Raw genomic sequence first — 111,601 nt, forward strand, 5'->3', positions numbered from 1 at the left:
GCCTGCTGATGCCCAGAACCCAGTGATTCCCGGACCCGCGCCGAAGACTGCCGAGCCTTGCGCTCAAGCACAGTCAGCGCTGGCCCGCGATCAGGAGCCAGCCGGAATGCGCACAAGCCTTGCCAATGACATCGCACTGGATTTGCCCTCCTCCCACGTCCACGCCAACCTCGATCCCAGCATCGCCCACGGCACCGCTCCCACGGTCGACCTCAGCCCGCGCCTGCACAACCGCGACCTGGCGCCAACCAAGGCCGAAGGCCGGCGCTGGGGTGGCTACAGCATCTTTGCCCTGTGGACCAATGACGTGCACAACATCGCCAATTACTCCTTCGCCATCGGCCTGTACGCCCTGGGCCTGGGCGGCTGGCAGATCCTCCTGTCCCTGGGGATCGGCGCAGCGCTGGTGTACTTCTTCATGAACCTGTCCGGCTACATGGGCCAGAAGACCGGCGTGCCCTTTCCGGTGATCAGCCGTATCAGCTTCGGCATCCATGGCGCGCAGATTCCGGCGCTGATCCGCGCGGTGATCGCCATCGCCTGGTTCGGCATCCAGACCTACCTCGCTTCGGTGGTGTTTCGCGTGTTGCTCACGGCCATCCACCCCGGCTTCGCCGACTACGACCACAACTCGATCCTCGGCCTGTCGAGCCTGGGCTGGGCGTGTTTCGTGGCGATCTGGCTGGTCCAGCTGGCGATCCTCGCCTACGGCATGGAAATGGTCCGGCGCTACGAAGCCTTCGCCGGCCCGGTGATCCTGGTGACCGTTGCCGCCCTCGCCGCCTGGATGTTCACCCAGGCCAACGCCCGCATCGCCTGGTCGATCCACGAGCCACTGAGCGGTGGCGAGATGTGGCGCCAGATCTTCGCCGGCGGTGCGCTGTGGCTGGCGATCTACGGCACGCTGGTGCTCAACTTCTGCGACTTCGCCCGCTCCTCGCCCTGCCGCCGGACCATCAAGATTGGCAATTTCTGGGGGCTGCCGGTGAACATCCTGGTGTTCGCGGCCATCACCGTATTGCTCTGCGGCGCGCAGTTCCAGATCAACGGCAAGATCATCGAAAGCCCGACCGAAATCATCGCCTCGATCCCCAATACATTCTTTCTGGTGCTCGGCTGCCTGGCGTTCCTGATCGTCACCGTGGCGGTGAACATCATGGCCAACTTCGTCGCCCCGGCCTTCGTGCTCAGCAACCTGGCGCCGAAATACCTGACCTTCCGCCGCGCCGGGCTGATCAGCGCGACCCTCGCGGTGCTGATCCTGCCGTGGAACCTCTACAACAGCCCGCTGGTGATCGTCTACTTCCTGTCCGGGCTCGGCGCCCTGCTGGGGCCGCTGTACGGGGTGATCATGGTCGACTACTGGCTGCTGCGCAAAGGCCGAATCAACGTGCCCGAGCTGTACAGCGAGAACCCGCAAGGCGCGTATTTCTACAGCCATGGGGTCAACCTGCGGGCGGTGGCGGCATTCATTCCGTCGGCGCTGATCGCCATCGTCCTGGCCCTGGTGCCGGGGTTTGCCAGCGTCTCGCCCTTCTCCTGGCTGATCGGCGCCGGCATTGCCGGCCTGCTATACCTGATCATCGCCAAACGCCAGCCGCACTATGCGGATGTCAGCGGCGAATCCATCGCAGTCGACAACGTCTGCCACTAACCTTGAACAGCCCGCGTGCGGCGGGCCCCGAATGCCTCACCGATAAGGACAGCCCATGCGAATTCTCGTGGTCAACGTCAACACCACCGACTCCATCACCCAGGCGATCGCCCGCCAGGCCCAGGCCGTGGCCGCCCCCGGCACTGAAATCATCGGCCTGACCCCACACTTCGGCGCCGACTCCATCGAAGGCAACTTCGAAAGCTACCTGGCCGCCATCGCCGTCATGGACCGCGTGCTGTCCTACGACCAACCCTACGACGCGGTGATCCAGGCCGGTTATGGCGAGCACGGCCGCGAAGGCCTGCAGGAGCTGCTCAATGTGCCGGTGGTGGACATCACCGACGCCGGCGCCAGCACCGCGATGTTCCTCGGCCACGCCTACTCGGTGGTGACCACCCTGGATCGCACCGTACCGCTGATCGAGGATCGCCTGAAACTCTCCGGCCTGTACGACCGTTGCGCCTCGGTACGCGCCAGCGGGCTGGCGGTGCTGGAACTTGAAGAAGACCCGGCGCGCGCCGTCGAAGCCATAGTGCGCCAGGCCGAACTGGCGGTCAGCGAAGACAAGGCCGAGGTGATCTGCCTGGGCTGCGGCGGCATGGCCGGCCTGGACGAGCAGATCCGCCAGCGCACCGGCGTGCCGGTGGTGGACGGCGTGACCGCGGCGGTGACCATCGCCGAATCCCTGGTGCGCCTGGGGCTGTCCACCTCCAAAGTACGCACCTACGCCACGCCGCGGCCGAAAACCATCATCGGCTGGCCAGGGCGTTTCGGGCGCTGAGCCATTGCCAGTCGCGAGCAAGCCCGCTCCTGCAGGGACGCGGGTTTGCGCGCACCTTCAGACCGCGCTGAAGCGTTGCTCCAGGCCCAGCACGGCGAACTGCTCGATCACGAAGTCGACGAAGGCTCGGGTCTTGCCCGGCAAGAGTTTGTGCTCGGCGTAGTAGATCGAGATGTTGCCGTCGTCGACGTACCAGTCCGGCAATACCCGCTGCAGGGTACCGGCATTCAGATAACCGACGGCGAACGGCATGCTCACCAGCGCCACCCCCAGGCCCTGGGCGGCGCTGGCGCAGGCCGCTTCCGAATCGCTCATGGTCATCCGCGCCTTCAGGTTCAGCGGGCTTTGCTGCCGGGTGCGGCTGGTCAGGGCCCAGGAACGTATCCGCCCGGTCTGCGGCGAACGAATCAGGATGCCTTCGCAATGCTGCAAGTCCTCGGGCTGCTCGATCGCTGCGCAGCGCGCCAGATACTCAGGCGAGGCCACCAGGATGCGGTGAGCCGGGGTCAGCCGTCGCGCCACCACCCCTTGGGGCAGTTCGAAGCCGCCGCCGATCGCCGCGTCAAAACCCTGGCCGATCAGGTCCACCTGGCGATTATCAAAATGCCAGTCCGGACTGATCTCCGGAAAACGCCGCAGGAACTCGCCGAGCATGGGCACTATGTACAGCCGCCCGAACACCGTGCCCATGCTGACTTTCAGGGTGCCGGCCGGGCGCCCTTCGGCGCTGGCCAGGTTGGCCATGGCGTTCTGGATGGTGTGCAGGCTGGCACTGACCTCGCCGAGAAACAGCTTGCCGGCTTCGGTCAGGGTCAGGCTGCGGGTGCTGCGCTGAAACAGCCTGACCCCGAGCCGGGCCTCGAGCTTGGCCACGCTTTTACCCACCGCGGCGGGGGTCAGGCTCAAGCGCCGCGCGGCCTCGGCAAAGCTGCCGACTTCGGCGCTGCGCACGAAGCATTCGATGCTGCTGAAGGTTTCCATGGCGTCTCACTATAAACTTCTGGTTTACACAGACTATAGCGATTCCTATCTACACAGTACCTAATCCGAGGTCGATACTCGACTCCAACCACAAGGCAGCCCGCCTTGGACTTTTTTGGAGAACGACATGACCACTCAATCCCTCAGCGGCAAAGTAGCCCTGGTTCAAGGCGGTTCCCGCGGCATCGGTGCAGCCATAGTGCAGCGCCTGGCAGCCGAAGGCGCCGCCGTGGCCTTCACCTACGTCAGCTCCTCCGCCAAGGCCCTGGCCTTGCAAGACCGCATCACCCAGGCCGGCGGCAAGGCCCTGGCGATCCTGGCCGACAGCGCCGATGCCGCGGCCATCCGCCAGGCGGTCGACAGCACGGTGGAAACCTTTGGCCGCCTGGACATCCTGGTCAACAATGCCGCCATCCTGGCCGTCGGCCCCTTGGAAGACTTCAAGCTGGAAGACTTCGACCGGACCCTGGCCGTCAACATCCGCAGCGTGTTCGTCGCCACCCAGGAAGCCGCCCGGCACATGGGCGAAGGCTCGCGCATCATCAACATCGGCAGCACCAACGCCGAGCGCATGCCCTTTGCCGGCGGCGGCCCCTATGCCATGAGCAAGTCGGCCCTGGTCGGCCTGACCAAAGGCCTGTCCCGCGACCTCGGTCCACGGGGCATCACCATCAACAATGTGCAGCCCGGCCCGGTCGACACCGACATGAACCCGGCCCACGGCGATTTCGCCGAAAGCCTGATCCCGCTGATGGCCATCGGGCGCTACGGCCACGCGGAAGAAATCGCCAGCTTCGTGGCGTACCTGGCCGGCCCGGAAGCGGGTTACATCACCGGCGCCAGCCTGAGCATCGATGGTGGCTTCAGCGCCTGATTCCTGCACCCATGAAAAACGCCGGGCACCTTCATCAGGTGGCCCGGCGTTTTTTGTAGCCGCTGCCGCAGGCTGCGAACGACGCCACAGGAAGCGGTGCACTTGAGACCGCTGAAGCCCTGGCGGGCTTATCGCAGCCTGCGGCAGCGGCTACAGGTTCAACTCCATTGCAGCAGCGGCAAGCCACAGGCCGCCGGCTGGAACCCCTTCAACGAACGCAGAATGGCATCGGCATGGGCGTACCTGGCGTCCGCCATCGCCGGGTCGGGAATGGCGATCGCGGTCATCCCCGCCGCCTTCGCCGCCGTGACACCAAAGGGCGAATCCTCGAACACCAGGCAATCCTCGGGGGCGACGCCCAGGCGCCGCGCGGCGGTAAGGAAGATGTCCGGCGCCGGCTTGGCCGCTCCCACTTCCGGGTCGTCGGCGGTGACTATGGTGTCGAACAGCGCGAACCAGTCGCCGTGCAAGGTGGTTTTCTGGGCGAAAGACTGACGTGAAGAACTGGTGCCCACGGCGATCGGCACATTATTGGCCTTGAGGTGTTGCACCAGCTCCTGCGCCCCCGGCATCGCCAGCGCGCGCGGAAAACGCTCGCGCATCAGCGGCTCGCGAATCACCAGGAACTCTTCCGGGGTGATCGGCAGGTCCAGGGCCTCGACCACGTAGCGGGCCAGGTCCGCGGCGCCACGGCCGATGATGTTCTGCTTGATCGTCCAATCGAAGGTGCGGCCGTAACGATCGGCGATGAGCTGGGTCACCTCGGTGTAGATGCCTTCGGTGTCCAGCAGCAAACCGTCCATATCGAAAATCACGGCCTTGATCGGGCCCACATCATTCAACTGTGCATTCATCGCATCTGATCCGTTAACAAAAAACATCCCGGGGAGCGGCTCAGGTACGGCCAGTTTTTTGCCCGATTAAAGGGTTCAGCAGCATAGCCGCGGCGGATGACGGGGAGCAACCTCGGGCCAGCATGCGGACAGACAAAAGCCCGGACAGGCCGGGCTCGAGCGTCGACATCGTGAATGAACAAAGCAGGCTAGCGCCCCGCGCGTCCGCTGCCGCCTCCGGGACCGCCGGTGCCACCACCCGCGCTGCCGGTTCCGCCACCGGCACCGCCGCCGCCCATGATGGAACCATTGACACCGGTAGACCCCATGCCTCCGCCCTGACTGGAAGAGCCGCGCGGATTGTCGGCCCGTGAACGGCTGTCCGTGACGCCTACACCATTCCCGCCCAGGGCCCCTGGTCGCAGCATGAGATTGTTGCTGGAACCGCTCTCGAAAGAGCGACCGGAAGTATTGGTTGAAGCCCGTCCGTCAGCGGCTTCTGCCAGGCTGGAGAAGAAGAAAATCGAGACCAGGGCCACCAGCACCAGGCTCAGCAGTTTTGCCCGGCTCATGAGGGGCCTCCCGGGGCGGAGCGACGCTTGCCCCTGGCCACCTTGCGCTGCGGCGCGGATCGAGACAGCTCCTGCTCGGCGTTGGCGTCCGGGAGGATCTGCTCGGGACTCAGCGCATCCGTGGGGGAAGGCAGCGGATATTCAGGAGTGTCATCCCGGTCGAGATGTTTCGGATCATGCTTCATATGCACCTCACACCGGTCATGCCGGCGTGCTGGAAGCAGACTTCACGGGCCCTTTTCCTCCGACTCGCCTGCCTCATCGTCATCGCTCAGTGGGACCAAGGCGTCATCCATCAGCGAACCCGGGTCTTCATTGCCCGGATCGTTGACCAGGGGCACGCCCGAGGAGTCTTCTTCTTTCTTGCCAGCAGTTTCCGAAGCCATGGCAAACCTCGTCGATACAGTGTGTCCATCATTGAATTCGAGGGGCTGGAGCGATATTCGTTCCCATAAAAAAGCCCGGCACAAGGCCGGGCTTTTTTGTGCACTGCAGCTGAATCAGTCGTGCTTGTGCTTGTGTTTATTCTTGTGCTTTCCGCCGCCGGAGTGATGGTCATCGTCACCCATGCTGCTGCCCAAAGCACCACCGGCCGCGCCACCCAGGCCTGCGCCGATGGTCGAGCCCGTTTTGCCGCCCAGCTTGTTGCCAATCACCGAACCGCCGGCCGAACCCAGGCCGCCACCGATGGCCGCTTCGGTCCGGCTGCCTTTACGGGCACCGACCGCACTGCCGGCAGCGCCGCCAATACCCGCGCCCACCGCAGCACCGGTGCTGCCGCCAATCTGTTGTCCAACCACGTTGCCCAGCGCGCCACCCAAACCGCCGCCGACCGCAGCAGTGCCATCACCGGCAGCCATCGCACCTTGAGCAGCCAGAAGCCCCAAAACCAGAGCAGGCAGTGTTAAACGCATGATGTAAACCTCGAAAAAGATGCTGGAGAGTCATTCTATAGCGGTGTCTGACTAAAGCTGAGCGGCGACAGCACAACGCTGTAATCCTTTTAGTCAAAGTGTTGGACCGTTTTTGCGCAAAGAGTTTTCACCCAGGCAAAAAAAAGCCCGCTGGGGAGACGGGCTAATAGGATTTGCTTTAACGGATGAGTCGAGCCTACGCACTCACTTGTGAAGAAATTGTGAAAACAACGCCTCTCACAAATAAACGGGATGAGGGCATGTTTCCATCCCCTCTTCCAGCTGAAGCAGACTCATGCACGAAGAACCGGCGCCACTGAAGAACGCCCCGGGGAATGCAGGCTGCCAATGGCATGGGGTTCCGCGCGAGGTGTCAAGCAAATTGCCTTGTTCAGGAGTTCCAGCGACAGGCTTACTGAATGCTACGGATGCTGCCTTTGTTGCCTTTGACAGTGACCGATACCTTCTTGAAGACGAAGTAGTTTTCTTCGCTGACTTCATAACGTGGCGCAACGATCAGGTCGGCACCGGAAGCCTTGACGGCCTTGTAGGCTGCGGCCGACTTCACCGCACTGACCGGGTCCAACATGCCCAGGCCACCACCGGTGTCGCCACCGTAGGTCACGCCATCGGCGAACTGGTTGTCACCACCGAACTTGAGCACGCCGAACAGAATGTTCACCGAGGATTGCCCCGAGATGGCTTCGCCTACCGCAACGTCTGCCTTGAGGTCAGCCTTGACCTGGCTGTCGATCGGGGCGGCGGGCTGGCTGATGTTGTAGCTAGTGCAACCGCTGGCAGCAATTAGGGTCGACAGGGCAATGAATTTGAAAGCCTTCTTCACTGGTTCTATTTCCTTATACCTGATCAAAAACAGTATCCGACGGGATGTCGGCCCCCACACGAAATGTGAGGGAGCGGACCTTAGCGTCGTGGGAAAACCAGGAATATGGGACCTATCTCAAAGCCTTCTGGATAGTTCTGAAACAATCAATTTCGAGACTTTCAGATCGAAAAAACCCCGCTGCGAGGCGGGGTTTCATGCTGCAAGTCAGCGCCTCGTCGTGGGCGCCACTTTTGGGAAAAACTTTGTCTGAGTCACCTTGGGTAATGCACTGGATCTGGTCTTGCCTGCCACCGACGCCTTCACCGGAGGCTCACTGTCAAACGCTGCCTGACCGCAGCGCACCAGGTTGTTGATTGGGAACTCATCCCCGTTGTCCTCGATAAAAGGATCGCTCATCTCCCTGCTCCCTCCAACAACCGGACGATATCGGCAAACACCTGATTGCCTAGAAAATATCGGCCGTCACGGCGTTTCAGACTAGACGGTCATTTAAGGACCTGCAGTTCACAAGAGAAAAGACCGACGAATGGACCAAGCGGAAATTCTTCGTCCAAGGGTGTAGATCGTCGCTGAAAAAGGAGCTGATGGCCTGCATCAGCTCCTTTTCCGGCTGCGTTTCGCCTAGACCTTACGAGCGTAGTTGCTGGCCCCGAACCAGTCGACCACCACCACGGTTTCATCCCCCACCACCCAGGCGTCATGACCTTTAGGCAGGGAGGTGATATCGCCCGGTCCGGCGATGATTTCGGTGCCGTCATCCATCAGGATCGCCAGTCTGCCGGCCACGTGATACTGAAAGTGCGGCGCCTGGCAACTCGGCGTCTGCGCCAGCGGCCGGATATCGTTCGACCAGCGCCAGCCCGGCTTGAAAGTGAAGCGCCCCACTTCGCAATGACCGATCTTCAGGATCTCTGCCTTGCCATTGGAAAACTCGCGGGTCTCATCCGGCTCGGAGAAGGATTTATGCTCGGTGACCTGTTCGTGCGTGGACATGATCGTGCCCTCGATTGAGTAGCTGCAAAGCCTGCCGGCGCCGGCAACATCGCCCGCGCCTGCAGACCGCCAGCATCGCCCCACTCGATGCGCATGACCATTCTAGACCTGAAAACGTGGGGCGCCCGCAACAAACGCTAAACGTAAGGTTGCCCGCCAAAGCCCCGAGGCAGACGCTGCAAGCCGGCCATGGCCGTCAGCCGTTGGGTCCAGGCTGCACGCCAATCCCTTGCCGTGTGCGCAGCCTTCGCTTTACGCGCCGCTCGACGTGCTGTATTGCGCTGATTCTTACGGGCTTCCTTGAACACCTCGGTATTGCGGCAACTGCGGCATTTGACCCGCGCCGGCTCGGTGCTGGACATAAGATTGGAACCCTTGTGGCCGCAGGCCAGATGCCCGGCGACCTTGAAGTGAATGACCATTGCGCGTCTCCTCGTAGCCAGTACGGGGCACAGAAAACCGCACGCTGATGCCCGCCTGATATCGGCGGAAAACCTCACCCTCAAGGTGACCGGACCGCCAGGCTTCGCAGGGGTAACAAAGCCAAAGACAACTCAGGTATCCAGCGTGATCGATACCTCGCTGGAGCAGCCTTGGCTGTTGCGAACTCGTAATGATTTTGACCGTTGCGGGGAAACGGCGTTCAGCAAAGAAGCCGCTCGCCAACGGCTGCGACAAGCAGCCCCCAGAAAGCACAAAACCCCTGACTTCTCGAGGAAATCAGGGGTTTTGCGTAGATCGAATATGGCGGTTGAGGAGGGATTCGAACCCTCGATACAGTTTCCTGTATACACACTTTCCAGGCGTGCTCCTTAAGCCACTCGGACACCCAACCGTGTCTCGTCAAACCGATTCAGTCTGTCGAGGCGCGCTAATGTAGTCGAAAGCTTTTCTTATGGCAAAGGTTTTTTTCAGAATTTTCATGCGCTTAAGACATTTCTTCGGATTCCTGCGCTGCGCTGACATCTGCGCCATGGCAAACCGGCCAATCTCTGGCCTGGCTGGCAGCTATATAGAAGGGCCGATACGCGCCCCAAGTGGCCGGCTACGCTTGTCAGGCCAGAAAGGGCTGACTCACCAGTCAGTCACAGCGCTTTACCTGACCTGTGACCGTGGGTAACGTCTGCCCCCACTTCAATACAAGGAATTGCGTCATGAGTGAGTTGATTTCTTACCACCTCGAAGACGGTATCGCGACCCTGACCTTGAGCAATGGCAAGGTCAATGCCATTTCCCCGGACGTGATTGCCGCCTTCAATGCCGCGCTGGATCAGGCAGTCACCGATCGCGCCGTAGTGATCATCACCGGGCAGCCCGGCATTCTGTCGGGCGGCTACGATCTGAAGGTGATGACTGCCGGCCCTAAAGAAGCCGTGAGCCTGGTGACCTCGGGTTCGACCCTGGCCCGCCGCCTGCTGTCGCACCCCTTCCCCGTCATCGTCGCCTGCCCTGGCCACGCCGTGGCCAAGGGCGCGTTCCTGCTGCTGTCCGCGGACTACCGCATCGGCGTCGAAGGCCCGTTCAGCATCGGCCTGAACGAAGTGCAGATCGGCATGACCATGCACCACGCCGGCATCGAGCTGGCCCGTGACCGTCTGCGCAAATCCGCGCTGCACCGCTCGGTGATCAATGGCGAGATGTTCGACCCGCAAGGCGCGGTGGATGCCGGCTTCCTCGACAAGGTGGTGAGCGCCGAGGAACTGCAAGGCGCTGCCCTGGCCGCCGCGCACCAGCTGAAGAAGATCAACATGACCGCCCACAAGAACACCAAGCTGAAAGTGCGCAAGGCGCTGCTGGAAGCCCTGGACAACGCGATCATCCTCGATCAGGAACACCTGGGCTAAGCCTGATCCCGCTGCCCACCAGCCCGGCCCCTGCGCCGGGCTTTTTTATGCCCGCAGCGCGAGAAAGACCGGCGCGATGCTCTAGCCCGCCACTGAGCAAAGAGTCGGAAACATGCGCTTAAACATCGGCCATCTTCCCCTTCTATACAGGTAATTGCCGAAAACAGTGCACATCCGTACACTGCGCCACCTTTTGTCCCCGGTGGGCCTGTAGATGCTGTATCTGTTTCGTATGTTATTGATGGGCCTGCATTTTGTTGCAGCGGGGATTCTCGGCGTGGTGCTGGGGCTGTGCCGCCCGTTCAACCCGGATAACAGCCGCCTGTGCGCACGCCTGTATGCCTTGCCCGCCATGTGCATCCTGCGCCTGCGGGTCAAGGCCGAAGTCGGGCCGCTGATGGACAAGCCCGCGAGCTGCGTGATCATCGCCAACCACCAGTCCAACTACGACCTGTTCGTGTTCGGCAACGTGGTGCCCCACCGCACCGTATGCATCGGCAAAAAAAGCCTGAAATGGGTGCCACTGTTCGGCCAGCTGTTCTGGCTGGCGGGCAATGTGCTGATCGACCGCGGCAACGCGCACAAGGCGCGTCGCTCGATGCTGACCACCACCCACACCCTGCAACACAAGGACACCTCGATCTGGGTGTTCCCGGAAGGCACCCGCAACCTCGGCGAAGACCTGCTGCCGTTCAAGAAAGGCGCCTTCCAGATGGCCATCGCCGCCGGCGTGCCGATCGTCCCGGTGTGCGCCAGCAGCTACATCCGCCACATGCGTCTCAACCGCTGGCACAGCGGCAAGATCCTGATCCGCTCGCTGCCGGCGATTCCCACCGCCGGGCTGAGCCTGGACGACATGCCGAGGCTGATCGAGCAGTGTCGCGAACAGATGCGCGAGTGCATCGAGTCAATGGACCGCCAGCTACAGGCCGTCTGAAAACAGCCCGCCGCGTGCGGGCTTTTTTATTGCCGGCGAACTCCGCCCAGCAGGCTGACTCTGATCAGTCATGAGGCTAAGCTGCACGGAGTCTCACTCCTCATTTCGATAAGAAGAAGCGAACAGGAACCATGGGTAGAGTTGTTGCCGCCGCAGTCTACAGCGCGGGTAAAAGAGTCACGGACATCACCCTTGACGAAGGTGCGGCCTGGGCCGCCAAACCCGGGCACTTCGTCTGGATCGGCCTCGAAGAACCCAACGCCCAGGAACTGGCCAATCTGCAACGCCAGTTCAACCTGCACGAACTGGCCATCGAGGACGCCCTGGAAAAACACAGCCGGCCGAAACTCGAAACCTTCGGCGACGCGCTGTTTATCGTCACCTACTCGCCGGTGCGCGAAAACGGCAAGCTGGAGTTCATCGAGACCCACATCTTTGCCGGCAAGGGCTACATCATCACTGCCCGCAACGGTCACTCCAAATCCTATGCGTTCGTCCGCCAGCGCTGCGAGGCACGACCCTTGCTGCTGGAGCACGGCGAAGACTTCGTGCTCTACGCGCTGCTGGATTTCGTCACCGAAAACTACCAGCCGGTCAGCGAGGCGATCCATGCCGAGATCGATGCGCTGGAGCACAGTGTGCTGTGCAGCTCCCTCAACGAGCGGGATATCCAGCACCTCCACAGCCTGCGCCGCGATGTGTTGCGCCTGCGGCGCCACGTAGCGCCGATGGTGGAGATCAGCGAAGAGCTGCAGAAACTCAGCTTCCCCTTTATCGACAAGAACATGCGCCCGTACTTTCGCGACGTGCAGATCCACGTCACCCGGCAGATGGAAGACCTGGCGACCTTGCGCGACATCGCCAGCCAGACCATCGAGATCGGCGTGCTGCTGGAGGCCTCGCGACAAAGCGTGGTGCAACGCAAGTTTGCCGCCTGGGCGGCGATCCTGGCGTTCCCGACGGCGGTAGCGGGGATCTACGGAATGAACTTCGACAACATGCCCGAACTGAAGATGCACTACGGCTACTTCGGCGTGCTGGCGTTTCTGGTGCTGGGTTGTACGGGGCTGTGGGCGAGCTTCAAGCGCTCGGGGTGGCTGTGAATCAAGTAAGCAATCACTGTAGAACGATAAGCTGGTGCTGGGCGCAATGAGCCCAGCCCAGCTCATGTCCAGCATCAGGAAAACATGAACTGGGCATATCGCTTTATCTTTTTTGCGGGACGACCAAATGCCATGCCTTCATTTTGCAAATGTACGGCAGCTACACTTTTCAAGTGTATTCAATAATTCCAAGTTGCCTGGCCATGAACAATTCATTGCGCTCTACAATCTCTTCAACGATCTTGCCTGAATCATTGAAGCGAAAGTAAGTCAATGCCGTCCAGGTTACATCCTTACCTTGCACATCGAAACCGTGCCATGTGTTCGACCCTCGCGCATGATGTGTCAGATGAACAACGACCACATCATCAGCGATAACCTCTTTGCTAAATGTGGTGGTGATTGACTCATATCGCTCCAGCACATTTTCACGCAAGGCACGCTTGAAGTTGCTAACGCCACGAATGGGGGCATCGCAGTCGGGCCTACGTACAATGACATCGGCATCGAAGTACTCAAGTACTCGTTCTGCATCTTTGCCATCTACGCAATATTGAAAATAATTTTTTACGACTTCCAGGTTTCTAGCGCTCACTTGGAAATTCCTCTCATGGTTAAAAGCCATAAATATTCCCTAATTGAGCAAAGTGCCGAGAAGTACTTGTGATCAAGGCATAAATCACGCGTACAACATCGCATCAAAGTGTCAACCAAGGCAGAACAATCATGTCCGAACTGATTCTATGGAGGGTTTTGCTATCCGTAAATTCACATTATATTTAGTGTGATATCAGAAATCGGAATACCAAATGAAACTCGACAGGCTTGAACGATGGGCGACGGTAAGGCATTTCCGCTTAGCGATTGCACTGGTTGAGTACGGCAGCATCTTGCATGCGGCGCGCGCACTTCACCTTTCGCAACCCACGGCCACCAAGCTGCTGCAGGATCTGGAGGAAGCGATTGGTGCCCCGCTCTTCATCCGGGGCCGCCGAGGCGTGACGCCTACAGAACTTGGACAAGCCTTTGTCGATCGTAGCCGGATGGTCCTCGCCCAGATCGACCATGTTTCGCATGCAATTGACGCTCTGGGCAGAGGGTATGCCGGGCGGGTCGCTATAGGTTGTGTGCTCACAGGATCGAGTTACCTCGTACCCGCGGCGATCGCGCGGCTCAGGTCATCCCGCCCTGACATCCGGATCAAAATTGTTGATGGGGTGAGTGCTGAGCTCATCCCTCGGCTCATATCAGGCGAACTTGATTTCCTGATTGGAAGGCTGTCCGACGTTAGTACAAGCGCGGTTGTGGCTCAGGAGGCTCTATTCAGCGAGAACGCCATTATTGTTGCGAGGCGGGATCACCCACTCGCTCAGCAGCCCAACGTCAAGCTTGAACAACTCGCTCGCGAGGCGTGGCTGCTCCCACATACGGAAACAACCTTGCGCAAGCAATTCGATAATATTTTTTACCGGGAAAATATCGATCCACCACATGCCACCATCGAAACGGTGTCCATGTTTAATATTCTTTGGTTACTCAGGCAGACGGATCTTCTTGGCATTTTGCCGCAGTCGGTGGCGTTTGATCCGGCATACCGCACCGAGATTGTTCGTCTGCCCGCTTTCGAACCACTGGTATTGGAGCAAATCGGCGTCTCTCGACTTTCCGGCGTCGGATTATCCCCGACCGCCTCCGCCCTGGTGGAGGCCCTAAGAGAGATCATGCGCAGTACTTCGGAAGTTTTAGCTGGTTTGCAGGGCCTCAACCCTCAAGATTGAAAGCGCGCCCCAGACCCGCAACGAAGCAGCTCGCTCACAAGGGCTTTGAAGCCCTTGTAGAAGCGAGTCAGCTCGCGATGTTGCTATGGATTCAGACCGACCCGGCCTGCGGCTTGTGCGCCACAAAACGCATCATCCACTCGGCAACGGTGCTGCCGTGATGGTCCCGCTCCAGGCTGGCGATGCCCTTTTGATAGACCTGTTCGCCCAGGTGCTGCTGGCGCAGGTCCAGCAAGGCCCGCGAATAATCGTGGATGAACTCCGGGTGGCCCTGGAAGCACAGTACCTGGTCATTGATGTGATAGGCGGCGAATGGGCAGAAATCGCTCGAAGCAATGACCGTGGCGTTTTCCGGCAAGGCGGTCACCTGGTCCTGGTGGCTGATCAGCAGCGTCAACTCTTCCACCACCGGGCTCATCCACGGCGCCTTGGCTGCCAGTTTGTAGTTGTGGGTACCCACGCCCCAGCCCTGGGTCGCGCGTTCGCTCTTGCCGCCCAGCAGCAACGCCAGCAACTGATGGCCAAAGCAGATACCCAGCAGTTTATCGCCGCGCTTATAACGCTCCAGCAGGTAGGTCTTGAGGGTCTGAATCCAGGGGTCGGTACCGAAGGAGTCGGCCTTGCTTCCCGTGACCAGATAAGCGTCGAAGCTCAGGTCGTCGCTCGGGTAGTGGCCCTGCATCACGTTGTAGACGGTAAATTCGGCAGCGATCGGCTGCTGTGAAAACAGGCGCTGAAACATCTGCCCGTAACCCTGATATTGATCGACCAGTTCTGGACGCAGGATGTCGGTTTCCAGAATGCAGATGCGTAGCGACATAAAAAATACCTGACACGATGATGGGAATAATGAACACCCCAGAGCCTGCCTTGAAACGCCCGACCAAGGCAAGCCCCGCGATGCATCACTGTGTTCCCTTCAGTCTCAGAACAACTGGCCCTTGGCGGCTTTCTCCAGCAGCAGCGCCGGCGGCGTGAAACGCTCGCCATATTGCTCGGCCAGGTACTGGGCACGGGCAATAAAGTCCTTCAGGCCGTACTGGTTGATGAACTGCAAGGCCCCGCCGGTCCAGGCCGCGAAGCCAATACCGAAGATCGAACCGATGTTGGCATCGGCCGTCGAGCGCAACACACCCTCCTCCACACAACGCACGGTTTCGATGGCCTGCACGAACAACAGGCGATCGCGCACGTCCTGCGGCGAAATCTGCCCGTCGGCTTTCTCGAAGCGGGTCTTCAACTGCGGCCACAGGTGTTTCTGCCCCCCGGCCGGATAGTCGTAGAAACCGCCGCCCGCCGCCTTGCCTGGGCGCTTGTATTCATCGAGCAGCAAGTCGATCACGGCAAAGGCCGGATGCTCCACCAGCGGCTTGCCTTCGGCCTGCAGATCCTTGGCGGTCTGTTGGCGGATATGGCTCAGCAGGCTCAGGGAAACCTCGTCGCAGATCGCCAGCGGGCCGATCGGCATCCCCGCCTTGCGCGCCTCGGTTTCGATCATCGGCGCGGCCACACCCTCGCCGAGCATGGCGATGCCTTCGTTGGTGAAGGTGCCGAACACCCGCGAAGTGAAAAAGCCGCGGCTGTCGTTGACCACGATCGGGGTCTTCTTGATCTGCTGGACGAAGTCGAAACCCCGCGCCAGGGTTTCATCGCTGGTCTGCTCGCCCTTGATGATTTCCACCAGGGGCATTTTTTCCACTGGGCTGAAGAAATGCAGACCGATGAACTTGCCTTGATCCGGCACCGCCTTGGCCAGGCCGCTGATGGGCAAGGTCGAGGTGTTGGACGCGATCACCGCCTGCGCCCCTACCACTTGCTGCGCCGCCGCCGAGACCCTGGCCTTGAGCTCGCGATCCTCGAACACCGCCTCGATGATCAGGTCGCAACCGGCCAGGTCTGCGTCCTGCTCGGCGGTGCGGATCCGCGCCAGCGTGGCGTCACGCTGCTCGGCGCTCAACTGGCCACGGGCGACCTTTTTCTCCAGCAGCGCCGCCGAATGGGCCTTGCCCTTCTCGGCCGCCGCCAGGCTGATGTCCTTGAGCACCACCTCGATACCGGCCACAGCGCTGACATAAGCGATCCCGGCGCCCATCATCCCGGCACCGAGTACCCCGACCTTCCTGGTCACATAGGGCGCAAAGCCTTGGGGACGGGAGCCACCGGCATTGATCTCGTTGAGCTGGAACCAGAAGGTGCCGATCATGTTTTTCGCCACCTGGCCGGTGGTCAGCTCGGTGAAATAGCGGGTTTCGATCAACTGCGCGGTATCGAAATCGACCTGAGCGCCCTCCACTGCTGCACAGAGAATCTTCTCCGGTGCCGGCAGGCAGCCCTGGGTCTTACTGCGCAGGATCGATGGCGCGATAGCCAGCATCTGTGCGACTTTCGGGTGCGACGGCGTGCCCCCGGGGATCTGGTAGCCGGTCGCGTCCCAGCGCTGCTTGACCGCCGGATTGGCGACAATCCACGCCCTGGCCTTGGCCAGCAGGTCATCGCGGTCGCTGGCCACTTGGTCGATCAGGCCGGCTTGCAGCGCCTGCTGCGGCCGCACCTTCTTGCCTTCCAGCAGATACGGCAGGGCTTTTTCCAGCCCCAGCAAACGCACCATGCGCACCACCCCGCCACCGCCCGGCAGCAGGCCGAGGGTCACTTCCGGCAGGCCGACCTGCAGCGACGGGTCGTCCAGCGCCACCCGGTGATGGCAGGCCAGGCAGATCTCCCAGCCGCCGCCCAGGGCCGCGCCGTTGATCGCCGCTACCACGGGCTTGCCCAGGGTCTCCAGGGCCCGCAGCTGGCCCTTGAGGGTCAGCACCATGTCATAGAAGGCCTGGGCTTCGGCCTTGCCGACCTTGATCAACTCATTGAGGTCGCCGCCGGCGAAGAAGGTCTTTTTCGCCGAAGTGACGATCACCCCGGCAATCGATTCCTGCTCGGCTTGCAGGCGGGCCACGCAGGCGGCCATGGCCTCGCGGTACACCGCGTTCATGGTGTTGGCGCTCTGGCCCGGCATGTCGATGGTCAGAACGACGATCTGGTCCTGGCCCTTGTCGTAACGGATGGCTTCGGTCATGAAAGTGTTTCCTTGAAGTCAGGGCTCAGAGGCGTTCGATGATGGTGGCGATACCCATGCCGCCGCCGACGCAGAGGGTCGCCAGGCCGTAACGCTGGCGCCGCGCTTCCAGCTCGTCGAGCAGGGTGCCGAGGATCGCACAGCCGGTGGCGCCCAGCGGGTGGCCCATGGCGATGGAGCCGCCATTGACGTTGACCTTGCCAGGGTCGATGGCCATGTCCTTGATGAACTTCAGCACCACCGAGGCGAAGGCCTCGTTGACTTCGAACAGGTCGATGTCCTCGACCCGCAGCCCGGCCTTGGCCAGCGCCTTGCGCGTGGCCGGCGCCGGCCCGGTGAGCATGATGGTCGGATCGGTGCTGGTGACCGCCGTGGCGACGATCCGCGCCCGCGGCTTGAGACCTAGCGCCTGGCCCTTGGCTTCGGAGCCGATCAGCATCAGCGCCGCACCATCGACTATCCCTGAGCTGTTGCCCGGGGTATGCACGTGGTGGATGCGCTCGACATGGCTGTAGACCCGCAAGGCGGTAGCGTCGAAACCCATCTGGCCGATCATCTCGAAGCTGGGCTTGAGCTTGCCCAGGCCCTCGAGGGTGGAATCGGCGCGAATGAATTCATCGTGGTCCAGCAGGACGATGCCGTTCTGGTCCTGCACCGGTACCAGGGACTTGCTGAAAGCCCCCGCCGCCCTGGCCCGCGCGGCCTTTTGCTGGGATTGCAGGGCAAAGCTGTCGACATCCTCGCGGCTGAAGCCTTCCAGGGTGGCAATCAGGTCCGCGCCGATGCCTTGCGGGGTGAAATGGCTGTGCATGTTGGTTTGCGGGTCGAGTACCCAGGCGCCGCCGTCGCTGCCCATGGGCACTCGCGACATCGACTCGACACCGCCGACCACCACCAGGTCCTCGAAGCCGGAGCGCACTTTCATCGCCCCCAGGTTCACTGCCTCGAGGCCCGAGGCGCAAAAACGGTTGATCTGCACCCCGGCCACACTGACGTCCCAGTCGGCGACCAGCGCCGCGGTCTTGGCGATGTCGGCCCCCTGGTCGCCAATCGGCGTCACGCAGCCAAGCACAATGTCGTCGACCTGGCTGGTGTCGAGTTCGCTACGCCGCTGCAGGGCATCGAGCAGCCCGGCCAGCAGGTTCACCGGCTTGACGCTGTGCAGGGCGCCGTCGGCCTTGCCTTTTCCACGGGGGGTGCGTAATGCATCGAATATCAAAGCCTGGGTCATGACGTCCTCGAACCGCTGTGCAGATGAATGATGACAGGGCTCCCACTCTTGGCCCCGAGGGCCCCGGATTCAATGACCGATGCGCTCACTGACCTTGACGGTCACGCTCAGACGAACGGTAGTGAGCTAATGGATTCCGCCTGCTGCATAACGGAACTGTCTAGACAAAGGGCGGGCAAGAAGATGGCAATAGGCCTCATGCGTTTTTAAAAGCATTCGCCTATTAGCTGATATGAAATGGATCTAAGCCAAGGGTTACAAGGACCCTAAGGTAGGAACTGTAGGCAGTGAATCGTTGCAGCCGGGTCTTGCCGGTGCACGCGTAAGAAAAGGGACACATCGCCTGGCCATAGTGAAGCGGCAGGCATGCATTTGATGTTGAGGAATAACAACAAAAGGCATTCAGCCATGTTCAAGCATTCGAAAGTCCGTCAAGCGGGGCTCATTCTGTTCGCAACCACCTTGCTTCTGATCTTGCCGAACCTCACCAAAGTGATCGGCTAGAGGCGTGGCCATCCCGTCACGCAATTGCATCTTTGTGCTCCGGTTCGCTACCGGGGCCGGCGCTTGTGTGCCACTCTTTCTGACGCCGCGGCCACGCTGAATCAGGGCGTCGTCGCGCTTATCAGAAAACTGGAGACAGGCCCTACGCGGTGCTCTCCACCCCAGCGACGGAACAGCGATCAATTGAAATCTCTTATCCTCCTGTGCAGCGCCCTGCTGCTCGCCACGCCTGTGCATGCCGCGCAGCTGACCCTGGAACTGGGGGCCGGCAGCCGCACCTGGCAGACCGATGAACTGCTCAAGCACCCTCTGGCCCGGACCGTCACCGTCAAGGATGACGTGTCATACAAACGCGACATGAGTTACCGCGCGGTGCCGATCTCGGCCCTGCTCACCGGCATCAAGGCCGATGACCATCTGCAGGCCGTCGCCCTGGACGGTTTTGCCGCTGAATTGCCCGCCGCGCCCCTGCTCAACCAGGACGGCGCCCAGGCCTGGCTGGCCATCGAAGACCCGGCCAAGCCCTGGCCGCCCCTGGCTGAAGGCAAGCACAGCGCCGGGCCTTTCTACCTGGTATGGACCAACCCCCAGGCCGGTCATATCAGCCCCGAGCAATGGCCGTTCGAAGTGGCGAGCATCAAGCGCCTGGCGCCAGTGGCCGAACGTTTCCCAGCCCTGCGCCCGGACCCCAAGCTGGCGGCCGGCGATCCGGTAAACCAGGGCTTCGCCCTGTTCCAGAAGAACTGTCTGGCCTGCCATCGCCTCAACGGCGCCGGCGACTCGCAGTTCGGCCCGGACCTGAATATCCCCTACAGCCCCACCGAGTATTTCGGCGCGGACTTCCTCAAGCGCTATATCCGTGACCCTCAGAGCTTGCGCCGCTGGCCGCAGGCGAAGATGCCGGCCTTCGCAAGCAGCGTATTGCCGGATGCCGAGCTGGAGTTGCTGGTGGGGTATCTGAAGCATATGGCGGGGCGTAAGCAGGCGGCGCAATAAGGCTGGTCTTGCGGTGTTCTCCTGGGCGCTATCGCGGGCAAGCCTCGCTCCTACAGTCGAGTGAACTCCTCGGCGGCCGCTCTATTGCAACCTAATGCAATGGCTATCGATGGCATAGCCAGACTTGATTTCACCGCTTGGGCAAAACTGCGCAGAATTCGCTGCAACAGCGCAGATGACTTCAGCACCACCACGGTGCGCGGTCGACGCCCTACCCTTCATGGCGCCAATGGCAGCCGGACCCGGAATGTCCCCGACCGGTTTCCTCTCCTACCGGTCTTCCCTTTTGGCCACCCTCAGCGGGTGGCCTTTTTTTGCCCGCCTCTGTAGGAGAGAGGCTTGCCCGCGATGGAGGCCGACGCGGTTTTGCCAAAATTTCGCGTATCGCGCATAAGCTGCGCTCCTGCAGATCCCGATGGCAGAAACGAAATCGGCCGACCCGAAGGTCAGCCGATGCTGAGTCTTGACGCTATTCATATGCACTAAACGAGTAGCCCTCGAACCTCCTGCTTCACGCCCCAACCTTCAATGATCCCGCCCAGAGGCGCGACCACCGCTTCAAAGTCCTGTTCGAAATCGCCGATGCCGCCGTAGGTGGCGTACATCACCTTGCTCAGCTCCAGGTACCAGGCGCCGTCATCGCGCACGCTGACCTGGGCATTCAAGGATTCACCGCGGAACTGCCCTGCCGCCCTGCGTGCCCGCTCCTCGTCCGGGAAAATGGCGTAGAACTCGATGGGATGGAATCGTGAAAAGTCGAAACCGCCTTCTTTCATGCGGCGCAGCACGCTGCTGCTGATGTCTTCTTGATAGGCTGTGCTCATGAAACGTCCTCCTCAAACCGATGGATAGACTTTCCGTACTCCCTTGCCTGTCACCGCACGGTGCAGGCTTGCGGCGAGAAGATCGCCGCCAGGAAACAAGCATGTAGCTGACAAGACCAGACCTTAGCGATTCATTCGCTGATCTCGAATGCAGAGTAGCGCCAAGACGCAGGCGCTGCCAAGGTCTGGGTTCAAGCTCGGTAGGGCTTTGCGCATTAAAGATTAAATCGGCGTAATGCTGAGGATTTGAATGCTGTTCTGATCTTTCAGGCTCTTGACCGTAGGGTCGTCGGTACGCCCCTCCAGATCGTTGAGGTCAAGCTCGGCCGGAACCGGCAGAAGCTTTGCGCGAATCAATTGTGCCGCCTCCTCCATGCTGGGCTGCTGCTCACAGTCGAATTGCTCCACTGACTGGACACCATGATCGTCAACGAAAGTGACTTGCCACTTTTGCATCAGTGCCTCCTTGATGAAGCCCATGGATGGACTCACAAGATGTCGACCCTGAAGAGCCAGTAATCGTTCAAACCAGGGGCCCGGCGGCGCCATTAAAAAAGGCTGCCCTGGGGCAGCCTTTTGACGACGATTGGCGCTTACGGCTTCTCGGCACGCGCCTTCAATGCCTTGAGGGTGTTGAACGGCGCATCTACGACAAACTTGTTGGCCAGCCAGGACGGCACGCTGCCACCCGGCTCGGTGTGCACCTGGTAGGTCACTTCGACCTGGTCCGCGCCCTTGGGCACGAATTTCCAGAAGCCCTCGACCTGGGCGACACGCACGAAACCTTTCTCGTCGGGAACATAGGTCGGTACACCTTCGAGCTTGCGGGTCAGGCTGCCGTCGGCCGCTTCGCTGGTGGTGACGTGCAGCACCGAATCACGCGGGGTGACCGGCCACGGGGTATTGAACTGGGTGTAGGTCCAGCTCTGCTCACCTTCGTGCTTGAGCAGCTTCTGCGACTTGCATTCGTGGATCCAGGTGCAGGCGCCCGTCACGTCGTCCTGCAGCGCGCGCAGCTTGGCCACGCTGGTTTTCATGGTGGTCACGCCCCGGTAGGCCTTGTATTTGGAACCGGCCACTTCACTCAAGGAGATCTTGATGCCGTCCTCATCCTTGGCCGTTTGCCAATCTTCGGCGTGGGCGGTTGCCGAGAGCAGAACGGTCAACCCACAGAGCACAGCAATTCGATGCAGCGAACCCATTGTCTTATTCCTTATTGTTGAAGTTCCGTTCATTGAAAACACTTCACGCCGCCGTCATTTGCTCCCACCAGCCCAACAAGCGGATAGCCTCTTCCCGACTGCCGCCGCAGACTTCGACATCGGCCTGGAACGCACCACAGACGGCAGGCCGTTCGGGTTGGCCGAACAAACCGCACAGCAGTTCGACAGAAAGATGGATGCAACGTTCTCCGGCCGGTTTGCCATTGGGCATTCCGGGAATCGGGGTACTGATGGAAGGGGCAATGCAACAGGCGCCACAGCCTTCACGGCAGTTCATGACGACAAGCTCCTCGCGACGGGCAAAGTAATGAAATGACGCGGACTAGAGTAACCGCTAAAACAGCCGTTTGAAATTGGCCACCCGCTGGTTTTTGCTCTCAGGCTCGCGTGACTGACCAGTCTCCGACAAAGCGTCAGGGCCGCGGGTCACAGTCAGGATGAGGGTTTACTGCTTGAACTCGAAATCCAGCGCCGCACCTTCCACATCACGCCGCTCGTCATTGCGCAGCTGCAACTGCATTTCGTTGCTCAGCAGGCGGCCGTTGAGCTGGAACGGACTGTCGTCCTTGGGTTTCTCGCCGAACATCGGCGGCAGCAACGGGGTGTGCTTGGGCTGGTTGACCGAACCGATCGGCTGCAATTGCTTGACCATTTCCGGCGGCAGGCTCAGATCCACCTTGGCCGAAGGCAAAGGCATCTTCACGATTTCGCTGGCAGGCTTGGACTTGGAGGCAATCGGCGCGCGCCTTGGCTGTGCCTTGGCCTTGGGTTTGGCCTTGCTGGCCGCTGTCGCCTTCTTTACCGGTGCGGTTTTCTTGGCTGCTGCGGTTTTCTGCGACTTATTCGCGGTGGCGCTTGCCGCGACCTTTTCCTGGGCCGGAGCCGCCAGAACGCTGGCCGTGCCGAAAGCACTCAAGACACTGACCAATACCCAGGCAACAGGAAAAATCGCTTTCATAGAGAGGCAACAGGATCGGCGGCAAAGAGCCATATGCTCGCCTGTTGACCGCGCGAAAACAAGCGCGGTAACCGATCCTTCAAAAACCGCCCGCGGCCTCCTGGCACAGCTGGCTGGCCAACATGCCCAGGGTCATCAATGCCCGCTCGGCCTCGCGATTCCACGGCGTGCCGCAGTTGAGGCGAATGCAGTGGTTGAACTGCTCGGTATTACTGAAGATCAGCCCCGGCGCGATACTGATGCCCTGCTGCAATGCCCGGACATGCAATTCCTGGGTATTGACCCGCCCCGGCAGGCTGACCCAGAGAATGAAACCGCCGTTCGGACGGGTAATCTGCGTGCCCTCCGGGAAGTACTGCTGCACCGCCAGCTGAAAGGCGCTGAGATTCTTGCGGTACTCCTGACGGATGAAGCGCAGATGCCGGTCGTAACCGCCGTTCTCCAGATAGGCCGCGACGCCCATCTGGGTGACGCTGCAGGCCGAGTGGGTGCTGAAAGTCTGCAAGCGCTGGATTTCCTGCTGGAACTTGCCGGCAATCATCCAGCCGATGCGCACGCCCGGTGACAGGGTCTTGGAAAAGCTCGAGCAATAGATCACCCGATCCAACCGGTCATAGGCTTTCAGCGCCTTGGTACGACCGACCTCGAACATCAGTTCGCCGTAGATATCGTCTTCGACCACCTGGATATCGAAATCCGAGGCCAGGCGCAGCAACTGTTTTTGCCGCTCTTCCGGCATGGTGCCGCCCAGTGGATTGCTCAGGCGCGTGGTCAACACCAGGGCCTTGATCGACCACTGGTTGGCCGCCAGTTGCAGCGCTTCCAGACTCATGCCGGTGGAAGGGTCGCTGGGAATCTCGATGACCTTGAGCCCGAGCAGGTCGGCCAGTTGCAGCAGGCCGTAGTAAGTCGGCGATTCCGCGGCGATCAGGTCGCCCGGGCGGGTCAGCACGCGCAATGACATCTGCAGGGCATCCACGCAGCCGTGGGTGATCACCACCTCGGAGGGGTCGACCACCACGCCAGCGTCGCGCATACGGATCGCCACCTGCCGACGCAACGGCTCGAAACCGGGGCTGAACATGTAGCTGAAGGCCCGCGGACTGTGGAAACGGGTGACTTTGGCCAGTTGCTGGTGCAACGCCCGCACCGGCAGGTAATCGACGCTAGGCACCGCAGCGCCCAGCGGGAACACGCCTTCACGGCGCGACTCCACCAGTACCTGATGAATGATGCTGCTGCGTGTCACCAGGCCCGGCCGTTCGACCCGAGCGATATCCGGGGTCGGTGCGGTCAGCGCCGGGGTCTGGTGCACGTAATAGCCCGACTGCGGACGGGCGCGGATCAGCCCCTGATCCTCGAGATTGGCGTAGGCCTGGAGCACCGTGGCGTGGCTGACATTGAGCTGGGAACTCATCTTGCGCACCGAAGGTACGCGTTCCCCGGGCTGGTACACACCACGACGGATATCTTCAGCCAGCTGCTGAGCGATACGTTGATAAAGCAAGAGATTGGTCATGACGCTGCACTCGATTTCACCGGCATTTTATTCTTGTGGATGACGATACCGGAACAGTTCATAAGTGTACTGGGACAGTTGCCACAATAGTCGACCATACAGGGCAGTGTCAGCAAAAACTGTACTGTTTTGTGTGCCAATCGTCAGGCACAAAAAAACCCGGCTCCACAGGGAAACCGGGTTGTTTTGACCATCCGCGTCTTAGCGCGCGGCGCCCAGCTGGCCTTTCTCGTCGGAGAAGACGATTTCCACCCGACGGTTCTGCGCCCGCCCACGTTCCGAGGCGTTGGCCTCGACCGGGTACTCATCGCCATAACCTTCGACCTGGACCCGTTTCTCCTCGACCCCCAGGTCCACTAGGATATCGGCCACGGACTGCGCCCGGTCTCGGGACAGTTTCAGATTGCTCTGCTTGTCGCCGGTGTTGTCCGTGTAGCCCTCGATCCGCACCACGCGCTTGGGGTTCAGTTGGAGAAATTGCACGACCTTCAACACGGTGCGGTTGGCCGAGCTTTTCAGCTCCGCTTCGCCGGTGTCGAACAATACATCGCCCAGGGTCATCACCAGCCCGCGATCGGTCTGGGTCGTCGCCAGGTTGATGATCTGCTCTTCCAGCCACTTGCCCTGTTGCTGCACGCTCAGCAGTTTGGCCTCGCGCAGGGCCAGTTGCAGGCGCTGGCGTTCGAGTTCGAGCTTGGCCGCCTGCTCCTGGTTCAGCGCCTGGTTGGTGTGCTCGCGGGCGATTTCGCTGTAGCGCTGGCTGAGGTAGGCGTAGTGCACGACATCCGAACCGCTGCCCCAGTAGCTGGACAGGCGATCGGCCCGGGCCAGGGACTCACCGGCACGGATCACGTCCTTGGGTGCGATGCGCAGCACATTGGAGTCTTCCTTGACCTTCTGGAAGTCTTCGCTGGCCTGTTCCAGCGCTGCTTCGCTGCGCTGCCCGGCGCAGCCGTAAAGGCCGGTACAGGCGATCAACAGGGCGCCACCCAATACTCGAGTCAGACGAATCATCGGGCATCTCCCAACTGCTTGCGCAGACGAGTGATACGGGTCTGGACGAGGTTCAGTTGCTCCTGGCTTTTCAGGGTCAGGACTCGCGCCTCGGCCAGGCGTGCATCCAGTTCCGCCTGTTCGGCACGCATGCGCGCATGCTTGAACGACTCTTCCTGCATGTTGCGTTGGGCGCGGGCGAACTTGTCCTCGGCCAGTTTCATTTCCGGCACATCCTCTGCCGTGGCCCCCACGGCCTTGGCCTGGGCCAGGGTTTGTTCGGTCAGGCGCATTTGTTCATTCGGCGCCGGATCGGCTGCGCAACCCGCCAGAGCCAGGACGGCCAGGGCAGCGAAAAGAGGTCGAATACTCACTAGAAATCCCTACTGTTTGGGGGTGCTGACAGGTTGCTGCAACTGTGCCTTCCAACGCTCGAGATTGCGCTGCAGCACGGCTTCCGTCAGGCCGGACGCAGGCAATTCTGTCATCTTTTTCGCCAACTGTCCGCGCAACCATGGGTCGTTGCAGGCGGAGTTGTGCGAGACGGCCAGGAACAGGCCAGGTTTGTCGGCAGGTTGCGGGAATGCCAGCAGATCATTGGCCATGCCCAGCGACTGGGCCAGGGCTGTGCCGGCGTAGCGCCCAGCCAGTACATACTCCACCTCCCCCAGCAGCAGTTTCTGGAACGCCTGGGTCAGGTTCGGCATGCGGGTCAGGCTCAATTGCTCCTTGGCGAAGGCTTCGAAGGACGGCGTCAAGCGCGCCCTTTCCGACAACGCACCGGTATGCCCATGCAGGTCTGACGGCTGGCTGTAGTTCAGCGTCGAGCCCTTGCGGGTCCAGACCAGGAAATCGTTCTCCAGCAGCGGCGGATGAATGTAGTCCAGCGTTTCCAGCTCGTTCACCGTCAGTGGCGCGTCGGCCAGCATGTCCATGCGCCCGCTGCGCACTTCGTCCAGGGCGGCGGAGCGTTTGCCGGCATACAACAGCTCGACCTTGATCCCCAGTTCCTGCGCCACGTGCTGCAGCAGTTCGGCGCTGGCGCCAATCAGGTGGCTGGGGTCCTGCGGGTCGCGCCACAGATACGGCGGGGCGTCCGGACTGCCGGTCACCACCAGGCGCTCGCATTTGCCGGCGGCCATCGATAGCAACGGCATCAATGTCAGTCCCAGCAGCACTGACAGGCCACCCAGGCGTCGCAGATCCATGGCGAAATTCTCCCGTTCAAATCCCAGACAATAAAAAAGCCCGGCCAAAAGACCGGGCTCTCTTATAAGTGAAGCCGCTGGATTAGACCAGCTTCTCCAGCTCAGGTACGGCTTCGAACAAGTCCGCCACCAGGCCGTAATCGGCCACCTGGAAGATCGGTGCTTCTTCATCCTTGTTGATCGCAACGATCACCTTGGAGTCTTTCATGCCGGCCAGGTGCTGGATCGCGCCGGAGATACCGACGGCGATGTACAGCTGTGGCGCAACGATCTTGCCGGTCTGGCCGACCTGCATGTCGTTGGGTACGAAACCTGCGTCGACCGCGGCGCGCGAAGCACCCACGGCAGCGCCCAGCTTGTCGGCCAGGGCGTACAGGTGTTTGAAGTTGTCGCCGTTCTGCATGCCGCGGCCGCCGGAAATGACGATCTTGGCAGCGGTCAGTTCAGGACGGTCGGACTTGGCCAGCTCTTCGCCGACGAAGCTCGATTTGCCTGCATCGTGAGCGGCAGCAACCGCTTCGACAGCGGCCGAACCGCCTTCGGCGGCAACCGGGTCGAAACCGGTGGCGCGCACGGTGATGACCTTCACGGCAGCGTTCGATTGCACGGTAGCGATGGCGTTACCGGCATAGATCGGACGCTTGAAGGTGTCGGCGCTTTCTACCGAGATGATCTCGGAGATCTGGTCGACGTCCAGCTGCGCGGCAACGCGCGGCAGGATGTTTTTGCCGTTGGAAGTGGCGGCGGCCAGGATGTGGCTGTAGCCCTTGCCCAACTCGGCGACCAGCGGGGCAACGTTTTCCGGCAGCTGGTGCGCGTAGGCAGCATTGTCAGCAGACAGGACTTTGCTCACGCCAGCGATTTTCGCAGCGGCTTCAGCCACGGCGCCAGCGCCCTGGCCGGCGACCAGAACGTGGATGTCGCCGCCAATTTTGGCAGCGGCAGCAACGGTGTTCAGGGTGGCCGGAGCCAGCACCTTGTTGTCGTGTTCAGCGATTACCAAGATAGTCATGGTCAGATTACCTTCGCTTCGTTTTTCAGTTTCTCGACCAGTTCAGCGACCGACTTGACCTTGATACCCGCGCTGCGTGCAGCCGGCGCTTCGACTTTCAGGGTCTTGTTGGTAGAGGCGGTGGAAACGCCCAAAGCATCAGGAGTCAGCACTTCAAGCGGCTTCTTCTTGGCTTTCATGATGTTTGGCAGAGACGCGTAGCGCGGCTCGTTCAAACGCAGGTCGGTGGTGACGATCGCTGGCAGGTTCAGCGAAACGGTTTGCAGACCGCCGTCGATTTCACGGGTCACGGCAACCTTGTCGCCCGACACTTCGACCTTGGAGGCGAAGGTACCTTGAGCGTAACCGCTCAGGGCAGCCAGCATCTGGCCGGTCTGGTTGTTGTCGCTGTCGATGGCTTGCTTGCCAAGGATCACCAGCTGAGGCTGTTCCTTGTCGACCACGGCCTTGAGCAGCTTGGCCACGGCCAGGGAGTTCAGTTCATCAGCGGATTCGACGAGGATGGCACGATCGGCACCCAGCGCCAGGGCGGTACGCAGTTGCTCTTGAGCAGTAGCGGGACCGATGGAGACGACGACGATTTCAGTCGCTACGCCTTTTTCTTTCAGGCGTACGGCTTCTTCCACTGCGATTTCGCAGAAAGGGTTCATCGACATCTTGACGTTGGCGAGGTCGACGCCGGAATTGTCCGCCTTGACGCGAACCTTGACGTTGTAATCGACAACGCGTTTGACAGCTACAAGAACCTTCATGGATTCCTCGTTACTCTCCGGTGAAAAGAAAGTCGCCTAGGCGAACCTGGCGGTTGATGCTCATCGGGCACAAGGGCACCTCTAAAAACGCTGGCATGGACTCTTGCAACAGCAGACAGATGACCCTGCTCACGGGATGATGACCGTTCGTCAGTAGCGACTGGCCGGTCATTCTTTATCGCGGCGTGTAAACTGCACGTTGCGTCACCTTTGTACTGCCTTCGCCCTGTCTTTAGAGGTGCTCTTGAAACCAACAGTCAGCCTACGGCGAGCGCAAAACCGACCGTATCTTGACCGGAACGCCTATTCTGGTCAATACGGCAAAATGGTCAGTCATAAGCCGCGTTTCTTCGATTCTACACGGCCTCCAGCAAATTCAAACAAACGTTTGTATTGGCCCCTGGGAGTGGTGTAGATATAATGCGCCGCCTAGAGAAAAAGGCGGGTCGTTCATTGTCCACTCCCCTGTCCGGCGGAGAAAATCATCGATGCGACACCCAACCTCCAATTAGAAAAAACCGTTGAGCCTTGAGTAGGAGATAGCCTGTGGAACGCGAATACATGGAATTCGACGTGGTCATCGTCGGTGCCGGCCCCGCTGGCTTGTCCGCCGCCTGCCGACTGAAGCAGAAGGCCGCCGAAGCCGGTAAGGAAATCAGCGTCTGCGTGGTCGAGAAAGGCTCCGAAGTCGGTGCTCACATTCTTTCCGGCGCCGTGTTCGAACCGCGCGCCCTGAACGAGCTGTTCCCGGACTGGAAGGAGCTCGGCGCGCCGCTGAACACCCCGGTCAAGCGCGATGACATCTATGTCCTGAAAAACGCCGACAGCTCGATCAAAGTTCCCGACTTCTTTGTGCCCAAGACCATGCACAACGAAGGCAACTACATCATCTCCCTGGGCAACCTGTGCCGCTGGCTGGCCCAGCAGGCCGAGAACCTGGGCGTGGAAATCTACCCGGGCTTCGCCGCCCAGGAAGCGCTGTTCGACGACAACGGCGTGGTTCGCGGGATCATCACCGGTGACCTGGGTGTCGACCGCGAAGGCAATCCGAAGGAAGGCCTGTACACCCCCGGCATGGAACTGCGTGGCAAGTACACCCTGTTCGCCGAAGGCTGCCGTGGCCACATCGGCAAGCAGCTGATCCAGCGCTTCAACCTGGACAGCGACGCCGACGCTCAGCACTACGGCATTGGCCTGAAAGAAATCTGGGAAATCGACCCGGCCAAGCATCAGCCAGGCCTGGTGGTCCACACCGCCGGCTGGCCGCTGGACATCATGGGCACCGAGAACACCGGCGGTTCCTTCCTTTATCACCTGGAAAACAACCAGGTGGTGGTCGGCCTGATCGTCGACCTGTCCTACAGCAACACCTACCTGTCGCCGTTCGACGAGTTCCAGCGCCTCAAGCATCACCCGGTGCTCAAGCAGTACCTCGAAGGCGGCAAGCGTGTCAGCTATGGCGCGCGGGCCATCTGCAAAGGCGGCCTGAACTCGCTGCCGAAGATGGTATTCAAAGGCGGCGCGCTGATCGGCTGCGACCTGGGCACCCTGAACTTCGCCAAGATCAAGGGCAGCCACACCGCCATGAAGTCCGGCATGCTCGCCGCTGACGCCGTGGCCGATGCGCTGTTCGCCGGTTCCGAAGGCGCCGACGAGCTGAACACCTATGTAGAAGCGTTCAAGTCCAGCTGGCTGTACGAAGAACTGTTCGCCAGCCGCAACTTCGGCTCGGCGATCCACAAGTACGGCGCCATCGTCGGCGGCGGTTTCAACTGGGTCGACCAGAACATCTTCGGCGGCAAGCTGCCGTTCACCCTGCACGACACCAAGCCGGACTACGCCTGCCTGAAGCTGGCCGCGGACTGCAAGAAGATCGACTACCCGAAACCGGACGGCAAGCTCAGCTTCGACAAACTCAGCTCGGTGTTCATCTCGGGTACCAACCATGAAGAAGAACAGCCTTGCCACCTGAAGCTGACCGATCCGAGCATCCCGATCGGCAAGAACCTGCCGCTGTACGATGAGCCTGCTCAACGCTACTGCCCGGCCGGAGTATATGAAGTGATCACCAAGGAAGATGGCGAGAAGCGCTTCCAGATCAACGCCCAGAACTGCGTGCACTGCAAGACCTGCGACATCAAGGACCCGGCGCAGAACATCACCTGGGTCGCGCCAGAAGGCGCGGGCGGTCCGACTTACCCGAACATGTAAGGCGTACGCTTGAAGAAAAAAGGCTCCCGAACGGGGGCCTTTTTTATTGCCAGCACCACTGCCCCGCTTCTGTAGGAGCACAGCTTGCGTGCGATAAGGTCTTGGCGATGTCTCTGTCAGACCGCGTCAGCCTTCATCGCGGGCAAGCCTCGCTCCTACAGAAGAGTGTCGCTCCAACCCGTCACGCCGCTCGCTCATCCCCCGGATTGCGCTCGAAGTAGCGCTTGTACTCGCGGCTGAATTGCGAGGTGCTCTGGTAACCCACCCGATGCGCCACCTGGGCCACGCCCAACCCTTCCCCCAGCAGCAACTGCTGCGCCTTGAGCAAGCGCAGGCGCTTGAGGTACTGCACCGGCGACAGCAGCGTGCTGCGCTTGAAATGCTCATGAAAGGTCGAGGCGCTCATGTTCGCGCAACGGGCCAGGGTCTCGACGTTCAGCGGCTCGGTGTAATGCTCGTGCAAGTGATTCAGCGAGGCGGAAATCCGGGCGAACTGCCCCTGCTGCTCCACCAGCGCGCGCAGCACATCGGCCTGGGGCCCGCGCAAGACGGTGAACATCAATTCGCGCAAGCGCGCCTGGCCCATCACCTTGCACTCCAGAGGATCGTGCAGGCAGCGCAGCAGGCGCTCCACGCAACCGCGCATGGTGTCGTCGAGCACCACCGAGGTCATGGACTCCGGGGTCTGCGCCTGGGCACTGCGCCCCGCGGCACCTCCCATCGCCAACACCAGCTCGCCCAACAGCGCCCGGTCGATGGCGATGGACACCCCGAGCAAGGGCGCATCGGGCATGGCGAAGGTCTCGCATTCAAAGGGCACCGACAGCGCCTGGATCAGGTAATGCCCGGCGCCGTACTCCAGGGTCCGCGGGCCCAGGTACGCCAATTTGCTGCCCTGGACGATGATCATCAGGCTCGGCTCGTAGATCTGCGGGCCACGGGCCACATCGCAACTGGCCCGCAGCACCTTGACCTCGGGCAGCGCCGTGGGGACGAAACCGTCGCGGGTCGCAAGGGGCTGGATCAGGGACACCAGGGTGGCGTTGGCATCGAGATGACGGGTCAACAACATGGGGAAAACTTCACGGAAAAAGGGATGAAAACATCATCGCAGGTCTGAGCGCCAATGCCGCGGGCAAATGGCCGATGGCGGAGGAATAGGCATGACATGACGAGGAATCGCCATGTTCGCACCAGGCAGCGGCGCCGAGAATGGCCCGCCTCACCTGTCAGTGCTTTTGCGAGGTTCATCATGTACACAGCCATAGGTTACGCCGCCCAGTCAGCCACCACGCCCCTCGCCCCCATGAGCTTTCAGCGACGCAGCCCGCGCCCGGATGACGTGGCCATCGAGATTCTCTACTGCGGCGTCTGCCACTCCGATATCCACCAGGCCCGCAATGAATGGGGCATCGCCGTGTACCCGCTGATGCCGGGCCACGAGATCGTCGGCAAGGTCACCGCGGTCGGTGCCCAAGTGACCAAGCACAAGGTCGGCGATCTGGTCGGCGTCGGCTGCATGGTCGACTCCTGCCGGCATTGCGAAGCCTGCGCCGCCAACCTGGAGCAATACTGCCTGGAAGGCCCGACCATGACTTACGCCACCCCGGACCGGGTCGACGGCAGCAACACCATGGGCGGTTACTCCGACAGCATCGTGGTCAGCGAGCACTTTGTCGTACGCATCCCCGAGAAGCTCGACCTGGCCAGCGCCGCACCGATCCTCTGCGCGGGCATCACCACCTACTCGCCGCTCAAGCATTACGGGGTGAAGGCCGGCGACAAGGTGGGCATTCTCGGCATGGGCGGCCTGGGCCACATGGGCATCAAGTTCGCCAAGGCCCTGGGCGCGGAAGTGACCCTGTTCACCCGTTCGGCGAGCAAGGCCGAGGAAGGTCGTCGCCAGGGCGCCGATCATGTGATCGTCTCCACCGATGCCGAACAGATGAAAGCCGCGGCCGGCCGCTTCGACTTCCTGTTGGACACCATCCCAGTGCAACACGACCTCAACCCCTACCTGGATACCCTGCGCTTCGACGGCGTACATATCCTGGTCGGCTTGATCGAACCGGTGGACCCGCCCGTGCACGCGGCCAAGCTGGTGCTGGGGCGTCGCGTGCTGGCCGGCTCGCTGATCGGCGGCGTGGCCGAAACCCAGGAAGTGCTGGATTTCTGCGCCGAGCACAACATCACCTGCGACATCGAAATGCTCGACATCCGCCAGATCAACGAGGCTTACGCGCGGATGATCGCCGGCGATGTGAAGTACCGCTTCGTCATCGACATGGCCACCCTCAAGCAATAAACGCGACCCCGTAGGAGCGAGGCTTGCCCGCGATGGCGGTAAGTCTGAAAAAACGCTACGCGGGCAAGCCTCGCTCCTACAGAGGAAGAACCCTCGGCCGCCAAGTTCGGCGCAAACGCCAGAAATAGGTCATGCGCTTTACAGCTTCGCCAGCACTACAGTGTGCTGCCATGGAGCGGTGGGCTCAGCCTTGGGCGAACGCGCGCAGCACATCGCCATCCATGCGGTACCTTACCCACTCTTCCTGCGGCTGGGCGCCCAGGGATTTGTAGAACTGGATCGCCGGTTCGTTCCACTCCAGCACGCTCCACTCGAAGCGCCCGCAACCGTTGTCGCAGGCGATCCGCGCCAGGTGCCGCAGCAGCTGCTTGCCAGCGCCGCCGCCGCGTTGTGCAGGGGTGATGTAGAGGTCTTCCAGGTACAGGCAATTGCTGCCCAGCCAGGTGGAATAGCTGAAGAAAAACACCGCGAAACCGATCGGCACGCCATCGCGCAGGCAGATCAGGCCGTGGGCCGTGGCGCCCTCGCTGAACAGGCTGCGCTCAATGTCGGCGACACTGGCGATGACCTCATGGCGAGCGCGTTCGTAATCGGCCAACTCCCTGATGAAGGCAAGGATTTGCGGTGCATCGCTGGGCACGGCTGGGCGGATTTCGACGGACATCGGCGGGTCTCGGTTGGAAGGCAGGCGGCCATATTAGATCGACAGGGGAAGGACATGCACGGGTATTTCACCGGGATGTGCCTGGAGGTCGTGGCGGGTGATTGTCCATGTCGGAATTGCCCGGTTCCCGTAACCCGTGCCGCAGACTTACCGGTCAGCCCCCCAACAAAGGACGCTGGTGTGAGCGCCATGGGCTTTATCACCGCCTTCGACAGCGGCTACAGTGGCGCGTTATTCACCCGCTGATGGCTCCCTCCAGATGACCGCCCACGCTTTTGCTCCCCTGCCCGATCTCGCCAACACCCTGCTGCCCCATGCGCTGGAGCCCGTCGACGACGGCGCCCACGACCTGTCGCACCTGCAGCGGGTATGGGCCAATGTACGGCGTATCGCCAGGGAAGACGGCGGCGACTTGCAAGTGTTGCTCGCCGCCACCCTGCTGCACGATTGCGTCAACGTGGAAAAGAGCTCACCGCTGCGCGCCCAGGCCTCGCGCCTGTCGGCGGAAAAGGCCTCGGCCCTGCTGCACCAGTTGGGCTGGCCCGAAGCGAAGATCGCCGCGGTGGCCCACGCCATCGAAGCCCACAGTTTTTCCGCCGCCATCCAGGCCGACACCCTGGAGGCGAAGATCCTGCAGGACGCCGACCGTCTCGACGCCCTGGGCGCTCTCGGCGTGGCCCGTACCTTCTATGTCGGCGGCCGGTTGAACCGAGCCTTCTACGATCCCCACGACCCGCACGCCGAGCACCGCGGCTACGACGACCTGAACTTCACCCTCGACCACTTCCACACCAAGCTGCTGCACCTGGCGGAGGGGTTTCAGACCCTGACCGGCGCACGCCTGGCACAAGTGCGGCATGCCCGCCTGAAGCGCTTCATGGACGAGTTCATCGACGAGATCGGCGCCTGACTTACTCCGCCTCGTGCTAACTCCGAAGCCTGCAGGATCACAACTGCCACGATCCTGGCCATGACCCTGTTGAATGCCGCAGGCCCCCTCAAGCACCGGCTCAGCAGGTCGGATGGTTGAAGCGATTGATCATGTTGCCGTAGGTGCGGTTGTAGCGGTTGGCCGAGCGGACGATGCTCGAACTCTGCATCTGCGCCGACAGGTTCTTCATAGCGCCCTCGGGAGCGCGCTTGTACACCCCGTCCTTGACGTCGCGGATGATCGAACGCGACTGGCCGATGAACTCATTGATTTCCAGCATGCCGCCACCGCACGACTTGCCGCTCTGCGCCGCCTGGGCGCTGACCTTGCCATTCCAGCCCGCGGCCGCGTCGGCCACCAGTGCCAGGGACTTCTCGAAAGCCGCCAGGGCCTGCGGATCGTTCGGTTCGACGAACAGCGTCTCGGCATCGGCGGTGTTGAGTTTGCCGTAGTAGATCAACCCGGCCCGGTAGTAGGCCGCGGTGTCTTTCGGCGCCTCATCGAAGGCCTGCTTGGTCAGCGCCAGGTCACGGGCCCCAAGGCCGGCGTAGAAGTCCTGCTCCTTGTCGCTGACCGCGGTCAGGGCGGCCAGATAGGCCTGGCTCTGCCGACGGGCCTGGTCGCCGTTGTCGCTCAGGTAGCCCTTGGAGGTCGCGTAGTTCTGCAGCTCATGACTCAGCGGCGAGAGGGTTTTCAGGGCCGCGGAAAAGGCCTGGGCCGCCTGATCCACTTCCGGGATCGGCGTATCGATGGCCAGGGCGCCATCCAGGGCCCGGCTCAGGCGATCGATGAGGATATCGTTGCCGACGCTGAAAGCGGTGATCGGCGCCTTGCCTGCCAGGGCCGGCACCTCGTACTGCCGGTAACGCTGCAAGAACGTCTGGAAGGATTCGCTGATGCTGTTCGCCGCACCGACGTACTGGTTGTATTTATCGATTTCCTGTTGCCGGGCATCGACCTGTGCCACAGGCTGGCTGACTTTCTCACTCTTGTCGCCACAACCGGCCAGCAGCACGGTGCCGCCCATCAGGGCCGCAGCCAAAAACATCCGAGTCTTCATTTTTTCATTCCTTGGAAAAGTGCACCGCGACCGCACGGCAACCGCAGCGGACCGGTAACAGCCTTGGGTTTGCGCGCAGGCATTGTGCGAGACTCCCCCCGCCCTGGCAAACCTCAGGCCGTCCTGGCCTGCCCTTTTTGCGCTGAATGCCGCGCTTCTGTGATCGCGATCACAACCCTCTGGCGTCGATACCGAGAGCCCCATTCGTCGATTCCCGGGCACTTCTCGACCGTTCTCCCGCCCCAATCTCAGGTACCCACTGCCAAAGGAGAGCGCTCATGCCTCGTGGAAGCAAAGCCAAATACACCGCCGAACAGAAGCGCAAGGCCGCGCATATCGAAGCCGGCTACGAAGCCAAGGGCGTGCCCAAGGAAGAAGCCGAAGCGCGTGCCTGGGCCACGGTGAACAAGCAGTCCGGTGGTGGGGAACGGGCTGGCGGGTCCGGGCAACACACACCGGCCTCGGAAAAGGCCGCCGCGCGCCAGTCCTCGGCCAGGCGTGCCGTCGCCAGCCGAGAGGGGCACGCCCGCAACAGCAAGGTTTCATTGAGTACCCAGACGAAAGACAGCCTGCTGAAGGAAGCCCGGGTGAAAAACATTCGCGGCCGCTCGACCATGAGCAAGCAGGAGTTGATCGAGGCGTTACGCAAGGCGGGATAAGCCATCGATCGCAAGCATTGCTCCCTGTAGGAGCGAGCTTGCTCGCGATCCCCTCACTCCGTCAGCAAGTGTCTAGCCGTGGACGCCATTCCCGTTGACCAGCGCATCCACCTCCACCGTACCCGGTGCGGTGGCCGGCCCCCAGCGAGTCACCGCCAGGGCCGCCGCGGCGTTGGCACGCCGCGCCGCCTGCAGTGGCTCCAGCCCCTGCGCCAGGGCTGCGACGAAGACCCCGGCATGGGCATCGCCGGCACCGTTGCTGTCCACCGCCTGGACCTTGAAGCCCGGCACATGGGCGCTGTGGCCATGCTGGCTGACCCAGCAACCCTGCGGTCCGTCCCTGACCACCAGCAACACCTCTTGCGACAGCCCCTCATGCAGGCGTTGCAGGGCTTCGGCGATGGTCGAGGCCCCGGTGAAACGCAGCGCCTCGACGCTGTTGCTGGTCCAGATATCGATACGCGGCAGCAGCCGGCGCATGGCCGCCGAGTCCGGCGAATCCACCAGCGGGCCCGGATCGAACGCCAGCCGGATCGCCCGTGGCAAGGCCAGCAGCCAGTCCAGCAAAGCCTCGGCCTTGCCGGCATGCAGCAGGCTGTAGCCGCTGACATAGACAGAATCGTCGGCCTGCACCGCGACACCGGCCAGGTCCTCGGCCGACAGCTGGCCTTCCGCCCCGATGTAGGAAATGAAGCTGCGCTCGGCCGTGGCTTCGGTCAGCGCCACACACAGACCGGTGTCCTCGGTGCGGCTGGCCTCGAGAGTGACCTGGATGCCCTCGGCACGCATCGCCTCACGCGCCAGCTCACCGAAGCGGCCATTGCCGTGTCGTCCCAGGTACAGCACCGGCAAGCCGTTACGCTGGGCGGCCGCCATCACGTTGAAACCGCCGCCGGCTTCGAAGCTGGCGGACTGTGCCAACACGTCGCCGCCGGAGTTCGGCAGGCGCTCCACGGACATCACCAGATCGACGATGACCTGGCCGGTGTGCAGCATTCTAGGCATTGGCATTCTCGACAAAAGCAGCGCGGCGGTCCCTGGCCCCGCCCAACACGGCATATACCCCACCGGCCACCAGGAAGGTGACGATCCAGCCCAGGCCGTTATGCCCCAGCCAGGAGTCGGCCAGCGGCCCGACGAACCAGAGGTTTTCGGCGGTGGTGCCGATGGTGGTGAAGCTGAAGCCCAGCACTATGGCCAGCACCCAGGCACCGAAGGCCCGCCATTCGACACCGCCGCGATACCAATAGGCGCTGCTCGGGCTGACGTCCAGCAGGTCCTTGGGGCTGTAGTAGTGACGATGGATCAGGTCGACCACGAAGATCCCGACCCAGGCGGTGAGAGGCACCGCCAGCAAGGAAATGAAGGTAATGAACGGCCCGTAGAAACTCTCGGCGATCAGCATGAAGTAGATGGAGCCGGCGAAGATCGCCACGATGTCCACCACCACCGCATACACCCGCTTGACCTTGAGCCCCAGGGTCAGGGTGGTCAGGCCGGCCGAGTACACCGACAGGTTGTTCGACAGCAGCAGGCCGCCGAAAGCGGTGATCAGGTAGGGCACCGCCATCCAGGTCGGCAGCATGTCGCGGATCGCCACGATCGGGTCGGTGGCCGAGGCCAGGTCGTCATTGCCCACCGACAGCAGGCCGCCCAGGGTAATCAGCAGCACCAGCGGAATGCCGGCGCCGAAGGCCGCCGATGCCACCAGGCGCGAGGCCTTGACGCTGCTGTGCTGGTAACGCGACATGTCGGCACCGGTATTGGCCCAGCCGATACCGGTGCCCGCGGCCATGGTGCCGATACCGATGATCATCGCACTCAACGGCGCCGGGGTGGCGTTGAACACCGCGCTCCAGTCGATGGTGGCGCAGAGGAAGCCGCCCACCAGCAGGTTCAGCGCGCCGAACACATAGGTGGCCCACTTCTGGATCACCAGCAGGGTCGCGTGGCCGAGGCCGGAGACGGCCAGGGTCAGCAGCACGAAAATGCCGATGAACACCAGGGTCAGCAGCGGCGCGCTCTTGGCCTCCACCGGCGAGCCGAACAGGATCGAACACAGCGACAACAGGACGAAGGCGGCGGTGGTGGTGTTGACGGTTTCCCAGCCCACCCGCGACATCAGCGACACCAGGGTCGGGCCGATGTTGCCGCGCACGCCGAAGATCGCCCGCGACAGCGTCAGGCTCGGCGCCCGCCCGCGACGGCCGGCGATGGAGATGATCCCCACCACCGCGAACGAACCGGCGGCACCGAGGATGGCGACGATGATCGCCTGCCAGATCGACAAGCCGCGAAAGGCCACCAGGGTCGCCCCCAGCGGCAAGCCGAGGATGCTGATATTGGCGGCGAACCAGACCCAGAACAGTTGCAGCGGATGGCCGTTGCACTCGCCTTCCGGCACCGGCTCGATGCCACGGGTTTCCAGCTGCCCGGCGCTTTGCCCGGGGTTCGATGCACTCATGAAAAAACTCCTGTTGCCTTTGTTGTGATTGTCGGCAATTTCGGAAGTCGATCAGACGTCCCGGCATTCCTCGCCGTATTCCTGCTATCCATGGCAAATAGGCCTCAGCGGCGGCTCGCGCACAGGTGGTGGGAGCCTCGGTCATGCAGCCTCAAGGCCCTTAACGCAGGGCCAGCAGCCCCTGCACCAGAGGTTCGAGATCCAGGTCATTGACCTGCTTGATCTGCTCGATCAAGGCAGCCGGCCAGCAGTCCATCCCCTGGCAGGCTCCGAGCATCGCGCCGAGGATGGCGGCAATGGTATCGGTGTCGCCCCCAAGGCTGGCGGCCATGCACAGCGCCTCGAACGCTTGCAGTTCGCCGATGGCCACCTGATGCGCCAGGGCAAAGGACACCACCACCGATTCCTGGGAAGCGACGGAAGTACCGATCAGGTCGTACAGCAGATCGGCCAGCAGCGCCTTGTCGCTTTCGACGCTGAGGCTGCGCGCCCAACTGATGCGCGTGGCGATACGCCCGCCGGCCACCCAGTGACCATGCCGCTCTGCTTCCTGGGCGATCTGCACGCCGACCTGCAAGGCATCGCCCAGCGGCACGCCATTGATCCCGGCGGACACCACCGCCGCGACCGCCGCCGCACTGGAGATGCCCAGGGTGGTGTTATGGGTCACCTGGCAAGCCTCCACCACCGCACGGATAAAAGCCTGGGCATTGTCGACATTCGCCGCGATGCCCACCGGAGTGATGCGCATTGCCGCGCCGTTGGTGGTGCCGTAGCGCCCGGCTTCTTCCGCGGTATGCCCGGCGAGGATCATCTCGATGGCGCGCTTGGTCGAAGGACCCAGCAGGTCCTGGGAGCCCTTGGCCTGCATCGCCGCCTCCCACTCGATCAGGCTGTGGGCCAACGCCGCCGGCTCGATCCGGCCCTTGCCCGCCACCAGCAGGTCGCCGACCAGGATCGCCTGCTCGGTGTCGTCGGTGATCGAGCCCTTGGGCATGTTGGCGGCAATCGGTTGATCGGGGCCGGCGTCTTCCAGATTGTGGATGGCGCCGAAGCGCTGCTTGATCTGCTGCCGGCTCAGGGATTGGGTCGGCATGCCCAGGGCATCGCCAAGGGCCAACCCGTAAAAGGCGCCCAGAGCGCGATCCAGCGGGATCATTTCTGCGCTCCGAATTCCAGGTGCAGGCGAAAGTGCAGCGGGTCGAGAAAACTTTCCACCTGTTCCATGAAACGCCCGCGGCGGTCATAGGTGGTGCGCAGAGCCTTGAGAAACACACTGCCGGCCGGACGCCCCAGCAGTCGTGCCTCTTCTTCGCCCAGTGGCTCGGCGCCGATCCATTGATCGCCGCGCTCGCCGATGTAGCCGTAGGCGGCCAGGGTAATGGTCAGGGAATCATCGATCAGCCCTACTCGCGGCAGGCTCTCCAGGCCTCCGGTGGCGGGCATCAGGGAACGCTCAAGGGAAACCACGGTGCCGTCGGTAGAACGCCGGCGCCGGTCCAGGGCAATGAATTGGTCGGTACCGAAACGGCTGAACAGGTCAGGACGTTGCACCGCCTCCAGGCGCAGCAGCTCGGTGTTGATCAGCGCCCCGCTGTCCGCCAGGGCCTGGGCCCAGCCGTTTTGCTGGTCCAGCACCACACCGTCAAAGGTGACGATGGAGCCGACCCCGCTCTGGGTGGCGATGTAGTTGCGGCGTTTGAGTTCGGCCAGGGCCTCACGCAAGGTGCCACGACTCACCGAGAATTCCTGGGCCAACTGATGCTCGCCCGGCAGCAGGAAACCGTCCTCCATGAGGCCGCTTTCGATGCGTCGGATCAGCTCATCGACCACGCGTTTTTTCTTGTCAAATCGAACATGTCTAATCATGTACAAATTGATACATGAAACAGGATCTTGGTCGCAAGATATTTATTCGTTCAACAAGATGTTTCGGAGCTCAGGGCTCCAGGCCGATCGGGAAGAACACCCCACCGCTCCAGACGCCCAGCCAGTTCTCACCGTCGATCGGGCAGCTCACCGCCAGTTCCACCAGTTGATAGAACACATTGCGGTGCACCAGCGCTTCCAGGTTGCTGCGTACATGAACGTAAGGCGCCGGCTCCTGGGTCTGCGGATCGATCACCACCCGCAGCGGGTGCTCGCTGCCGGCGCTGACCTGCTCGTCGACATTGGTGGTAAAGCGCAGGACCTGGGCCTCACCCTCCCCTTCGACTTCCAGGGTGACGGCGACAAAAGGAGCGTCATCGACCTTGATGCCGACCTTTTCCACCGGGGTGATCAGGAAGTAGTCATCGCCGTCGCGACGAATGATGGTGGAGAACAGCTTGACCATGGGTTTGCGGCCAATGGGGGTGCCCAGGTAGTACCAGGTGCCGTCGCGGGCGATACGCATGTCGATATCGCCACAGAAGTCGGGATTCCACAGGTGGACCGGCGGCAAGCCCTTCTCCGCCTTGGGAATCTGCGCCAACAGATCGTTGGCTTTGCCCGGACCACTCATGCTGCTCTCCTCGTGCTTGGCTCAGTCGCTCAAGCCTAACAGGCTGCGGGCGTATTGTTCGAGCGGCGGGCCAAGCAGGTCTTCCGGCTTGTTGTCGTGGAACGTCAGTAAACCGCCACGACTGCGAATCCGCGCGGTATCGATCAGGTACTGGGTACTGGTCTCGATCAGCATGATCTGAATCACGCCGTTGTCGATCCCCAGGCGATCCACGGCTTCCTGGTCGAACCATTCATCAGAGTTGCCGATGCGGTCGTCGGCCTTGGCGAAACGGGTGTACAGCAGGTAATGCGCACCCACCTCACGGGCCTCGGCCATGGCCTGGTCCAGGCCTTCCGGCGCCCGGGCGCGGCGGACCATGGGGAAGTATTCGATAAAGCCCTTGAAGGCTTCCTCGGCCACCACGTTGGGACGCGGGTAGGCGCTGCCCGGCGGCGCAAAGGCGCCCTGGGCGATGAAAATGAACGAGTCCGGCTGAACGCGGAACGAGTTGGAGCGCTGGGTATTACTGTGATCGAGGAGCCCCGCATCGCCCATGTGATAGCGAACACCCTCGCCCATATCGCTGACATTCATGCAGCCGCCGAGCCCCAAAAAAGCCAGCAGCAAAACCAGGCTACGCATCCTTCCCTCCAGAAGCCGGTGACGGAAAACCGGCGAATGGCCACGAGATGCAGCTTCCGCGCCAGCTCGGGCGTCTGTAGCCGCTGCCGCAGGCTGCGCAGTAGCCACAAATCCGGTGAAGGCTATTGGTTGGAGAGAGATGGGTCGCCCGAATTGGCGAGGGCTTGCCCCTCGATCGCAACCTGCGGCAGCGGCTACAGGGGACGGGGATCAAGGAGATGGAGGTTTAGCCGCCGATGATTTTCATCACCGTCGCACCACCGGAGAACGCCACATCCTGCTTGTCGCCCAAGGCTTTGACCAGCAGGCGCTGCAAGGCCGGCAAGGCTTGATGGCGCGGCTTGTCCAGCAGGTCGCCGACGTAATGCCGGTTGCTCGACGACAGGCAACCGTGCAGCCAGCCGGTGGACGACAGCCGCAGGCGCGAGCAGGTCCGGCAGAACGGCACACTTTCGTTAGCGATCACACCAAAATGGCCCTGCCCCGGAATTTCATAACGTACGGCGGTGGCGTCCACCGGCGCATCGGCCTGCAAGTATTCGTAACGCTCGCCGATCAGGCTCAGCAGCTGCTGCAGGCTGACGAACTGCTGCAGGAAGGCGTTGGAATCGCTGGCCAGATGGCCCATGCGCATCAGCTCGATAAAGCGCAGTTCATAGCCACGCTCCAGGCAGTAGTCGAGCAGCGGCATCACCTGGTCGAGGTTCTGCCCACGCAGCGGCACCATGTTGACCTTGATTTTCATACCCGCCGCGCGAGCCTGGTCCATGCCGTCGAGCACCGTCGCCAGATCGCCGCCACGGGCGATGCTGCGGAAGGCCGAGGCATCCAGGGTGTCGAGGGAAACGTTGATGCGCCGGATACCGGCATCCACCAGCAGCGGCAGCTTGCGTGCGAGCAATTGGCCGTTGGTGGTCAGGCTGATGTCTTCCAGGCCCATCTGCCCCACCGCCGCCATGAAGGCTTCGAGTTTCGGGCTGACCAGGGGCTCGCCGCCGGTGATGCGCAGGCGTTCGATGCCCGCCGCCTCGATCAGGTAGGCAACGCCGCGCGCCATGGCTTCGGCCGACAACTCGTCCTGGGCAGCCACCAGCCGCTTGCCGTTGGGCACGCAGTAGGTACAGGCGTAGTTGCAGGCAGAAGTCAGGCTGATACGCAGATTGCGAAAACGCCTGCCTTGACGGTCAACGATCATGAATGACTCCGGCGAAGGAAGAGTGAACCGGCCAAAACCTGACTCAAAAATCAGGTTTTGGCAAGCCCCATGCCTGAGTATATTCCTGGGACACTGCGCCATATAGAGAAATCATGGCGCCATAAGGCGACTGAATGAATCAGCTGCCGGAGCTATCGGGGTCGCGCTTGCGCTTGTTGCCCATGCGCACGCCGATGTCCATCAGGAACTGGAAGAAACCTTCCTGGTCTTCCAGCACATTGCTCCAGAACGGCGAGTGGTACAGCGCCACCGCGCCGTGCACCAGCGCCCAGGCTGCGCAGTAGTGGAAGTAAGGCGGCACGTCTTCGAGCTTGCCTTCGCTGATGCGGCCCTTGATCAACAAGGTCAGGCGTTCGAAGTTGGAGGCACGGATCTTGTGCAGCTCCTCGACCATTTCCGGAACCTGGTTGCCCTTGACCACCTTCTCTTCCAGGCGATCGAACAGCCGGTAACGCTGTGGATCACGCATGCGGAATTCGAAGTAGGCCCGGGACAGGGCTTCCTTATCCTTGTCGACATCGGCAGAGTGCAGCAGCTCGTTCAGGTCGCGCTCATAATCGAGCATCAGGCGCAGATAGATCTCCGCCTTGGACTTGAAGTGCTTGTAGATGGTCCCTTTGCCGATACCAACGGCATCAGCGATCATCTCGACGGTGACGCTGTCTTCACCTTGATCGAGGAACAGCTTGAGCGCGGTATCGAGAATTTCTTGCTCACGGCGACGAAACTCACGGACCTTACGAGGTTCTTTCTGCATAAGAAAAGGTCTGTCGGGGTCAAAATCGAAGCCGCGTATTATGCCTAAATTGCGCCAAAATGCACGGATCATCCGACCATGACTATGTTTCTTGATGAATTTGTACAGGCCCCGGGCCTGCGTTATTTGAACCATGCAGCTGTCGCACCCTGGCCGAATCGGGCCGCCGAAGCCGTGGCACGCTTCGCCAAAGAGAACGTTTTGCTGGGCGCGCGGGACTATCCGGACTGGATGGCCCTTGAACAACGCCTGCGCGAACGCCTGATGCGCCTGCTAAATGCACCGTCAACGGATGACATCGCGCTGGTCAAAAATACTTCTGAAGCGCTGTCATTCGTTGCCTTTGGTCTGTCCTGGGAAAAAGGTGACCAGATCGTCATCAGCGACGAAGAATTCCCCTCCAACCGCGTCGTCTGGGAAGCCCTGGCCAGCCAGGGCGTGGAAGTGCTTCAGGTCAGCCTCAAGGGCGACGACCCGGAGGGCGCGTTGCTGGCCGCCTGCGGGCCGCGCACCCGGCTGATGGCGATCAGCGCGGTGCAATTCGCCAGCGGCCTGCGCCTGGACCTGCAGCGCCTGGGCGCCGGCTGCAAACAGCAGAACGTGCTGTTCTGCATCGACGCCATCCAGCAGCTGGGCGCCCAACCCTTCGATGTCCAGGCCTATCAATGCGACTTCGCCATGGCCGATGGCCACAAATGGATGCTCGGGCCTGAAGGCCTCGGCGTGTTCTATTGTCGCAGCGAGCTGCGCACCCAGCTCAAGCTCCATGAGTTCGGCTGGCACATGCTGGAACACATGGGCGATTACAGCCGCAACGAATGGGAGCCGGCCAAGAGCGCCCGACGCTTCGAATGCGGCAGCCCGAACATGCTCGGCGCCATGGCGCTGGAAGCCAGTCTGTCGTTATTGGAAGAAGTGGGCATGGAACACGTGGCGACATTGATCGCCGAACGGGTCCAGTGGCTTCAGGACGGCTTGAACGCTATCCCCGGCGTGCGCCTGCACACCCCGCTCAACCCCGCCCGACGCGGCGGAATTTTTTCGTTCAGTATCGATGGCATCGATAATCAGGTGGTTTATGAGGCGCTGCTGCAGCAACAGGTGGTGTGCATCCCTCGCGGCCCCGGGGTCAGATTTTCACCGCATTTCTATACTGAAAAACGCGTGATCGACGAAACTCTTGCCATCGTGGCGGAAATCGCCCGGCAATGAGAACTCAAGCGAAGCGCTCGTATTCCAAATTTGTTTAAAAAACGAGCAAGGCCAACTGGACTGAATTCAATAGTGATCAATACTTGAAGTGTCGGCGTGACATCTCCCCCAAGTGAAGCGCCGATGAAGGTACCAAGGGATGGCGTGCCTTTGTTTTACTCCTAATGGTCTTAACCCGGATTCACCCCCCAGAACCCGGGTTTTTTTTGCCCGCGATTCAGCCTTTGACGTGCGCCAGTGGGAACAGACGCTTGAAGTTCTGTGTGGTCTGCTCGGCAAAACGCTCGTAGGGCTCCCCACGCAGCATGGCCAGGAACTCGGCGACTTCCCGCACGTACTGCGGCAGGTTGGGCTTGCCGCGATAAGGAATCGGCGCCAGGTACGGCGAATCGGTTTCCACCAGCAAACGGTCGGCCGGCACCTGGCGCGCCACGTCCCGCAACGCGTCGGCATTGCGAAAAGTGACAATCCCGGACAGGGAAATATAGAACCCCAGGTCCAGCGCGGCCTTGGCCATGTCCCAGTCTTCGGTGAAACAGTGCAGGACCCCGGCTTGCGGCAACGCCGCTTCGCGCAGCAGGGTCAGGGTATCGGCGCGCGCGCCGCGGGTATGGACGATCACCGGCTTGCCGGTCTGCTGGGCGGCTTGCAGGTGCAGGCGGAAGGACTCCTGCTGCAACTGCGCCGCCTCCGGCTCGTAGTGGTAATCCAGGCCGGTCTCGCCAATGGCCACCACCCGCGGGTGGTTCAGCTCCTGCAGCAACCAGTCGAGGGCTAGCGCGGCGCCGGGATGGACATCCAGGGGATGGACACCGACCGAGCAATCGACATCCTCATAACGTTCGGCCAGGGCTTTGACGTCGGCCGCGTTGTCGGCACTGACGCCAATACACAGGAAATGCCCGACACCGCGCTGACGAGCCGCATCCAGGGCGGCATCAAGGGAGCCGTCGTGCGCGGCAAGGTCGAGGCGATCAAGGTGACAATGGGAATCTACAAGCATAAGAAGCGACAACCACATTCGGTCAATGAACAAGCCGGCCCGAACGGCAGCCGGCGATTCGGTTTATTTCCAGGCGCCGCCGTCAGTTGCGGGCAGGCAGTGCAGCCCACTGCACCAGCAAAGCTTCGAGCAACAGCACCCGGTTGAGGTTGGCCTTGTTCAACACCTTCTGGCGTTGCGCAAGGATCCAGTCCTGGATCTCCAGAACCTTGGCCTGGGAGGATTTTTGCGCGAGGTACTGCACCACTTTGCGCATATCGGCCAACCCCAGCCCCTCCTCGTCCTGCGTCAGCTGATAACGCAGGATCAGGCTCGACCAGTCGCAGAACCAGTCGAACAACAGCAACAAGGGTATCGCATTCCAGCCTTCGGCCAGTTGGGTCGGCGATTGCTGCTGCTTGAGCAACTTCTTCACCCCATCGACCACCTGCGCCCGCTGCTCGCGCGCGCCCTGGGCTTGCAGGCTGACAGCCGCCAGAGGCGAACCAGCCGCCAGGGTCAACAACTCGACCCGCTCCTCTTCCGAGCAATCCGGCAGGGCCTTGCTCAGCCATTGCAGGCTCATGGCCTCACTGGGCAGAGGACAGGCCTGCTGCACGCAACGACTCTTGATGGTCGGCAGCAAACGGCTCGGCTGGTGACTGACCAGCAGCAACACGGTATCGCCGGAGGGCTCTTCGAGGCTTTTCAGCAGCGCGTTGGAAGCGTTGATGTTCATCGACTCCACCGGCTCGATCAACACCACCTTGCGCCCGCCCAACTGCGCGGTCTGCACCACGAAGCTGACCAGCTCGCGCACCTGGTCGACCTTGATCGCCTTGTCCGCTTCCTCCGGCTCCAGCACGTAGTTGTCCGGGTGGCTGCCGGCCTGCAGCAGCAGGCACGACTTGCACTGCCCGCAGGCATCCAGCCCGGCCGGGCGCTGGCACAGCAAGCGCGCCATCAGGCGCTCGGCCAGCGCACGCTTGCCAATGCCCGCCGGGCCATGGAGCAGATAGGCATGGGCATGCTGGGCGCGGCCCGCCAGTTGCTGCCAGAGCTCGTCCTGCCAGGGAAAGGCCTCAGCCACGGTGCAACTCCAGCAATTTCGGCAACAGGGCGTCCAGCGCTTGCTGGACCTGGGACAGCGGCTGCGCCGCATCCACCAACAGGTAACGCGCCGGATCGGCCGCCGCACGCTTCAGGTAGGCCTGGCGTACCGCGTCGAAGAACACCCGGCCTTCCAGCTCGAAACGATCCAGGCGGCCACGGGCACTGGCGCGCGCCAGCCCCACTTCGACCGGCAGGTCGAACACCAGGGTCAGGTCAGGCCGCAGCTCACCCTGAACGAACTGCTCCAGGGTCGCGATGCGCTCGACGGACAAACCACGACCACCGCCCTGATAGGCGTAGGTGGAATCGGTAAAACGGTCGCACAACACCACCGCGCCACGCGCCAGCGCGGGGCGAATCACCTCGGCCAGATGCTGGGCACGCGCGGCGAACACCAGCAACAGCTCGGTATCGGGGTTCATGACCTCGTCGCCGGGGGTCAGCAGCACCTCACGGATCCGCTCGGCCAAAGGCGTGCCGCCCGGCTCGCGGGTCAGCAGTACCTCGATGCCGGCGGCGCGCAGGCGCTCGGCCAGGTATTCGCGGTTGGTGCTTTTACCCGCGCCTTCCGGGCCTTCCAGAGTAATAAACAAGCCAGTCACAGGCAGTCCTTAATCAAAGTCATTGCGGGCTTTTCGGCTCGGGCTCGACGGGAGTTTCGACCGGTACTTGCGGCGGTACTTCCGGGCTCACCTGGGGAGCCTCCTGAGAGGGTTCCTCTGGGGACTCTTGCGGAACCGCCGCGGGCGCCGTACCGGGTGACACCGCCGGAGCAGACTCCGGAGTCTCGGAAGCCGCCGGGCTGCCCGCCGGTGCCGGGCTGGAACGATAATCGGCGCGCCGCTTGAGCTGGAACTCGCGCACGGCATTGTTGTGCGCCTCCAGATCGTCGGAGAACACGTGGCTGCCATCGCCACGGGCCACGAAATACAGGCTGCTGCCCGGCACCGGGTTGAGCGCGGCATGGATCGCCTCGCGGCCGACCATGGAGATCGGGGTCGGCGGCAAGCCACTGATCACGTAGGTGTTATAGGGGGTCGCTTCCTTCAGTAGGGCGCGGGTCAACTTGCCGTTGTAACGCTCGCCCAGACCATAGATCACCGTCGGATCGGTTTGCAGCAACATACCGACCTGCATGCGGCGCACGAATACCCCGGCAATCTGTCCGCGCTCCTGGGGCACGCCGGTTTCCTTCTCTACCAGCGAGGCCATGATCAACGCCTGATAAGGCTCGGTATAAGGCACATCGGCCGAGCGCTTGTTCCATTCCTTGGCCAGCACCTCGTCCAGGCGGCTGTAGGCTTTTTCCAGCAACTCGGCATCGGTCATCCCGCGCACGAAACGGTAGGTATCGGGAAAGAACCGGCCTTCGGGGAAAACGCCGCCGTGACCGAGCTTGTCCATGACTTCGCTGTCACTCAACCCACTCAGGGTCTGCTCGAGCTTGTCATGCTTGGCCAGCGCGGCGCGCACCTGGCGGAACGTCCAGCCTTCCACCAGGGTCAGGCTGTACTGCACCACTTCACCGCGCTGCCAGACCCCGATCAGGCCTTGTGCGGTCATCCCCGGGGTTATGCGGTATTCACCGCTGTGCAGCGGCTGCCCTTCCATATTGAAGCGCCAGTACAGGCGCAGCCAGAACGCGTCCTTGAGAACGCCATTGGCTTGCAGGCGATTGAAGGTGCCGCCTGGCGTCGAACCGGCTGGCACATCGAGCAATTGCTCTTGGGTCAGGTTGAGAGGCTGCTCCAGCGCCGAGTTCAGCTTCCAGGCAGAGGCGCCCAGCGCCAGACCTGCCAGAACCAGTCCGGTCTCCAGCAGAAGCAATAGTTTACGTCTCACAAATCAGGCATCCAGTAGCGTGCGGGCAATGCGTTGCAGTTTACGGGTGAGCGGTCCGGCCGACCAGCGCAGCGCGCCACAGGCAAGCACCGGCCAAATGCCATAAACGCTGTTGCAGGCAAAGACTTCGTCGGCCTGTTGCAACTGTTCGAGACTGATGTCGGCGATTTCCGCGGGGATCCCCAACGACGCGGCCTGAAACAATATTTCAGCGCGCATCACTCCAGCGACGCCACAACGGCTCAAGTCGGCCGTGAACAAGGCACCGTCGCGCACCAGGAACAGATTGCTGAATACCCCCTCGATCACCCGTCCGGAAAGATCGAGCATCAAGCCTTCGGCATGCTCGCTGTCCTGCCACTCGGAACGGGCGAGAACCTGTTCCAGTCGGTTGAGGTGCTTGAGGCCGGCGAGCAGGGGCTGCTCAGACAAGCGGGTGGTGCAAGGGAACAGTCGAATCCCCTGCTCGGCATTCACTGCCGGGTAAACCGCTGGCGCATTGCCTTGGAGGATTCGCCTCGGCTGCGCCCGCGGGTCGGCGGCATAACCGCGCTGGCTGTCGCCACGGGTGAGGATCAGCTTGAGCACGCCCTCCCCCAGCAGCGAGGCATAGGCCGTGAGTTCGCTGCGGATCAAGGCTTGATCGGCAGCGATGGCCAGGCGTGAACAGCCCTCGGCCAGGCGCAGCAAATGCCGCTCCAGCAACAAGGGCTGGCCCGCCTTCACGGCGATGGTCTCGAACAGCCCATCGCCATAAGCCAGGCCGCGGTCCTTGAGCGACAGAACGTCAGCCGGCTGACCGTCGACCCAGCTGTCCATCAGCCGGCGAACCGACGGAACACCAGGGAGCCGTTGGTACCGCCGAACCCGAAGGAGTTGGACAGCACCACGTCGATGTCCATGTTGCGCGCGGTGTGCGGCACGAAATCCAGGTCGCAACCGTCGTCCGGCTCATCGAGGTTGATGGTCGGAGGCGCTGCCTGGCTGTTGATCGCCAGCACACTGAAGATGGCCTCGATTGCGCCCGCCGCGCCCAGCAGGTGGCCGGTCATGGACTTGGTGGAGCTGACCGCCAGCTTGTAGGCGTGATCGCCGAACACGCTCTTGATCGCCTCGGCTTCCGCCAGGTCACCGGCCGGTGTGGAGGTGCCGTGGGCGTTGATGTACTGCACCTGCTCGACATTCAGCTTGGCGTCACGCAGCGCATTGGCGATGCAGCGTGCCGCGCCGGCGCCATCGGCGGGTGGCGAAGTCATGTGGTAGGCGTCGCCGCTCATGCCAAAACCGATCAGTTCGGCATAGATGGTCGCGCCACGGGCCTTGGCGTGCTCCAGTTCTTCGAGCACCAGCGCGCCGGCACCGTCGGACAGCACGAAGCCATCACGGCCTTTGTCCCAAGGACGGCTGGCACGGGTCGGCTCGTCATTGCGGGTCGACAGCGCGCGGGATGCGCCAAAGCCGCCCATGCCCAGGCCGCAGGCGGCCATTTCAGCACCACCGGCGATCATCACGTCGGCTTCGCCAAAGGCAATATTGCGGGCCGCCATGCCAATGCAGTGGGTACCCGTGGTACAGGCCGTGGAAATGGCGTAGTTCGGCCCCTGGGCACCCAGATGGATGGACAGGAATCCGGAAATCATATTGATGATCGAGCCAGGCACGAAGAACGGAGAAATTCGACGCGGGCCGGATTCATGCAGCGTGCGGCTGGTTTCTTCGATATTGGTCAAACCACCAATACCCGAACCCATGGCAACGCCGATTCGCTCACGGTTGGCATCGGTCACTTCCAGGCCGGCATTACGCACTGCCTGAAAACCGGCCGCCAAGCCGTATTGAATGAACAGGTCGAGTTTGCGGGCCTCTTTGACCGACAGGTACTCCTCGACATTGAAGCCCTTTACCGAGCCGCCAAAACGGGTGGAATAGGCAGAAAGGTCGGTGTGTTCGATCAGACCAATGCCACTGCGGCCAGCCAGAATGCCCTGCCAGCTGCTCGGAACATCCGTACCCAGTGGCGACAACATACCCATACCGGTGACTACGACGCGTCTACGCGACACAGCACTCTCCTTTTTTCTAATGACGACACTTTGCATCAGGCCTAAAGAAAAAACCGCACGCCGTTACGGCAGTGCGGTTTTTCCATGACAGCAAAAGACGACTAAATACGATTAAGCCTGGTGGCTGGTAACGTAGTCGATAGCTGCTTGAACGGTAGTGATCTTTTCAGCTTCTTCGTCAGGGATTTCGGTCTCGAATTCCTCTTCCAGAGCCATCACCAGCTCAACGGTGTCAAGGGAGTCGGCACCCAGGTCTTCAACGAAGGAAGCGGTGTTAACAACTTCTTCTTCTTTAACGCCCAGTTGCTCAGCAACGATTTTCTTGACGCGCTCTTCGATGGTGCTCATACCTTGTTTTCACTCCTAATGGACAAATTCAGGCAGCTGGCCAGTGGGTAAGTGTATAGAAAGGCTTTTCAGCTTTTCAACTGAAAGCTTCACTCCTCAAACCCTTCGGCCACCTGCCCTATAAATTGATTGCAGCTTTATAACGGATTTTAGACAGCTCGTATGACATTTTTTTGAAGCAATCCGTCACATTTAACTCACATGTACATCCCGCCGTTCACCGGGATTGTAGCCCCGGTCACGTATGCCGCACCGTCGGATGCAAGAAAAGCGACCACTTGCGCGATCTCTTGAGCCTGCCCCAGACGACCCAGCGGAATTTGGGTTTGCAGCGCTTCACGCTGCGCTTCAGGCAAGTCGCGGGTCATGTCGGTATCGATGAAACCCGGGGTCACCGAGTTCACGGTAATCGACCGCGAGCCAACCTCACGCGCCAGAGCACGACTGAAACCTTCCAGACCGGCCTTGGCGGTGGCGTAGTTTACTTGGCCAGCGTTGCCCATGGCACCCACCACCGAACCGATACTGATGATTCGCCCCCAGCGAGCCTTGGTCATGCCGCGCAGAACGCCCTTGGACAGGCGATACAGACTGTTCAGGTTGGTATCGATCACGTCGTACCACTCGTCGTCTTTCATGCGCATCATCAGGTTGTCACGGGTAATACCGGCGTTGTTCACCAGGATCGCCGGCGCGCCGAACTGCTCCTGAATGCTGGCCAGTACGGCAGCAACGGACTCGTCGCTGGTGACGTTGAGCTCAAGGCCGGTGCCTTGAATGCCGTTTTCCTTCAAGGTGGCAGCAATGCCCTCGGCACCCGAAGCGGAAGTTGCGGTACCCACAACGATCGCGCCCAGGCGACCCAGTTCAAGTGCGATGGCCTGGCCAATACCGCGGCTGGCGCCGGTAACCAATGCAACTTTACCTTGCAGACTCATGCAGGCTTCTCCTAATTCAGGCCAACGCTGCGCGAGCGGCAGCGAAGGCATCTGGGGTATTCAGGTTAGAGGTCGATACGCCTTCGGCGCAGCGCTTGTTGAGACCCGCCAGGACCTTGCCCGGACCGCACTCGACCAATTGGGTAGCACCCTTGGCCGCCAGAGTCTGCACCGACTCCACCCAACGCACCGGCTTGTACAGCTGTTCCAGCAGGTCGCGCTTGAGGGTTTCGAGATCCGGCGCCACATCGGCGCTGACGTTCTGTACCAATGGAATCTGCGGCGCCTGCCAGTTGATGGCGGCAATCGACTCGGCGAAGCGCTCGGCGGCCGGACGCATCAGCTCGCAGTGCGATGGCACGCTGACAGGCAATGGCATGGCGCGCTTGGCGCCACGCGCCTTGCAACCCTCGATGGCGCGCTCGACAGCGGCCTTGGCACCGGCGATCACCACCTGGCCCGGGGAGTTGAAGTTGACCGCACTGACCACTTCACCTTGCGCGGCTTCGGCACAAGCGGCCAGCACATCGGCATCTTCCAGGCCGAGAATCGCCGCCATGCCGCCCTGCCCCGCGGGAACGGCTTCTTGCATCAACTGACCGCGACGCTCTACCAGCTTCACGGCCTCGCCCAGAGTCAGGCTGCCAGCGGCAACCAGCGCGCTGTATTCACCCAGGCTGTGGCCGGCAACGAATGCCGGGCGCGCACCGCCTTCCGCCAGCCACAGACGCCACAGGGCGATGGAGGCGGTCAGAATGGCCGGTTGGGTTTTATCGGTTTGATTGAGCAACTCCTCGGGACCCTCTTGGGTCAAGGCCCAGAGATCGTAGCCCAGAGCATCGGAAGCTTCTTTGAAGGTTTCGAGGATCAACGGGTACTGCGCGCCCAACTCGGCCAACATGCCGAGGGACTGCGAGCCCTGTCCTGGAAAGACGAATGCGAGGGATGCAGACATGTAACAAGCCCCTAATGATCTTGTCGTCGGAGAATTGACGCCACACCGTGGTGGACGCAAGAAACTGACAGTTGGATGGCCAATTGAACTGAGCGGTCACATTTAAGCATTTCCGAGCGCAAACGCCTAAAGCAACAGATCTTCGAGCCGGCCGTGCAGGCGCTCCGGGAGGTTTTCCTGGATCTCGATCAACGCCCGCTGAATCGCGCTCTGAAAGCCCTGAACCCCCGCCGAACCGTGGCTTTTCACGACTATTCCCTGCAAACCGAGAAAACTCGCGCCATTATGCCGCGCCGGCGCCAGATCGGCCTGCAGACGCCGCATCAGCGGCAACGCCAGGGCGCCGACCACACGGGAAACCGCATTTTTCTTGAACAACGCCTCGATACGCGCGGCGATCATGGTCGCCAACCCCTCGCTGGACTTGAGCAGGATATTGCCGACAAAACCGTCGCACACCACCACATCCGCCTCGCCGCGATACAAGCCGTCGCCCTCGACGAAACCGATGTAGTTCAGACCCCGGGCATTCTGCAACAGGCTCGCCGCCAGCTTGACCTGCTGGTTGCCCTTGATGTCTTCAGTACCGATATTGAGCAATGCCACTCGCGGACGAACGATCCCCAGCGTCTCAGCCGCCACCGACCCCATGACAGCGAACTGGAACAGGTGTTCGGCACTGCAATCGACGTTGGCCCCCAGATCCAGCAGCTGGCAATAGCCACGCTGGGTCGGAATGGCTGCCACCATCGCCGGACGATCGATACCCGGAAGGGTTTTCAGCACATAACGCGACAACGCCATCAGCGCGCCGGTATTGCCGGCACTGACACAGGCCTGGACCTTGCCATCGCGCAGCAACTCGAGCGCCACCCGCATGGAAGAATCCGGCTTGCCACGCAAAGCCTGGGAAGGTTTTTCATCCATGCCAATGACTTCAGCAGCGGGCACAACCGTCAGGCGCGCGCGATCCACAGCCGAATGACCGGAAATCAGTTCTTCTAAGAGGAAAGGTTGACCGACGAGGGTCAGGTGCAGCGAGGGGGTGGCAGACAGGCAAGCAAGGCTGGCCTGAACAATGCTGCGGGGACCGAAGTCCCCGCCCATTGCGTCAATCGCGATGACTTGAGCGGACAAGGATTACTCGTCAGCGCCCTTGTCGATCACTTTACGACCACGGTATACGCCTTCTGGCGATACGTGGTGACGCAGGTGAACTTCACCAGTGGTCTTTTCTACGGACAGGGTGCTAGCCTCGAGAGCGTCGTGCGAACGACGCATGTCACGGGCAGAGCGGGATTTTTTGTTCTGCTGAACAGCCATAATTGATTAACTCCTAAACGTTTGGGTCACGCTTTAACTGCGCCAATACACTGAACGGGTTGGACCGCGTTACCTCGTCCTCGCTCGGTTCGGGCTCATCGAGACCCGCCGGCTGCTGGCATTCTTCCGGATGATGAGCAGGCACGATGGGCAAGGCGAGCAAAAGCTCCTCCTCGATCAAAGCCTGCAGATCCAAAGGATCTTCGCCCAGTTCCAGCACGTCATAACCTTTCGGCAACGACTGGGTATTCGCACCCTCCTTCACCACAGCATAACTGCATTCGCTATGGATCGGCAGGGTGACCAGCTCAAGACAACGCTGGCAAACCATTTTGACTTCGACGTCGATGGAGCTGTGGATAACTACAGCTTTACGCTCGTCACGCTCGAAAACGAATTTAGCCTGCACCGTACCGACATTGTCGGAAAGCGGGTCGCAGAGTCTCTCCAAATCGGCCAGCAGCAGTTCACCCTGAAGGGTGGTGCCACGGTCAGCCAATTTGCGCGGGTCAACGTGAGGTGGAATCGGGTCATTCAACATAGGCGCAGCATTATAGGGATGCCCCCGGCCATGTCAAAGGAAATTCAGCCCTGTCCGTCACTTGCAAGCCCCGCTAGAATTCGCGGCCAGCCTCAGGAGATGTGCATGCTGCCTTTATTACTTGCCTCAAGCTCGGCCTACCGTCGCGAATTGCTCACCCGCCTGCGCCTGCCATTCACCTGCAGCTCACCGGATATCGACGAAAGCCACCGCCCCGGGGAATCCGCCACCGAGCTGGTCAAGCGCCTCGCCGAAGAGAAAGCCCGAGCGCTGGCCGCCACCCACCCAGGGCACCTGATCATTGGCTCGGACCAGGTCGCGGTGCTCGGCGAGCGCATCATCGGCAAGCCTCACACTTTCGAAAAGGCACACGAACAGTTGCTCGCCGCCAGCGGCGCCAGCGTGACCTTTCTCACCGGCCTGGCCCTGTTCAACAGCAAGAGCGGCCACTGCCAGATCGACTGCGTACCCTTCACCGTGCATATGCGCGAGCTGAGCCCCGCCCGCATCGAGCGCTACCTGCACGCCGAACAGCCTTATGACTGCGCCGGCAGCTTCAAGGCCGAGGGCCTGGGCATTAGCCTGTTCCGCAGCACCGAGGGCAGCGACGCCAGCAGCCTGATCGGCCTGCCACTGATCCGCCTGGTAGACATGCTGCTCGCCGAAGGCGTGGAAATCCCCTGACCACCCACATAAAAAAGCCGGCCACAAGGCCGGCTTTTCTTGAAAGCAGCGCACTCAGCGCAGCGTCGGCCCCTGAAAGCCCATCCACATGGCCAGATGCTCGGCAACACTGGCACCCAGCTTTTTCGAGAAGCGGTCGAAAGGCGACTCCTGGACGGTGAAGTCCACCAGCTCCTTCTCGCCGACCACATCCCGGGCAACCGAGCTGGCACTGCCCAGACCATCGATCAAGCCCAACTGCAGCGCCTGCTCGCCGGACCAGACCAGGCCGGAGAACAGCTCCGGATGATCCTTATCCTTGAGACGCTCGCCACGCCCCTGCTTGACGCTGGCGATGAACTGGCGATGAGTGGTATCCAGCACGCTCTGCCAGAACTGGGTTTCCTCGGGCTTCTGCGGCTGGAACGGGTCCAGGAACGACTTGTGCTCACCCGAGGTGTAGGTACGACGCTCCACCCCCAGCTTCTCCATGGTGCCGACAAAACCATAACCGGCTGCCGTGACACCGATGGAACCCACCAGGCTCGCCTTGTCGGCATAGATCTGATCGGCAGCGCTGGCAATGTAGTAGGCGCCAGAAGCCCCCAGATCGGAAATCACCGCATAGACCTTGATATTCGGATGCAGACCACGCAGGCGACGGATTTCGTCATAGACATAACCCGACTGCACCGGACTACCACCAGGACTGTTGATACGCAGTACAACACCCTTGACCTTCGAATCCTCGAAAGCAGCACGCAAGCCGGTCACGATGTTGTCGGCGCTCGCCGATTCCTTGTCCGCGATCATCCCCGTCACCTCGATCAGCGCCGTGTAACCGGCACCACGGGTGGCGGTTTTTTCCATATCCATCAACGGCGTAAACAACAGCAGGGCCACAAGCAGATAAACAAAGGTCAGGAATTTGAAGAAAATCCCCCAGCGCCGTGAACGCCGCTGCTCTTGCACACCGGCCAGCAGAGTCTTTTCCAACAGCTTCCAGCTCTTGTCGTCAGCACTGTCGGCAGCCGATTTGCTCGGTGCTTTCCATTCGTCGCTCATGCTTTTACCCCAAAAGACTCAATTGCCCCGCTGGCTGAGCCAGGCATGCAACTGAGGAAAACTATCGATAGACAGACGCGGTTCGTAAGCCTGCAAGGCTTCCAGCGATTGCGCGCCATAACTGACCGCAACCGATGCCATGCCTGCGTTGCGCGCCATCAGCAGGTCGAAGGAGGAATCCCCGACCATCAACGCCTGCTCGGGGCGTACCTCGCAATGGGCCAGGATCTGCTCAAGCATCAACGGATGAGGCTTGCTCGCGGTTTCGTCGGCAGCGCGGGTGATGTCGAAATAATCTTCCCAGCCATGAGCCTTCAGCACCCGATCCAGGCCACGACGCGCTTTACCGGTCGCTACCGCCAGATGATATCCCTCGCGCCGGAAAGCTTCGAGAGACTGCACCACCCCGGCGAACAACGGAGAAGGCTCGGCCTCGAGAGCGATGTAGTGATCGGCATAGTGCTGGCGGAAATCCACCAGCTCGGCATCGCTGATGTGCGGATACAGCGTACGGATCGCCTCCGGCAACCCCAGGCCGATGATGCCCTTGACCGCGAAATCATCGCACCGGGCCAACCCCGAGCGGTCGGAGGCCACATGCATGGCCTCGACTATCCGACCAATGGAGTCAGCCAGGGTGCCGTCCCAGTCGAAGATCAGCAGCTTGTAATCAGGGTGCACTCAGGCGCTCCACAGTCTTGGCCCACATTTCATCCACTGGCGCCTGCAACTTCAGCTCGCCGCCATCAGGCAGCGGCACGGTCAGCATGTAGGCATGCAGAAACAGGCGCTTACCGCCCAGGTCACGAATTTCCTTGGTGAAATCGTCATCGCCGTACTTGCTGTCGCCGGCAATGCAATGCCCGGCATGCAGGGTATGCACACGAATCTGGTGGGTACGACCGGTCACCGGCTTGGCCTCGACCATGGTGGCGAAGTCACCGAAGCGGCGCAGCACCTTGAATACGGTCAAGGCCTCCTTGCCCTCTTCGTTCACTTCGACCATGCGCTCGCCGGAGCGCAGATTGCTCTTGAGCAACGGCGCGCGGACCTGCTTGATCGAGGTCGCCCAGTTGCCGCGCACCAGCGCCATGTAGCGCTTGTCGACACCATCGCCGCGCAAGGCTTCATGCAAATGACGCAGCATGCTGCGTTTCTTGGCGATCATCAGCAGGCCGGAAGTATCGCGGTCGAGGCGATGAACCAGCTCCAACTCCTTGGCGTCCGGGCGCAACTGACGAAAGGCTTCGATCACCCCGAAATTCAGGCCGCTGCCGCCATGCACGGCAATGCCAGCGGGCTTGTTGATCACGATCAGGGCTTTGTCTTCATAGACAATCGAAGCCTCCAGGCGCTGCAACAGCCCCTGCGCCACCGGCACAGGTTCGTCACGCTCAGGCACGCGCACCGGCGGCACGCGCACGATATCGCCCGCCTGCAGCTTGTATTCGGGCTTGATCCGGCCCTTGTTCACTCGCACTTCGCCTTTGCGCAAAATGCGGTAAATCAAGGTCTTGGGCACGCCTTTGAGCCGAGCGAGGAGGAAATTGTCGATTCGTTGGCCGGCATATTCCGGCGAGACCTCAAGCAGTTGAACGCCTGGGGTCGAGGGGGCAGTAGTCGTCATGGCGCAAATGATAACAATTTTTTATGGAATTGAAGCACTTAATGATTACTGCTATAGTCGCGAACGCCGCCAAAAGCGGCCTGGACAGCGGACCAACGGCCAACAGCCGGCCCTGACCAACGCAATTCACCAGGATGCGAGGCCGTCCTACGGGGCTTTCGCTACGAACGGTGGAGTTTTGCAGTTGTAACAAGCGCAGGTGACATGAGGCCTGAAGCACGCCGAAAAGCAGAGTTTGCACTCGCCTTTCGAGCAAATATTCACGGCCAGTTCACAAAGTGCAGTCAGCTACGAACGAACCCGAGCGAGCGCTTCGGAAACACCGCCTAAATTAGCCATGATGCGTGAGCTCCCCTTTCGGAGCTCACGGTAAATGCCAACCCGCTGCGGATTCTGCGCGCGGCAGCACCCGAATTATCAGGGATACGTGTAGGGTGGAGATGCACAACCGTCGGACTGTGTAGCATTAGGCTTTATCAAGACGCTTCATCTCGTCCACAGTCGCCGGTTGATTCCTCCTCCTGATTGAGCTTTTGCTTAAGAGGTGCCTTTTGTCACCCCAGCAAGCAGGACGCGTGAGTCGCGAGTTCGCCCCAACTGGCCGGATTTCGCTAGACACTGGAGCGGCCAACCGCTCCTGACGCACCTGACACCGACCGTGAGAAGTCGTGTGTGCCGAACGCCGTTTCCGGCAGCCCGGAAACCGACGGTACTACATGAAAAGAATGCTGATTAACGCAACTCAACCCGAAGAGTTGCGTGTTGCACTGGTAGATGGCCAACGCCTCTACGACCTGGACATCGAATCCGGTGCACGCGAGCAGAAGAAGGCCAACATCTATAAAGGCCGTATCACTCGCATCGAACCAAGCCTCGAGGCTGCCTTTGTCGATTTCGGCTCTGAGCGCCATGGCTTCCTGCCCCTCAAAGAAATCTCCCGCGAATACTTCAAGAAAGCCCCCGAAGGCCGCGTCAATATCAAGGACGTCCTGAGCGAAGGCCAGGAAGTCATCGTTCAGGTCGAAAAAGAAGAACGTGGCAACAAGGGCGCAGCCCTGACCACCTTCATCAGCCTGGCCGGTCGTTACCTGGTGCTGATGCCGAACAACCCGCGTGCCGGCGGCATCTCCCGCCGCATCGAAGGCGAAGAGCGCAACGAACTGCGCGAAGCCCTGAACGGCCTGGTAGCCCCTGCCGACATGGGTCTGATCGTGCGCACTGCCGGCCTGGGCCGCAGCAGCGAAGAAATGCAGTGGGACCTCGACTACCTGCTGCAACTCTGGACCGCCATCAAAGAAGCCTCGCTGGACCGCGCAGCGCCTTTCCTGATCTACCAGGAAAGCAACGTGATCATCCGCGCCATCCGCGACTACCTGCGCCAGGACATCGGCGAAGTGCTGATCGACAGCGTTGAAGCCCAGGACGAAGCCCTGACCTTCATCCGCCAGGTGATGCCGCAGTACGCCAGCAAGATCAAGCTGTACGAAGACAGCGTTCCGCTGTTCAACCGTTTCCAGATCGAAAGCCAGATCGAAACCGCCTTCCAGCGCGTCGTCGAACTGCCTTCCGGCGGCTCCATCGTCATCGATCCGACCGAAGCCCTGGTGTCCATCGACATCAACTCGGCCCGCGCCACCAAAGGCAGCGACATCGAAGAAACCGCCCTGCAGACCAACCTGGAAGCAGCGGAAGAAATCGCTCGCCAGCTGCGCCTGCGTGACATCGGCGGCCTGATCGTCATCGACTTCATCGACATGACCCCGGCCAAGAACCAGCGCGCCGTGGAAGAGAAAGTCCGCGAATGCCTGGAAGCCGACCGTGCTCGCGTCCAGGTCGGTCGCATCTCGCGCTTCGGCCTGCTGGAAATGTCCCGTCAGCGCCTGCGTCCGTCCCTCGGCGAAAGCAGCGGCATTGTCTGCCCACGCTGCAACGGTACCGGCATCATCCGTGACGTCGAATCACTGTCGCTGGCGATCCTGCGCCTGATCGAAGAAGAAGCCCTGAAAGACCGCACCGCCGAAGTTCGCGCCCAAGTGCCGATTCCGGTCGCCGCCTTCCTGCTCAACGAAAAACGCAACTCGATCACCAAGATCGAACTGCGCACCCGTGCTCGTATCGTCATCCTGCCGAACGACCATCTCGAAACGCCGCACTTCGAAGTCCAGCGTCTGCGCGATGACAGCCCGGAAGCCAGCATCAACCAGTCCAGCTACGAAATCGCCGCTGCCGCTGCCGAAGCCGAAGAAGTCCAGCCAGCCGCCGCGACCCGCACCCTGGTTCGCCAGGAAGCCGCCGTCAAGACCGCTCCAGCTCGCGCCAACGCACCGGTTCCAACCGAAGTTGCCGCCGCTCCTGTTGCCGCTCCGGCCGCCGTTGCCGAGCCAAGCCTGTTCAAAGGCCTGGTGAAGTCCCTGGTCAGCCTGTTCGCCACCAAGGATGAGCCAGCCGCTCCGGTCGTGGTTGAAAAACCGGCCACCGAGCGTCCTGCGCGCAACGAAGAACGCCGCAACGGTCGCCAGCAGAGCCGCAACCGTAACGGTCGCCGCGACGAAGAACGCAAGCCACGCGAAGAACGCGCCCCTCGTGAAGAGCGCGCACCGCGCGAAGCCCGCGAAGAGCGTCAGCCACGTGAAGTCCGCGAGGCTCGCGAGGAAGTCCAGGCCACCGCTCGCGAAGAGCGCGCGCCACGTCCGCCACGGGAAGAGCGTCAACCACGCCCACCACGCGAAGACCGCAAGCCACGTGGCGAGCGTGAAGAGCGTGTGCGTGAACTGCGCGAACCGCTGGACGCCGCTCCTGCCGCTACCGCTGAAGAGCGCCCGGCTCGCCAGCCACGCGAAGAGCGTCAACCTCGCCCACCGCGTGAAGAGCGTCAACCTCGTGCCGAACAGGCCGCTGCCGTAGCTGAAGAAGAACTGCTGCCGAACGAAGAGCAACTGCAGGAAGAGGGTCAGGAGAACGCCGAGGGCGATCGTCCACGCCGCCGCTCCCGTGGCCAGCGTCGTCGCAGCAACCGTCGTGAGCGTCAGCGTGACGCCAACGGCAATGTGATCGAAGGTTCGGAAGAAAACAGCGAAGAGCCAAGCAGCGCCGATTTGGCCGCAGGCCTGGCGGTCACCGCCGCCGTTGCCAGCACTGTGATCAGCGCCCCGGCCGAAGCCCAGGCTCACGAGCAGGCCGAACGTGCGACCGCCGCTACCCAGGAAGCCGCACCGACCGTCGAAGCACCGGTAGTCGAGGCCACCACTGCGGTAGAGATTCCAGCAGCACCTGCTGTTGAAGTCGCCCAGGTTCATGAGGAGCAGCGCGAAGAACAAGCCGCGGAACCCGCAGTTGTTGCAGAACAACCTGCAGTAGTTACCGAGCCTGTGGTCGAAGCGCCAGTCGCTGAAGCACCAGCGGCAGAGCCAGCTCAGGAAGCACCTCGTGCCTTCGAGCGCGCCGACGAGGCGATCGTTGCCGAAGCGCCTGCGCCAGTCGCAGAAGTTGTGGCTGAAGCAGTCGTGGCCGCTGAACCTGTAGTTGCTGAACCTGTAGCCGCCGAGCCTGTGGTTGCCGCACCGGCAGCACCGGTTGAAGCACCTGCCGCCGAAGTGGCTGCGCCAGCTGTCGAGGCCGCACCGGTCAGCGCCCTGACCAGCACCGGTCGCGCGCCAAACGACCCACGTGAAGTGCGTCGTCGCAAGCGCGAAGCCGAGCGTCTGCAGAAGGAAGCCGAACTGGCTGCCGCTGCCGCCGCTGAAGCTCCGGTAGAAGCCGTAGTGGCTGCCGAGCCTGCGCCGGTGGTTGCCGAGGTGGTCGAGGCAGCTCCTGCTGCCGAACCGGCCATCGAGCAACCTGCCCCTGCCGCCGACGAAGCCCCGCGCTCCGTCGAAGAAGTGGTAGAGCACAAGCCCAAGGCCCAGGAAGAAGAGCACGAGCCTAAACCCCTCGTCTGATTCCTAGCCCGATAAAAAGCCCCGCCCGGTCACCCAGGCGGGGCTTTTTTATGCCTGCAATTCTTCGATCATCATGTTCGCTGCAAGAACGAGCACAGCGATCTCAGCCGGTAAAAACCAACGCCTGCGGCACATCCACATCCCATAACACGCCTGCATCCGCCAGCTCTACCTCGACAACCTGCCCCGCGGCAAATAGTGGCCTGGCTCCTCGATCCCCCGACAGACTCTGCAACGCCGGCCCAAAGGCCGAGCCAAAAGCCACCGGATGACCATAGGCACCGTCATGCACAGGCACCCGGATCATCTGCTCGCCCAGCCCCTGCGCCATACTCTCGATACTCGACGGCAGGATAAAGGGCATATCCCCCAGCACCACCAGCCAGCCACTGGCATCGGCGCAGGCTCCGACGGCGGCCGCGAGGCTGTCGCCCATGCCCGGCGAATCCAGAAGTACCACCTGGCAGCCATAGGCTTCAGCCAGGGCAATCACTTCAGAGCGATCCGGCGTTGTTACCAGCACCCTGCGAGCCAACAGCGCGGGCAAGTTCTTCAAGACCTGTTCGATTACCGGCCTGATGACCGAGTCCCGCCCCCGGCATGGGGCCAGCAGCTTGTCCTGCTCGGCCCCCGCCACCTGCCGATAACGGCTGCCCTGCCCCGCGGCCAGGACCACCGCGCACAGCGACTGACTCAAGCACTCACCTGCGCAGTGACTTGAGACGGCTTTTTCTGCCACAGGTCGATGCCGTTCTTGATAGCGACGATCTCCGACATCACCGACAAGGCAATCTCCGCCGGGGTATGGCTGCCGATGTGCAGTCCGATAGGCCCGTGCAGGCGTTCTATGGCCTGCGGCTCCAGCCCCAACTGGGCCAGATTCTCCCGACGTTTCTGACTGTTGACCCGAGAGCCCAGCGCCCCGACGTAAAACGCCCGAGAATTGAGCGCGGTCAACAGCGCCATGTCATCCAGCCTGGGGTCATGGGTCAGCGCGACAATGGCGGTACGCTCGTCGGTCTCGATGCTCAGCACCGCATCGTCCGGCATCCCCGGCACAAAACGCCCGTGCTGCTCTTCCCAGCCGTAGACGAACTCCTTGCGCGGATCGCAGATCAGCACTTCGAAGTCCAGCAGCCGCGCCATTTCCGCCACATACCGCGACAATTGCCCGGCGCCGATCAGCAATAGCCGCCAGCGCGGGCCATAGATTGCCCGCAGGGTCGTGTCATCGAAGCTCAGCAGGTCAGTCTTGCTGGCCGGTTTCAGCAGCACTTCGCCGCTGCTCAGGTTCAACTCCCGGGCAACGATCTCATGGGCCTCGCAACGCGCCAGCAGTTCGGCGACCCAGGCCGGATCTCCAACCCGCTCCTCGGTCAGGCGCAGGGTGCCGCCGCAAGGCAGGCCAAAACGCGCGGCCTCCTCGCGGGTCACGCCATAGGTCACCCACTGCACCGGCGGTCCGTCCAGAGGCAGGCGGCCATCGTGCAAACGGGCAATCAGGTCGTCCTCGATACAACCGCCCGAGACCGAGCCGATCACCATGCCGTCTTCGCGCAAGGCCAGCATCGCACCCGGTGGCCGCGGCGCGCTGCCCCAGGTCTGGACCACGCTGTACAAGGTCACGCCCTGCCCCGCGCGGCGCCACTCCAGCACGCTGCGCAGGACATTCAGGTCGACGCTGTCCATCAGGCCTTGCCCGCTTGTTGCCAGCCTTGCAGTTGGTAACGCACTGGCAGGTTGCGGATGCGCTTGCCGGTGGCGGCAAAGATCGCATTGCACAGGGCCGGCGCGATCGGCGGCACGCCCGGCTCACCGACACCGCCCAACGGCACATCGCCCGGCGGCGTCACCAAGTGCACGGCGACTTCCTTCGGCGCCAGGGACATGCGCGCCACTTCATACATATGGAAGTTGTCCTGCTGGACCTTGCCGTCCTTGAAGCTGATCTCGCCCACCACCGCATTGCCCAGGCCCATCACACAGGCGCCCTCGAACTGCGAGCGGATACGCTCGGGGTTGATCTGCGGACCGCAGTCCACGGCGATATCGGCCTTGTGCACGATCAAGGTGCCATCGTCCTTGACCTCGACCTCGATCACCGCCGCCACGTAGGTGACGAAGCTGTAGTGCACCGCCAGCCCCAGGCCGCGGCCCTTGGGCAGGCTGCGCCCCCAGCCCGCCGCCTTGGCCGCCGTCTCCAGCACGCCGCGCATGCGAGCGGTGTCGATCGGGTAACGCTCCGGCGACTCGCCGTAGTTCCATTCTTCGCTCAAGGTCCGGGGGTCGATCCGACGATCCGGCCCCAGCAGTTTGAGCTGGTACTTCAACGGGTCCTGCCCCGCCTTGTGGGCCAGTTCGTCGACAAAGCTCTGAATGGCGAAACCGTGGGGGATGTTCGACACCGAGCGATACCAGCCAACCCGGGTATGCGCGGCAGCCTCGGGGTTTTCCAGGCGCACATTGGGAATCGCATAGGCCAGGTTGGTAAAGCCCATGCCCAGTTCGAAGGCGGCCTCATGGTTCATGCCCGGGGCGAACAGCGCAGTGATGCTCGGCGCCACGGTGCGGTGCAGCCAGCCGGAGGGCATGCCGTCCTTGTTCAGGCTGGCCTTGAGGTATTCCGCCGACACGGTGTGGAAGTAGGAGTTGTGAATGTCGTCTTCGCGGGTCCATTGCACCCGCACCGCCTTGCCCGGCACTTCCTTGGCGAGGATCGCCGCCTCGAGGACGAAGTCGGGCTTGGATTTACGGCCGAAGCCACCGCCGAGCAGGGTGATATTGACCGTCACCTTGTCGAAGGGAATGCCCAGGCGCTCGGCGATACGTTCGCGGGTCACCTGTGGCGCCTGGCTCGGCGCCCAGGCTTCGCACTGGCCGTCCTTGAAGCGCGCCACGGCGACCATTGGCTCCATCGGCGCCTGCGCCAGGTGCGGCAGGTAGTAGGAGGCCTCCAGGCTGCTGTCGGCGCTGCTCATGGCTTCATCGATATTGCCGGTGCTGCGTACCACTTTGCCCGGCTTGAGCGCCGCGGCTTCCAACTCCTTGCGGTAGGCAATCGAGTCGTAGCCGGCATTGACGCCATCGTCCCATTCGATCTTCAGCGACTCGCGGCCCTTGATCGCTGCCCAGGTATTGCTGGCGATCACCGCCACGCCACCCAGCGGCTGGAACTCGGAAGGCAGCGGACGGCTGTCGATCTGCACCACCTTGATCACGCCCGGGACCTTCAGCGCCGCGCCGCCATCGAAGGATTTGACCTTGCCGCCATAGACCCGTGGGCGCGCGACAGTGGCGAAGAGCATGCCGTCGAAATGCACATCGGCGCCGTAGACCGCCTGGCCGTTGACGATATCCGCACCGTCGATGGCGCGGGTGCCCTCCTTGCCGATGTAACGGAATTCGCTTGGTTGCTTCAGGCGCAGACTGTCGCGGGCCGGCACCGCCAGGGCGCTCGCCGCGGCGGCCAGAGCGCCGTAGCCCAGTTCGCGACCGCTCGGTTGGTGGATCACTTTATGCAGTTGGGCCCGGCACTCGGCCAGCGGGACTTTCCACTGCTCCGCCGCTGCCTGCTCGAGCATGGTCCGGGTGGCCGCGCCGCAGCGGCGCATCGGCTCGTACCAATGGCGCATGCTGCGCGAGCCGTCGGTGTCCTGGTTACCGAAAAGCGCCTCGTCGCCCGGCGCCTGCCTGACCTTCACCAGCGCCCAGTCGGCCTCCAGTTCGTCAGCGACCACCATGCTCAGGCTGGTACGCACGCCCTGGCCCATTTCCGAACGGTTGCAGAGCACGGTCACGCTGCCATCGGTGGCGATGCTCACGTACACCTTGGGGTCGTCGACCCAACCGTTGGGCATGCCGTCGGCACCGAACTTCTTCTCTTCGGCAAAGGCATCCTGCCAACCCCAACTGGCCGCCAGCACCAGTGCACCGGTGGCGCCGACGCCCTTGAGAAAACCGCGGCGGCTGAGGTTGCTCAAGGCAAAATCATTCGGCAACTGGCTCATGCCTTGGCCTCCTTCAGGTGGGTGGATGCCTGGCGGATGGCGGTCTTGATCCGGTTGTAGGTGCCGCAACGGCAGATGTTGCCGACCATGGCGGCTTCGATCTGTTCGTCACTGGGGTTGGGGTTGACCTTGAGCAAGGCGGTGGCCGACATGATCTGCCCGCCCTGGCAGTAGCCGCACTGGGCTACTGCACTGTCCAGCCAGGCCTGCTGCACGACTTTTCCGACCGGGTCGCTGTGCAGGTTGTCGATGGTGCTGACGTTCTGCCCAACCACCGAGCCGATCGGCGTGATGCAACTGCGCGCCGGGGAGCCGTCGATATGGATGGTGCATGCGCCGCACAGGCCCATGCCGCAACCGAACTTGGTGCCGTTGTAGCCCGCCACGTCGCGGATAGCCCAGAGCAGCGGCATGTCCTCGGTGACATCCAGTTGGTGATCTTGACCGTTGAGTTTCAGGGTAATCATGGGCACGCCCGCATATTTTCCGTTTATGGGGTCGAGCAATCTGCCGTTGAGTACAACGACTTGCGGGAGCAGATCGACTCAGGCTAATGGGCTCTCTTATGAAGACGGGGAGTCTTCACCGGGCCTTTGGAGGTACAAATACTTGCATTGTTAGCAGGCTAAGTTAAGCCGCAATTAACAAAAAAACCTTGCAGGGAGTGAACCCGTGCAAGGCTTTGGTGGTGCGTTCTGAGCTTAGTTCAACTGAACGGACTCAATAGAGATTGGGCTCCATCTCCAGATGAACCTGGAAGCGCTCGACAATATCCTGCTGGATCCTTCGCGCCAGGCTTAACAGCTGCAAGCCCGTGGCATGGCCATGGTTGACCAGCACCAGCGACTGCAAGCGATGGACGCCGGCATCGCCGTCACGAAAACCTTTCCAGCCCGCCTGCTCGATCAACCAGCCGGCCGCCAGTTTCACCTGCCCGTCCGGCTGTGGATAACCCACCAGCCCCGCGTGCCGCTGCCTGATCTCGGCTGCCAGCGCAGCGGACACCACCGGGTTCTTGAAGAAGCTGCCGGCATTGCCCAGCACGGCCGGGTCCGGGAGCTTCTCGCTGCGGATGCTGCAAATGGCGCGACTGACATCGCTGGCCGTCGGATGCTCGATGCCCTGCTCGCTCAGACGCTGGCGCACCGGGCCGTATTCCAGGTGCAGATGCTCGCTGCGGGCCAGGGCAAAACGCACCCGCAGAATCAGCCAGCGGCCAGCCTCTTGCTTGAACAGGCTATCGCGGTAGGCGAACTGGCATTGTTCCAGGCTGAAATCGCGCAGCTCGCCGCTCTGCCGATCCAGCGCGGTCAGGCCGGCGAACACATCCTTGATCTCGACCCCATAGGCGCCGATGTTCTGCATCGGTGCCGCGCCCACAGTCCCCGGAATCAGGCTGAGGTTTTCCAGGCCGGACAAGCCCTGCTCAAGGGTCCATTGCACGAACGGATGCCAGGTCTCGCCGGCTTCGGCCTCGACCACCACTTGCTGGCCATCATCGCTCAGCAGGCGAATGCCCCGAGTACTCATGCGCAAGACCAACGCCGGAATATCAGCGGTCAGCAGCAGATTGCTGCCGCCGCCAATCACCAGCAGCGGCAGTTGATGCTGCGCCGAATAGGCCAGCGCCTCACGCACGTCGGCGTCGCTGTGGGCCTCGGCGAACAGTTGCGCGCGCACATCGACGCCGAAAGTGTTGAAGGGTTTGAGGGAAACCTGGGACTGCAGATGCAAGCTCATAGCCGCCCCTTCAGTTCGATCACCAGCCGGTCGCTGGCGTATTCGATCAGGTCCAGGACCTGCTCGAAACCTTGTTCACCGTCGTAGTAAGGATCCGGCACCTCGTCCACCGCCGCCTCGTAGCGACGCAGGAACAGGTCCAGTTCGGCCTTGCCCTGGGCCGGCTGCAGCGCCTTGAGGTTGCGCAGGTTGCTTTCGTCCATGGCCAGGATCAGGTCGTAGCGGGCAAAGTCCGCGCTGCTGACCTGCTGGGCGCGCTGGGCCGACAGGTCATAGCCGCGCAACAGCGCCGCGCGCTGGCTGCGCTTGTCCGGCGCCTTGCCGATGTGCCATTCGCCGGTCCCCGCGGACGCGACTTCGACCCGATCGGCCAGCCCCGCTTCGCGCAACTTGTGGCGCAATACGCCCTCCGCCGTCGGCGAACGGCAGATATTGCCCAGGCAGACAAACAGAACCCGCATCAGGCCTCCAGCAGGCGACGAACGCGCTCAAGGTCTTCGGCGGTATCGACACCGCCAGGCGGCGCTTCCAGGGCATCGGCGACATGAATACGCACGCCGTGCCACAAGGCCCGCAACTGCTCCAGCGACTCAGTGTTTTCCAGCCAGCACGGGCCCCAGCTGACGAAGTCATGCAGGAAGCCGGCGCGGTAGGCATAGATGCCGATATGGCGGCGATAAGGCACGCCTTCCGGCAGCAGGTCGCGGTTTTTCGCAAAGGCGTCGCGCGCCCAGGGCAAGGTGGCGCGGCTGAAGGTCAGGGCCAGGCCGTTGATGTCACTGACCACCTTGACCACGTTCGGGTTGAACAGGGTCTCGACGTCCTTGATCGGCTCGGCCAGGGTGGCCATGCTCGCTTCGGCGTGGGCGGCCAGGTTGGCGGCCACCTGGTCGATCACCGCTGGCGGGATCAACGGTTCGTCGCCCTGGACGTTGACCACGATGGCGTCCGCGGCCAGGCCCAGCTGGCTGGCGACTTCCGCCAGGCGATCGGTCCCGGAGTTGTGGTCCTCGCGGGTCAGCACCGCTTCGGCGCCGAAACCCTGGCAGGCCTCGACGATACGCACATCATCGGTCGCCACCACCACGCGCTGGGCGCCGCTCTTGCAGGCCTGTTCCCAGACGTGCTGGATCATCGGCTTGCCGGCGATCAACTGCAGCGGTTTACCCGGCAGGCGGGTGGAGGCGAATCGGGCTGGAATGACAACGGTAAAGGCTGTGGTCATTTATCCAGGCGCTCGTCGGTGCTGAGGGTGCGGGCTTCGCTTTCCAGCATGACCGGGATGCCATCGCGGATCGGATAGGCCAGGCCGGCGCCCTTGCTGATCAGCTCGGTCTTGTCGGCGCTGAGCTTCAGCGGTCCCTTGCAGATCGGGCAAGCGAGGATATCGAGCAATTTGGTGTCCATGAGAATTCCCTGGATAGAAGCGTTTAAGGCAAAAGACGAGCGGGCAACAGACGCATCAGCTGTGTATCGAACCAGGCCACGAAGGCCGGGGATGGCACAGCATCCACCGCCAGGTACCACCAGTCGGGAGCCGCGAAGGCACGGCACTTCACCGCATCCTTTTCGGTCATGACCAGCGGCAGCGACGGGGTGAAACTCAGCACCTGCGCGCTGTATTCGGCGTGGTCGGCGAAAGCATGCGGGACAGGCTGCCAGTGTAGCGTTTCAAGGGTAGTGAAGAAACGTTGCGGATTGCCGATGCCGGCCACCGCGTGCAGTGCCTGCCCCGGCGCGAAGTGCTCAAGCCCGCGGCGTTCACCGCTTTGCAGATTGACCAGGGCGGTGGGCGCCAGGCGAAAGGCGAACCCATCCTCGCTATCGTCGCTGGCGCCGTTGTAGAGCACCGCGTCGACGCTTTGCAGGCGCTCGACCGGCTCGCGCAGCGGCCCGGCCGGCAGGCAGCGTCGGTTACCCAGCCCACGCGCGGCATCGATCAACACCAGTTCGAGGTCGCGGGCCATGCGGTAATGCTGCATGCCGTCGTCGGAGAGAATCAGGTCCAGCGGCTCGGCGGCCAGCAAGGCCCGCACGGCGCGGCTGCGGTCGGGGTCGATCATCAGTGGCACGCCGGTGCGCTGGACGATCAGCAAGGGTTCGTCGCCGGCGACATCGGCGCTCTGCTCGGCGGCGACCCGCCATGGCAACTGCGGTGGCTTGGCGCCATAACCCCGGCTGACCACGCCGACCCGCAGCCCGCTGCGCTGGCAATGCTCGATCATCCACAGGATCAACGGCGTCTTGCCAGTACCGCCCACGGTGATATTACCCACCACCACCAGCGGCACCGGTGGCTGGTAAACATTGCCCTCGCCGGCCAGGAAGCGTTCGCGCTTGCGCACCACCACCCGTCGGTAGAGCCATTCCAGGGGCCGCAGCAGGCTCAGCGCGGGGTGGCCGTTGTACCAGGCAGCGAGCAGACGATCAGACATGGCCATCAGGGTGCTGGCGCCGCCTCGACGGTGGTCATGCGCAGATGGCTGAAACCGAGCTTGCCGGCGGCGTCCATCGCAGTAATGACAGCCTGGTGCTGGGTCTTGCCGTCGGCGCTGATGGACAGCGGCAGGTTGGTGTCACCCGCCGACTCCTTCTGCAAGGCTTCGATCAGGCTGGCCAGGTCACTCTTGGGCAGCACTTGGTTGTTCACCGAAAACACCCCGTCGGCGCTGATGGCGATATCCAGCTGCTTGGTCTGCTGGTCTTCGGCCGGCGAACCGCTGACGGCCTCCGGCAACTCGACGCGCAACTGGGTTTCCCTGGTGAAGGTGGTGGTCACGACGAAAAACAGCAGCAGGATAAACACCACGTCGATCAGCGACGCGAGGTTGATATCGATGGTTTCCCGTGGCTTGCGGCGGAATTTCACGCTTTGCCCTCGGCCAGATCGACGTCGCGGTCGCCCTGCACCACTTCGACCAGCTTGATGGCTTCCTGCTCCATGCCAACCACCAGTTCATCGACCCGGCGTTGCAGGAAACGGTGGAAGAACACCGCCGGGATACCGACCATCAGGCCGGACGCGGTGGTAATCAGCGCCTTGGAGATACCACCGGCCAGCACCGCGGCGTTGGTGGTCATGCCCGAGCCCATGAACGAGCTGAAGATATCGATCATGCCCAGCACCGTACCCAGCAAGCCCAGCAGCGGCGCCATGGCGGCAATAGTGCCGAGGGCATTGAGGTAGCGCTCCAGTTCGTGGATGACCCGGGCAGCCGCCTCTTCGATGCACTCCTTCATGACCTCGCGGCCATGCTTGGAGTTGGCCAGGCCGGCCGCGAGGATTTCCCCCAGGGGAGAATGGGCGCGCAGTTCCTTGAGTTTGTCCTTATTGAGTTGCTTGTCCTTGATCCAGCGCCAGACCTGCCCCAGCAGATGCGGCGGAGTAACACGGCTGGCCCGCAGGGTCCACAGGCGCTCGGCAATGATGCCGACCGCGGCAATGGAACTCAGAATGATCGGCAACATCATCCAGCCGCCGGATATGACCAATTCCCACACAGTGACAGTCCCCTCGAAAAAGTGCGCCACTCTAACATAGGGGCCGAATGCACCGAAGAACCTGATGTCGCATGCCTCCTGGCTTTAATAACTCCCGGTTATTTAAGGAGATAGTGGCCATTTGCGCCAAAAGCGTCGCTGCGCCCGCAGGCTCGTCGGTTCGGCGTATGTGCCCAGCATCAACTGCAGCGCTCCTTGCTCCGCACTGTCGTAAATGGCGGTCCCTTGCTGGCGATAACGCTCGACGACCTGCGGGTGCGGATGCCCGAAGCCATTGCCGTGTCCCCGGGAGATCAGCACCGCCGAAGGCGCAAGGGCCTTGAGCAAGGCCGGGGACGACGAGCTGCGGCTGCCGTGGTGCGGCGCCTGTAACCAGTGGGTTTCGACGGCCAGCGGAGTATTCAACAGCGCGCGTTCCGCCTGGGCATCGATATCCCCCGTCAGCAGCAAACGCTCGCCCTTGGCCTCGACCTGCATCACGCAGGACTTCTGGTTGCCGTTCTGCGCATCTGCCCATTGCCACAGGGAAAAACGTACTCCGTCCCATTGCCACTGCTCGCCGCTGGCGCAAGGCTCTGCCGGCAAATAGGCCGGCAATCCCTCGGGATCGCCGCTGACCAGCCTGGCCACCGGCAAGCCGCGCTGGATGGCGTCGGCGCCACCGGCGTGATCGGCATCGGCGTGGCTGAGCAGCATCAGGTCGAGGCGGGCAATGCCCAGCTTGCGCAACGATGGCAGCACCACCCGGGCGCCCAGGTCGGAGTCGCCAAAACGCGGGCCGGCGTCATACAGCATCGCGTGCTCGCGAGTCCGCACCAGCACCGCCAAGCCCTGCCCGACATCCAGTTGCCAGACCTCCGCCTCGCCATACGGCAACGTGTTTTTCGGCGGGAACACCATCAACAGCAACATCGGCCATCCCAAGGGACGCAGCGGCACGCCGGCGGGCAGCAACAACAGAAAGGCCCCCAGCGCGCTGATGCTCCAGGCCCAGAGCGGTATGGCCGGCGCTATCCAGGCCGGCCATTGGGCAGCCAGCAGCGCCAGACCGCGGAACAGTACGTCCAGCAAACCACCGGCCAGCCAGAGCAAGCCTTCGCCCAGGTAAGGCACCGCCAGGAACAAGGTGCCGAGCAACGCCGGCGGCAACACCAGCAGGCTGATCCAGGGTTCCGCCAACAGATTGGCCAGCGGCCCGCTGAGGCTGATGGGCAAACCCAGCGCCAGCAGCACCGGGCACAGGCCGATGGCGATCAACCATTGGATACGGGTCCAGGACTGCCACCAGCGCCAGCCTCCCAGGCGCCCGCCGAAGATCAGGATCAGCACCGCCACCGCGGTAAAGGACAGCCAGAACCCTGGCTGTAGACTGGCCAGCGGCTCGAACAACAGCACCGCATTCAACGCCAACAGGAACGGCCACCAGGCGCCCAGGTGACGAAAGCGCAGACGCCAGATCAGCACCAGGGCAACCATCACGCAGGCACGACGCACCGGCACATCGAACCCCGCCAGCAACCCGTACCCCAGGGCCGAAGCGAACGCCAACCCACAAGCCCAGGGTAGCCAGGGCCGACGTCCGGGCCACAGGCCGTAGCGGGCCAGCCCCGCCACCAGGGCGTACATCACGGCGGCCAGCAAACTGATGTGCTGCCCGGAAATCACCATCAGATGCACGGTCCCAGTGTCTTGCAGGACACGCCAGTCTTCCCGGCTCAGCCCCGAGCCGTCACCCAGTACCAGGGCCGCCAGGCCACCAGCGCGCCCCTGGGCATCGACTTGCAGCAAGCGCTGGCGAATGCGCGCACGCCAACTCTCCTGCGTCGCGGCCAGCAGCTGCCCATCCTTGACCGTGCCCGTGGCGCCGATGCGCTGGGCCAGCAGCCAGGCCTCGTGATCGAAGGCTTGCAGATTGACCAGGCCGACGGGCCGCTTGAGTTTCACCGCCAGGCGCCAGCGCTCGCCGCTGTGGACCGGTGGCCCGCCATACCAGGCCAGGCGCAAGCGTTGGGGGATCCGCCCGCGCCGCGCCCGCCCGCCTTCCAGTTCGAAACGCACCAGGCCCTCGGCCTGCTGCGGCAGCCCCACCACCCGGCCTTCAAGCCATCGGGTCTGTCCGTCGAGCGGTTCCGCCAAACGATCGTCCAGCGCCCATTGCGCGCTGATGCAGGCCCACGCCAGGCCCAGCAGAAAAAAGGCCAATGGATAGGTGCGAAACGGCAGCAGCATCAAGGCCACCACCGGCAGTACGGCCAGCCATCCGATCGCTGGCAGCGCCGGCAAAAAGCGCAGGCTCAGCAGCCCCGCCGCCAACGCCAGCATCCCTGTGCGCATAAGCCCGTCCTTGAGCAGTTTTGAGTGTTCCCACTCTCTGGCTTAGCTCAGCGGACCGGGCGCCAGCTTTATCATTTGTCACAAAGTCTGAATGGGCGCCTTTTAGAATCCGGGCATACTTGCCGCCTGAACTGACCGAGAAGCCTTATGCCCCGGCGCCTATTCAAACGTTACATGCCAGATCCGACCAGCATCAGGGAACATAAGTCCTTACGCTTTCTTGGCACGTTGCTGCATGACCCCAACCTCTGGCACCTCAACCGGCACTCCGTGGCGCGCGCCATGGCGGTCGGCCTGTTCGCGGCCTTTATGCCGATCCCGGCGCAAATGCTGCTGGCCGCCGTGCTGGCCATTTCCGTGCGCGGCAACATGCCAATTGCCGTGAGCCTGGTCTGGCTGACCAATCCGATCACCATGCCGCCGGTGTTCTTCTGCACCTATCAGGTCGGTGCCTGGTTGATGAACGTGCCCGCCAGGACCCTGCCCGACGAGCTGACCTGGGAGTGGATCAGCGGCGAACTCTCGACCCTCTGGCAACCCTTCCTGCTGGGCTCGGTGGTGGCCGGCCTGGTGCTGGGCGCCCTCGCCTATTGCCTGACCATGCTGTACTGGCGCTGGTGGGTCAGCCGGCAATGGCGCCGCCGCAAACAGAGCCGGCTGTAGAAACGCAAACGGCCTCCCGAGGGAGGCCGTTGTTGTTTCTGCGCGGGCTTACTGGCGCATGCCGCGACCGCTGACCAGCAGGCGGGCACAACCGAAGTACAGGACCACGGTGGCTACCAGCATGAAGGTAATGGCCACGCTGATCTGGATGTCGGAAACCCCCAGGATGCCGAAACGGAAAGCGTTGACCATATGCAGCACCGGGTTGGCCAGCGACACCGTCTGCCAGAACGGCGGCAGCAGGGTGATGGAGTAGAACACCCCGCCCAGGTAGGTCAGCGGAGTCAGCACGAAGGTCGGGATGATCGAGATATCGTCGAAGTTGCGTGCAAATACCGCGTTGATAAAGCCCAACAGCGAAAAGATGGTCGCGGTCAGGACCACTACCAGCAAGGTGATGCCCAGGTGGTGGACCTGCAGGTGGGTGAAAAACAGCGACAGCAGCGTCACGATCACGCCTACCGCCAGCCCCCGCAGCACACCGCCCAGGGTGTAGCCGATGAGGATGGTGTGCGGCGACACTGGCGACACCATCAGTTCCTCGATGGAGCGCTGGAACTTGCTGCCGAAGAAACTCGAGACCACGTTGCCGTAGGAGTTGGTGATCACCGACATCATGATCAGGCCCGGCACTATGTACTCCATGTAAGTGAAACCGCCCATGTCGCCAATCTGCCGGCCGATCAGGTTGCCGAAGATCACGAAGTACAGAACCATGGTGATCGCCGGCGGCAGCAGGGTTTGCGGCCAGATCCGGGTAAAACGCCGGACTTCGCGATAGACGATGGTGTTCAGTGCGACAAGGTTGGGCCGTAGCTCTGAACTCATACCGCCACCTTCGACAGGTTTTTCTCCACCAGGGACACGAACAACTCCTCAAGGCGATTGGTTTTGTTACGCAGGCTCAGCACTTCGATGTTCTGCTGGGCCAACTGGCTGAACAGCGCGGTGATGCCTACAGCCTTGTCGACCTGGACTTCCAGGGTGTGGCTGTCCACCAGTCTGCTCGGATAGCCGATCAGTTGCGGCGCCATCTTCATGTCGGTCTTCAGGTCGAGCAGGAAGGTTTCCACATGCAGCTGGCTGAGCAGCTGGCGCATGCTGGTGTTCTCGACGATGGTGCCGTGGTCGATGATGCCGATGTTGCGGCACAGCTGCTCAGCCTCCTCCAGGTAATGGGTGGTGAGGATGATGGTGATGCCTTTCTGGTTCAGTTCGGTGAGGAAGGTCCACATCGAACGACGCAGCTCGATGTCCACGCCAGCGGTTGGTTCGTCGAGGATCAACAGGCGCGGCTCGTGCACCAGGGCGCGGGCGATCATCAGCCGGCGCTTCATGCCGCCGGACAGCGAGCGTGACGGCACATCGCGCTTGTCCCACAGCCCGAGCTGGGTCAGGTACTGCTCGGCCCGCTCCTTGGCGACCTTGGTCGGGATGCCGTAGTAACCGGCCTGGGTCACGACGATGTCGAAGGTCTTCTCGAACTGGTTGAAGTTGAACTCCTGCGGCACCACGCCGATGCAACGCTTGAGCGCGGCGGGCTCGCGGTCCAGGTCATGGCCGAAGACATTCACCGTGCCGCTGGTCTTGTTCACCAGGGTCGAGAGGATGCCGATGGTGGTGGATTTGCCGGCGCCGTTGGGGCCGAGCAAGGCGAAGAAGTCACCTTCGGCGACATCCAGATCGATACCACTCAGGGCCTGGAAACCGTTGCCGTAGGTTTTGGTTAGCTGCCGGATGGACAGAGCGGAACTCATATCGGATTTACGCACCAAGAAGGGAGAACATTATAGGTAAGGGCGGATCGTCTGCATTGCAACGGCGCCGGATACACCCAATGGTGCTTGCCGACGCCGCACAAGTACAGTCACCTGTATTGATAGTCAGTATTAAGTCAACGCGGTCATCACCGCCTTGCGATAGGCCGGACGCTGCTGCAGGCGCGCGTACCAGGCTTGCAGATTAGACAATTGCGGGCGCTCGATGGGCATTTCGAACCAGGCATAAATAAAGCTGCCCAGCGGGATATCGCCCATGCCGATTGCGTCGCCGGACAGGTAGGGATGTTCGGCCAGGGCCTGGTCGACTACTGCCAGCAGTTCGCCGCAGTTGTTCAGCGCGGCATTGATCTTGTCCCAGTCCTGCTGCTCCGCCGGCGTGCGCAGCACACCCCAGAACAGATGGCGGAAGGGTTCGGCAAAGGTCGAGGTGGTCCAGTCCATCCACTTCTCGGCCGAGGCCCGCGCCCGCACATCGTCCGGGTACCAGGCCGTGCCGGCGGCATGGCGCGCGGCGAGATAACGCACGATGGTGTTGGATTCCCACAGCACAAAGCCGTCGTCCTCGATCAGCGGAATCCGCCCATTGGGATTCAGCGCCCGATATTCCGGGGTATCCACCACACCGAAGGCACCACCGGCATCCACCGCCTCGTAGGTCAAGCCGAGTTCTTCGGCGCACCACAATGCTTTCCTGACATTCGACGAGTTTTTCCGACCCCAGATCTTCAGCATGACCGCTCCTCAGTGATGAATGCCGAGGCAGTCTACGCCGGATCAGACCTGACTCAAATCACCCTGCATGTCGCCCAGCAGCATCGGCATCTGCTCGGCGAACAGATGTGGATAGCAGGTTTCCAGGTGCTTGAAGAAGAAGGTCTCGGGGACGTCGGCGAATTGTCCGTGGTCCAGCACGTACTCCATCATCTGCTCGCCCTGGCGGTTGAAGGGGTGGAATACGCTGTCGTGGCGGCCATCGAACTCCAGTGGCGCCACATCGTACATCTCGCAGAGTTTCCGGTTGAACGCCGGCGTGGCCTTGACCCAGCGCCCTTGCAGGTACAGCTCGGTATAACCGTGCATGGCAAAAACGTCACTGCGCAGCAATTCCAGCAAACGTGGGGTCGACAGGTGATTGCGCACGTCCGCCAGGCCGATCCGCGCGGCGATCCCGCAATGCCGCGCGCAGCCGGCAAGCAGGGTGGCCTTGGGCACGCAGTAACTTTCGCCCGAGGCCAGGGCATGGCTGCCACGCAGGGTCTCGGGGTCGCGACTGAAGGTGTAGGGGTTGTAGCGCACGGCTTCGCGCACCGCGTAATAGAGGCTCACCGCCTGCTCCAGCGGATCGCTGCTGGGGCCACGATGAGTTTCCGCGAACTCCACCACCGCGGGGTGGTCACTATCGATGAAGCGGCTGGGACTCAAGTACTCGTGCATGGGAATGATCTCCGAGTGAAGTCTCGAGTCTAACGACGGCCTCATCCCAGCGATAACGACGTTTCGGCCAAACATCAGAGGCTGCCGCTTCAAGCCTGACAAGATCGACAAGCTGCTGACCCAATGCCTGACGTGTTGCGTCCGCTTCTTCTTACCGCTTCAAGCGTACTGCCCTATCACCCCTTTTGTCGGATGCCGACTAAGCTCTGTGGGTGATTTTGCCCCTGGCTTCACGGAGGATTAAATATGCTGTTGTTGTGGATACTGGTTCTGCTGGTCGGTATTGCCTACCTGGCCCACCGCCGCATCGCGCCCCTGCCCGCCCTGGGCCTGGTGGCTGTCTACCTCCTGGCCATGGGCACCTTCAGCCGTACACCGGGTTGGTTGCTGCTGATCTTCTGGGTAGTGCTGGCGGCGGTGGCGGCGCCCTTGCTACTGCCCGACCTGCGCCGCAAGTATTTCAGCGCCCCACTGTTCAGCTGGTTCCAGAAAGTCCTGCCGCCGATGTCGCAAACCGAACGCGATGCCATCGATGCCGGCACGGTCTGGTGGGACGGTGAACTGTTCAGCGGCCGTCCGGACTGGGACAAACTGCTGGCCTACCCGAAAGCGCAACTGAGCGAAGAAGAACAGGCCTTCATCGACGGCCCCACCGAAGAGCTGTGCGCCATGGTCAGCGACTGGCAGATCGGCCAGTCCATGGACCTGCCACCCGCGGCCTGGGAGCACATCAAGCAACACGGCTTCTTTGCCCTGATCATCCCCAAAGAGTTCGGCGGCAAGGGCTTCTCCGCCTATGCCCACTCGCAAGTGGCGATGAAACTGGCGACCCGCAGCGGCGACCTGGCATCCACCGTGATGGTCCCCAACTCCCTCGGCCCAGCCGAGTTGCTGCTGCATTACGGCACCGACGAACAGCGTAACCACTACCTGCCGCGGCTGGCCCGTGGCGACGATATCCCCTGCTTCGCCCTCACCGGCCCGCTGGCCGGTTCCGACGCCGGCGCCATGCCCGATACCGGGGTGATTTGCAAAGGCCTATGGCAAGGCGAGGAAACCATCGGCCTGCGCCTGAACTGGGAAAAGCGCTACATCACCCTGGGCCCGGTCGCCACCCTCCTCGGCCTGGCCTTCAAGGCCTACGACCCGGACCACTTGCTGGGCGAGGATGAAGACCTGGGGATCAGCCTGGCGCTGGTTCCGACCGACACCCCCGGCGTGGAAATCGGCCGCCGCCACCTGCCGCTCGGCGCCGCCTTCATGAACGGCCCGAACTCCGGCAAGGACGTGTTCATTCCCCTGGAATTCCTTATCGGCGGCCAGGAAATGCTCGGCAAGGGCTGGATGATGCTGATGAACTGCCTGTCGGTCGGCCGCTCCATTTCCCTGCCGGCCGTCGGCACCGGCGCGGCCAAGTTCACCAGCCTGGTGACCGGCCAATATGCCCAGGTGCGTGAGCAGTTCAACGTCCCGCTCAACGCCTTCGAAGGCATCCAGGAAGCCCTGGCCCGCATCGGCGGCAATGCCTGGCTGATGGACAGTGCGCGCATGCTCACGGCCAACGCCGTCGACCTGGGGGAAAAACCCTCGGTGCTGTCGGCGATTCTCAAGTACCACCTGACCGAACGCGGCCGCGAGTGCATCAGCCACGCCATGGACGTGCACGGCGGCAAGGCCATCATCATGGGCCCGAACAACTACCTGGGCCGCAGCTGGCAAGGCGCGCCGATCTTCATCACCGTGGAAGGCGCGAACATCCTCTCGCGCAACCTGATGATCTTCGGCCAGGGCGCCATTCGCTGCCATCCGTTCGTGCTCAAGGAAATGGCCCTGGCCGGTCGCGAGGACCACGATCAGGCACTGGTCGAATTCGACAGCCTGCTGCTCAAACACATCGGGTTTGCCGTGAGCAACGCGGCCAGCACCCTGGTGCTGAACCTGGGCCTGGGGCACTTGGAACAGGTGCCGGGGGACAAGCTCAGCCAGGGTTATTTCCGCGCCCTCAACCGTCAGGCCGCAGCCTTCGCCTTGCTGGCCGACCTGAGCATGATGCTGCTGGGCGGCGAACTGAAGCGTCGCGAACGCCTGTCGGCACGCCTCGGCGATGTGCTCAGCCACCTGTACCTCGCCTCCGCCGCCCTCAAACGCTACCACGACCTGGATTCGCCGGAGCATCTGCAGCCGTTGTTCACCTGGGCCATGGAAGAAAGCCTCGGCCAGTCGGAACGGGCGTTGGACGAACTGCTCGACAACTTCCCCAACCGGGTGCTGGGTTGCCTGCTGCGGGTGGTGGTGTTCCCATTCGGCCGCCGTCACAAAGGCCCGTCCGACCAATTGGACGTCGAGGTCGCCGCGGTCATCGGTCGAGCCAAGGGCGACCCGACCCTGGAAGAGCTGCTGGCTGGCTGCTACCGCCCACAATCGGCAGAGGACCCAGTCGGTGCCCTGCAACAGGCCTTCGACTTGTTGAGCGCCAGCCATCCTCTGCAGAAAAAACTGCACGAGGCGCTGAAAAACGGCCAGGTCAAACCGGTCGCCGGCGAACATGCCATCGACGCCGCGCTGGAAGCCGGCGTGCTGCAACCGGTGGAAGCCCAGACCCTGCGCGAGGCTGAAGCCGCCCGCCGCAAAGTCATCGATGTCGATGACTTCGCCAAGGAAGAGCTGACCCTGAGCGAAGGGAAAACCCGCTAAGGCGCAAGACCGTCAGGCGGATTATGAAACCGGGCGCGGGAGCTATATACTCCCGCGCCCGTTTTGCTGTTGAGGACTCACGTCATGTCCAACGTCGTCGCCGATCATCTCGTCCTGCTCGACCATTTGCGCAGTATCCTGGTCGCCGTGGGTGAAGCCGAGCAGGTTCCCGAAGAAAGCCATGCCTTGTTCCTGGAACGCTTCGACGAACTGCGCGCCTCGCTGCCGATCGATCCGATCGAAAGCCAGTACCTGGGCCAGGATCTACTGTGCCAGGTAATGCAGCGTTATCCACAGGTCGCCCATCTGGTGCCGCGCGACCTGCTGTGGTTCTTCGCCGGGGATTGCCTGCACTACATGCCCGATGAAGAAATCGACCTGTACCAGGCGCTCGAAGAGCGCCGCTACGAGGCCGAGCAGAACGATGAGCCGTTCGACTGGAACCAGGAAAAGCAGCTGCTGGCGCTCTCCGCCCAGGACAGCAAGCACTGAGTCCGGCCCGGACACTACAAAGGCCCGCACGGTTGAACCGGCGGGCCTTTTGTTTTTCTGCCCATGAGCGGCTGGCTCAGCCTACGCCATCGCCTTCGGGCTGTTCGTAGCCTTTGGTCTCCTGCTTGCCCTGCCGGCTCAAGGTCGGTTCCTTGGCCAGGCACTCCACCAGGTAATCAATGAATACCCGCAACTTCGGCGGCAGGTAACGGGTCGGCGAATGCAGCAGCCAGGCACCGCCATGGTAGGAGGCGAGAAACGTCCAGTCCGGCAGTACCTGCACCAGCGAGCCCTGCTCCAGGGCATGCCGCGCGGTGAAGTACGGCAAACTGCCGATGCCGATATGTTCCAGCACCGCCCCAAGCCGGACCCCGGTGTGATTGGCCGCATAACGCCCACGCACACCGACGGTCACCGACTTGCTGCCCTTCTTGAACTTCCAGCGCGCGTCGCTGGGGGTTTCGCCCAGGTAAATGCAACTGTGGTTGAGCAGATCATGGGGATGGCCCGGCGTCCCGTGCTCGGCCAGGTACTGCGGCGTGGCGCACAGCATATGGTCGATGGTCAGCAACTGGCGGCCGACCAACCCCGCCGGCGGTCGATCGGTGATGCGGATGGCCAGGTCCACGTTGTCGTCGATCAGGTCGATGTCGCGATCTTCCAATAACAACTCGACATCGACCTTGGGGTAGCGCCGCAGAAACTCGGGCATGTACGGATGCACGACAAAACGCCCGACCGCCTTGGGCACGCTGACCCGCACCAGGCCTTCGGCCTCGTGGGTGAACTGACCGCTGATCTCCATCACCGATTTGGCGGCGCTGACCATCTCGCTGCAACGCTTGAACACCTCCTCGCCCCCTTCGCTCAAGCGCAACTTGCGTGTGGTGCGTTGCAGCAGGCGGGTTGCCAGCGCCTTCTCCAGGCGAGAAATGCTGCGACTCACCGCTGACGGTGAAGAGCCCAGCTGGCGGGCGGCTTCGGAGAAACTGCCGACCTCGACGACCTTGACGAAAATCGCCATTTCACCCAGCAGCGGAAGAGGAAGATTTATGCTCACGGCGCAACAGTCCTTTGAGGTTTGAACGGATTATCACGCAATTCCGCCGCGCCATATAATTAAAAAAGACATTTTAATAAGGGCACGGAATATGACGCTTCGCCTCTTTTTTCATAATGATGAACTCAAGGCCAACGTTGAAGTGCTCGAATGCACCCCGCAGGACAACGAGTTCGCGGTGGTCCTGCGTGCCACGATTTTTCATCCCCAGGGCGGTGGCCAACCCTGCGACACCGGCTGGATTGGCGAGAGCCAGGTACTGCGCGTGGTCCAGGAACCCGAGCGGATCGTTCATTACGTCAGCCAGCCGGTGCACCCGGGCATGGTCCAGGTCCAGGTCGATGAACAGCGCCGCCAGTTCAATACCCGCATGCACTCGGCCGGGCACCTGATCGGCCATTTCGGCGAAACCCGCGGCTGGGTCCCGGTCAAGGCCCATCACTGGCCTGGCGAGGGCCGCGTGTCCTTCAAGCCCGGCGACAGCCCGCAGGAACTCGACGTCGACAGCCTGCAGAGTGGCATCGATCACTGGATTGCCGCCGACTTGCCGCGCCTGGTCTCGCTGCGCGAAGGCTCGCGGGAAATCGGTTTCGGCGAGCTTCCCGCCTATGGCTGCGGGGGTACCCACGTGAAGCGCCTGAAGGAACTGGGCAACGTCACTATCGCCTCCCTCTCGCAAAAGAAAGGAATGCTTTCGGTTCACTACGACGTGGACTGATTCATCGGCGATGTCGCCTTGCACATCACGCGACACATCGCCTGACACAGGGGAAACCCGCGTGCGCGGGTTCGACGACTATCGGATAGAGGGATCTGCAGATGATGCTTGACGTCGAGCGTCTCGATGAGACGTGCATACAGAAACTGGCCCAGGAACAAGTGCTCGCCCTGCGCATCAAGAACTTCCTGCCACACGCCCAGGCGATCCAGCTGGGCGACAAGATTCTCGCCCCTGGCTTCGAGGGCTATATCAATGCCCCCAGCATCGGACGTATCGGCATGGCGTTTTATGAAGCGGAAAACCAGCCGCTGCTGATCGAGGATTATTTCGAGCGCGCCACCGCCAACATCGACGAACTGCGTTCGCGCTGCGCGCCTTATGCCTCTCCTGTCGACACCCTGCGCTGCATGCTCGACGAGTCCTGGCCGGCCGGCGCCCACCTGGAAAACCTGTACGGGCGCAAGATGTACGTCGGCCTGTCCCGGGTGGTGAAACCCGGCGTGTGCTTCCTCGCCCATCACGACATTTTCGCCAAGGACGCCCCCGACAGCTTCCAGGCCCACAGCCTGGAAGCGCAGTTCGCCTGCAACCTCTACCTGAACATGCCCGACGCGGGCGGCGCCCTGCAGATGTGGGATCACGATATTTCACCGGACCAGTTCGACGAGATGCGCGGCGACAGCTACGGCATCGATCCCGCCCTGCTCGGCACACCCTCCCTGGAAGTCCGCCCGGAGCCTGGGGATTTCATCATGTTCAATTCAAGGCGCATGCACGCCGTCACCCCGGGGGTGGCCAACCCGCGCCTGAGCCTTTCCTTTTTTGTCGGCTATCGCGGCAGCTCGTCCCCCCTGACCTTCTGGAGTTGAAATGCTTTCCAACTATTTAGGCGAATTCCTGGCCCTGGCCACCATCCACTTTCTCGCCGTGGTGGCTCCTGGTCCTGATTTTGCCGTGACCATCCGCCAGAGCGTGCGCTTTGGCCGGGTGGTCGGGCTGTGCACGGCCATCGGCATCGGCGCGGGGATTTCCGTGCATGTGCTGTACACCCTGCTGGGGGTCGGTGCGCTGATGCACACCACGCCATGGCTGCTGAGCGTGGCCAAGGTGGTGGGTGGGGCCTACATTCTTTATCTCGGGATCAGCCTGCTGCGCAGCAAACCCAAGACCTCGATCGAAGGCAGCGATGCGGGCAACGATCAAGCGCAACGACAGACCTTGCCCAAGGCCTTCATGACTGGTTTCCTGACCAACGCCACCAACCCCAAGGCCACGTTGTTCTTCCTGGCGATTTTCACCACGGTGATCAGCGCCAGCACACCGCTCAAGGTGCAGGCGCTCTACGGTGTGTGGATGTGTTGCGTGAATGCGCTGTGGTTCGTGATCGTCGCGCTGTTCTTTTCCAGCTCGCGGGTGCGCTTGCTGTTCATGCGCATGGGCCACTGGTTCGAACGGACCATGGGGGTGATCCTGATTCTGTTCGCCGGGCGCCTGATCCTGTCGATGTAAGCATCCCTACGCCCTGCCCGATCGAGCCGCCAGCAACTGGCGACTCGATCCAGACTTGCTCAGTGCAAACCCACGATCAACGGGTGGATGACAGGACCTGAAGTAAGGCTCCCTGCGGTTTTGCCATTTCATCCAGCACTGAAAAGTGCGTGCAGCCCGGTACGTGAATCAGTTGCACAGACTCTCCTCGGGCCAACGCCTGCTTGGCGTATTCATCGGACTGGCGGACCAGTTCCGACAGTTCGTCGGCGCCCACCGCTACCCAGGTATGGGCGCCCTTGTCGATATGGTGCAGCGGGCTATACGCATCGATTTCCGCATCCGAGAGACTCAGCTTCTCGTTCAGCCAGCTCAGGCTGATCGGCTCCAGGTCGACCAGCGCGCTGATGGCCAGGACATCGGTCACCCATGGGTGCGAGCGGAACTGCAGCGCAAGGTGTCCGCCTGCCGAGTGCCCGCTCAACACCACCTTGTGCCCTGCAATACCCAGCTGATCGGCGTCGGCCTGGAGATGCCCGAGCAGGCTGCCAATCTCGCTGACGATCTGGGTCATCGAGGCTTGCGGCGCAAGCGTGTATTCGGCCAGGACAACGTTGAACCCCGCCGCCAGGGGCCCAGCGGCGATGAATGCGAAATCTTCCTTGCTGCAATTCTGCCAATAACCGCCATGGATGAAGATGAAGGTCGGGGCATCGGCTTTTCCACAGGGCAGCCAGTCATAACGCTGCCGAGGCCCCGTGCCATAAGGCAGATTGAGGCGACCGGCCATAGAGGCATAGAAACTGGCGCTACGAGCCTGCAAGGCTGCGTAGATACCGGGAAAATCCGGTACCGCTTGCGTATTGTTGTACGCCGCATCGAGTTGGGCTTGATTCATGTCGCGATAGAGAAGGGTCATTGTCATCTCCGATGGAAGGAATATTTGAAGGGGTTTGGTCAGCGATCTGCGGTTCGTTCGGACCTATCCGGCATTGGTCAGGGTGACTTCAGGGGATCGGCTTTGCTGTCCACGGCTGCTCTCTGTGAGAGGAGTGCCACGCGTGATCTGTAGGCAGGGAGGTGGGCAGAACGCGGCTCGAATACGCTAAAGAGTGAGTGGAGCCCGTGTCAGACGTAAATCAGTCGAATCTTAAAACTTACAAGATTTGTCTTACCCGCCATCTTGAGCGAACGGGCGGCGGCCTATCCAAGTGAAGCACGGGGGGAGATGTCTAGGCGGCAGGTTTCAAGGCAGGTAGAGCGAGGCGCTGCGTGCCATCCGAAGCAGCCAGTAGCGCTTTTCTGGCCACCCCGGTGACCCGTGCGAAAAGCCGGCGCCGGGCCAGCTCAACCAGCGCCGCCATCGTCCGTGATGGGATTGTCAGAATGCTTTCCCGGTGAGCGGTTCGTCGTGCTCAATCCCGCCCAGGGGCTCGTTGGGTATTCTCCAGCGCCTGTCGCAACACCTGCTGCGTCAGGGGCTTGAACACCACATCGTCCATCCCGGCAGACAGGCATCGCTGGATTTCCGCATCCTCGGCACTGGCGGTCGCACCGAGGATCCAGCAGCGTCGGCGCCCCTCCTCGCGCTCCTTCTGGCGGATGCGCAGGGTCAAGTCATAGCCACCCAGGCGCGGCATCTGACTGTCGGTGATCAACACATCGTACTCGGCAGCCAGCCAGGCTTCCCACGCCGCCTGCCCATCCTCGACCAGCGTCACGCGATGCCCCAGAACCAGCAATTGTTCTTCCAGCGTCAGCCGGCTGAACGCATTGTCTTCGGCGACGAGGATGTTCAGCGAAAGCGGCTCCGTGCTCGCCTGCGGCACTTCTACCGCGGCTTCGGCAGGCGCCTCGGCCAGGGGCAGTTGCAGGGTCACGCTGAAGCAGGAACCTATATCCGGCTCGCTGCTCAGGACGATCTTGCCGCCCATGAGTTCGACCAGTTGCCGGGTGATATTCAGCCCCAGCCCGCTGCCAAAGGTTTGCCCGGCCTGGGCCGAGCTGACCTGGGAGAATGGCTGGAACAACCTCGCCTGATCCTGCTCCGAAATACCGATACCGCTGTCGATGACCTCCAGTACCAGATGCAGATGGTCTGCCTCCCGGCTGCCCGAAGCATGTAGCGTCACCCTGCCCCGCTCGGTGAACTTGATGGCATTGCTCAGCAGGTTGAACAGTACTTGTTTCAAATGCAGCGGATCGATCAGCACCCATTGCTCCATGTCGCCCGTGAACTGCATCTCGAACACTAGGTGCTTCTGCCGCGCCATGCCGACCACCAGCGGCGCGATAGCTTCGATCTGCGCCTTGAGCTGCACCGTTTCGGGCGCCGAGTCGATCATCCCGGACTCGATCCGGTTCAGGTCGAGCACATTGCCGAGCAACAGCAGCAACCCCTGTGCCGCCTCCTGCGCAACCACCAGCGACGGCAGATCCAACTCGCCCTGTTCGGCCTTCTGCTGCACCACTTCCTGCAAGCCGATGATGGCGTTCAGCGGGGTACGGATCTCATGGCTCATGGTGGACAAAAAGACGCTCTTGGCCTCGTTGGCCGCTTCGGCCTTCTCCCGCGCCAGCGCCAGCTCGCCTTCGGCCTGGCGGGTCTTGCGCACTTGGCGGGTCAGGTAGAAACCCCATATCAGCGACAGCAGGACCAGCAAGCCGAATACGCCGCCGAGCCGCAGGATATTGCTGCGATGGTCACGCCAGAAGTGGCCGCCGGTGGCAGCGAACCGTGGCTCCCACCGTTCGACGATATCAGCCACCTCTTCCGGGGCGATGGCGACCTGAGCCTTCTCCAGGATGCTGCGCAATTCTTCCTGGCCTTTCAGCACCCCGAGACTGACTGGCCGGGAGTACTCGTCAAGAATGTCGCTCACCCGCAAACGGTTGTTGAAACCCTGGGCGGACAGGAAGCGGCCGGTGTAGTCACCACCGACGAAAGCGTCGCTGCGCCCATCGTCGACACTGCGCATGGCCTCCCGGAAGTTGGGGTAGATCTGTAGCCGGATATCCGGATAGTCCTGCTGGATGATCTGATTGATGAAATAGCCCGATACGCTGGCCAGGCGTTTGCCCTGCAAGTCTTGCAGGCTATGGATAGCGTCATGCTGGGGACCGCGCAGAGTCATCAGCACGACCGAGCTCCTCAGGTACGGCAGAAGGATCTCCATATCCGCCTCGGCGTCCGGGCCGGGCGCAACGATGGCGGTCATGAGGGCCTTGCCATTACCCATCTGCGCTTTCATCTCGGTGTAGTTCTGCACATGGACAAGGCGGAACTTCAGGCCGCTGCGCTGGCTGATCAACTCGAGATAGTCAGGGCCGATACCCCGCACCCGCCCATTGCGGTCCAGTTGCCCCAAGGCACCGAGAGAATCATTGACGGTCACCGGGATTTCCGGGTGCGCGGCCAGCCATCGGTTCTCGGCAGGCGTCAGCGTCACCCGCTGCTGAGTCAGGCGCAGGTTGCGCCCCGCGCTCCAGCCTCGCAGGATTTTTTCGCCGTATCGTGCCCGAATCGGCAGCAGGGCCCGCTCGATCAAGGCATGCAGCCGAGCATCGGAAGCCCGCACGAGGAAGCCGAACCCATGGCTTTCTACCGGGGCGAAGTTCTCGATATGCAGGTTCAACAGGTAATTGATGTTGATCAGGTAATGGGCTGATATCGCGTCATCGATCACCCCGTCGACCTCCCCGAGGCTCAACGCCTCGAGCGCGCGCTGCGGCGAAGCGAAGATCAGCAGCCGACTGTTTGGATAGGCGCCCAAAATCTGCTTCTGGGAAAGGTAGCCGGCAGCCACGGCCAGTGTCGTACCCTGTGTCTGTGGATCGAATGGACGACCTTCGGCCGTGACCAGCACCGGCTGATCAGGTTCATAACCATGGGTCAGCCGCAGCCCGTTTTCGTTGGCCTCCACTTCGGTGCCGCCGCCGAGCAGGTCGATCTCACCATTGCGCAGGGCAGTCAACGCCACCTGCCGGGAAGGAAACTGACGCACCACGGGAGGCGTCTCGAACAGCAAGGACAGATAATCCGCGGTAATGCCCTGGAACCGATTGACATCGAGCATGCCCAGCGGCGGGTAGTCGGGCAACGCCACGCCCACTGTGAGCGGCCCTCTGCTTGCCAGCCACTGCCGGTCCTCTTCGTTCAGCCAGGGTCGACTGGCCACCGCCACCCGCCCGACCAGGGAAATAGCTTGCTCCTGTGCGAACAGCACCGGCGATGGAGCCAACAACAGACAGAGAACGACAGCCCGGCAACACGCTGGAATCATGGAATACCTTCCTGTGAATCGAACCCCGGCAACCGGCGCAAGCGGGCCGTTGCCCCACGAACAATAGCGTCACCCTCTTCTGGAGAATGACGCTTTGGTCTGTGGCAATAGGGGATGGATCAAGAGTGATCCGTCGGTATTCTAGCCGGGCGCCGGCTGTTGTGAAATCAGCGGCGAGAGCCTCTCCCGAGTGTCCTTCTATTTGGTCCCTGGCGCGGTCGGCAAAGCTGAATAACAGTGGGCCGGCAACAGCGATCCGGCCGGGCTGGGAACAGGTCGGCGAGCAAAAGGAGTCAACAATATGACCACCCACTTTGTGCCCCCATCAATCTGACTAACGATAAAAACAAACACAGCACAAGAAGTTTCCAAGTTTGGAAACCAGACAAACACAAACCAACTTCCCCCCAAATACAAACTATCGTCGTCATTTACATCCAAACTTCAACTTCGACAGTCTCCCCACAGAACATTCAGCGATGCTGAAACTTTCCAATATCGCCAAAGTAAGAGCAGCGCTGGTTATGCACGAAGCCCCGCCAACTCCAGCCTCTTACAGGCGTGAGTCAGGACAGGTTTCAACAGCCGCGAGCAACTCCATCCCGCCTTACGCCTCAAACCGGAAAGGGCTAACCACCAGTTAGGAAAGTTCTGGTTTTTTTGCCCCTGGCCTTTTGCTTAATTAATCACCGCAGCCCAGCCAGCCAATACATGCAACCCCCAGAAGGCTCAACAGCCGCGTCAATCAATGCTTGAAGCAAACAAATCAATCGAACATCGAAAGTGCAATCCCCCTTTAAAACCCATGACTCGATAAAGGTCTTCATGCCTCTCCCGGACAGCCGCTCCCAAGTACACGAAATCAAAGTTGATTGAGAGAAATGACCCGCGATTGCGTATTGGCTCAGCACTCGGTGGATCAGGCGCTCTCCCCTCCTTCCAGCCTCCCCTCCCATGGCCTGGGAGGGCTGACACGCCGCCTCTCACGATCGCTTCGGAGCAGGCCGTCATTTCTGCTCCGCACCCGTAGTACCCGTTCTGCTGGGAGGACCAGCAGAGTATTCACATAGAGGACGCACCATGAACAAAAGTTATGCATTGATCTGGAACCAGGCCACTGGTTGCTGGAATGTCGCCAGCGAAGGCACCCGGCGCCGAGGCAAATCAAGCCGACTCAAGGTCGTGATCGCCGCTGGCGTCTCGCTGCTGGGTCTGCTGGCCCAGGCCCCGGCCTTCGCCCTGCCGGGTGGCGCCGCGATAGTCTCGGGCGAGGCCGGCATCCACACCAGCAATGACGGCAAGCACATGACCGTCGAGCAGCAGAGCAACAAAATGATCGCCAACTGGAACGACTTCAGCGTCGCCGGCGACGAGAGTGTCAGCTTCCACCAGCCCGGCAGCCACTCGGTCGCCCTCAACCGAGTGGTCGGCACCCAGGGCAGTGATATCCAGGGCCGCATCAACGCCAACGGCCAGGTGTTCCTGATCAACCCCAATGGCGTGGTCTTCGGCAAGTCCGCCCAGGTCAACGTCGGTGGCCTGGTGGCCTCCACCCAGAACATCAGCGACAAGGATTTCCTCGACGGCAGCTATCGCTTCGCCGGCAACTCCAGCGCTGCCGTGAGCAACGCCGGCCAGATCACCGCCAGCGAAGGCGGCAGCGTCGCCCTGCTCGGCGCGCAGGTCAGCAACAGCGGGGTGATCCAGGCGCAGATGGGTAGTGTCGCGCTGGGCGCGGGCAAGGACTTCAGCGTCAACTTCGACGGCAACGGCCTGCTCAACCTGCAGGTGAAGGGTGCCGCGGTGGATGCCCTGGTGCAGAACGGTGGCCTGCTCAAGGCTGGCGGCGGCCAGGTGTTGATGACCGCCAGCAGCGCCAGCAGCCTGCTGAAAAACGTGGTGAGCAACCAGGGCGTGATCGAGGCCAAGACCTTGCAGAACAAGGCCGGCAAGATTGTCCTCGACGGTGGCGACAACGGTATCGTCCAGGTGGCCGGACGCCAGGACGCCAGCGCCCTGGGCGGCCAGGGCAACGGTGGCGTGGTGGAAAACCGCGGCGCTCGGGTCGAAGTGCAACTGGCCTCGCAAGTGGACACCCGCGCCGACAAGGGCACGACCGGTACCTGGAAGATCCGCTCGAACGAGGTGAGCGTTTCCAAGGCCGAGAATCCATCCATGCGTGGACTGGTCATTGACGGCGGGATCAACGGCAACAACGGAACTGGCGGCAATATCGGCACTGCCCCGACACTGCATGCCGATACCCTGGCCCAGAACCTGGCCCGGACCAACGTCGAACTGAGCAGCAAGGGCAACCTGTCGGTCAACAAGGCGGTTTCCTGGAGCAGCGGCAACAAGCTCGGCCTGACCGCCGAACGCGGCGACGTCCAGGTCAATGCGGCATTGAGCGCCACCGGCGCTGGTGCAGCCCTAGCCCTGAATGCCGCACAGGGCGGCATCCGCCTGAACGACAATGTCGCACTGAGCGGATCGGGAGCCAGCCTGGAGTTGAACTCCAAAAATGGCCACAGCCTCAAGGATGACAAGAGCGTCACCCTCTCCGGTGCGGATGCCCATTTCAGCGCCAACGGCGAGGCCTACCAGGTGGTGCAGAACCTGAAGCAACTGCGCGATATCGAAAACGACATGACTGGACGCTATGTACTGGGTAACCAGATCACCGGCCAGGGCAGCTTCAAGACGCTTGGCGAATACAACGCCTTCACTGGCAAGCTCGATGGCCTGGGCAATACCATCAGCGATCTGTCCATCTATGGCACCACCGCCTTTGTCGGGCTGTTCAGCACGAACCGGGGGCAGATCAGCAACCTGAACCTCGAACGTATTTCAACCAATGGCTCCTCCTCCAGCTACAGCATCGGCAGCCTTGCCGGATGGAATATGGGCAGTATCCGCAATGTCAAAGCCAAGGATATACGGGTAACCGCGGGGTCTTATTTCAACTCCCTGGGTGGCCTGGTCGGTCTCAACCTGAACGGCGACATCGCCAACTCCTCGGCCAGCGGCCTGGTGATCGGCAACAAGTACACTTATGCAATGGGTGGCCTGGTGGGTGAAAACATCTCCAACCCCGATGGCACGGCGAGAATCACCAACAGCCATGCCGATACCACCCTCTTGGGTCAAATGAGGAGTCGTAACTCTAAGGGGGTCGGTGGTCTGGTGGGCTCGAACCGCGGCGGCATCATCGCCAACGCCTCCAGCACCGGCACGATCAATGTTGCCGGCACCAACCTGAACGTCGGTGGCCTGGTCGGTGAAAATACTAACGATGGCCGCATCAGCGACTCCCACTCCAGCACCCATGTCTCGGGCGGCGAGGCTGGTAGGGTCGGTGGCCTGGTCGGCTCCAACCAGGGTTCCCTGGTCAACTCTCATGCCAGCGGCGAGGTCATCGGCAATGGCACGGAAGCGATCGGCGGCCTGGTGGGCAAGAATCAGGGAGGTTCGATCGCCAACAGTTCTGCCAGCAGCAATGTGTCCGACCTCTACAGTAAGAATGTGGGCGGCCTGATTGGTAACAACCAGGGCGGCCGCATCGATAATGCGTCGGTCTCCGGCACGGTGACAGGCGGCAAGCATGCCAACATCGGCGGCCTGATCGGTACGAATCAGAACGGCTCGGTCAGCAACAGTTCGGCCAAAGGCAATGTGTCCGGCCTGTACGGTAGCAACGTGGGTGGCCTGGTTGGCTACAACCAGAACAGCCGTATCGATAATGTGACAGTCACCGGCATGGTGAAGGGTGGTGACAAGGCAAACATCGGCGGCCTGATCGGCTATAGCGAAAAGTCCTCCATCTCTAATGCCTCCTCCACTTCCCAATCTGTTACAGGCGGCGATGATGCCCGTATCGGTGGTCTCGTCGGCCATAGTCTGAATGACAATATCGCCAACTCATCGGTATCCGCCACCGTGACCGGCTACTACCGTAGCCGGATCGGCGGCCTGGTCGGTTACAGCAAAAATACCGATATCACCAACGCCTCGGCATCCGCCATGGTGAAGGGCCGCGACGATAGCTTCGTCGGCGGTCTGGTCGGTCACAGCCAGGATAGCCGTCTCAACAATTCCTCGGCATCGGCCACGGTGAGTGGCGACAAAAATAGCCAGGTCGGCGGCCTGGTCGGCTATAGCCAAGGTAGCGATATCAACAATGCCGTGGTATCCGCCACGGTGAGCGGTGGTACAGCCAGCCTGGTTGGCGGCCTGGTCGGCAGGCAGCAGGGCAAGGTCAGCAACGCCTCCGTCAAAGGCTCGGTCAAAGGCAGCGTTCAAAGCAGCGTGGGAGGCCTGGCCGGGCAGAATGAAGGAGAGATCCGCAACTCCACAACCACCAGCGACGTCAGCGGCGGTTATGGCGCACGCCTGGGTGGGCTGGCGGGAATGAACTTCGCCAAGATGTATCAGTCATCAGCAGGCGGCAAAGTCGATGGCTCTGCTTCTGTCGGACAATTCTATGGTGGCCTGGTCGGCATCGACTTCTGGTCGGAAACACAATCCCTCAACAGCGTCTTTGGTGAAGCGACCAAGGTGCCGCTGGTGGGCCTGCAGCTCTGAGAGCAGAAACCCTGCTCCTCGTCATAGGGGAGCCAGGCTTGTTGTCTGAGTGAAAAAAGGGGGCAATGATTCAGCCGAATCATTGCCCCTCTTTTTATCTGGCGCCTCTCGGCGCCCTCCTCCCGGGCTCTACTTCTCGGCCGCGGCCTCAACAGGCTCGGCACCCGAAACGCTGGACCGGGTGAGGCGGTAGATAGATGCGCAGTAGAACAGCAGCGCCAAGGTCGCCAGCAAGCCGCCGGCCAAGCCGATATAGGCGAACCCGAACTGGTCCCCTACCCAGCTGCCAAGCAGCGCGCCACCACCGATGCCGATATTGTAGATCCCCGAAAACAGCGCCATTGCCACATCGGTCGCGTCCGGCGCGAGCACCAGGACCCTGGATTGCAGCGCCAGCCCGAAGCCCATGATCGCCATCCCCCAGATCAGGCTGAGCCCGCCCAGATACGAGACCTCACCACTCAATGGCAGCAGCAAGGCCAGGCACAGAATGAGCAAGGCCACCGTCACCAGCAGAAAGCGCTGCGGGCTGTAGCGGTGAAACCTGCTGAACAGCAGCGAGCCGAAGATACCGGCCCCGCCGAACAGCAGCAGGATGAGGGTCACCACATCGCCACTCAAGCCGGCGACCACCTTGATGAAAGGCTCGATATAGCTGTAGGCCGTGAACTGCGCGGTGACCACCAGGGCCGTCAACACATAGAGCGCTACCAGCGCAGGCCGCTTGAACAGCACCGGCAGGCTTCTGAGAGAACCCGAGTTCTGGCTGGGCAACAACGGCAGGCTCCTGGCCAGCCAGAACACCAGCGCAGTAGCCAGGCCAGCAATCACGATAAAGGTGGTGCGCCAGCCCATGGCCTCGCCCAGCAACCTACCGAGAGGAATACCCAGCACCATCGCCAGGGAAGTACCGGTGGCCAGCAGGCCCAGGGCCTGGACCTGTTTTCCCGGTGGCGCCAGACGCACCGCCAGGGAGGCGGTGATGGACCAGAACAGGGCATGGGACAAGGCCACTCCGATCCGGCTTAGCAACAGCATGCCGAAACTCGTGGCCAGCCCCGACAGGATGTGACTGGCGATAAACATCCCGAACAGCACGAGCAACAGCTTGCGCCGCTCGACGTTACGCGTCAGCAACATGACCGGCAGCGAAGTCAGGGACACTATCCAGGCATAGAGCGTGAGCATCAGGCCGACCCGGGCCGTCGACAGATCGAAGCTGCTGCCGATCGAGCTCAACAGCCCGACGGGAACGAACTCCGTGGTGTTGAACACAAAGGCCGCCAAGGCCAGTGCGATGACCGCCCGCCAATTACCCTTAGTTGTCGCCACGGAGATACTCATTTAAAGGTTGCACCACTCTATCGATGGTCAATCAGGTCCATGCCGTCGCAAACCCTGTGCCAAATACGCACTCACAAAGGTTGGGCGCAGGGTCAGGAGCATGCAGGCGCCGAGCAGCATCTGCGCAGCGTACAGGACAAGGGGAAAAGCAGTGTCATCCCGAGCTACAGGGGAACAATGGAGCTAGGCTCGGCCACTGCCGGCAGAAACGAAAAAAGGGTCCCGAATGGGACCCTTTTTCGATTAGCTACAGACCTTTGAGAATCTGTAGCTCTATGTTTGGAGCGGGAAACGAGACTCGAACTCGCGACCCCGACCTTGGCAAGGTCGTGCTCTACCAACTGAGCTATTCCCGCAAATGGCGTCCCCTAGGGGACTCGAACCCCTGTTACCGCCGTGAAAGGGCGGTGTCCTAGGCCACTAGACGAAGGGGACACGCTACCCGGAACACATGGTGTGTGTTTCGGTGTCCAGATCCGCATCCGAAGACTTGGTTCTGGTTTCACTCAGCACCGCCCGAAAGCAGTGCCGTTTAAAATTGGAGCGGGAAACGAGACTCGAACTCGCGACCCCGACCTTGGCAAGGTCGTGCTCTACCAACTGAGCTATTCCCGCATTGGCGTCCCCTAGGGGACTCGAACCCCTGTTACCGCCGTGAAAGGGCGGTGTCCTAGGCCACTAGACGAAGGGGACACACTACAACATTCACTCCCTGCCGCGTTTCGCTGTGTGCTTTACGCTGCAAGTGGCGCGCATTCTATGGATGGATTGGAGGGTCGTCAACCCCCTGATATAAATTTATTTAAATCAATGACTTCGGGGTGGTTTGCGAGCCCTTTCGGGCATTTGTGCAGCCTGTGCCTTGACGCCTATATTCTGACACTCGACAAGACGCTATAGTCCACATCCTTAGGTGATGGCAATATGAAACCAGCCAGACATTTCCTATATAAGCAGAGAATCGGCCTGTTTCTGCTCGTCGACCTGCGCTAGGCGCCCCAAGGCTAAGTCACTACACTCGCCACTCGTACGCGAACCCCAGAAAGAGGTCTTACACGGTGACACCACTCATGATCACCCTGCTAGTAGTAGCCGGGATCGTAATATTGATCGCCATTGGCTACATGAACCATGTGGTGGAAAACAACAAACTGGAAAAGGCCCGGACCAAGGTCGAACTCAATGACCGCCTGCGCCGCTGCGGCGAAATCACCGAGACCTTCCCCGGCCAGTTCATGTCGCCGGCGCTCAAGCTGCTGATAACCCGCCTGGAGCTCAACGTCGTTCAGCGTCTGTTGAACCTGAACAAGTCCGATACCGCCCTCAAGGCGCGTATCGCCGAGTTGAACGCGCTGGTCGGCCAGGGCGAATCGATTCCGGTCAACAACCCGCCCTGCCCGATCCAGACCGAAGCCAAGGCCAAGGACGTGCGCTTTCTCCTGGAAGCCCTGCATGGCCAGGTGACGCGCGCCGCCCAGGACGGTTTCCTGCCAGCCAACGAAGCCAAGCACTGGATCCGGGAAATCCGCCACATCCTGGTGCTGCTGCACATCGAGTTCTTCAACAACCTCGGCCAGTACGCCCTGCAGCAGGAACAACCCGGCCAGGCGCGCCTGGCGTTCGAGCGCGGCGTGCAGTACCTGCGCAAGCAACCGGACCCGGCGGTCTATCGGGAACAGCTGGAGTACCTGGAAAAACTCCTGGCCCGCTCCAACGCGATGGTGTTGACCAACACCCAGCCAGTCGAAGGCGAGGTCAACCAATTGACCGAAGGCCTGAAAGTGGTCGAAGCCGATGCCGACTGGAAGAAGAAAGCCATTTACGACTGACCGGTAACTGCCGCGCGAGCCACTCGCGCGGCACGGTCTATAAGGCTGCACCCCTGGCGGCGCAGCCTGTAGCAAGCACCCGCGGCATTACAACCGGAAATGCCCGACCATCCCCCTCAACTCCGCCCCCAGCTGCGCCAGCTCGATGCTCGACGCCGCATTGCCCTGCATGGCCAGTGACGACTGATCGGCGCTGGCGCGGATGCTGGTGACGCTGCGATTGATCTCTTCGGCGACCGAACTCTGTTGCTCGGCGGCCGCGGCGATCTGCTGGTTCATCTGCTGAATCAGCGACACCGCCGTGGCAATGCTGCCCAGCGCGCTTTCGGTCTGCAGCGCATCGCTGACCGCCAGCTTGACCAGTTCGCCGCTGCTCTGGATCTGCTGCACCGAGGACTGCGCCGCCGAACGCAGGGCACTGACCAGGCGCTCGATCTCCTCGGTGGATTGCTGGGTGCGCTTGGCCAGGGCCCGCACTTCGTCGGCAACCACCGCGAAGCCCCTGCCCTGCTCGCCGGCGCGCGCCGCTTCGATGGCCGCGTTCAGCGCCAGCAGGTTGGTCTGCTCGGCGACACTCTTGATCACGCCGAGCACGGTGCCGATGTTCTGGATCTCGGCGCTGAGGCTTTCGATGCTGGAGCTGGCACTGGTGGCCGAATCCGCCAACTGCTCGATGCGCTGCATGCTCTGGCGCACCACCTGCTGGCCGCTTTCGACCTTGTCGTCGGCAGTCTGCGCCGCCTGCGCGGCTTCTTCGGCGTTGCGCGCAACGTCGTGCACGGTGGCGGTCATCTGGTTCATCGCTGTCGCCACCTGCTCGGTTTCTTCCTTCTGGCTGCTGACTTCCAGATTGGTCTGCTCGGTCACCGCCGACAGCGACTGGGCGGAGCTGGCCAACTGCTCGATGCCCGCCTGCAGGCCGCTGACAATACCGCTCAGGCCGCTGCCCATCTGCTGCATGGCCAGCATCAGCTGGCCGATTTCATCCCGGCGCGTCACCTCCACCGTCGCGCTCAGGTCGCCGGCGGCGATCTGCTGCGCCACGCGCATCACGCTGCGCAACGGAGTGACGATCAAGCGGGTAATGATCCAGGCCGCCAACACGCCCACCAGCAATGCCAGGGCCGAGGAAGCGATGATCAGCAGCGAGTTCTTTTTCAGCTCCGCCTGCATCGACTGATCCTGCGCGTCGTACGCCTGGTCGACCCGCTCCATCACTTGCGCGGCGCGCTCGTGCAGCTGCTGATAGACCTTTTTCTCCTGCGTCAGCAAGCCAGTGTATTCGGCGAGTTTTTCACTGAAGCCACCTATATGCCCGACCACTTCGTTGAGTACGGTCTGATAACCGGCATCCTTGACCACAGTCTTGAGCTGCTCGGCCTGGGCCAGGGCCTGGTCGGCCTGCTCGATCTTGCCCTGTTCGACCTCCTCCTCACCCTTGCGGCTCTGGTCCAGGCGCACCCGGGCTTCGTTCATGGCTTGCAGCATCAGGCGCGAAACCTGGCTGACCTGACTGGCCTGCTCGACGAACTCGCTGCCCTCCTTGCCGGCGGATTCCTTGAGCGTATAGGTGCCGTCATCGGCCAGACCGGCCTGCAGCACGTCGAGGTTGTTGGCCACGCTGGACACCGACCAACTGGCCATTTCCAACGCCAGGTCCTTGGCCTGGGTCAGCTCGACGAACTCGTCGAAGGCCTTGCGGTAGGCCCCCAGCGCCTGCTCGACGTCGGTCATTACCGGCACGTTCGCCGCCGAGCGCTCCTTGAGCTGCGCCGCCAGGCCCAGCAGGCCATCGACGCCCTCGTGCAAGGCGTCCGCGGTTTTTGCGTCGCCGTGCAAGGCATAGTTCTGCTCGAGCAGGCGGACCTTGAGCAGGCCGCTGTTGAGCGACGACATCTGCTTGAGGCCATCGAAACGCTGGCTGATGGTCTGCAGGGACCAGACGCCTATGGCGGCCACCAGCGCCGTCAGAAGCAGCACCAGGGTGAAACCGACACCCAGTTTTTTCGCCATGCCGAGGTTGGCAAAACGTCCGTTCGTGGCCGAATTCATTGCGCTCAGTCCCCTTCCAGTCCCCAATGGCGACAGGGCCATTGTCCAGTTTTGCAGGTTCGCAACGGGCTGTACTGGAGCACAAGTCTCTGGCGTCGGAATAATGGCAAAAAGCTACGTCCAGGTCGTTTTCAGAATGGTCGAGGTCGATCCGGTACAACCCTGGCAATGCTCGCTCACCAGGGCTGTCCATAAGGGAGGCCAGCGTCAGATGGCGGTGGCGCCACCGTCGACCGCCAGCGCATGGCCGGTGGTGAAGGCCGCGCCGTCGCTGCACAGATACAGTACCGCGCTGGCGATTTCCTCGACCTTGCCGATCCGCCCGACCGGGTGCATGGCCGCGGCGAATTCGGCTTTCTTCGGATCGGCCTCGTAGGCACGGCGGAACATATCGGTATCGATCACCGCCGGGCATACCGCGTTGACCCGGATTTTCTTCTTCGCGTACTCGATGGCCGCTGACTTGGTCAGGCCGATCACCGCGTGCTTGGAGGCGGCATAGATGCTCATCTTCGGCGCCGCGCCAAGGCCGGCCACCGATGCAGTGTTGACAATGGCCCCGCCGCCCTGGGCGAGCATCAGCGGCAATTGGTGTTTCATGCACAGCCAGACGCCCTTGACGTTGACCCCCATAATCGCGTCGAACTCATCCAGGGTGCCGTCCGCCAGCTTGCCCTTCTCGATTTCGATTCCGGCATTGTTGAAGGCATAGTCGAGGCGGCCGTAGCTGCTCACCACCTGGGCCATCAGGTTCTGCACATCCGCCTCGTCGGTGACGTTGCAACGCACGAACGACGCCTCGCCACCGGCGGCGCGAATCAATTGCACCGTGCCTTCGCCACCGGCGACGTCCAGGTCAGCCGCCACCACTTTCAGCCCCTGCGCGGCGAAAGCCAGGGCCGTGGCCCGGCCAATACCCGCCGCTGCGCCGGTGACCAAAACGACCTGGCCGGAAAACGTCATGCTCATGGTGATGCCCTCGATGGAATGCATGGATCGGATTGGGCCAGTCTAGGCACAGGCATTGGCAGCGCGGCAGCACTATCAGAGGGCCGGTTGCCCACTTATCCGCCATGGTGATGAAGGCCCCCATGCGACCATCACGCCTCTGGATCGACAGCTATTCGCTACAGTGGCAAACCTTGCGACATCAGGGCTGAAGGTCTATCAACTAGGGTTCCATTGATCCTCGAGTGCCTGCCATGACCACCCAGACCAATCGCCAGTTTCTGCTCGCCAAACGCCCGGTGGGTGCGGCGACCCGCGAAACCTTCACCTACCAGCAGGTTCCCGTCGGCGAACCGGCGGCTGGGCAGATCCTGGTGAAGAACCAATACCTGTCCCTCGACCCGGCCATGCGCGGCTGGATGAACGAAGGCAAGTCCTATATCCCGCCGGTGGCCATCGGTGAAGTGATGCGCGCCCTGGGCGTGGGCCAGGTGATCGCCTCGAACAACCCCGGCTTCGCCGTCGGCGACTACGTCAATGGTGCCCTGGGCGTGCAGGACTACTTCCTCGGCGAGCCCCGCGGCTTCTATAAGGTCGATCCGAAACTGGCGCCACTGCCGCGCTACCTGTCGGCCCTGGGCATGACCGGCATGACCGCCTATTTCGCCCTGCTGGACGTCGGCGCGCCAAAAGCCGGTGAAACCGTGGTGCTGTCGGGCGCGGCCGGCGCGGTGGGCAGCATTGCCGGGCAGATCGCCAAGATCAAAGGCTGCCGGGTGGTCGGCATCGCCGGCGGCCAGGACAAATGCAAGTTCCTGATCGACGAACTGGGCTTCGACGGGGCCATCGACTACAAGAGCGAAGACATTCACGCCGGCCTCAAGCGCGAATGCCCGAAAGGCGTCGACGTGTATTTCGACAACGTCGGCGGCGACATTCTCGATGCCGTGCTCAGCCGCCTGAACTTCAAGGCCCGGGTGGTGATCTGCGGCGCCATCAGCCAGTACAACAATAAGGAAGCGGTCAAGGGCCCGGCCAACTACCTGTCGTTGCTGGTCAATCGCGCGCGCATGGAAGGTTTTGTGGTGATGGACTATGCGGCCCAGTTCGCCGCCGCCGGGCAGGAAATGGCCGGCTGGATGGCCAAGGGGCAGCTCAAGAGCAAGGAAGATATTGTCGAGGGGCTGGAGACTTTCCCGGAAACGCTGGCCAAGCTGTTCAGCGGCGAGAACTTCGGCAAGCTGGTGCTGAAGGTCGATTGATCATCGAGGGCTGAAACACATCGCGGGCAAGTCGGATCGCCGCCCGCTCGCTCCTACAGAGGAGCGAGGCTTACCCGCGATTGTCTCTACGGCTTACGCCAGCTCGGCCACCACGGCCGCCAGGGCCTTGGCCGGGTCCGCCGCCTGGCTGATCGGACGGCCGATCACCAGGTAATCGGAGCCGGCATCCAGCGCCTGGCGCGGGGTAAGGATGCGCCGCTGGTCGTCCTGGGCGCTGCCCGCCGGACGAATCCCCGGGGTCACCAGTTGCAGCGACGGGTGCGCGGCCTTCAGCGCCTGGGCTTCCAGGGCCGAGCAGACCAGGCCGTCCATGCCGGCCTTTTCCGCCAGGGCGGCCAGGCGCAGCACCTGCTCCTGCGGCTCGATATCCAGGCCGATGCCGGCCAGGTCTTCACGCTCCATGCTGGTCAGCACGGTCACGCCGATCAGCAGCGGTTTCGGGCCGCTGCGCTGGTCGAGCACTTCGCGGCAGGCCGCCATCATGCGCAAGCCGCCGGAGCAGTGCACATTGACCATCCACACGCCCATCTCCGCGGCGGCCTTGACGGCCATCGCGGTGGTGTTGGGGATGTCATGGAATTTCAGGTCGAGGAAGACCTCAAAACCCTTGTCGCGCAGGGTGCCGACGATTTCCGAAGCGCAACTGGTGAACAGTTCCTTGCCGACTTTGACCCGGCACAGCTTGGGGTCCAGCTGATCGGCCAGTTTCAGTGCGGCGTCACGGGTAGGAAAGTCCAGGGCGACGATGATAGGAGTCTGGCAAGCGGACATGAAGGGGCTCTCAGGCAAGTCGAAATCGGCGCGGATTGTAGCGCAAGCGACGCCGCTCCGGGACCCGATGATCGGTAATTCATCGCCAACGGCAGCTCCCGTATCGATAAAACCGCGCAAATGCCCGAGCCTGGCGGCAATTGTGTCGAGCCCGATACACTCCCGACACTCCGACAACAACCAGCCCGGCTACCCTCGCCAGCCGCAACACTCCCGAACAGCACTTCCAGCCCCAGGGCCGGACGCCTATGCTGAAGCCACCACCTCGCCGCCCATCTTTGTGGTTGGCAGCCTACCTGGCAGACGATCGCACGCATGCAGACTATTCCAGCTCCCCTCAATGACGATCAGAAAGCACCTGGCACGGGTGACGACAAGCGCTGGAACACCCGGGCGCTGATCGTCGACGACGACGTACCGATCCGCGAACTGCTGATCGACTACCTGGCCCGCTTCAATATCCACGCCACCGGCGTGACCGACGGAGCGGCGATGCGCCAGGCCTTGCAGGCGGAACACTTCGACGTGGTGGTGCTCGACCTGATGCTGCCCGGCGAAGACGGCCTGTCCCTGTGCCGCTGGCTGCGCACCGAGTCGGACATCCCGATCCTGATGCTCACCGCCCGCTGCGAGCCCACCGACCGGATCATCGGCCTGGAACTGGGGGCCGACGACTACATGGCCAAGCCCTTCGAGCCCCGGGAGCTGGTGGCGCGGATCCAGACCATCCTGCGCCGGGTCCGCGACGACCGCACCGAGCAGCGGGCCAATATCCGCTTCGACAACTGGCGCCTGAACAGCGTGCTGCGCCAGTTGATCTCCGCCGACGGCCTGGTGGTGCCGCTGTCCAACGCCGAGTTCCGCCTGCTCTGGGTGTTCATCGAACGCCCGCGCCGGGTGCTGAGCCGCGAACAGTTGCTGGACGCCGCCCGCGGCCGCTCCATCGAAGCCTTCGATCGCAGCATCGACCTGCTGGTCTCGCGCCTGCGGCAGAAGCTCGGCGACGACCCGAAATCGCCGCAGCTGATCAAGACCGTGCGCGGTGAAGGCTACCTGTTCGACGCCCGAGACATCGGCTGATGCGTGGGCGCTTCGATACGCTGTTCGGCCGCCTGTTCGGGGTGTTGCTGATCGCGATCGTGCTCGCCCACCTGCTCGCCTTCTTCTGGTTCCGCCTCTACGGCCCGCCACCTCCGCCGCCGCGCCCGCCGGCCAGCGAATTCAGCGGCCAGCCACCGGCCCCCGATAACAGGCATTTCGAACGCCGGCCGCCCCGCCACTGGTTCGGCGGGCCGATCGTGCCGCTGACCTTCCAGTTCATCTCGCTGATCATCGCCGCCTGGTACGGCGCCAAGCTGCTGACCCGGCCGATCCAGCGCCTGAGCGACGCCGCCGAGCGCCTCAGCGAAGACCTTGACAGCCCGCCGCTGGACGAGTCCGGCCCGCGGGAAGCGCGGCAGGCGGCCCACACCTTCAACCTGATGCAGCAGCGCATCCGCGAGCAGGTCAAGCAGCGCGGGCGCATGCTCGGCGCGGTTTCCCATGACCTGCGCACGCCCTTGTCGCGCCTCAAGCTGCGGCTGGAACAGATCGAAGACCACAAGCTGCAGGGGCAGATGAGCCAGGACCTCGACGACATGATCAGCATGCTCGACGCGACCCTGAGCTACCTGCACGAACAGCGCACCAGCGAGGCCCTGCAGTGGATGGACGTGCAGGCACTGGTGGAATCGCTCTGTGAAAACGCCCAGGACCAGGGCGCCGACGTGCAGACCAGCGGCCATTGCGCGCCTCTGCAGGTGCAACCGATGGCGCTGCGTTCCTGCCTGAACAATCTGCTGGACAATGCCCTGCGCTATGCCGGGCATGCCCGCATCAGCCTGCAGGACAGTCGCGAACAGGTGCTGATCCGGGTCATCGACCATGGCCCGGGCATCGCCGAAGACCAGCGCGAAGCGGTGTTCGAACCCTTCTATCGGCTGGAAGGCTCGCGCAACCGCAACTCCGGCGGCGTAGGCCTGGGCATGACCATCGCCCGCGAGGCCGCCGAACGCCTGGGCGGGCAACTGCACCTGGAAGAAACCCCCGGCGGTGGCCTGACCACCGTGGTGCGCCTGCCCCGCGCCTGAACCGCCCGTGTGTACCGACCGGTACAAAGCTCACATACCCACGACACCTCGCCGCCCGAGGCTGCATAAGCCGGTACACCCACCGGCCTTATCCATCCGCAGGGAGTGAGCCCCATGATCGGTAGCGTCAGTAACTACTCGAGTTACATCAGCTCCAGCAGCACTACCACCCAAAACGCCCGCAGCCAGCAATTCCAGAAGGAACTGCTGGCCAAGCTCGACAGCAACAGCGACGGTTCGATCGATCAGGATGAGCTGAGCAGCGCCCTCTCGCAGAAAAGCAACGACGGCATCCTGGTCAGCCTGAGCAAAAATTTCAGTGATCTGGACAGTGACGACAGCGGCAGCCTGAGCAGCGAAGAAATGGCCGCCATGGCTCCGCCTCCGCCACCACCACGGGACCAGCCGCCAAGCACCGAACTGGCCGACGCCCTGATCAGCGCCCTGGACAGCGATGGCGACGGAGCGATCAGCAGCGACGAGCTGAGCAGCGGCCTGACCAATGCCGGTAGCAGCGCCGACAGCAACCAGATTTTCTCGGCCCTGGACAAGAACCAGGACGGCAGCGTCAGCCAGGATGAGCTGGTCGCCAGCCTCACCCCGCCACCACCGCCACCGCAGCAGGCCTCCAGTGATGAGCTGTTCAGCCAGCTCGACGCCGATGGCGACGGCACCATCAGCGCCGACGAGCTGACCAGCGCCCTGCAGGCCAGCACCGAGAACACCAGCACCGACACCAGCGCGGCCTTGCTCAAGGTGCTCGACAGTGACAGCAGCGGTGGCGTCACCAGCGACGAACTCAAGGCCGCCCTGCAGGCCGGCCGCGGCCAGGACAACGGCCCCCGCAACAGCAGCACCCAGAACGATCAGGCCCGGGTGACCGAAGCCCTGAGCCAGATGATCGCCAACCTGAGCCGGCAGTATCAGCTGGATAACGTGGCGAGCAGCGTCGGCGGCAGCATCAACGTCGCCGCCTGAGCGCTACAGGGGGAGAGCGGGCACGGATGCCCGCGTTCTGCATGAATCAGCGCTTGTCTTCGACCCGCGCCTGGCTGGCGCTCCAGTCGGTCAACAGGCTGTAGGCCACGGCCAGCAGGGTCGGGCCGATGAACAGGCCGATAAAGCCGAACGCGATCAGCCCGCCGAAGACCCCGAGCAGCACGATCACCAGCGGCAGGTTGCCGCCCCGGCTGATCAGGTAGGGTTTGAGCACGTTGTCGACGCCACTGATGATGAAGGTGCCCCAGATACCGAGGAACACCGCCATCCCGTATTCGCCCTTCCAGGCCAGCCAGGCGGTGGCTGGAATCCACACCAACGGCGGGCCCATGGGAATCAGGCTGAGCAGGAAGGTGACGATCCCCAGCACCAGCGCGCCCGGCACGCCGGCGATCAGGAACCCGATCAGGGCCAGGATCGCCTGGGCCGCTGCGGTGCCGATCACACCGTTAACCACCCGCTGCACCGTACCGGCCACCAGCTCGATGTAGTAACCGGCGCGGTCGCCGATCAGGCGCTCCAGCAGCCCATGGACGAACACCGCCAGGCGCGGCCCGTCGCGATAGAAGAAAAACACGAAGACGATGCTAAGGGTCAGTTCGAGAATCCCGCCACCGATCTGCGCGCTGCGGGCCAGCAACCAGTTGCCGACCTGCCCCAGGTAAGGCTTGACCGCCATCATCATCGCCGCGCCCTGCTGGTCGATGCTGTTCCACAGCCCCACCAGCCGTTCACCGACGAAAGGCACGCCAGCCAGCCAGCTCGGCGCTTCGGGCAGGCCATCGACCTGCACATCCTTGATAAAGGCGGTGGCATCGCGCACATGGTCGGCCAGGTTGAAGCCGAGCCAGACCAGCGGCGCCGCCACCAGCAGCATCCAGCCCAGGGTCAGCAAGGCCGCGGCCAGGGACTCGCGGCCATTGAGCCAGCGGGTCAGCAGGCGCATCAGCGGCCAGCTGGCAAACGCCAGGACCGCCCCCCAGAACAACGCGGACCAGAACGGCGCCATGACCCAGAAGCTGGCGCCGAACAGCACCAGCAGCAGGATCTGCACCAACAGGCGATCATTATTGAGCATGTAGGATCTCGAAAAAGGTCAACTCACCAAGCGTAGGCGAAAGGCGCATCGCCCGTTCGCCTACGCTCGTTCAATTAAGCAGTTCAGCGCAGCAGTTCAAGGCGCAAACCAGGCGCCTCACTGCCGCCGGTCTCCATGCGTGCCGCGCGCACGCCCTGGCCGATCAGGGCCTGGCGCCAGGCTTCGGCATTCGGCCCGGAAACACTGACCCGCAAGGTGGTGTCGAGGTTCAACCCGCGCGACAGCAAGGTCAGCCAGGTGGGCAGGGGTTCGCCGCCAAGCTTGGGCAGGTCCAGCTCGCCGGTGTCCTTGAGCTGGCGCAACAGGGTGGCCGAGGTCGGCAATAACTCGCCCAGGGGAGTACTGGCGTCGAATTGCTCGACATGCAGGTACGCCCGGCGATTGCCGCGGGTAATGCTGTACAGGGCCACCAGCGAATTGTCGTTGGGCGCTGCCAGGCGCAGCAGCAGGTAGGCCTGCTGGGCATCGGCGCCATACAGCTTGGCGTTGCCGAACACCTCGTTGGCCCACAGGCTGCTTTCCCCGCAATCCCGGGCCTGGCACCAGAACAACAGTTCGGCGCCCTGCCCCTGCAAGGCTTCGCGGGCGGCGGTAAAGGCCGCGGTCGAGGAATGCTCCGGCGGCAGCTCGTAGGTCACCGACGTCGCGGTACCGCGAGCGCCGACCTGGCCATCGAAACGCAGCTGGCCGCTGATCTTGCGGATCGACCCCATGGGATAGATCCGCTCCATCTCGGTCGCCGGGCGGTAGTCGACGATCTGCGCGTCAGGCATGCGCGGCACGATCGGCAAGTCCTGGCTGCCGGGCAAATCGGCGGCGAACAGCAAGGGGCTGGCACAGGACAACAGCAGGACACTGAATAAACGCATGGGTGCTCTCATCGGATCAGCATGGCCTGGGCGCCCTTGATGACACTGGCGTCATCCGTGCGCTGCGGAACCAGCAGCCCGCGCTGCACTGCCGGACGTGCCTCGAGAGTCGCCATCCAGCGTTGCAGGGCCGTCAGCCCTTCCACCGGAACCCCGGACCATTCATGGCCGCGCACCCAGGGAAAGGTGGCGATATCGGCAATGCTGTAGTCGCCGGCGAGGAATTCGACCTCCTGCAGACGGGTGTCGAGCACCTCGTACAGGCGCCGGGTTTCATGCTGGTAACGATCGATGGCGCCCTGGAGCTTTTCCGGGAAATAACGGAAGAACACATTGGCCTGGCCCTGCATCGGGCCGATGCCACCCATCTGGAACATCAGCCACTGGATCGCCCGGGAACGGCCCTTGGGATCCTTGGGCAGTAGCTGCCCGCTGAGTTCAGCCAGATAGATGAGAATCGCGCCGGACTCGAACACGGCGAAATCGCCGTTGGCGCGGTCGACAATCGCCGGAATCCGGCCATTGGGATTGATCTTGAGAAAGCCTGGAGCCTTTTGTTCCTTCTTGTCGAAACTCAGGGCATGCACCGTATAAGGCAGGCCGAGTTCCTCGAGCACGATAGAGACCTTGTGGCCATTCGGGGTCGCAGCGGTGTAGAGATCTATCATGGTTGTCTCCCATTTCAACCCGCCCAGCCTCGACAGTTGCCCGCTGCAAGTCAAGAAACGGCGAAAAACCTATTGAAACAGTCTGCAACAAGGGTGGCACCGGCTTCGTCGTTCAGGTGCAGGTGATGGCCGCCGGGCAGCTGTTCCCGGCTAAAGGGTAGCCGCTCCAGCAACTCCGGGTGCTTGGCCAGCATGCCGTCGGCCGCCACCACCAGATGGGCCGGACAGGCCAGGCGCTGGACGAAGGTCATGGCCTGCTCCTGGGTCAGGCGCAATGGCGAAGCCAGGGTCAGGCGGCTGTCGCTGCGCCAGGTGTAGCCGCCCGGGACCGGCATCAGGCCGCGTTGCGCGAGCAGTTCGGCGGCTTCGCGGCTGACCGCGACCAAGCCCTTCATCCGTGCCTCGATGGCGCGGTCCAGGCTGGCGTAGACCGGCTTGCGCTTTTCCCGCAGGTCCAACTGGGCCTGCAGGGCCATGCCCATGCGCTCGGCGGCATTCTCACCGGCGGCGGTCGGCGGAATCACCCCGTCGATCAGCGCCAGGTGGCTCACCCGCTCGGGCAACGAGCCGGCCAGCACCAGCGAGACGATCGCGCCCAGGGAATGCCCGAGCAGGCCAAAACGTTTCCAGCCCAACTGCTCGGCGACCTGCAACACGTCATACACGTAATCCCAGAGCGCATAACTGGCACCCAGGGGACGGTGTCCGGAATGGCCATGTCCGGCCATGTCCAAGGCGACGATGCGCAGGCCACGCAACCTGGGCGCCAGCCGCGCGAAGCTGTTGGCGTTGTCCAGCCAGCCGTGCAAGGCAATGACCGGCAAGCCATCCTCGGGGCCGAACAGATGCGCCGCCAGCTCGATATGCGGCAGGCTCAGGCGGACTTCTTCCACCGCAGCGCTCATGCGCAGCTCCGTTCGGCGCGGGCTTCCCAGCGGCTGAAGAGGTTCTTCAGCAGGGCCGCGGTGTCCTGTGGGCGCTCCAGCGGGAACATATGTCCGCCCGGCATGCTCAGGGATTCGCCATGGGGCATGCGCCCGACGCTGCTGGCGTGGTGCTTCATCACCACCCGGCTCTGCCGCCCGCGCACCACCGCCAGCGGCACCTTCAACTGCCGGGGGCGGCCCGGGCTGGTGTGCGGCACGCCGCGATAGATGCTGATCTCGGTGGCCGGATCAAAACGCAGCCGCAAACGGCCGTCGACCTGATGCAGGCCGTGTTGCAGGTAGGCGTCGAAACACTCGGGGTCGAAGCCGCGAAACAGGGTCTTGCCGGCAAAGTAGTTGCGCGCCGATTCCAGGTCGCTGAACTCCTCGCGCCGGCCCAGGGTCCGGCCGGCGGGGGTCAGGCGGTCGATAAAACCGAAACGCTTGGCGGCGCGAATCACCCATTGATCGGCGCGGGTCAGCACCGGCGAATCGAGCATCACCACCCCGCGATACAGCTCCGGGCAACGCAGCGCCGCATGCAAATGCAGGACGCCACCGAAGGAATGGCCGACGCCCCACACCGGCTCGGCCTGCTGTTGCAGATGGTGGATCAGTTCGTCCACCAGGTTCAGCCAGTTGTCGTCCGCCGGAAAGCGCGGATCGTGGGCGTGCTGCTGCAAATGCGCCACTTGATATTCAGGCGCCAGGGCGGCGAACAACTTGCCGTAGGTCCCCGAGGGAAACCCGTTGGCGTGAGCGAAAAACACCTGTTGCGACATACCGGCTAACTCATGAACAAAAAACGATGGCTGATTGTCCGCACGCCATTCCCCGACGGCAATGACAGTAACGGTCAAGAATGATGACACTCCGCTTCAGCCTATGGGTACTACTCAACGTACCGGCGGCATCTGCCCCAGCGGCACCACGGCCATGGTCAGGCGCGATACGCAGCTGGCCTTGCCTTCGTCGCTGCTCAGGCGAATATCCCAGACATGGGTGGTACGCCCGAGATGAATCGCCCTGGCCACCGCCGTCACCCGCCCGGAACGCAGGCCGCGCAGATGGTTGGCGTTGATCTCCAGGCCCACGCAGTAGAACTTGCTGGCGTCGATGCACAGGTAGCTGGCCATGGAACCGACCGTTTCCGCCAGCACCACCGAGGCACCGCCATGCAGCAGGCCATAGGGCTGGTGGGTGCGATGGTCGACCACCATGCTGGCGGTCAGGGATTCGTCGTCGAAGGACTCGAAGCGGATATCCAGCACCTCACCGATGGTGTTTTTCTGGATCGCGTTCAGTTGCTCGATGTTCGGGGTGGTACGCCATAGGCTCATCACTGCATCCTTTAGGGTGGTTATCCGCACTCAATCCTGCCACAGCACCGCTTCGGAGCGCTCGCTCCACTCTTTGAAGCGCTCGCCGTAGGCGGCTTCGATGACATTGCGCTTGATCTTCAGGGTCGGGGTCAGAAAGCCGTTTTCCACCGCCCAACTGTCCTTCACCACCACCAGGCGGTGCAAGCGTTCATGTTTGTCGAGCGCGCCGTTGACCTCATCGAGAAGGCTTTCCAGGCTCGCATGCAAGCCGCCACGGGCACCGCCGGAGGCGTCCTGCAAACCGGCCGCGGACAACACGCACAGGCCCAGCGGCGCACTCAGGCCATCGCCGACCACGCACACCTGCTCGATCCGCGAATGCACCGCCAGCCGGTTCTCGATCGGCGCCGGGGCCACGTACTTGCCCTTGCTGGTCTTGAAGATTTCCTTGAGCCGCCCGGTCAGGCGCAGATTGCCGTCGGCGTCCTGCTCGCCCTTGTCGCCGGTGCGCAGGAAACCATCCGCGGTGACGGTTTCCGAGGTCTTCTGCGGGTCCTTGAAGTAGCCGAGCATGGTCGCCCCACTGCGCACCTGGACCTCTCCGGACTCGTCGATCCGCACCTCGACGTCCGGGCAGGGCCGGCCGATCCAGCCGGGTACATTCTGGCCGCTGCGACCGATGTGGGAATAACCGCAGCTTTCGGTCATGCCGTACACCTCCAGCACGTCGAGGCCCAGGCGCTGGTACCAGTTCAACAGGGTCTGCGGCACTGGCGCGGCACCGGACAAGGCGACCCGCAAGGCATCCAGCCCTAGCCCGGCCAGCACCTTGTGCCCGACCCGCTTGCCGATGAAGGGCAGGCCCAGCAGGAAGTCCAGGCGCTTGGCCGGAACCTTGCTGTACACGCCCATCTGGAACTTGGTCCAGATCCGCGGCACACCGAACAGCGCCGTGGGCCGCGCCCGCTGCAAGTCGGTGAGAAAGGTCTCCAGGCTCTCGGCGAAGAACACCGTCTGCCCGGTATAGATCGCCGCCAGCTCGACGAACATGCGCTCGGCCACATGGCACAGCGGCAGGTAGGACAGCAGCCGGTCGGTCGGCCCGAGGCCGAACAGCTGGGTGCCGCGCGTCGCCGCAAAACCCAGGGTGCCGAAGCTGTGCATCACGCCCTTGGGCAGGCCGGTGGTGCCCGAGGTGTAAATGATGGTCGCCAGTTGTTCGGCGGCGGGGTTGGGGTCGTCCTGGATCGGCGAACATTGCTGCAACTGGTCCCAGCTGAAGTCGAAGCGGCCTTCGGGGCAGATCGGCAGGCTGATGGTGGGCAGCCCGGGCTTCACGCCAGGGGCCATCGCCGGCCAGTCATCGAGCTTGCCGATGAACACCAGGGCCGACTCGGAATGCTCCAGCACCTGGGCCACCGAATCGGCGGTCAGGTTGGGATACAGGGGCACGGAAACATGACCGGCCATCCAGATCGCCAGGTCGGTGATGATCCAGTGGGCACAGTTCTTGGAAATGATCGCGACATGACTGCCCGGCGGCAGTTCGCGGGCGCGCAGCCAGTGGGCGGCGCAGCGGGCCTGGTGGCCGACATCGGCCCAGGTCAGCTCCTCGACCCGGCCACCACCCAGGGGCTGGACCAGGAAACGTTGGCGGGGATGACGAGCTTCGCGCTCGTAGAACACTTCCAGCGGCAAACGAAAAGCAGCAGACATGCGACTCGCTCCTTTGTTTTTGTTCTGATCGTGAGGCTAGCCAACCAAGCACTTGCTCGGGCGACTATTCCACGCACAAAGGAACGCTGCAAGTTAAGAAATGTAGCGAAAAGAACAGGCAGCCGGTAGGAGCGGAGCTTGCCCGCGATTGAGACGACGCGCACTGCCTGAAGCAGCGTGTCAGCTCAATCGCGGGCAAGCCTCGCTCCTACATCTCAGGGGCTCAGGGATTCTTGATACTGTTGAGGGTCATCAGGCCGGCCAGCGGCCAGTCGCCTTCGAGTTCCGCCAGGCCTGCGGTGTGCATCGGCTGGGGATTGCGCAGATGGCCGTACTGCAGGAAGCCGATCAGGTTGCCCACCAGCGGCTGGTGGCTGACCAGCAGCACGTTGTCCGCCGAGTCGAGCTGGGCGACCACCGACAGCGGGTTGTTGTCCGGCGTCAGCCAGGACACGGTGC

General features: G+C 62.3%; 108 protein-coding genes, 5 tRNA genes and 1 pseudogene (1 of these 114 cut by a window edge). 27 read left to right on the forward strand and 87 right to left on the reverse strand.

All coding sequences use genetic code 11. The features are described from left to right. Positions 1 to 106: 106 nt before the first annotated feature. Together J4D52_RS11790 and J4D52_RS11795 are read left to right on the forward strand one after the other, a co-directional pair. Positions 107 to 1,654: an NCS1 family nucleobase:cation symporter-1 gene (locus J4D52_RS11790; protein ID WP_102676823.1), complete on the forward strand. Its 1,548-nt coding sequence runs from the start codon at positions 107 to 109 to the stop codon at positions 1,652 to 1,654. Between the two features lie 55 nt (positions 1,655 to 1,709). After that, entirely contained in the window at positions 1,710 to 2,438 is a 729-nt protein-coding gene (locus J4D52_RS11795; protein WP_007930633.1) for an aspartate/glutamate racemase family protein, read from the forward strand. A gap of 57 nt (positions 2,439 to 2,495) precedes the next feature. On the opposite strand, the gene J4D52_RS11800 is transcribed toward J4D52_RS11795, so the two are convergent. Next, the gene (locus J4D52_RS11800; RefSeq protein ID WP_102676824.1) at positions 2,496 to 3,419 is read right to left on the reverse strand and encodes a LysR family transcriptional regulator; all 924 of its coding nucleotides are present in this window, start codon (positions 3,417 to 3,419) and stop codon (positions 2,496 to 2,498) included. Positions 3,420 to 3,546: 127 nt separating this feature from the next. Here J4D52_RS11800 and J4D52_RS11805 point away from each other — a divergent pair, with 127 nt between their 5' ends. Beyond that, positions 3,547 to 4,293, forward strand: a complete 747-nt coding sequence (locus J4D52_RS11805) for a 3-oxoacyl-ACP reductase family protein (protein ID WP_102676825.1) — start codon at positions 3,547 to 3,549, stop codon at positions 4,291 to 4,293. A 158-nt stretch (positions 4,294 to 4,451) separates the two neighbouring features. Here J4D52_RS11805 and J4D52_RS11810 read toward each other — a convergent pair whose 3' ends face one another. The 9 genes from J4D52_RS11810 to J4D52_RS11850 form a co-directional block, all read right to left on the reverse strand. Continuing rightward, a complete protein-coding gene (locus J4D52_RS11810; protein WP_102676826.1) occupies positions 4,452 to 5,147 on the reverse strand; it encodes an HAD-IA family hydrolase in 696 nt (231 codons plus the stop codon). Between the two features lie 188 nt (positions 5,148 to 5,335). Beyond that, positions 5,336 to 5,698: a hypothetical protein gene (locus J4D52_RS11815; RefSeq protein ID WP_102676827.1), complete on the reverse strand. Its 363-nt coding sequence runs from the start codon at positions 5,696 to 5,698 to the stop codon at positions 5,336 to 5,338. Positions 5,699 to 5,925: 227 nt separating this feature from the next. Then, entirely contained in the window at positions 5,926 to 6,084 is a 159-nt protein-coding gene (locus J4D52_RS11820; RefSeq protein ID WP_164486252.1) for a hypothetical protein, read from the reverse strand. 114 nt (positions 6,085 to 6,198) lie between these two features. Further along, on the reverse strand, positions 6,199 to 6,612 hold the full coding sequence (locus tag J4D52_RS11825; protein ID WP_025804300.1) for a hypothetical protein: 414 nt from the start codon (positions 6,610 to 6,612) through the stop codon (positions 6,199 to 6,201). A 412-nt stretch (positions 6,613 to 7,024) separates the two neighbouring features. Then, positions 7,025 to 7,456, reverse strand: coding sequence for a hypothetical protein (locus tag J4D52_RS11830; RefSeq protein WP_025804301.1), 432 nt, complete (start codon positions 7,454 to 7,456; stop codon positions 7,025 to 7,027). Positions 7,457 to 7,663: 207 nt separating this feature from the next. Continuing rightward, positions 7,664 to 7,855 carry a hypothetical protein gene (locus J4D52_RS11835; protein ID WP_025804302.1) on the reverse strand — a complete coding sequence of 64 codons (192 nt, stop codon included), beginning with the start codon at positions 7,853 to 7,855 and terminating at the stop codon, positions 7,664 to 7,666. 225 nt (positions 7,856 to 8,080) lie between these two features. After that, complete coding sequence (locus J4D52_RS11840) at positions 8,081 to 8,452, reverse strand: cupin domain-containing protein (protein ID WP_025804303.1); 372 nt, start codon at positions 8,450 to 8,452, stop codon at positions 8,081 to 8,083. Positions 8,453 to 8,589: 137 nt separating this feature from the next. Then, on the reverse strand, positions 8,590 to 8,874 hold the full coding sequence (locus tag J4D52_RS11845) for a hypothetical protein (protein WP_102676829.1): 285 nt from the start codon (positions 8,872 to 8,874) through the stop codon (positions 8,590 to 8,592). Positions 8,875 to 9,197: 323 nt separating this feature from the next. Next, positions 9,198 to 9,287, reverse strand: a tRNA-Ser gene (locus tag J4D52_RS11850). Between the two features lie 319 nt (positions 9,288 to 9,606). Here J4D52_RS11850 and J4D52_RS11855 point away from each other — a divergent pair. From J4D52_RS11855 to J4D52_RS11865, 3 genes are all read left to right on the forward strand, one after another. Then, positions 9,607 to 10,296 (forward strand): crotonase/enoyl-CoA hydratase family protein, encoded by a 690-nt coding sequence (locus J4D52_RS11855; RefSeq protein WP_102676830.1) that lies wholly within the window; start codon positions 9,607 to 9,609, stop codon positions 10,294 to 10,296. 214 nt (positions 10,297 to 10,510) lie between these two features. Next, on the forward strand, positions 10,511 to 11,233 hold the full coding sequence (locus tag J4D52_RS11860; RefSeq protein WP_102676831.1) for a 1-acylglycerol-3-phosphate O-acyltransferase: 723 nt from the start codon (positions 10,511 to 10,513) through the stop codon (positions 11,231 to 11,233). Between the two features lie 131 nt (positions 11,234 to 11,364). Then, positions 11,365 to 12,336, forward strand: a complete 972-nt coding sequence (locus tag J4D52_RS11865; protein ID WP_025804307.1) for a magnesium and cobalt transport protein CorA — start codon at positions 11,365 to 11,367, stop codon at positions 12,334 to 12,336. A gap of 169 nt (positions 12,337 to 12,505) precedes the next feature. On the opposite strand, the gene J4D52_RS11870 is transcribed toward J4D52_RS11865, so the two are convergent. Continuing rightward, positions 12,506 to 12,961, reverse strand: a complete 456-nt coding sequence (locus J4D52_RS11870; RefSeq protein WP_196762709.1) for an ester cyclase — start codon at positions 12,959 to 12,961, stop codon at positions 12,506 to 12,508. A 184-nt stretch (positions 12,962 to 13,145) separates the two neighbouring features. Between J4D52_RS11870 and J4D52_RS11875 the strand changes: the two genes are divergently transcribed. After that, positions 13,146 to 14,114, forward strand: a complete 969-nt coding sequence (locus tag J4D52_RS11875) for a LysR substrate-binding domain-containing protein (RefSeq protein WP_102676832.1) — start codon at positions 13,146 to 13,148, stop codon at positions 14,112 to 14,114. A gap of 91 nt (positions 14,115 to 14,205) precedes the next feature. Here J4D52_RS11875 and J4D52_RS11880 read toward each other — a convergent pair whose 3' ends face one another. The 3 genes from J4D52_RS11880 to J4D52_RS11890 form a co-directional block, all read right to left on the reverse strand. Then, positions 14,206 to 14,934 (reverse strand): amidotransferase, encoded by a 729-nt coding sequence (locus J4D52_RS11880; protein ID WP_063429174.1) that lies wholly within the window; start codon positions 14,932 to 14,934, stop codon positions 14,206 to 14,208. 105 nt (positions 14,935 to 15,039) lie between these two features. Then, positions 15,040 to 17,184, reverse strand: a complete 2,145-nt coding sequence (locus J4D52_RS11885) for a 3-hydroxyacyl-CoA dehydrogenase NAD-binding domain-containing protein (RefSeq protein WP_025804311.1) — start codon at positions 17,182 to 17,184, stop codon at positions 15,040 to 15,042. A 25-nt stretch (positions 17,185 to 17,209) separates the two neighbouring features. Further along, positions 17,210 to 18,415 (reverse strand): acetyl-CoA C-acetyltransferase, encoded by a 1,206-nt coding sequence (locus tag J4D52_RS11890; RefSeq protein ID WP_009047872.1) that lies wholly within the window; start codon positions 18,413 to 18,415, stop codon positions 17,210 to 17,212. 687 nt (positions 18,416 to 19,102) lie between these two features. On the opposite strand from J4D52_RS11890, the gene J4D52_RS11895 reads away from it, so the two are divergent. After that, on the forward strand, positions 19,103 to 19,915 hold the full coding sequence (locus tag J4D52_RS11895; RefSeq protein ID WP_025804313.1) for a cytochrome c: 813 nt from the start codon (positions 19,103 to 19,105) through the stop codon (positions 19,913 to 19,915). A gap of 482 nt (positions 19,916 to 20,397) precedes the next feature. On the opposite strand, the gene J4D52_RS11900 is transcribed toward J4D52_RS11895, so the two are convergent. The 11 genes from J4D52_RS11900 to J4D52_RS11950 all read right to left on the reverse strand — a co-directional run bounded on the left by J4D52_RS11900 (position 20,398) and on the right by J4D52_RS11950 (position 28,404). After that, entirely contained in the window at positions 20,398 to 20,739 is a 342-nt protein-coding gene (locus J4D52_RS11900) for a ribonuclease E inhibitor RraB (RefSeq protein WP_025804314.1), read from the reverse strand. Between the two features lie 222 nt (positions 20,740 to 20,961). Next, the gene (locus J4D52_RS11905) at positions 20,962 to 21,219 is read right to left on the reverse strand and encodes a hypothetical protein (protein ID WP_038580813.1); all 258 of its coding nucleotides are present in this window, start codon (positions 21,217 to 21,219) and stop codon (positions 20,962 to 20,964) included. A 113-nt stretch (positions 21,220 to 21,332) separates the two neighbouring features. Beyond that, on the reverse strand, positions 21,333 to 21,941 hold the full coding sequence (locus tag J4D52_RS11910; RefSeq protein WP_063429165.1) for an START domain-containing protein: 609 nt from the start codon (positions 21,939 to 21,941) through the stop codon (positions 21,333 to 21,335). 43 nt (positions 21,942 to 21,984) lie between these two features. Further along, positions 21,985 to 22,239: a YkgJ family cysteine cluster protein gene (locus J4D52_RS11915; RefSeq protein WP_080710501.1), complete on the reverse strand. Its 255-nt coding sequence runs from the start codon at positions 22,237 to 22,239 to the stop codon at positions 21,985 to 21,987. 168 nt (positions 22,240 to 22,407) lie between these two features. Continuing rightward, positions 22,408 to 22,920, reverse strand: a complete 513-nt coding sequence (locus J4D52_RS11920) for a hypothetical protein (protein WP_063429162.1) — start codon at positions 22,918 to 22,920, stop codon at positions 22,408 to 22,410. Positions 22,921 to 22,999: 79 nt separating this feature from the next. Next, the gene (locus J4D52_RS11925; RefSeq protein WP_007928140.1) at positions 23,000 to 24,439 is read right to left on the reverse strand and encodes a PLP-dependent aminotransferase family protein; all 1,440 of its coding nucleotides are present in this window, start codon (positions 24,437 to 24,439) and stop codon (positions 23,000 to 23,002) included. A gap of 201 nt (positions 24,440 to 24,640) precedes the next feature. Next, a complete protein-coding gene (locus J4D52_RS11930; RefSeq protein ID WP_063429160.1) occupies positions 24,641 to 25,453 on the reverse strand; it encodes an OmpA family protein in 813 nt (270 codons plus the stop codon). Next, positions 25,450 to 25,806 (reverse strand): DUF4398 domain-containing protein, encoded by a 357-nt coding sequence (locus J4D52_RS11935; protein WP_063429159.1) that lies wholly within the window; start codon positions 25,804 to 25,806, stop codon positions 25,450 to 25,452. Before J4D52_RS11935 ends, J4D52_RS11930 begins: the two co-directional genes overlap by 4 nt. A 9-nt stretch (positions 25,807 to 25,815) precedes the next feature. Beyond that, a complete protein-coding gene (locus tag J4D52_RS11940; protein WP_063429158.1) occupies positions 25,816 to 26,640 on the reverse strand; it encodes an ABC transporter substrate-binding protein in 825 nt (274 codons plus the stop codon). A gap of 82 nt (positions 26,641 to 26,722) precedes the next feature. Next, entirely contained in the window at positions 26,723 to 27,652 is a 930-nt protein-coding gene (locus J4D52_RS11945) for an electron transfer flavoprotein subunit alpha/FixB family protein (RefSeq protein WP_009042879.1), read from the reverse strand. 2 nt (positions 27,653 to 27,654) lie between these two features. Next, a complete protein-coding gene (locus J4D52_RS11950; protein ID WP_007928126.1) occupies positions 27,655 to 28,404 on the reverse strand; it encodes an electron transfer flavoprotein subunit beta/FixA family protein in 750 nt (249 codons plus the stop codon). Between the two features lie 546 nt (positions 28,405 to 28,950). On the opposite strand from J4D52_RS11950, the gene J4D52_RS11955 reads away from it, so the two are divergent. Further along, positions 28,951 to 30,615, forward strand: a complete 1,665-nt coding sequence (locus J4D52_RS11955; protein ID WP_063429157.1) for an electron transfer flavoprotein-ubiquinone oxidoreductase — start codon at positions 28,951 to 28,953, stop codon at positions 30,613 to 30,615. A gap of 181 nt (positions 30,616 to 30,796) precedes the next feature. On the opposite strand, the gene J4D52_RS11960 is transcribed toward J4D52_RS11955, so the two are convergent. Next, positions 30,797 to 31,687: an AraC family transcriptional regulator gene (locus J4D52_RS11960; protein ID WP_063429156.1), complete on the reverse strand. Its 891-nt coding sequence runs from the start codon at positions 31,685 to 31,687 to the stop codon at positions 30,797 to 30,799. A 180-nt stretch (positions 31,688 to 31,867) separates the two neighbouring features. Between J4D52_RS11960 and J4D52_RS11965 the strand changes: the two genes are divergently transcribed. After that, positions 31,868 to 32,920, forward strand: a complete 1,053-nt coding sequence (locus tag J4D52_RS11965) for an NAD(P)-dependent alcohol dehydrogenase (protein WP_063429155.1) — start codon at positions 31,868 to 31,870, stop codon at positions 32,918 to 32,920. Positions 32,921 to 33,104: 184 nt separating this feature from the next. Here J4D52_RS11965 and J4D52_RS11970 read toward each other — a convergent pair whose 3' ends face one another. Then, positions 33,105 to 33,584 (reverse strand): GNAT family N-acetyltransferase, encoded by a 480-nt coding sequence (locus J4D52_RS11970; protein ID WP_007928100.1) that lies wholly within the window; start codon positions 33,582 to 33,584, stop codon positions 33,105 to 33,107. A 259-nt stretch (positions 33,585 to 33,843) separates the two neighbouring features. Here J4D52_RS11970 and J4D52_RS11975 point away from each other — a divergent pair, with 259 nt between their 5' ends. Then, positions 33,844 to 34,494: an HD domain-containing protein gene (locus tag J4D52_RS11975; protein ID WP_063429154.1), complete on the forward strand. Its 651-nt coding sequence runs from the start codon at positions 33,844 to 33,846 to the stop codon at positions 34,492 to 34,494. A 100-nt stretch (positions 34,495 to 34,594) separates the two neighbouring features. Here the strand turns inward: J4D52_RS11975 and J4D52_RS11980 are convergent, their stop codons facing one another. Then, the gene (locus J4D52_RS11980; protein ID WP_063429153.1) at positions 34,595 to 35,575 is read right to left on the reverse strand and encodes a DUF3829 domain-containing protein; all 981 of its coding nucleotides are present in this window, start codon (positions 35,573 to 35,575) and stop codon (positions 34,595 to 34,597) included. A 278-nt stretch (positions 35,576 to 35,853) separates the two neighbouring features. Between J4D52_RS11980 and J4D52_RS11985 the strand changes: the two genes are divergently transcribed. Beyond that, positions 35,854 to 36,234 carry a hypothetical protein gene (locus tag J4D52_RS11985; RefSeq protein WP_063429152.1) on the forward strand — a complete coding sequence of 127 codons (381 nt, stop codon included), beginning with the start codon at positions 35,854 to 35,856 and terminating at the stop codon, positions 36,232 to 36,234. Between the two features lie 72 nt (positions 36,235 to 36,306). Here the strand turns inward: J4D52_RS11985 and J4D52_RS11990 are convergent, their stop codons facing one another. The 8 genes from J4D52_RS11990 to J4D52_RS12025 all read right to left on the reverse strand — a co-directional run bounded on the left by J4D52_RS11990 (position 36,307) and on the right by J4D52_RS12025 (position 43,798). Then, complete coding sequence (locus J4D52_RS11990; protein ID WP_063429150.1) at positions 36,307 to 37,239, reverse strand: PfkB family carbohydrate kinase; 933 nt, start codon at positions 37,237 to 37,239, stop codon at positions 36,307 to 36,309. Next, positions 37,232 to 38,698 carry a cytosine permease gene (locus tag J4D52_RS11995; RefSeq protein ID WP_102676833.1) on the reverse strand — a complete coding sequence of 489 codons (1,467 nt, stop codon included), beginning with the start codon at positions 38,696 to 38,698 and terminating at the stop codon, positions 37,232 to 37,234. Before J4D52_RS11995 ends, J4D52_RS11990 begins: the two co-directional genes overlap by 8 nt. A 160-nt stretch (positions 38,699 to 38,858) precedes the next feature. Further along, positions 38,859 to 39,857, reverse strand: coding sequence for an ADP-ribosylglycohydrolase family protein (locus J4D52_RS12000; RefSeq protein ID WP_102676834.1), 999 nt, complete (start codon positions 39,855 to 39,857; stop codon positions 38,859 to 38,861). Beyond that, entirely contained in the window at positions 39,854 to 40,567 is a 714-nt protein-coding gene (locus tag J4D52_RS12005; protein WP_016702163.1) for a GntR family transcriptional regulator, read from the reverse strand. The genes J4D52_RS12000 and J4D52_RS12005 overlap by 4 nt, the downstream gene beginning before the upstream one ends. Positions 40,568 to 40,637: 70 nt before the next feature. Then, on the reverse strand, positions 40,638 to 41,201 hold the full coding sequence (locus tag J4D52_RS12010) for a DUF1285 domain-containing protein (protein ID WP_063429145.1): 564 nt from the start codon (positions 41,199 to 41,201) through the stop codon (positions 40,638 to 40,640). Positions 41,202 to 41,222: 21 nt separating this feature from the next. Beyond that, entirely contained in the window at positions 41,223 to 41,825 is a 603-nt protein-coding gene (locus J4D52_RS12015; protein ID WP_063429143.1) for a DUF4823 domain-containing protein, read from the reverse strand. A gap of 226 nt (positions 41,826 to 42,051) precedes the next feature. After that, on the reverse strand, positions 42,052 to 43,020 hold the full coding sequence (locus J4D52_RS12020; RefSeq protein ID WP_025804332.1) for a GTP 3',8-cyclase MoaA: 969 nt from the start codon (positions 43,018 to 43,020) through the stop codon (positions 42,052 to 42,054). 139 nt (positions 43,021 to 43,159) lie between these two features. After that, positions 43,160 to 43,798: a TetR/AcrR family transcriptional regulator gene (locus tag J4D52_RS12025; protein WP_007928069.1), complete on the reverse strand. Its 639-nt coding sequence runs from the start codon at positions 43,796 to 43,798 to the stop codon at positions 43,160 to 43,162. A gap of 78 nt (positions 43,799 to 43,876) precedes the next feature. On the opposite strand from J4D52_RS12025, the gene J4D52_RS12030 reads away from it, so the two are divergent. Next, positions 43,877 to 45,010 (forward strand): aminotransferase class V-fold PLP-dependent enzyme, encoded by a 1,134-nt coding sequence (locus tag J4D52_RS12030; RefSeq protein ID WP_063429141.1) that lies wholly within the window; start codon positions 43,877 to 43,879, stop codon positions 45,008 to 45,010. A gap of 217 nt (positions 45,011 to 45,227) precedes the next feature. On the opposite strand, the gene J4D52_RS12035 is transcribed toward J4D52_RS12030, so the two are convergent. The 12 genes from J4D52_RS12035 to J4D52_RS12090 form a co-directional block, all read right to left on the reverse strand. Further along, on the reverse strand, positions 45,228 to 46,013 hold the full coding sequence (locus tag J4D52_RS12035) for a TatD family hydrolase (RefSeq protein ID WP_063429139.1): 786 nt from the start codon (positions 46,011 to 46,013) through the stop codon (positions 45,228 to 45,230). An 82-nt stretch (positions 46,014 to 46,095) separates the two neighbouring features. Next, complete coding sequence (locus J4D52_RS12040) at positions 46,096 to 47,082, reverse strand: DNA polymerase III subunit delta' (RefSeq protein ID WP_009042853.1); 987 nt, start codon at positions 47,080 to 47,082, stop codon at positions 46,096 to 46,098. Continuing rightward, positions 47,075 to 47,707, reverse strand: coding sequence for a dTMP kinase (gene tmk / locus J4D52_RS12045; protein WP_007928062.1), 633 nt, complete (start codon positions 47,705 to 47,707; stop codon positions 47,075 to 47,077). Before tmk ends, J4D52_RS12040 begins: the two co-directional genes overlap by 8 nt. Positions 47,708 to 47,726: 19 nt before the next feature. Then, positions 47,727 to 48,947, reverse strand: coding sequence for an endolytic transglycosylase MltG (mltG, locus tag J4D52_RS12050; protein WP_063429137.1), 1,221 nt, complete (start codon positions 48,945 to 48,947; stop codon positions 47,727 to 47,729). 3 nt (positions 48,948 to 48,950) lie between these two features. Beyond that, positions 48,951 to 49,766, reverse strand: coding sequence for an aminodeoxychorismate lyase (gene pabC, locus J4D52_RS12055; RefSeq protein ID WP_063429135.1), 816 nt, complete (start codon positions 49,764 to 49,766; stop codon positions 48,951 to 48,953). Then, positions 49,766 to 51,010 carry a beta-ketoacyl-ACP synthase II gene (gene fabF / locus J4D52_RS12060; protein WP_063429133.1) on the reverse strand — a complete coding sequence of 415 codons (1,245 nt, stop codon included), beginning with the start codon at positions 51,008 to 51,010 and terminating at the stop codon, positions 49,766 to 49,768. Before fabF ends, pabC begins: the two co-directional genes overlap by 1 nt. A gap of 111 nt (positions 51,011 to 51,121) precedes the next feature. Beyond that, positions 51,122 to 51,358, reverse strand: a complete 237-nt coding sequence (gene acpP, locus J4D52_RS12065; protein WP_003175607.1) for an acyl carrier protein — start codon at positions 51,356 to 51,358, stop codon at positions 51,122 to 51,124. 197 nt (positions 51,359 to 51,555) lie between these two features. Beyond that, complete coding sequence (fabG, locus tag J4D52_RS12070) at positions 51,556 to 52,296, reverse strand: 3-oxoacyl-ACP reductase FabG (protein WP_009047835.1); 741 nt, start codon at positions 52,294 to 52,296, stop codon at positions 51,556 to 51,558. A 16-nt stretch (positions 52,297 to 52,312) separates the two neighbouring features. Further along, positions 52,313 to 53,251 carry an ACP S-malonyltransferase gene (gene fabD, locus J4D52_RS12075; RefSeq protein WP_097302602.1) on the reverse strand — a complete coding sequence of 313 codons (939 nt, stop codon included), beginning with the start codon at positions 53,249 to 53,251 and terminating at the stop codon, positions 52,313 to 52,315. 126 nt (positions 53,252 to 53,377) lie between these two features. Then, positions 53,378 to 54,388 (reverse strand): phosphate acyltransferase PlsX, encoded by a 1,011-nt coding sequence (gene plsX / locus J4D52_RS12080; protein WP_080693429.1) that lies wholly within the window; start codon positions 54,386 to 54,388, stop codon positions 53,378 to 53,380. A gap of 3 nt (positions 54,389 to 54,391) precedes the next feature. After that, on the reverse strand, positions 54,392 to 54,574 hold the full coding sequence (gene rpmF / locus J4D52_RS12085) for a 50S ribosomal protein L32 (protein WP_003179396.1): 183 nt from the start codon (positions 54,572 to 54,574) through the stop codon (positions 54,392 to 54,394). A 13-nt stretch (positions 54,575 to 54,587) separates the two neighbouring features. Further along, complete coding sequence (locus J4D52_RS12090) at positions 54,588 to 55,115, reverse strand: YceD family protein (protein WP_009047832.1); 528 nt, start codon at positions 55,113 to 55,115, stop codon at positions 54,588 to 54,590. A gap of 105 nt (positions 55,116 to 55,220) precedes the next feature. Between J4D52_RS12090 and J4D52_RS12095 the strand changes: the two genes are divergently transcribed. After that, positions 55,221 to 55,799, forward strand: coding sequence for a nucleoside triphosphate pyrophosphatase (locus J4D52_RS12095; RefSeq protein ID WP_102676835.1), 579 nt, complete (start codon positions 55,221 to 55,223; stop codon positions 55,797 to 55,799). 54 nt (positions 55,800 to 55,853) lie between these two features. Here the strand turns inward: J4D52_RS12095 and sppA are convergent, their stop codons facing one another. The 3 genes from sppA to rluC are packed head-to-tail and all read right to left on the reverse strand — an operon-like array spanning position 55,854 to position 58,470. Continuing rightward, on the reverse strand, positions 55,854 to 56,843 hold the full coding sequence (gene sppA / locus J4D52_RS12100) for a signal peptide peptidase SppA (protein ID WP_102676836.1): 990 nt from the start codon (positions 56,841 to 56,843) through the stop codon (positions 55,854 to 55,856). A gap of 18 nt (positions 56,844 to 56,861) precedes the next feature. Next, the gene (locus J4D52_RS12105; RefSeq protein ID WP_102676837.1) at positions 56,862 to 57,524 is read right to left on the reverse strand and encodes an HAD-IA family hydrolase; all 663 of its coding nucleotides are present in this window, start codon (positions 57,522 to 57,524) and stop codon (positions 56,862 to 56,864) included. Then, positions 57,514 to 58,470 (reverse strand): 23S rRNA pseudouridine(955/2504/2580) synthase RluC, encoded by a 957-nt coding sequence (gene rluC / locus J4D52_RS12110; protein WP_007928042.1) that lies wholly within the window; start codon positions 58,468 to 58,470, stop codon positions 57,514 to 57,516. The genes J4D52_RS12105 and rluC overlap by 11 nt, the downstream gene beginning before the upstream one ends. A gap of 716 nt (positions 58,471 to 59,186) precedes the next feature. On the opposite strand from rluC, the gene rne reads away from it, so the two are divergent. Next, positions 59,187 to 62,408, forward strand: a complete 3,222-nt coding sequence (gene rne / locus J4D52_RS12115; protein ID WP_102676838.1) for a ribonuclease E — start codon at positions 59,187 to 59,189, stop codon at positions 62,406 to 62,408. A gap of 103 nt (positions 62,409 to 62,511) precedes the next feature. On the opposite strand, the gene J4D52_RS12120 is transcribed toward rne, so the two are convergent. The 12 genes from J4D52_RS12120 to J4D52_RS12175 form a co-directional block, all read right to left on the reverse strand. Next, on the reverse strand, positions 62,512 to 63,105 hold the full coding sequence (locus tag J4D52_RS12120) for an NTP transferase domain-containing protein (protein ID WP_102676839.1): 594 nt from the start codon (positions 63,103 to 63,105) through the stop codon (positions 62,512 to 62,514). Continuing rightward, positions 63,102 to 64,097 carry an XdhC family protein gene (locus J4D52_RS12125; protein ID WP_102676840.1) on the reverse strand — a complete coding sequence of 332 codons (996 nt, stop codon included), beginning with the start codon at positions 64,095 to 64,097 and terminating at the stop codon, positions 63,102 to 63,104. Before J4D52_RS12125 ends, J4D52_RS12120 begins: the two co-directional genes overlap by 4 nt. Further along, positions 64,097 to 66,415: a xanthine dehydrogenase family protein molybdopterin-binding subunit gene (locus tag J4D52_RS12130; RefSeq protein ID WP_102676841.1), complete on the reverse strand. Its 2,319-nt coding sequence runs from the start codon at positions 66,413 to 66,415 to the stop codon at positions 64,097 to 64,099. The genes J4D52_RS12125 and J4D52_RS12130 overlap by 1 nt, the downstream gene beginning before the upstream one ends. Continuing rightward, a complete protein-coding gene (locus J4D52_RS12135) occupies positions 66,412 to 66,882 on the reverse strand; it encodes a (2Fe-2S)-binding protein (protein ID WP_016702177.1) in 471 nt (156 codons plus the stop codon). The genes J4D52_RS12130 and J4D52_RS12135 overlap by 4 nt, the downstream gene beginning before the upstream one ends. A 253-nt stretch (positions 66,883 to 67,135) precedes the next feature. Further along, positions 67,136 to 68,155 (reverse strand): UDP-N-acetylmuramate dehydrogenase, encoded by a 1,020-nt coding sequence (gene murB / locus J4D52_RS12140; RefSeq protein WP_025804350.1) that lies wholly within the window; start codon positions 68,153 to 68,155, stop codon positions 67,136 to 67,138. Continuing rightward, positions 68,152 to 68,616: a low molecular weight protein-tyrosine-phosphatase gene (locus J4D52_RS12145; RefSeq protein WP_007931667.1), complete on the reverse strand. Its 465-nt coding sequence runs from the start codon at positions 68,614 to 68,616 to the stop codon at positions 68,152 to 68,154. The genes murB and J4D52_RS12145 overlap by 4 nt, the downstream gene beginning before the upstream one ends. Then, positions 68,616 to 69,380: a 3-deoxy-manno-octulosonate cytidylyltransferase gene (gene kdsB / locus J4D52_RS12150; RefSeq protein ID WP_102676842.1), complete on the reverse strand. Its 765-nt coding sequence runs from the start codon at positions 69,378 to 69,380 to the stop codon at positions 68,616 to 68,618. Before kdsB ends, J4D52_RS12145 begins: the two co-directional genes overlap by 1 nt. Continuing rightward, on the reverse strand, positions 69,377 to 69,562 hold the full coding sequence (locus J4D52_RS12155; protein ID WP_007931663.1) for a Trm112 family protein: 186 nt from the start codon (positions 69,560 to 69,562) through the stop codon (positions 69,377 to 69,379). Before J4D52_RS12155 ends, kdsB begins: the two co-directional genes overlap by 4 nt. Positions 69,563 to 69,585: 23 nt before the next feature. Then, a complete protein-coding gene (gene lpxK / locus J4D52_RS12160; RefSeq protein WP_102676843.1) occupies positions 69,586 to 70,596 on the reverse strand; it encodes a tetraacyldisaccharide 4'-kinase in 1,011 nt (336 codons plus the stop codon). Next, positions 70,596 to 71,024: a biopolymer transporter ExbD gene (locus J4D52_RS12165; protein ID WP_009047818.1), complete on the reverse strand. Its 429-nt coding sequence runs from the start codon at positions 71,022 to 71,024 to the stop codon at positions 70,596 to 70,598. Before J4D52_RS12165 ends, lpxK begins: the two co-directional genes overlap by 1 nt. Next, positions 71,021 to 71,656, reverse strand: a complete 636-nt coding sequence (locus J4D52_RS12170; protein WP_025804353.1) for a MotA/TolQ/ExbB proton channel family protein — start codon at positions 71,654 to 71,656, stop codon at positions 71,021 to 71,023. Before J4D52_RS12170 ends, J4D52_RS12165 begins: the two co-directional genes overlap by 4 nt. A 102-nt stretch (positions 71,657 to 71,758) precedes the next feature. Then, on the reverse strand, positions 71,759 to 73,990 hold the full coding sequence (locus J4D52_RS12175; protein ID WP_102676844.1) for a DNA internalization-related competence protein ComEC/Rec2: 2,232 nt from the start codon (positions 73,988 to 73,990) through the stop codon (positions 71,759 to 71,761). A 147-nt stretch (positions 73,991 to 74,137) separates the two neighbouring features. Between J4D52_RS12175 and J4D52_RS12180 the strand changes: the two genes are divergently transcribed. After that, a complete protein-coding gene (locus tag J4D52_RS12180; protein ID WP_025804355.1) occupies positions 74,138 to 74,653 on the forward strand; it encodes a DUF2062 domain-containing protein in 516 nt (171 codons plus the stop codon). A 48-nt stretch (positions 74,654 to 74,701) separates the two neighbouring features. Here the strand turns inward: J4D52_RS12180 and J4D52_RS12185 are convergent, their stop codons facing one another. The 4 genes from J4D52_RS12185 to J4D52_RS12200 form a co-directional block, all read right to left on the reverse strand. Beyond that, the gene (locus J4D52_RS12185; protein ID WP_007931651.1) at positions 74,702 to 75,481 is read right to left on the reverse strand and encodes an ABC transporter permease; all 780 of its coding nucleotides are present in this window, start codon (positions 75,479 to 75,481) and stop codon (positions 74,702 to 74,704) included. Further along, positions 75,478 to 76,410 (reverse strand): ABC transporter ATP-binding protein, encoded by a 933-nt coding sequence (locus J4D52_RS12190; protein WP_102676845.1) that lies wholly within the window; start codon positions 76,408 to 76,410, stop codon positions 75,478 to 75,480. Before J4D52_RS12190 ends, J4D52_RS12185 begins: the two co-directional genes overlap by 4 nt. 132 nt (positions 76,411 to 76,542) lie before the next feature. Beyond that, complete coding sequence (locus J4D52_RS12195) at positions 76,543 to 77,166, reverse strand: glutathione S-transferase family protein (protein WP_102676846.1); 624 nt, start codon at positions 77,164 to 77,166, stop codon at positions 76,543 to 76,545. A gap of 42 nt (positions 77,167 to 77,208) precedes the next feature. Beyond that, positions 77,209 to 77,868 (reverse strand): transglutaminase family protein, encoded by a 660-nt coding sequence (locus tag J4D52_RS12200; protein WP_102676847.1) that lies wholly within the window; start codon positions 77,866 to 77,868, stop codon positions 77,209 to 77,211. Between the two features lie 246 nt (positions 77,869 to 78,114). On the opposite strand from J4D52_RS12200, the gene J4D52_RS12205 reads away from it, so the two are divergent. Both J4D52_RS12205 and J4D52_RS12210 read left to right on the forward strand, forming a co-directional pair. Continuing rightward, positions 78,115 to 80,562, forward strand: a complete 2,448-nt coding sequence (locus tag J4D52_RS12205; protein WP_102676848.1) for an acyl-CoA dehydrogenase — start codon at positions 78,115 to 78,117, stop codon at positions 80,560 to 80,562. Between the two features lie 84 nt (positions 80,563 to 80,646). Beyond that, positions 80,647 to 81,054: a PA2817 family protein gene (locus tag J4D52_RS12210; protein WP_007931642.1), complete on the forward strand. Its 408-nt coding sequence runs from the start codon at positions 80,647 to 80,649 to the stop codon at positions 81,052 to 81,054. Positions 81,055 to 81,130: 76 nt separating this feature from the next. Here the strand turns inward: J4D52_RS12210 and J4D52_RS12215 are convergent, their stop codons facing one another. Continuing rightward, positions 81,131 to 82,114 carry a LysR family transcriptional regulator gene (locus J4D52_RS12215; protein ID WP_025804360.1) on the reverse strand — a complete coding sequence of 328 codons (984 nt, stop codon included), beginning with the start codon at positions 82,112 to 82,114 and terminating at the stop codon, positions 81,131 to 81,133. A 91-nt stretch (positions 82,115 to 82,205) separates the two neighbouring features. On the opposite strand from J4D52_RS12215, the gene J4D52_RS12220 reads away from it, so the two are divergent. The 3 genes from J4D52_RS12220 to J4D52_RS12230 all read left to right on the forward strand — a co-directional run bounded on the left by J4D52_RS12220 (position 82,206) and on the right by J4D52_RS12230 (position 84,344). Then, positions 82,206 to 82,832 (forward strand): serine-tRNA(Ala) deacylase AlaX, encoded by a 627-nt coding sequence (locus J4D52_RS12220; protein WP_025804361.1) that lies wholly within the window; start codon positions 82,206 to 82,208, stop codon positions 82,830 to 82,832. A gap of 101 nt (positions 82,833 to 82,933) precedes the next feature. Beyond that, complete coding sequence (locus tag J4D52_RS12225; protein ID WP_025804362.1) at positions 82,934 to 83,704, forward strand: 2OG-Fe(II) oxygenase; 771 nt, start codon at positions 82,934 to 82,936, stop codon at positions 83,702 to 83,704. 1 nt (position 83,705) lies between these two features. Continuing rightward, positions 83,706 to 84,344: a LysE family translocator gene (locus J4D52_RS12230; RefSeq protein ID WP_025804363.1), complete on the forward strand. Its 639-nt coding sequence runs from the start codon at positions 83,706 to 83,708 to the stop codon at positions 84,342 to 84,344. 76 nt (positions 84,345 to 84,420) lie between these two features. Here J4D52_RS12230 and J4D52_RS12235 read toward each other — a convergent pair whose 3' ends face one another. Together J4D52_RS12235 and J4D52_RS12240 are read right to left on the reverse strand one after the other, a co-directional pair. Then, positions 84,421 to 85,242, reverse strand: a complete 822-nt coding sequence (locus tag J4D52_RS12235) for an alpha/beta hydrolase (RefSeq protein WP_102676849.1) — start codon at positions 85,240 to 85,242, stop codon at positions 84,421 to 84,423. Positions 85,243 to 85,738: 496 nt separating this feature from the next. After that, complete coding sequence (locus J4D52_RS12240) at positions 85,739 to 88,606, reverse strand: ATP-binding protein (protein ID WP_102676850.1); 2,868 nt, start codon at positions 88,604 to 88,606, stop codon at positions 85,739 to 85,741. A 1,080-nt stretch (positions 88,607 to 89,686) separates the two neighbouring features. Here J4D52_RS12240 and J4D52_RS12245 point away from each other — a divergent pair. Beyond that, positions 89,687 to 93,187, forward strand: coding sequence for a GLUG motif-containing protein (locus J4D52_RS12245; protein ID WP_102676851.1), 3,501 nt, complete (start codon positions 89,687 to 89,689; stop codon positions 93,185 to 93,187). 129 nt (positions 93,188 to 93,316) lie between these two features. On the opposite strand, the gene J4D52_RS12250 is transcribed toward J4D52_RS12245, so the two are convergent. The 5 genes from J4D52_RS12250 to J4D52_RS12270 form a co-directional block, all read right to left on the reverse strand. Then, on the reverse strand, positions 93,317 to 94,531 hold the full coding sequence (locus tag J4D52_RS12250) for a sugar transporter (protein WP_025804367.1): 1,215 nt from the start codon (positions 94,529 to 94,531) through the stop codon (positions 93,317 to 93,319). Positions 94,532 to 94,811: 280 nt separating this feature from the next. Further along, a tRNA-Gly gene (locus tag J4D52_RS12255) sits at positions 94,812 to 94,887 on the reverse strand. A 3-nt stretch (positions 94,888 to 94,890) separates the two neighbouring features. Further along, positions 94,891 to 94,966, reverse strand: a tRNA-Glu gene (locus J4D52_RS12260). A 104-nt stretch (positions 94,967 to 95,070) separates the two neighbouring features. After that, positions 95,071 to 95,146: transfer RNA gene (locus J4D52_RS12265), tRNA-Gly, on the reverse strand. A gap of 2 nt (positions 95,147 to 95,148) precedes the next feature. After that, positions 95,149 to 95,224: transfer RNA gene (locus J4D52_RS12270), tRNA-Glu, on the reverse strand. A gap of 365 nt (positions 95,225 to 95,589) precedes the next feature. Between J4D52_RS12270 and J4D52_RS12275 the strand changes: the two genes are divergently transcribed. After that, the gene (locus J4D52_RS12275) at positions 95,590 to 96,360 is read left to right on the forward strand and encodes a hypothetical protein (protein ID WP_102676852.1); all 771 of its coding nucleotides are present in this window, start codon (positions 95,590 to 95,592) and stop codon (positions 96,358 to 96,360) included. Positions 96,361 to 96,447: 87 nt separating this feature from the next. On the opposite strand, the gene J4D52_RS30750 is transcribed toward J4D52_RS12275, so the two are convergent. From J4D52_RS30750 to J4D52_RS12285, 3 genes and pseudogenes are all read right to left on the reverse strand, one after another. Next, positions 96,448 to 97,329, reverse strand: a complete 882-nt coding sequence (locus J4D52_RS30750; protein ID WP_371860290.1) for a methyl-accepting chemotaxis protein — start codon at positions 97,327 to 97,329, stop codon at positions 96,448 to 96,450. A gap of 30 nt (positions 97,330 to 97,359) precedes the next feature. Continuing rightward, positions 97,360 to 98,454: pseudogene (locus J4D52_RS30755) on the reverse strand (methyl-accepting chemotaxis protein); the annotation flags it as partial. Between the two features lie 165 nt (positions 98,455 to 98,619). Next, the gene (locus J4D52_RS12285) at positions 98,620 to 99,381 is read right to left on the reverse strand and encodes an SDR family oxidoreductase (RefSeq protein WP_063429391.1); all 762 of its coding nucleotides are present in this window, start codon (positions 99,379 to 99,381) and stop codon (positions 98,620 to 98,622) included. A gap of 233 nt (positions 99,382 to 99,614) precedes the next feature. Here J4D52_RS12285 and J4D52_RS12290 point away from each other — a divergent pair, with 233 nt between their 5' ends. After that, positions 99,615 to 100,622, forward strand: a complete 1,008-nt coding sequence (locus J4D52_RS12290) for an NADP-dependent oxidoreductase (protein WP_025805297.1) — start codon at positions 99,615 to 99,617, stop codon at positions 100,620 to 100,622. A 93-nt stretch (positions 100,623 to 100,715) separates the two neighbouring features. Here the strand turns inward: J4D52_RS12290 and pyrF are convergent, their stop codons facing one another. Continuing rightward, on the reverse strand, positions 100,716 to 101,414 hold the full coding sequence (gene pyrF / locus J4D52_RS12295; RefSeq protein WP_007931610.1) for an orotidine-5'-phosphate decarboxylase: 699 nt from the start codon (positions 101,412 to 101,414) through the stop codon (positions 100,716 to 100,718). Between the two features lie 315 nt (positions 101,415 to 101,729). Here pyrF and J4D52_RS12300 point away from each other — a divergent pair, with 315 nt between their 5' ends. The 3 genes from J4D52_RS12300 (at position 101,730) to xopAW (ending at position 104,521) form a co-directional block, all read left to right on the forward strand. Beyond that, positions 101,730 to 102,494, forward strand: coding sequence for a response regulator (locus tag J4D52_RS12300; protein WP_097302570.1), 765 nt, complete (start codon positions 101,730 to 101,732; stop codon positions 102,492 to 102,494). Continuing rightward, the gene (locus J4D52_RS12305; protein ID WP_102676854.1) at positions 102,494 to 103,543 is read left to right on the forward strand and encodes a cell wall metabolism sensor histidine kinase WalK; all 1,050 of its coding nucleotides are present in this window, start codon (positions 102,494 to 102,496) and stop codon (positions 103,541 to 103,543) included. Before J4D52_RS12300 ends, J4D52_RS12305 begins: the two co-directional genes overlap by 1 nt. A gap of 114 nt (positions 103,544 to 103,657) precedes the next feature. After that, the gene (xopAW, locus tag J4D52_RS12310) at positions 103,658 to 104,521 is read left to right on the forward strand and encodes a XopAW family type III secretion system calcium-binding effector (RefSeq protein ID WP_063429086.1); all 864 of its coding nucleotides are present in this window, start codon (positions 103,658 to 103,660) and stop codon (positions 104,519 to 104,521) included. 46 nt (positions 104,522 to 104,567) lie between these two features. Here xopAW and J4D52_RS12315 read toward each other — a convergent pair whose 3' ends face one another. The 8 genes from J4D52_RS12315 to sixA all read right to left on the reverse strand — a co-directional run. Beyond that, entirely contained in the window at positions 104,568 to 105,620 is a 1,053-nt protein-coding gene (locus J4D52_RS12315; protein WP_063429085.1) for an AI-2E family transporter, read from the reverse strand. An 83-nt stretch (positions 105,621 to 105,703) separates the two neighbouring features. After that, the gene (locus tag J4D52_RS12320; RefSeq protein WP_063429083.1) at positions 105,704 to 106,510 is read right to left on the reverse strand and encodes a DUF4892 domain-containing protein; all 807 of its coding nucleotides are present in this window, start codon (positions 106,508 to 106,510) and stop codon (positions 105,704 to 105,706) included. 8 nt (positions 106,511 to 106,518) lie between these two features. Continuing rightward, a complete protein-coding gene (locus tag J4D52_RS12325) occupies positions 106,519 to 107,178 on the reverse strand; it encodes a glutathione S-transferase family protein (RefSeq protein WP_063429081.1) in 660 nt (219 codons plus the stop codon). Positions 107,179 to 107,228: 50 nt separating this feature from the next. Then, entirely contained in the window at positions 107,229 to 108,083 is an 855-nt protein-coding gene (locus J4D52_RS12330; protein WP_063429079.1) for an alpha/beta hydrolase, read from the reverse strand. Beyond that, a complete protein-coding gene (locus tag J4D52_RS12335; RefSeq protein ID WP_025805285.1) occupies positions 108,080 to 108,886 on the reverse strand; it encodes an alpha/beta fold hydrolase in 807 nt (268 codons plus the stop codon). Before J4D52_RS12335 ends, J4D52_RS12330 begins: the two co-directional genes overlap by 4 nt. Positions 108,887 to 109,000: 114 nt before the next feature. After that, positions 109,001 to 109,444, reverse strand: coding sequence for a hotdog fold thioesterase (locus J4D52_RS12340; RefSeq protein WP_063429077.1), 444 nt, complete (start codon positions 109,442 to 109,444; stop codon positions 109,001 to 109,003). Positions 109,445 to 109,474: 30 nt separating this feature from the next. Next, positions 109,475 to 111,142: an AMP-binding protein gene (locus J4D52_RS12345; RefSeq protein ID WP_063429075.1), complete on the reverse strand. Its 1,668-nt coding sequence runs from the start codon at positions 111,140 to 111,142 to the stop codon at positions 109,475 to 109,477. A 223-nt stretch (positions 111,143 to 111,365) separates the two neighbouring features. Further along, positions 111,366 to 111,601, reverse strand: the 3' portion of a protein-coding gene (sixA, locus tag J4D52_RS12350; RefSeq protein ID WP_025805282.1) for a phosphohistidine phosphatase SixA. 214 nt of this gene lie beyond the right edge of the window; 236 of the gene's 450 nt are visible here — the last part of the coding sequence; its start codon lies beyond the right edge, outside the window; its stop codon occupies positions 111,366 to 111,368.

Source organism: Pseudomonas sp. GW460-12-10-14-TSB1 (assembly GCF_017349775.1).
In the GTDB taxonomy this organism is placed as follows: domain Bacteria; phylum Pseudomonadota; class Gammaproteobacteria; order Pseudomonadales; family Pseudomonadaceae; genus Aquipseudomonas; species Aquipseudomonas piscium.

What these genes read in the sequence shown, in the direction of transcription:
- J4D52_RS12305 (WP_102676854.1), top strand. Translation starts at nt 102,494, where the DNA reads ATGCGTGGGCGCTTCGATACGCTGTTCGGCCGCCTGTTCGGGGTGTTG.
- J4D52_RS12315 (WP_063429085.1), bottom strand. Translation starts at nt 105,620, where the DNA reads ATGCTCAATAATGATCGCCTGTTGGTGCAGATCCTGCTGCTGGTGCTG.
- J4D52_RS12025 (WP_007928069.1), bottom strand. Translation starts at nt 43,798, where the DNA reads ATGCAGAAAGAACCTCGTAAGGTCCGTGAGTTTCGTCGCCGTGAGCAA.
- J4D52_RS12330 (WP_063429079.1), bottom strand. Translation starts at nt 108,083, where the DNA reads ATGAGCGCTGCGGTGGAAGAAGTCCGCCTGAGCCTGCCGCATATCGAG.
- J4D52_RS11985 (WP_063429152.1), top strand. Translation starts at nt 35,854, where the DNA reads ATGCCTCGTGGAAGCAAAGCCAAATACACCGCCGAACAGAAGCGCAAG.
- rpmF (WP_003179396.1), bottom strand. Translation starts at nt 54,574, where the DNA reads ATGGCTGTTCAGCAGAACAAAAAATCCCGCTCTGCCCGTGACATGCGT.
- J4D52_RS12035 (WP_063429139.1), bottom strand. Translation starts at nt 46,013, where the DNA reads ATGCTTGTAGATTCCCATTGTCACCTTGATCGCCTCGACCTTGCCGCG.
- pabC (WP_063429135.1), bottom strand. Translation starts at nt 49,766, where the DNA reads ATGGACAGCTGGGTCGACGGTCAGCCGGCTGACGTTCTGTCGCTCAAG.
- J4D52_RS12030 (WP_063429141.1), top strand. Translation starts at nt 43,877, where the DNA reads ATGACTATGTTTCTTGATGAATTTGTACAGGCCCCGGGCCTGCGTTAT.
- J4D52_RS12225 (WP_025804362.1), top strand. Translation starts at nt 82,934, where the DNA reads ATGATGCTTGACGTCGAGCGTCTCGATGAGACGTGCATACAGAAACTG.
- J4D52_RS30750 (WP_371860290.1), bottom strand. Translation starts at nt 97,329, where the DNA reads ATGCTGGCCATGCAGCAGATGGGCAGCGGCCTGAGCGGTATTGTCAGC.
- J4D52_RS11840 (WP_025804303.1), bottom strand. Translation starts at nt 8,452, where the DNA reads ATGTCCACGCACGAACAGGTCACCGAGCATAAATCCTTCTCCGAGCCG.
- J4D52_RS12325 (WP_063429081.1), bottom strand. Translation starts at nt 107,178, where the DNA reads ATGATAGATCTCTACACCGCTGCGACCCCGAATGGCCACAAGGTCTCT.
- J4D52_RS11835 (WP_025804302.1), bottom strand. Translation starts at nt 7,855, where the DNA reads ATGAGCGATCCTTTTATCGAGGACAACGGGGATGAGTTCCCAATCAAC.
- J4D52_RS11925 (WP_007928140.1), bottom strand. Translation starts at nt 24,439, where the DNA reads ATGACCAATCTCTTGCTTTATCAACGTATCGCTCAGCAGCTGGCTGAA.
- J4D52_RS12095 (WP_102676835.1), top strand. Translation starts at nt 55,221, where the DNA reads ATGCTGCCTTTATTACTTGCCTCAAGCTCGGCCTACCGTCGCGAATTG.
- J4D52_RS12135 (WP_016702177.1), bottom strand. Translation starts at nt 66,882, where the DNA reads ATGATTACCCTGAAACTCAACGGTCAAGATCACCAACTGGATGTCACC.
- J4D52_RS11950 (WP_007928126.1), bottom strand. Translation starts at nt 28,404, where the DNA reads ATGAAGGTTCTTGTAGCTGTCAAACGCGTTGTCGATTACAACGTCAAG.
- J4D52_RS11880 (WP_063429174.1), bottom strand. Translation starts at nt 14,934, where the DNA reads ATGTCGCTACGCATCTGCATTCTGGAAACCGACATCCTGCGTCCAGAA.
- J4D52_RS11860 (WP_102676831.1), top strand. Translation starts at nt 10,511, where the DNA reads ATGCTGTATCTGTTTCGTATGTTATTGATGGGCCTGCATTTTGTTGCA.
- J4D52_RS11810 (WP_102676826.1), bottom strand. Translation starts at nt 5,147, where the DNA reads ATGAATGCACAGTTGAATGATGTGGGCCCGATCAAGGCCGTGATTTTC.
- J4D52_RS11890 (WP_009047872.1), bottom strand. Translation starts at nt 18,415, where the DNA reads ATGACCCAGGCTTTGATATTCGATGCATTACGCACCCCCCGTGGAAAA.
- J4D52_RS11980 (WP_063429153.1), bottom strand. Translation starts at nt 35,575, where the DNA reads ATGAAGACTCGGATGTTTTTGGCTGCGGCCCTGATGGGCGGCACCGTG.
- J4D52_RS11915 (WP_080710501.1), bottom strand. Translation starts at nt 22,239, where the DNA reads ATGAACTGCCGTGAAGGCTGTGGCGCCTGTTGCATTGCCCCTTCCATC.
- J4D52_RS12240 (WP_102676850.1), bottom strand. Translation starts at nt 88,606, where the DNA reads ATGATTCCAGCGTGTTGCCGGGCTGTCGTTCTCTGTCTGTTGTTGGCT.
- J4D52_RS12200 (WP_102676847.1), bottom strand. Translation starts at nt 77,868, where the DNA reads ATGCACGAGTACTTGAGTCCCAGCCGCTTCATCGATAGTGACCACCCC.
- J4D52_RS11795 (WP_007930633.1), top strand. Translation starts at nt 1,710, where the DNA reads ATGCGAATTCTCGTGGTCAACGTCAACACCACCGACTCCATCACCCAG.
- J4D52_RS11990 (WP_063429150.1), bottom strand. Translation starts at nt 37,239, where the DNA reads ATGCCTAGAATGCTGCACACCGGCCAGGTCATCGTCGATCTGGTGATG.
- J4D52_RS11930 (WP_063429160.1), bottom strand. Translation starts at nt 25,453, where the DNA reads ATGATTCGTCTGACTCGAGTATTGGGTGGCGCCCTGTTGATCGCCTGT.
- J4D52_RS12205 (WP_102676848.1), top strand. Translation starts at nt 78,115, where the DNA reads ATGCTGTTGTTGTGGATACTGGTTCTGCTGGTCGGTATTGCCTACCTG.
- J4D52_RS11825 (WP_025804300.1), bottom strand. Translation starts at nt 6,612, where the DNA reads ATGCGTTTAACACTGCCTGCTCTGGTTTTGGGGCTTCTGGCTGCTCAA.
- J4D52_RS11945 (WP_009042879.1), bottom strand. Translation starts at nt 27,652, where the DNA reads ATGACTATCTTGGTAATCGCTGAACACGACAACAAGGTGCTGGCTCCG.
- lpxK (WP_102676843.1), bottom strand. Translation starts at nt 70,596, where the DNA reads ATGGCCATGTCTGATCGTCTGCTCGCTGCCTGGTACAACGGCCACCCC.
- J4D52_RS11885 (WP_025804311.1), bottom strand. Translation starts at nt 17,184, where the DNA reads ATGACCGAAGCCATCCGTTACGACAAGGGCCAGGACCAGATCGTCGTT.
- J4D52_RS11805 (WP_102676825.1), top strand. Translation starts at nt 3,547, where the DNA reads ATGACCACTCAATCCCTCAGCGGCAAAGTAGCCCTGGTTCAAGGCGGT.
- J4D52_RS12345 (WP_063429075.1), bottom strand. Translation starts at nt 111,142, where the DNA reads ATGTCTGCTGCTTTTCGTTTGCCGCTGGAAGTGTTCTACGAGCGCGAA.
- J4D52_RS12300 (WP_097302570.1), top strand. Translation starts at nt 101,730, where the DNA reads ATGCAGACTATTCCAGCTCCCCTCAATGACGATCAGAAAGCACCTGGC.
- murB (WP_025804350.1), bottom strand. Translation starts at nt 68,155, where the DNA reads ATGAGCTTGCATCTGCAGTCCCAGGTTTCCCTCAAACCCTTCAACACT.
- J4D52_RS12320 (WP_063429083.1), bottom strand. Translation starts at nt 106,510, where the DNA reads ATGCGTTTATTCAGTGTCCTGCTGTTGTCCTGTGCCAGCCCCTTGCTG.
- rne (WP_102676838.1), top strand. Translation starts at nt 59,187, where the DNA reads ATGAAAAGAATGCTGATTAACGCAACTCAACCCGAAGAGTTGCGTGTT.
- fabD (WP_097302602.1), bottom strand. Translation starts at nt 53,251, where the DNA reads ATGTCTGCATCCCTCGCATTCGTCTTTCCAGGACAGGGCTCGCAGTCC.
- J4D52_RS11920 (WP_063429162.1), bottom strand. Translation starts at nt 22,920, where the DNA reads ATGAAAGCGATTTTTCCTGTTGCCTGGGTATTGGTCAGTGTCTTGAGT.
- J4D52_RS12245 (WP_102676851.1), top strand. Translation starts at nt 89,687, where the DNA reads ATGAACAAAAGTTATGCATTGATCTGGAACCAGGCCACTGGTTGCTGG.
- fabG (WP_009047835.1), bottom strand. Translation starts at nt 52,296, where the DNA reads ATGAGTCTGCAAGGTAAAGTTGCATTGGTTACCGGCGCCAGCCGCGGT.
- J4D52_RS12130 (WP_102676841.1), bottom strand. Translation starts at nt 66,415, where the DNA reads ATGAGCCAGTTGCCGAATGATTTTGCCTTGAGCAACCTCAGCCGCCGC.
- J4D52_RS12020 (WP_025804332.1), bottom strand. Translation starts at nt 43,020, where the DNA reads ATGATCGTTGACCGTCAAGGCAGGCGTTTTCGCAATCTGCGTATCAGC.
- J4D52_RS11875 (WP_102676832.1), top strand. Translation starts at nt 13,146, where the DNA reads ATGAAACTCGACAGGCTTGAACGATGGGCGACGGTAAGGCATTTCCGC.
- J4D52_RS11865 (WP_025804307.1), top strand. Translation starts at nt 11,365, where the DNA reads ATGGGTAGAGTTGTTGCCGCCGCAGTCTACAGCGCGGGTAAAAGAGTC.
- J4D52_RS12290 (WP_025805297.1), top strand. Translation starts at nt 99,615, where the DNA reads ATGACCACCCAGACCAATCGCCAGTTTCTGCTCGCCAAACGCCCGGTG.
- J4D52_RS12145 (WP_007931667.1), bottom strand. Translation starts at nt 68,616, where the DNA reads ATGCGGGTTCTGTTTGTCTGCCTGGGCAATATCTGCCGTTCGCCGACG.
- J4D52_RS12250 (WP_025804367.1), bottom strand. Translation starts at nt 94,531, where the DNA reads ATGAGTATCTCCGTGGCGACAACTAAGGGTAATTGGCGGGCGGTCATC.
- J4D52_RS11815 (WP_102676827.1), bottom strand. Translation starts at nt 5,698, where the DNA reads ATGAGCCGGGCAAAACTGCTGAGCCTGGTGCTGGTGGCCCTGGTCTCG.
- J4D52_RS11965 (WP_063429155.1), top strand. Translation starts at nt 31,868, where the DNA reads ATGTACACAGCCATAGGTTACGCCGCCCAGTCAGCCACCACGCCCCTC.
- J4D52_RS11905 (WP_038580813.1), bottom strand. Translation starts at nt 21,219, where the DNA reads ATGGGCTTCATCAAGGAGGCACTGATGCAAAAGTGGCAAGTCACTTTC.
- J4D52_RS11870 (WP_196762709.1), bottom strand. Translation starts at nt 12,961, where the DNA reads ATGGCTTTTAACCATGAGAGGAATTTCCAAGTGAGCGCTAGAAACCTG.
- J4D52_RS11975 (WP_063429154.1), top strand. Translation starts at nt 33,844, where the DNA reads ATGACCGCCCACGCTTTTGCTCCCCTGCCCGATCTCGCCAACACCCTG.
- J4D52_RS12090 (WP_009047832.1), bottom strand. Translation starts at nt 55,115, where the DNA reads ATGTTGAATGACCCGATTCCACCTCACGTTGACCCGCGCAAATTGGCT.
- pyrF (WP_007931610.1), bottom strand. Translation starts at nt 101,414, where the DNA reads ATGTCCGCTTGCCAGACTCCTATCATCGTCGCCCTGGACTTTCCTACC.
- J4D52_RS12230 (WP_025804363.1), top strand. Translation starts at nt 83,706, where the DNA reads ATGCTTTCCAACTATTTAGGCGAATTCCTGGCCCTGGCCACCATCCAC.
- J4D52_RS11845 (WP_102676829.1), bottom strand. Translation starts at nt 8,874, where the DNA reads ATGGTCATTCACTTCAAGGTCGCCGGGCATCTGGCCTGCGGCCACAAG.
- J4D52_RS12340 (WP_063429077.1), bottom strand. Translation starts at nt 109,444, where the DNA reads ATGAGCCTATGGCGTACCACCCCGAACATCGAGCAACTGAACGCGATC.
- J4D52_RS12010 (WP_063429145.1), bottom strand. Translation starts at nt 41,201, where the DNA reads ATGAGTGGTCCGGGCAAAGCCAACGATCTGTTGGCGCAGATTCCCAAG.
- sppA (WP_102676836.1), bottom strand. Translation starts at nt 56,843, where the DNA reads ATGAGCGACGAATGGAAAGCACCGAGCAAATCGGCTGCCGACAGTGCT.
- J4D52_RS12285 (WP_063429391.1), bottom strand. Translation starts at nt 99,381, where the DNA reads ATGAGCATGACGTTTTCCGGCCAGGTCGTTTTGGTCACCGGCGCAGCG.
- J4D52_RS12185 (WP_007931651.1), bottom strand. Translation starts at nt 75,481, where the DNA reads ATGAGTTCAGAGCTACGGCCCAACCTTGTCGCACTGAACACCATCGTC.
- J4D52_RS12125 (WP_102676840.1), bottom strand. Translation starts at nt 64,097, where the DNA reads ATGGACAGCGTCGACCTGAATGTCCTGCGCAGCGTGCTGGAGTGGCGC.
- J4D52_RS12220 (WP_025804361.1), top strand. Translation starts at nt 82,206, where the DNA reads ATGACGCTTCGCCTCTTTTTTCATAATGATGAACTCAAGGCCAACGTT.
- J4D52_RS11995 (WP_102676833.1), bottom strand. Translation starts at nt 38,698, where the DNA reads ATGAGTGCATCGAACCCCGGGCAAAGCGCCGGGCAGCTGGAAACCCGT.
- xopAW (WP_063429086.1), top strand. Translation starts at nt 103,658, where the DNA reads ATGATCGGTAGCGTCAGTAACTACTCGAGTTACATCAGCTCCAGCAGC.
- acpP (WP_003175607.1), bottom strand. Translation starts at nt 51,358, where the DNA reads ATGAGCACCATCGAAGAGCGCGTCAAGAAAATCGTTGCTGAGCAACTG.
- J4D52_RS12210 (WP_007931642.1), top strand. Translation starts at nt 80,647, where the DNA reads ATGTCCAACGTCGTCGCCGATCATCTCGTCCTGCTCGACCATTTGCGC.
- J4D52_RS12005 (WP_016702163.1), bottom strand. Translation starts at nt 40,567, where the DNA reads ATGATTAGACATGTTCGATTTGACAAGAAAAAACGCGTGGTCGATGAG.
- J4D52_RS12235 (WP_102676849.1), bottom strand. Translation starts at nt 85,242, where the DNA reads ATGACCCTTCTCTATCGCGACATGAATCAAGCCCAACTCGATGCGGCG.
- J4D52_RS11790 (WP_102676823.1), top strand. Translation starts at nt 107, where the DNA reads ATGCGCACAAGCCTTGCCAATGACATCGCACTGGATTTGCCCTCCTCC.
- J4D52_RS11855 (WP_102676830.1), top strand. Translation starts at nt 9,607, where the DNA reads ATGAGTGAGTTGATTTCTTACCACCTCGAAGACGGTATCGCGACCCTG.
- kdsB (WP_102676842.1), bottom strand. Translation starts at nt 69,380, where the DNA reads ATGACCACAGCCTTTACCGTTGTCATTCCAGCCCGATTCGCCTCCACC.
- J4D52_RS12195 (WP_102676846.1), bottom strand. Translation starts at nt 77,166, where the DNA reads ATGCTGAAGATCTGGGGTCGGAAAAACTCGTCGAATGTCAGGAAAGCA.
- J4D52_RS12175 (WP_102676844.1), bottom strand. Translation starts at nt 73,990, where the DNA reads ATGCGCACAGGGATGCTGGCGTTGGCGGCGGGGCTGCTGAGCCTGCGC.
- J4D52_RS12015 (WP_063429143.1), bottom strand. Translation starts at nt 41,825, where the DNA reads ATGCGTAGCCTGGTTTTGCTGCTGGCTTTTTTGGGGCTCGGCGGCTGC.
- J4D52_RS12190 (WP_102676845.1), bottom strand. Translation starts at nt 76,410, where the DNA reads ATGAGTTCCGCTCTGTCCATCCGGCAGCTAACCAAAACCTACGGCAAC.
- J4D52_RS12180 (WP_025804355.1), top strand. Translation starts at nt 74,138, where the DNA reads ATGCCCCGGCGCCTATTCAAACGTTACATGCCAGATCCGACCAGCATC.
- J4D52_RS11900 (WP_025804314.1), bottom strand. Translation starts at nt 20,739, where the DNA reads ATGAGCACAGCCTATCAAGAAGACATCAGCAGCAGCGTGCTGCGCCGC.
- rluC (WP_007928042.1), bottom strand. Translation starts at nt 58,470, where the DNA reads ATGACGACTACTGCCCCCTCGACCCCAGGCGTTCAACTGCTTGAGGTC.
- J4D52_RS11800 (WP_102676824.1), bottom strand. Translation starts at nt 3,419, where the DNA reads ATGGAAACCTTCAGCAGCATCGAATGCTTCGTGCGCAGCGCCGAAGTC.
- J4D52_RS11960 (WP_063429156.1), bottom strand. Translation starts at nt 31,687, where the DNA reads ATGTTGTTGACCCGTCATCTCGATGCCAACGCCACCCTGGTGTCCCTG.
- J4D52_RS11910 (WP_063429165.1), bottom strand. Translation starts at nt 21,941, where the DNA reads ATGGGTTCGCTGCATCGAATTGCTGTGCTCTGTGGGTTGACCGTTCTG.
- J4D52_RS12335 (WP_025805285.1), bottom strand. Translation starts at nt 108,886, where the DNA reads ATGTCGCAACAGGTGTTTTTCGCTCACGCCAACGGGTTTCCCTCGGGG.
- J4D52_RS11970 (WP_007928100.1), bottom strand. Translation starts at nt 33,584, where the DNA reads ATGTCCGTCGAAATCCGCCCAGCCGTGCCCAGCGATGCACCGCAAATC.
- J4D52_RS12155 (WP_007931663.1), bottom strand. Translation starts at nt 69,562, where the DNA reads ATGGACACCAAATTGCTCGATATCCTCGCTTGCCCGATCTGCAAGGGA.
- J4D52_RS12000 (WP_102676834.1), bottom strand. Translation starts at nt 39,857, where the DNA reads ATGATCCCGCTGGATCGCGCTCTGGGCGCCTTTTACGGGTTGGCCCTT.
- J4D52_RS11940 (WP_063429158.1), bottom strand. Translation starts at nt 26,640, where the DNA reads ATGGATCTGCGACGCCTGGGTGGCCTGTCAGTGCTGCTGGGACTGACA.
- J4D52_RS11820 (WP_164486252.1), bottom strand. Translation starts at nt 6,084, where the DNA reads ATGGCTTCGGAAACTGCTGGCAAGAAAGAAGAAGACTCCTCGGGCGTG.